Annotated in this window: 104 protein-coding genes (1 of these 104 cut by a window edge); 69 read left to right on the top strand and 35 right to left on the bottom strand. The window is 59.6% G+C overall.

The window, feature by feature from the left end; all coding sequences use genetic code 11:
• The 8 genes from VWY60_RS03915 to VWY60_RS03880 all read left to right on the top strand — a co-directional run.
• A protein-coding gene (locus VWY60_RS03915; RefSeq protein WP_416539876.1) for an Hsp33 family molecular chaperone HslO crosses the window boundary here: on the top strand, positions 1-852 show its 3' portion. 150 nt of this gene lie to the left of the window's left edge; only the last 852 of its 1002 coding nucleotides appear in the window; its start codon lies off the left edge, out of view; the stop codon is at positions 850-852.
• The gene (locus VWY60_RS03910) at positions 845-1441 is read left to right on the top strand and encodes a CoA pyrophosphatase (protein ID WP_340547141.1); all 597 of its coding nucleotides are present in this window, start codon (positions 845-847) and stop codon (positions 1439-1441) included. Before VWY60_RS03915 ends, VWY60_RS03910 begins: the two co-directional genes overlap by 8 nt.
• On the top strand, positions 1438-2589 hold the full coding sequence (locus tag VWY60_RS03905; protein ID WP_416539875.1) for a CCA tRNA nucleotidyltransferase: 1152 nt from the start codon (positions 1438-1440) through the stop codon (positions 2587-2589). The genes VWY60_RS03910 and VWY60_RS03905 overlap by 4 nt, the downstream gene beginning before the upstream one ends.
• Before the next feature lie 224 nt (positions 2590-2813).
• Positions 2814-4652, top strand: coding sequence for an ABC transporter ATP-binding protein (locus VWY60_RS03900; RefSeq protein WP_340547143.1), 1839 nt, complete (start codon positions 2814-2816; stop codon positions 4650-4652).
• The gene (locus VWY60_RS03895; RefSeq protein ID WP_416539874.1) at positions 4649-6526 is read left to right on the top strand and encodes an ABC transporter ATP-binding protein; all 1878 of its coding nucleotides are present in this window, start codon (positions 4649-4651) and stop codon (positions 6524-6526) included. The genes VWY60_RS03900 and VWY60_RS03895 overlap by 4 nt, the downstream gene beginning before the upstream one ends.
• A gap of 88 nt (positions 6527-6614) precedes the next feature.
• Positions 6615-7862, top strand: a complete 1248-nt coding sequence (locus VWY60_RS03890) for a class I SAM-dependent RNA methyltransferase (RefSeq protein WP_416539873.1) — start codon at positions 6615-6617, stop codon at positions 7860-7862.
• Positions 7863-7867: 5 nt separating this feature from the next.
• Positions 7868-8677, top strand: coding sequence for an ion transporter (locus tag VWY60_RS03885; RefSeq protein WP_340547146.1), 810 nt, complete (start codon positions 7868-7870; stop codon positions 8675-8677).
• Positions 8678-8741: 64 nt separating this feature from the next.
• The gene (locus tag VWY60_RS03880) at positions 8742-9260 is read left to right on the top strand and encodes a L,D-transpeptidase family protein (RefSeq protein ID WP_340547147.1); all 519 of its coding nucleotides are present in this window, start codon (positions 8742-8744) and stop codon (positions 9258-9260) included.
• A 109-nt stretch (positions 9261-9369) separates the two neighbouring features.
• Here the strand turns inward: VWY60_RS03880 and VWY60_RS03875 are convergent, their stop codons facing one another.
• Positions 9370-9861: a CAP domain-containing protein gene (locus VWY60_RS03875; protein ID WP_340547148.1), complete on the bottom strand. Its 492-nt coding sequence runs from the start codon at positions 9859-9861 to the stop codon at positions 9370-9372.
• Between the two features lie 166 nt (positions 9862-10027).
• Here VWY60_RS03875 and VWY60_RS03870 point away from each other — a divergent pair, with 166 nt between their 5' ends.
• Both VWY60_RS03870 and VWY60_RS03865 read left to right on the top strand, forming a co-directional pair.
• The gene (locus VWY60_RS03870; protein WP_340547149.1) at positions 10028-10669 is read left to right on the top strand and encodes a L,D-transpeptidase; all 642 of its coding nucleotides are present in this window, start codon (positions 10028-10030) and stop codon (positions 10667-10669) included.
• A gap of 141 nt (positions 10670-10810) precedes the next feature.
• Positions 10811-10993, top strand: coding sequence for a hypothetical protein (locus tag VWY60_RS03865; protein ID WP_340547150.1), 183 nt, complete (start codon positions 10811-10813; stop codon positions 10991-10993).
• Positions 10994-11098: 105 nt separating this feature from the next.
• Here VWY60_RS03865 and VWY60_RS03860 read toward each other — a convergent pair whose 3' ends face one another.
• The 3 genes from VWY60_RS03860 to VWY60_RS03850 form a co-directional block, all read right to left on the bottom strand.
• The gene (locus VWY60_RS03860) at positions 11099-14128 is read right to left on the bottom strand and encodes an aminotransferase class III-fold pyridoxal phosphate-dependent enzyme (RefSeq protein ID WP_416539872.1); all 3030 of its coding nucleotides are present in this window, start codon (positions 14126-14128) and stop codon (positions 11099-11101) included.
• Between the two features lie 73 nt (positions 14129-14201).
• The gene (gene hemH, locus VWY60_RS03855) at positions 14202-15263 is read right to left on the bottom strand and encodes a ferrochelatase (RefSeq protein ID WP_416534325.1); all 1062 of its coding nucleotides are present in this window, start codon (positions 15261-15263) and stop codon (positions 14202-14204) included.
• Positions 15264-15391: 128 nt separating this feature from the next.
• A complete protein-coding gene (locus VWY60_RS03850; protein ID WP_416539871.1) occupies positions 15392-16222 on the bottom strand; it encodes a methyltransferase domain-containing protein in 831 nt (276 codons plus the stop codon).
• Positions 16223-16236: 14 nt separating this feature from the next.
• Here VWY60_RS03850 and VWY60_RS03845 point away from each other — a divergent pair, with 14 nt between their 5' ends.
• The 4 genes from VWY60_RS03845 (at position 16237) to VWY60_RS03830 (ending at position 18621) form a co-directional block, all read left to right on the top strand.
• The gene (locus VWY60_RS03845; protein WP_416537734.1) at positions 16237-16965 is read left to right on the top strand and encodes a double zinc ribbon domain-containing protein; all 729 of its coding nucleotides are present in this window, start codon (positions 16237-16239) and stop codon (positions 16963-16965) included.
• Between the two features lie 85 nt (positions 16966-17050).
• A complete protein-coding gene (grxC, locus tag VWY60_RS03840) occupies positions 17051-17308 on the top strand; it encodes a glutaredoxin 3 (RefSeq protein WP_340547155.1) in 258 nt (85 codons plus the stop codon).
• Positions 17309-17350: 42 nt separating this feature from the next.
• Complete coding sequence (locus VWY60_RS03835; RefSeq protein ID WP_416539870.1) at positions 17351-18181, top strand: carbon-nitrogen hydrolase family protein; 831 nt, start codon at positions 17351-17353, stop codon at positions 18179-18181.
• Positions 18181-18621, top strand: coding sequence for a MarR family winged helix-turn-helix transcriptional regulator (locus VWY60_RS03830; protein WP_340547157.1), 441 nt, complete (start codon positions 18181-18183; stop codon positions 18619-18621). Before VWY60_RS03835 ends, VWY60_RS03830 begins: the two co-directional genes overlap by 1 nt.
• A 270-nt stretch (positions 18622-18891) precedes the next feature.
• On the opposite strand, the gene ubiG is transcribed toward VWY60_RS03830, so the two are convergent.
• Entirely contained in the window at positions 18892-19638 is a 747-nt protein-coding gene (gene ubiG / locus VWY60_RS03825; RefSeq protein ID WP_416537732.1) for a bifunctional 2-polyprenyl-6-hydroxyphenol methylase/3-demethylubiquinol 3-O-methyltransferase UbiG, read from the bottom strand.
• Positions 19639-19687: 49 nt separating this feature from the next.
• On the opposite strand from ubiG, the gene pip reads away from it, so the two are divergent.
• The 6 genes from pip to infB all read left to right on the top strand — a co-directional run bounded on the left by pip (position 19688) and on the right by infB (position 27049).
• Positions 19688-20668 carry a prolyl aminopeptidase gene (pip, locus tag VWY60_RS03820; protein ID WP_340547159.1) on the top strand — a complete coding sequence of 327 codons (981 nt, stop codon included), beginning with the start codon at positions 19688-19690 and terminating at the stop codon, positions 20666-20668.
• A complete protein-coding gene (locus VWY60_RS03815; protein WP_416539869.1) occupies positions 20665-21507 on the top strand; it encodes an ABC transporter substrate-binding protein in 843 nt (280 codons plus the stop codon). Before pip ends, VWY60_RS03815 begins: the two co-directional genes overlap by 4 nt.
• 190 nt (positions 21508-21697) lie before the next feature.
• Positions 21698-22288 carry a ribosome maturation factor RimP gene (gene rimP / locus VWY60_RS03810; RefSeq protein WP_340547161.1) on the top strand — a complete coding sequence of 197 codons (591 nt, stop codon included), beginning with the start codon at positions 21698-21700 and terminating at the stop codon, positions 22286-22288.
• Entirely contained in the window at positions 22288-23913 is a 1626-nt protein-coding gene (gene nusA, locus VWY60_RS03805; protein WP_416539868.1) for a transcription termination factor NusA, read from the top strand. The genes rimP and nusA overlap by 1 nt, the downstream gene beginning before the upstream one ends.
• Before the next feature lie 26 nt (positions 23914-23939).
• The gene (locus VWY60_RS03800) at positions 23940-24560 is read left to right on the top strand and encodes an RNA-binding protein (RefSeq protein WP_340547163.1); all 621 of its coding nucleotides are present in this window, start codon (positions 23940-23942) and stop codon (positions 24558-24560) included.
• Between the two features lie 8 nt (positions 24561-24568).
• The gene (gene infB / locus VWY60_RS03795) at positions 24569-27049 is read left to right on the top strand and encodes a translation initiation factor IF-2 (RefSeq protein ID WP_340547164.1); all 2481 of its coding nucleotides are present in this window, start codon (positions 24569-24571) and stop codon (positions 27047-27049) included.
• Positions 27050-27155: 106 nt separating this feature from the next.
• Here infB and VWY60_RS03790 read toward each other — a convergent pair whose 3' ends face one another.
• From VWY60_RS03790 to VWY60_RS03775, 4 genes are all read right to left on the bottom strand, one after another.
• Complete coding sequence (locus VWY60_RS03790) at positions 27156-27290, bottom strand: hypothetical protein (protein ID WP_340547165.1); 135 nt, start codon at positions 27288-27290, stop codon at positions 27156-27158.
• A gap of 163 nt (positions 27291-27453) precedes the next feature.
• Entirely contained in the window at positions 27454-27852 is a 399-nt protein-coding gene (gene mutT, locus VWY60_RS03785) for an 8-oxo-dGTP diphosphatase MutT (protein WP_340547166.1), read from the bottom strand.
• Positions 27849-29078, bottom strand: coding sequence for a bifunctional glutamate N-acetyltransferase/amino-acid acetyltransferase ArgJ (gene argJ / locus VWY60_RS03780; protein ID WP_416539867.1), 1230 nt, complete (start codon positions 29076-29078; stop codon positions 27849-27851). The genes mutT and argJ overlap by 4 nt, the downstream gene beginning before the upstream one ends.
• A gap of 2 nt (positions 29079-29080) precedes the next feature.
• Positions 29081-29932, bottom strand: a complete 852-nt coding sequence (locus VWY60_RS03775; protein WP_416534317.1) for a peptidylprolyl isomerase — start codon at positions 29930-29932, stop codon at positions 29081-29083.
• A gap of 177 nt (positions 29933-30109) precedes the next feature.
• On the opposite strand from VWY60_RS03775, the gene secA reads away from it, so the two are divergent.
• The 3 genes from secA to VWY60_RS03760 all read left to right on the top strand — a co-directional run bounded on the left by secA (position 30110) and on the right by VWY60_RS03760 (position 35448).
• Positions 30110-32797 carry a preprotein translocase subunit SecA gene (secA, locus tag VWY60_RS03770; RefSeq protein WP_416539866.1) on the top strand — a complete coding sequence of 896 codons (2688 nt, stop codon included), beginning with the start codon at positions 30110-30112 and terminating at the stop codon, positions 32795-32797.
• 137 nt (positions 32798-32934) lie between these two features.
• A complete protein-coding gene (locus VWY60_RS03765; RefSeq protein WP_416539865.1) occupies positions 32935-33867 on the top strand; it encodes a hypothetical protein in 933 nt (310 codons plus the stop codon).
• Between the two features lie 24 nt (positions 33868-33891).
• On the top strand, positions 33892-35448 hold the full coding sequence (locus VWY60_RS03760; RefSeq protein ID WP_416539864.1) for a substrate-binding domain-containing protein: 1557 nt from the start codon (positions 33892-33894) through the stop codon (positions 35446-35448).
• A 15-nt stretch (positions 35449-35463) separates the two neighbouring features.
• Here the strand turns inward: VWY60_RS03760 and radC are convergent, their stop codons facing one another.
• The 3 genes from radC to dnaK all read right to left on the bottom strand — a co-directional run bounded on the left by radC (position 35464) and on the right by dnaK (position 39528).
• A complete protein-coding gene (radC, locus tag VWY60_RS03755; RefSeq protein ID WP_416539863.1) occupies positions 35464-36228 on the bottom strand; it encodes a RadC family protein in 765 nt (254 codons plus the stop codon).
• Positions 36229-36356: 128 nt separating this feature from the next.
• On the bottom strand, positions 36357-37532 hold the full coding sequence (gene dnaJ / locus VWY60_RS03750) for a molecular chaperone DnaJ (protein WP_416539862.1): 1176 nt from the start codon (positions 37530-37532) through the stop codon (positions 36357-36359).
• A gap of 76 nt (positions 37533-37608) precedes the next feature.
• Positions 37609-39528 carry a molecular chaperone DnaK gene (gene dnaK / locus VWY60_RS03745; RefSeq protein WP_340547174.1) on the bottom strand — a complete coding sequence of 640 codons (1920 nt, stop codon included), beginning with the start codon at positions 39526-39528 and terminating at the stop codon, positions 37609-37611.
• Positions 39529-39740: 212 nt separating this feature from the next.
• Here dnaK and VWY60_RS03740 point away from each other — a divergent pair, with 212 nt between their 5' ends.
• Positions 39741-40343 (top strand): alpha-ketoglutarate-dependent dioxygenase AlkB family protein, encoded by a 603-nt coding sequence (locus tag VWY60_RS03740; RefSeq protein ID WP_416534313.1) that lies wholly within the window; start codon positions 39741-39743, stop codon positions 40341-40343.
• Between the two features lie 21 nt (positions 40344-40364).
• Here VWY60_RS03740 and VWY60_RS03735 read toward each other — a convergent pair whose 3' ends face one another.
• The gene (locus tag VWY60_RS03735) at positions 40365-41186 is read right to left on the bottom strand and encodes an ABC transporter permease (RefSeq protein ID WP_340547176.1); all 822 of its coding nucleotides are present in this window, start codon (positions 41184-41186) and stop codon (positions 40365-40367) included.
• A 134-nt stretch (positions 41187-41320) separates the two neighbouring features.
• On the opposite strand from VWY60_RS03735, the gene cysQ reads away from it, so the two are divergent.
• The 5 genes from cysQ to VWY60_RS03710 all read left to right on the top strand — a co-directional run bounded on the left by cysQ (position 41321) and on the right by VWY60_RS03710 (position 46139).
• Positions 41321-42118 (top strand): 3'(2'),5'-bisphosphate nucleotidase CysQ, encoded by a 798-nt coding sequence (cysQ, locus tag VWY60_RS03730; protein ID WP_416539861.1) that lies wholly within the window; start codon positions 41321-41323, stop codon positions 42116-42118.
• Positions 42118-42918 carry a 3-deoxy-manno-octulosonate cytidylyltransferase gene (locus VWY60_RS03725; protein ID WP_416539860.1) on the top strand — a complete coding sequence of 267 codons (801 nt, stop codon included), beginning with the start codon at positions 42118-42120 and terminating at the stop codon, positions 42916-42918. The genes cysQ and VWY60_RS03725 overlap by 1 nt, the downstream gene beginning before the upstream one ends.
• Before the next feature lie 184 nt (positions 42919-43102).
• The gene (gene galU / locus VWY60_RS03720) at positions 43103-43996 is read left to right on the top strand and encodes a UTP--glucose-1-phosphate uridylyltransferase GalU (protein ID WP_340547179.1); all 894 of its coding nucleotides are present in this window, start codon (positions 43103-43105) and stop codon (positions 43994-43996) included.
• Between the two features lie 96 nt (positions 43997-44092).
• A complete protein-coding gene (gene galE, locus VWY60_RS03715) occupies positions 44093-45076 on the top strand; it encodes a UDP-glucose 4-epimerase GalE (RefSeq protein ID WP_416539859.1) in 984 nt (327 codons plus the stop codon).
• A 1-nt stretch (position 45077) separates the two neighbouring features.
• Complete coding sequence (locus VWY60_RS03710) at positions 45078-46139, top strand: glycosyltransferase family 2 protein (RefSeq protein WP_416539858.1); 1062 nt, start codon at positions 45078-45080, stop codon at positions 46137-46139.
• Between the two features lie 8 nt (positions 46140-46147).
• On the opposite strand, the gene VWY60_RS03705 is transcribed toward VWY60_RS03710, so the two are convergent.
• The 4 genes from VWY60_RS03705 to VWY60_RS03690 all read right to left on the bottom strand — a co-directional run bounded on the left by VWY60_RS03705 (position 46148) and on the right by VWY60_RS03690 (position 50168).
• The gene (locus VWY60_RS03705; protein WP_340547182.1) at positions 46148-46963 is read right to left on the bottom strand and encodes an ABC transporter permease; all 816 of its coding nucleotides are present in this window, start codon (positions 46961-46963) and stop codon (positions 46148-46150) included.
• Positions 46960-47841: an ABC transporter permease subunit gene (locus VWY60_RS03700; RefSeq protein WP_416539857.1), complete on the bottom strand. Its 882-nt coding sequence runs from the start codon at positions 47839-47841 to the stop codon at positions 46960-46962. The genes VWY60_RS03705 and VWY60_RS03700 overlap by 4 nt, the downstream gene beginning before the upstream one ends.
• Complete coding sequence (locus tag VWY60_RS03695; RefSeq protein WP_416539856.1) at positions 47841-48968, bottom strand: ABC transporter ATP-binding protein; 1128 nt, start codon at positions 48966-48968, stop codon at positions 47841-47843. The genes VWY60_RS03700 and VWY60_RS03695 overlap by 1 nt, the downstream gene beginning before the upstream one ends.
• 114 nt (positions 48969-49082) lie before the next feature.
• A complete protein-coding gene (locus VWY60_RS03690; RefSeq protein WP_340547185.1) occupies positions 49083-50168 on the bottom strand; it encodes a polyamine ABC transporter substrate-binding protein in 1086 nt (361 codons plus the stop codon).
• 105 nt (positions 50169-50273) lie between these two features.
• Here VWY60_RS03690 and VWY60_RS03685 point away from each other — a divergent pair, with 105 nt between their 5' ends.
• The 6 genes from VWY60_RS03685 (at position 50274) to VWY60_RS03660 (ending at position 57668) form a co-directional block, all read left to right on the top strand.
• Entirely contained in the window at positions 50274-50996 is a 723-nt protein-coding gene (locus VWY60_RS03685) for a GntR family transcriptional regulator (protein ID WP_416539920.1), read from the top strand.
• Between the two features lie 65 nt (positions 50997-51061).
• Positions 51062-52456 (top strand): aspartate aminotransferase family protein, encoded by a 1395-nt coding sequence (locus VWY60_RS03680; protein WP_340547187.1) that lies wholly within the window; start codon positions 51062-51064, stop codon positions 52454-52456.
• A gap of 366 nt (positions 52457-52822) precedes the next feature.
• Positions 52823-53923, top strand: coding sequence for an ABC transporter ATP-binding protein (locus VWY60_RS03675; RefSeq protein ID WP_340547188.1), 1101 nt, complete (start codon positions 52823-52825; stop codon positions 53921-53923).
• A gap of 85 nt (positions 53924-54008) precedes the next feature.
• Positions 54009-55115 carry an extracellular solute-binding protein gene (locus VWY60_RS03670; protein WP_340547189.1) on the top strand — a complete coding sequence of 369 codons (1107 nt, stop codon included), beginning with the start codon at positions 54009-54011 and terminating at the stop codon, positions 55113-55115.
• A 100-nt stretch (positions 55116-55215) separates the two neighbouring features.
• On the top strand, positions 55216-56487 hold the full coding sequence (locus tag VWY60_RS03665; RefSeq protein WP_340547190.1) for an ABC transporter permease: 1272 nt from the start codon (positions 55216-55218) through the stop codon (positions 56485-56487).
• Between the two features lie 5 nt (positions 56488-56492).
• Positions 56493-57668 carry an ABC transporter permease gene (locus VWY60_RS03660; protein WP_340547191.1) on the top strand — a complete coding sequence of 392 codons (1176 nt, stop codon included), beginning with the start codon at positions 56493-56495 and terminating at the stop codon, positions 57666-57668.
• A gap of 70 nt (positions 57669-57738) precedes the next feature.
• On the opposite strand, the gene VWY60_RS03655 is transcribed toward VWY60_RS03660, so the two are convergent.
• Positions 57739-58914, bottom strand: coding sequence for an acetyl-CoA C-acyltransferase family protein (locus VWY60_RS03655; RefSeq protein WP_416539855.1), 1176 nt, complete (start codon positions 58912-58914; stop codon positions 57739-57741).
• Positions 58915-59051: 137 nt separating this feature from the next.
• On the opposite strand from VWY60_RS03655, the gene VWY60_RS03650 reads away from it, so the two are divergent.
• The 3 genes from VWY60_RS03650 to tdh all read left to right on the top strand — a co-directional run bounded on the left by VWY60_RS03650 (position 59052) and on the right by tdh (position 61969).
• Positions 59052-59618, top strand: a complete 567-nt coding sequence (locus tag VWY60_RS03650) for a helix-turn-helix domain-containing protein (RefSeq protein ID WP_416539854.1) — start codon at positions 59052-59054, stop codon at positions 59616-59618.
• A 120-nt stretch (positions 59619-59738) separates the two neighbouring features.
• Positions 59739-60926: a glycine C-acetyltransferase gene (locus VWY60_RS03645; RefSeq protein WP_416539853.1), complete on the top strand. Its 1188-nt coding sequence runs from the start codon at positions 59739-59741 to the stop codon at positions 60924-60926.
• Between the two features lie 14 nt (positions 60927-60940).
• A complete protein-coding gene (gene tdh, locus VWY60_RS03640; RefSeq protein WP_416539919.1) occupies positions 60941-61969 on the top strand; it encodes an L-threonine 3-dehydrogenase in 1029 nt (342 codons plus the stop codon).
• 75 nt (positions 61970-62044) lie between these two features.
• Here the strand turns inward: tdh and VWY60_RS03635 are convergent, their stop codons facing one another.
• The 3 genes from VWY60_RS03635 to VWY60_RS03625 all read right to left on the bottom strand — a co-directional run bounded on the left by VWY60_RS03635 (position 62045) and on the right by VWY60_RS03625 (position 65760).
• Positions 62045-62773, bottom strand: coding sequence for a metallophosphoesterase family protein (locus VWY60_RS03635; RefSeq protein ID WP_416534306.1), 729 nt, complete (start codon positions 62771-62773; stop codon positions 62045-62047).
• Between the two features lie 96 nt (positions 62774-62869).
• The gene (serA, locus tag VWY60_RS03630) at positions 62870-64465 is read right to left on the bottom strand and encodes a phosphoglycerate dehydrogenase (protein ID WP_416534305.1); all 1596 of its coding nucleotides are present in this window, start codon (positions 64463-64465) and stop codon (positions 62870-62872) included.
• A 113-nt stretch (positions 64466-64578) separates the two neighbouring features.
• Positions 64579-65760 (bottom strand): phosphoserine transaminase, encoded by a 1182-nt coding sequence (locus VWY60_RS03625; protein WP_416539852.1) that lies wholly within the window; start codon positions 65758-65760, stop codon positions 64579-64581.
• Positions 65761-66048: 288 nt separating this feature from the next.
• Between VWY60_RS03625 and serB the strand changes: the two genes are divergently transcribed.
• The 5 genes from serB to VWY60_RS03600 all read left to right on the top strand — a co-directional run bounded on the left by serB (position 66049) and on the right by VWY60_RS03600 (position 68908).
• The gene (gene serB, locus VWY60_RS03620) at positions 66049-66924 is read left to right on the top strand and encodes a phosphoserine phosphatase SerB (RefSeq protein ID WP_416539851.1); all 876 of its coding nucleotides are present in this window, start codon (positions 66049-66051) and stop codon (positions 66922-66924) included.
• 4 nt (positions 66925-66928) lie between these two features.
• On the top strand, positions 66929-67687 hold the full coding sequence (locus tag VWY60_RS03615) for a TSUP family transporter (RefSeq protein WP_416539850.1): 759 nt from the start codon (positions 66929-66931) through the stop codon (positions 67685-67687).
• Positions 67688-67785: 98 nt separating this feature from the next.
• Complete coding sequence (locus tag VWY60_RS03610; protein WP_340547200.1) at positions 67786-68106, top strand: ArsR/SmtB family transcription factor; 321 nt, start codon at positions 67786-67788, stop codon at positions 68104-68106.
• Positions 68103-68531 carry an SRPBCC family protein gene (locus VWY60_RS03605; protein WP_416539849.1) on the top strand — a complete coding sequence of 143 codons (429 nt, stop codon included), beginning with the start codon at positions 68103-68105 and terminating at the stop codon, positions 68529-68531. The genes VWY60_RS03610 and VWY60_RS03605 overlap by 4 nt, the downstream gene beginning before the upstream one ends.
• 62 nt (positions 68532-68593) lie before the next feature.
• On the top strand, positions 68594-68908 hold the full coding sequence (locus VWY60_RS03600) for a hypothetical protein (protein ID WP_340547202.1): 315 nt from the start codon (positions 68594-68596) through the stop codon (positions 68906-68908).
• Positions 68909-68980: 72 nt separating this feature from the next.
• Here VWY60_RS03600 and VWY60_RS03595 read toward each other — a convergent pair whose 3' ends face one another.
• Entirely contained in the window at positions 68981-69979 is a 999-nt protein-coding gene (locus tag VWY60_RS03595) for an asparaginase (protein ID WP_416539848.1), read from the bottom strand.
• A 174-nt stretch (positions 69980-70153) separates the two neighbouring features.
• On the opposite strand from VWY60_RS03595, the gene VWY60_RS03590 reads away from it, so the two are divergent.
• The 3 genes from VWY60_RS03590 (at position 70154) to rlmN (ending at position 72490) form a co-directional block, all read left to right on the top strand.
• Entirely contained in the window at positions 70154-70684 is a 531-nt protein-coding gene (locus tag VWY60_RS03590) for an invasion associated locus B family protein (RefSeq protein WP_340547204.1), read from the top strand.
• Positions 70685-70825: 141 nt separating this feature from the next.
• On the top strand, positions 70826-71209 hold the full coding sequence (locus VWY60_RS03585) for a lysozyme inhibitor LprI family protein (protein WP_416539847.1): 384 nt from the start codon (positions 70826-70828) through the stop codon (positions 71207-71209).
• 96 nt (positions 71210-71305) lie between these two features.
• Entirely contained in the window at positions 71306-72490 is a 1185-nt protein-coding gene (gene rlmN, locus VWY60_RS03580) for a 23S rRNA (adenine(2503)-C(2))-methyltransferase RlmN (RefSeq protein ID WP_416539846.1), read from the top strand.
• A 30-nt stretch (positions 72491-72520) separates the two neighbouring features.
• Here the strand turns inward: rlmN and VWY60_RS03575 are convergent, their stop codons facing one another.
• Positions 72521-73762 carry a metallopeptidase gene (locus tag VWY60_RS03575; protein WP_340547207.1) on the bottom strand — a complete coding sequence of 414 codons (1242 nt, stop codon included), beginning with the start codon at positions 73760-73762 and terminating at the stop codon, positions 72521-72523.
• 506 nt (positions 73763-74268) lie between these two features.
• On the opposite strand from VWY60_RS03575, the gene VWY60_RS03570 reads away from it, so the two are divergent.
• On the top strand, positions 74269-74478 hold the full coding sequence (locus VWY60_RS03570; protein WP_340547208.1) for a hypothetical protein: 210 nt from the start codon (positions 74269-74271) through the stop codon (positions 74476-74478).
• A 79-nt stretch (positions 74479-74557) separates the two neighbouring features.
• Here the strand turns inward: VWY60_RS03570 and VWY60_RS03565 are convergent, their stop codons facing one another.
• On the bottom strand, positions 74558-75406 hold the full coding sequence (locus VWY60_RS03565; RefSeq protein WP_340547209.1) for an LOG family protein: 849 nt from the start codon (positions 75404-75406) through the stop codon (positions 74558-74560).
• A gap of 193 nt (positions 75407-75599) precedes the next feature.
• Here VWY60_RS03565 and VWY60_RS03560 point away from each other — a divergent pair, with 193 nt between their 5' ends.
• From VWY60_RS03560 to dapD, 3 genes are all read left to right on the top strand, one after another.
• Positions 75600-76535 carry a threonine/serine dehydratase gene (locus tag VWY60_RS03560; RefSeq protein WP_416539845.1) on the top strand — a complete coding sequence of 312 codons (936 nt, stop codon included), beginning with the start codon at positions 75600-75602 and terminating at the stop codon, positions 76533-76535.
• Between the two features lie 58 nt (positions 76536-76593).
• Complete coding sequence (locus VWY60_RS03555) at positions 76594-77193, top strand: GntR family transcriptional regulator (protein ID WP_340547211.1); 600 nt, start codon at positions 76594-76596, stop codon at positions 77191-77193.
• Positions 77194-77317: 124 nt separating this feature from the next.
• Entirely contained in the window at positions 77318-78145 is an 828-nt protein-coding gene (gene dapD, locus VWY60_RS03550) for a 2,3,4,5-tetrahydropyridine-2,6-dicarboxylate N-succinyltransferase (RefSeq protein ID WP_340547212.1), read from the top strand.
• 187 nt (positions 78146-78332) lie between these two features.
• Here the strand turns inward: dapD and hutU are convergent, their stop codons facing one another.
• From hutU to hutI, 4 genes are read right to left on the bottom strand one after another with little or no spacing between them, the layout of a single operon-like run.
• Positions 78333-80012: a urocanate hydratase gene (gene hutU, locus VWY60_RS03545; protein ID WP_416539844.1), complete on the bottom strand. Its 1680-nt coding sequence runs from the start codon at positions 80010-80012 to the stop codon at positions 78333-78335.
• Positions 80009-80794 carry an N-formylglutamate deformylase gene (gene hutG / locus VWY60_RS03540; RefSeq protein WP_416539843.1) on the bottom strand — a complete coding sequence of 262 codons (786 nt, stop codon included), beginning with the start codon at positions 80792-80794 and terminating at the stop codon, positions 80009-80011. Before hutG ends, hutU begins: the two co-directional genes overlap by 4 nt.
• On the bottom strand, positions 80791-82314 hold the full coding sequence (gene hutH / locus VWY60_RS03535) for a histidine ammonia-lyase (RefSeq protein ID WP_416539842.1): 1524 nt from the start codon (positions 82312-82314) through the stop codon (positions 80791-80793). Before hutH ends, hutG begins: the two co-directional genes overlap by 4 nt.
• Positions 82311-83525 (bottom strand): imidazolonepropionase, encoded by a 1215-nt coding sequence (gene hutI / locus VWY60_RS03530; RefSeq protein WP_416539841.1) that lies wholly within the window; start codon positions 83523-83525, stop codon positions 82311-82313. The genes hutH and hutI overlap by 4 nt, the downstream gene beginning before the upstream one ends.
• A 74-nt stretch (positions 83526-83599) precedes the next feature.
• Between hutI and VWY60_RS03525 the strand changes: the two genes are divergently transcribed.
• The 3 genes from VWY60_RS03525 to VWY60_RS03515 all read left to right on the top strand — a co-directional run bounded on the left by VWY60_RS03525 (position 83600) and on the right by VWY60_RS03515 (position 86139).
• Complete coding sequence (locus tag VWY60_RS03525; RefSeq protein ID WP_416539840.1) at positions 83600-84967, top strand: formimidoylglutamate deiminase; 1368 nt, start codon at positions 83600-83602, stop codon at positions 84965-84967.
• Positions 84968-85027: 60 nt separating this feature from the next.
• Positions 85028-85729 carry a GntR family transcriptional regulator gene (locus VWY60_RS03520; RefSeq protein WP_340547218.1) on the top strand — a complete coding sequence of 234 codons (702 nt, stop codon included), beginning with the start codon at positions 85028-85030 and terminating at the stop codon, positions 85727-85729.
• A gap of 62 nt (positions 85730-85791) precedes the next feature.
• A complete protein-coding gene (locus VWY60_RS03515) occupies positions 85792-86139 on the top strand; it encodes a hypothetical protein (RefSeq protein WP_340547219.1) in 348 nt (115 codons plus the stop codon).
• A gap of 58 nt (positions 86140-86197) precedes the next feature.
• Here VWY60_RS03515 and VWY60_RS03510 read toward each other — a convergent pair whose 3' ends face one another.
• The 3 genes from VWY60_RS03510 to VWY60_RS03500 all read right to left on the bottom strand — a co-directional run bounded on the left by VWY60_RS03510 (position 86198) and on the right by VWY60_RS03500 (position 90035).
• Positions 86198-87253 carry a transporter substrate-binding domain-containing protein gene (locus VWY60_RS03510; RefSeq protein ID WP_416539839.1) on the bottom strand — a complete coding sequence of 352 codons (1056 nt, stop codon included), beginning with the start codon at positions 87251-87253 and terminating at the stop codon, positions 86198-86200.
• A 75-nt stretch (positions 87254-87328) separates the two neighbouring features.
• Positions 87329-88456, bottom strand: a complete 1128-nt coding sequence (locus VWY60_RS03505; RefSeq protein WP_416539838.1) for a Hint domain-containing protein — start codon at positions 88454-88456, stop codon at positions 87329-87331.
• 4 nt (positions 88457-88460) lie between these two features.
• Positions 88461-90035, bottom strand: a complete 1575-nt coding sequence (locus tag VWY60_RS03500) for a Hint domain-containing protein (RefSeq protein WP_416539837.1) — start codon at positions 90033-90035, stop codon at positions 88461-88463.
• A gap of 417 nt (positions 90036-90452) precedes the next feature.
• Between VWY60_RS03500 and dapE the strand changes: the two genes are divergently transcribed.
• Positions 90453-91622, top strand: a complete 1170-nt coding sequence (gene dapE / locus VWY60_RS03495) for a succinyl-diaminopimelate desuccinylase (protein WP_416539836.1) — start codon at positions 90453-90455, stop codon at positions 91620-91622.
• A gap of 103 nt (positions 91623-91725) precedes the next feature.
• Positions 91726-93996: a ribonuclease R gene (gene rnr, locus VWY60_RS03490; RefSeq protein ID WP_416539835.1), complete on the top strand. Its 2271-nt coding sequence runs from the start codon at positions 91726-91728 to the stop codon at positions 93994-93996.
• Positions 93997-94020: 24 nt separating this feature from the next.
• Here rnr and VWY60_RS03485 read toward each other — a convergent pair whose 3' ends face one another.
• On the bottom strand, positions 94021-94467 hold the full coding sequence (locus VWY60_RS03485; RefSeq protein WP_416534288.1) for a DUF1801 domain-containing protein: 447 nt from the start codon (positions 94465-94467) through the stop codon (positions 94021-94023).
• A gap of 86 nt (positions 94468-94553) precedes the next feature.
• Between VWY60_RS03485 and VWY60_RS03480 the strand changes: the two genes are divergently transcribed.
• Both VWY60_RS03480 and VWY60_RS03475 read left to right on the top strand, forming a co-directional pair.
• Positions 94554-95288, top strand: a complete 735-nt coding sequence (locus VWY60_RS03480; protein WP_416539834.1) for a helix-turn-helix transcriptional regulator — start codon at positions 94554-94556, stop codon at positions 95286-95288.
• Between the two features lie 102 nt (positions 95289-95390).
• Positions 95391-96785, top strand: coding sequence for a lytic murein transglycosylase (locus VWY60_RS03475; protein WP_416539833.1), 1395 nt, complete (start codon positions 95391-95393; stop codon positions 96783-96785).
• 5 nt (positions 96786-96790) lie between these two features.
• Here the strand turns inward: VWY60_RS03475 and ubiB are convergent, their stop codons facing one another.
• Both ubiB and ubiE read right to left on the bottom strand, forming a co-directional pair.
• Positions 96791-98329 (bottom strand): 2-polyprenylphenol 6-hydroxylase, encoded by a 1539-nt coding sequence (gene ubiB / locus VWY60_RS03470; RefSeq protein WP_416539832.1) that lies wholly within the window; start codon positions 98327-98329, stop codon positions 96791-96793.
• Positions 98330-98332: 3 nt separating this feature from the next.
• On the bottom strand, positions 98333-99085 hold the full coding sequence (gene ubiE, locus VWY60_RS03465; protein WP_340547229.1) for a bifunctional demethylmenaquinone methyltransferase/2-methoxy-6-polyprenyl-1,4-benzoquinol methylase UbiE: 753 nt from the start codon (positions 99083-99085) through the stop codon (positions 98333-98335).
• Between the two features lie 105 nt (positions 99086-99190).
• Between ubiE and mutM the strand changes: the two genes are divergently transcribed.
• The 7 genes from mutM (at position 99191) to VWY60_RS03430 (ending at position 106685) form a co-directional block, all read left to right on the top strand.
• Positions 99191-100042: a bifunctional DNA-formamidopyrimidine glycosylase/DNA-(apurinic or apyrimidinic site) lyase gene (gene mutM, locus VWY60_RS03460; protein WP_340547230.1), complete on the top strand. Its 852-nt coding sequence runs from the start codon at positions 99191-99193 to the stop codon at positions 100040-100042.
• A 64-nt stretch (positions 100043-100106) separates the two neighbouring features.
• Positions 100107-100883, top strand: coding sequence for an enoyl-CoA hydratase (locus VWY60_RS03455; RefSeq protein ID WP_340547231.1), 777 nt, complete (start codon positions 100107-100109; stop codon positions 100881-100883).
• A 281-nt stretch (positions 100884-101164) separates the two neighbouring features.
• Positions 101165-101428, top strand: a complete 264-nt coding sequence (gene rpsT, locus VWY60_RS03450; protein WP_340547232.1) for a 30S ribosomal protein S20 — start codon at positions 101165-101167, stop codon at positions 101426-101428.
• A gap of 592 nt (positions 101429-102020) precedes the next feature.
• Positions 102021-103442 carry a chromosomal replication initiator protein DnaA gene (gene dnaA, locus VWY60_RS03445; RefSeq protein WP_340547233.1) on the top strand — a complete coding sequence of 474 codons (1422 nt, stop codon included), beginning with the start codon at positions 102021-102023 and terminating at the stop codon, positions 103440-103442.
• Between the two features lie 309 nt (positions 103443-103751).
• Positions 103752-104873 (top strand): DNA polymerase III subunit beta, encoded by a 1122-nt coding sequence (gene dnaN, locus VWY60_RS03440; protein ID WP_340547234.1) that lies wholly within the window; start codon positions 103752-103754, stop codon positions 104871-104873.
• 97 nt (positions 104874-104970) lie between these two features.
• Complete coding sequence (gene recF / locus VWY60_RS03435; RefSeq protein WP_416539831.1) at positions 104971-106068, top strand: DNA replication/repair protein RecF; 1098 nt, start codon at positions 104971-104973, stop codon at positions 106066-106068.
• Positions 106065-106685, top strand: a complete 621-nt coding sequence (locus VWY60_RS03430; protein ID WP_340547236.1) for a LysE family translocator — start codon at positions 106065-106067, stop codon at positions 106683-106685. The genes recF and VWY60_RS03430 overlap by 4 nt, the downstream gene beginning before the upstream one ends.
• A 20-nt stretch (positions 106686-106705) precedes the next feature.
• Here VWY60_RS03430 and VWY60_RS03425 read toward each other — a convergent pair whose 3' ends face one another.
• Entirely contained in the window at positions 106706-107299 is a 594-nt protein-coding gene (locus VWY60_RS03425; protein WP_340547237.1) for a TetR/AcrR family transcriptional regulator, read from the bottom strand.
• A gap of 101 nt (positions 107300-107400) precedes the next feature.
• Between VWY60_RS03425 and VWY60_RS03420 the strand changes: the two genes are divergently transcribed.
• The 5 genes from VWY60_RS03420 to VWY60_RS03400 all read left to right on the top strand — a co-directional run bounded on the left by VWY60_RS03420 (position 107401) and on the right by VWY60_RS03400 (position 114114).
• Complete coding sequence (locus tag VWY60_RS03420) at positions 107401-107994, top strand: NAD(P)H-dependent oxidoreductase (RefSeq protein ID WP_416539830.1); 594 nt, start codon at positions 107401-107403, stop codon at positions 107992-107994.
• Positions 107995-108079: 85 nt separating this feature from the next.
• Positions 108080-110497, top strand: a complete 2418-nt coding sequence (gene gyrB / locus VWY60_RS03415) for a DNA topoisomerase (ATP-hydrolyzing) subunit B (RefSeq protein ID WP_340547239.1) — start codon at positions 108080-108082, stop codon at positions 110495-110497.
• Positions 110498-111120: 623 nt separating this feature from the next.
• Positions 111121-111849, top strand: coding sequence for a hypothetical protein (locus VWY60_RS03410; RefSeq protein ID WP_416592465.1), 729 nt, complete (start codon positions 111121-111123; stop codon positions 111847-111849).
• Between the two features lie 148 nt (positions 111850-111997).
• On the top strand, positions 111998-113077 hold the full coding sequence (locus VWY60_RS03405) for a transporter substrate-binding domain-containing protein (protein WP_340547241.1): 1080 nt from the start codon (positions 111998-112000) through the stop codon (positions 113075-113077).
• Positions 113078-113088: 11 nt separating this feature from the next.
• Positions 113089-114114 (top strand): transporter substrate-binding domain-containing protein, encoded by a 1026-nt coding sequence (locus VWY60_RS03400; protein ID WP_416534280.1) that lies wholly within the window; start codon positions 113089-113091, stop codon positions 114112-114114.
• The last annotated feature ends 643 nt before the right edge of the window (positions 114115-114757 follow it).

The following is a 114757-nucleotide window of genomic DNA, read 5'->3' as shown; positions in this document are numbered from 1 at the left end:
GTGGCCGAGATGGCATTGCTGACGGCTTTGATTGGTCAGACAGTCAAATTGCAATGGAAACTGTCCTTGCAGGTGCAGTCCAAAGGTGCGGTGAGGATGATCGCGACCGACTACTATGCCCCCCAGGCAGAAGGCGAGTCGGCCCGTATCCGCGCCTATGCCAGCTATGATGAAACACGGCTGACGGATGGCGCCCCCTTTGATCAGGTGGGTGAAGGGTATTTTGCGATTCTTGTCGATCAGGGTGAAGGGATGAAACCCTATCAGGGGATCACCCCTCTGGCGGGCGGGTCGCTGGCCGCCTGTGCCGAAGCCTATTTCGCCCAGTCCGAGCAGCTGCCAACACGGTTCTCGCTTAGCTTTGGCCGTTCCGCCGAACCGGGCGTACCCGAGCACTGGCGGGCCGGAGGGATTATGCTACAGCAGATGCCAAAGGCGTCTCCGTTTGTTGCTGACGGTGCCGGCTCTGGCGATACGCTGGTGGCTGAAGATCTGGTGAACGGCGAAGAGGGCGAGAACTGGAACCGTGTGATGCACCTGCTTGCGACCGTCGAAGACATGGAGCTGATCGGCCCATCGGTAACGCCGACAGATCTACTCTTGCGATTGTTTCACGAGGAACAACCGCGGGTTTTCGATGCCCAACAAGTCAAATTCGGATGTACCTGTTCCACCGAGCGGGTACGCGCAAGCCTGTCGATCTACTCCGCCAAGGACATCGCAACGATGACCACTGACGAAGGCCGCGTGACAGCCGATTGCCAGTTCTGTGGCGCCCATTATGATCTTGATCCGGCGACGTTGGGGTTTGAGGCCGATAAAACGGATGAGGCAGAGGGCGATAGTGCCTGATCTGCGAGAAAAGCTGACCGCTGCGCTGGGCGCTGAGGGGGGAGGGTCATCCGATTTTGATCTGAACCCCGACGTCGTTCTACCTGTTGATCGTAAATTGCGACCGGCAGGCGTTCTGGTGGCGATCAGCATCGCTGAGGGCGTGCCGCAGGTCATCCTGACAAAACGCTCATCGGCGTTGAAACATCATCCCGGCCAGATCGCTTTTGCCGGTGGGAAGCAGGACGCAGGTGATGCAAGCGTGACCGATGCCGCCCTGCGTGAAGCATGGGAAGAGATCGGGCTGCCGCGTGATCTTCCGCAAATTGTCGGTCAGCTACCTGCGCATGAAACTGTGACCGGGTTCATGGTGACGCCGGTGGTGGCCCTGATTGATCAGACCTTTGATATCAAGGCCGAAGCTGGCGAGGTTGCCGAGGTTTTCAGTGTCCCACTCTCACATCTCTGCGATCCGTCTCGCTATCAGATCCAGTCGCGTCGCTGGCGTGGGGTGCGGCGGAACTACTTCGCTGTTCCATACGGTCCCTATTACATCTGGGGCGCAACCGCGCGGATGTTGCGCGGCCTCGCCGACCGGATGCAGTCATGAGATATCTGACCGCGCCCTGGCTCGATGATCCGGCTGTCCAGCGCGTCTGCGAGGTGCTGACCGAGGGCGGTGCGGAGGTCTATTTCGTCGGCGGATGTGTGCGAAATGCGCTATTGGGCGCGCCGGTTTCAGATCTCGACCTGTCCACTAACGCGCTGCCGCAACAGGTTATCGAACTGGCCGACAAGGCCGGCATCAAAGCCATACCAACAGGTATCGATCACGGCACTGTAACACTGGTGCATCGCGGTACGCCCTATGAGATCACCACCTTTCGTCGTGACGTTGCTACCGACGGTCGTCGCGCTGTCGTCGCATTTGCGGATCGTATCGAGGAGGATGCGGCGCGACGCGACTTTACCATGAATGCGCTTTACGCTCGCCCGGATGGGGAACTGGTTGATCCCCTGAACGGTCTTCCGGATCTGCGCGCGGGGATTGTTCGGTTCATCGGCATTGCCGAACACCGCATCCGCGAGGACTATCTGCGCTCGCTTCGGTATTTCAGATTCCACGCCTGGTACGGAGATTTGGATGCTGGGTTTGATCCGGACGCCCTGTCGGCGATCGCGAGCAACCTGAATGGCATCGCAACCCTATCGCGTGAGCGTGTCGGGAGTGAGATCCTGAAGCTTCTTGCAGCCCCCGATCCGGCGCCGGCGATTGCGATTATGCGGCAAATCGGATTGCTCGCATTGATTCTGCCGGGCAGCGATGATCGCGCCCTGGCACCGTTGATCCATCTGGAAGAGGGGTCCGCCCCCGATCCCATTCGCCGTCTTGCAGCGCTCGGCGGTAGCGCTCCGGGCGAGGTTCTGAGGTTGAGCAAATCTCAGGCCGCCGAGATACGCTTGCTTCGCAAAGAAGTTGAAGGAACCCAAAGTCCGGCTGCCCTTGCCTATTATCATGGGGCGGCCATCGCCCGCAGCGTGATCCTGTTGCGATCTGCCCTGCTTGAGATGCCGATTTCGCCTGATTTAGAGACTGAAATCAATCTTGGCGCGTCCGCCGTATTCCCCGTGTCGGCGCAGGATCTGATGCCTGAACTCCAGGGGCCTGCTCTTGGCGCGGAGCTCAACTCCTTGCGTGATAAATGGATCAGATCCGGGTTTGCCCTGACGCGGAAAGAGCTGCTGGGACTGGCCTGAAGCGCACGTGCTGATTGTCGTGCGTCGCCCACCGCGTCAAAAGGGGTGACAGAGTGGAATTTTTTTCCTACCCATATGGGACCATCTTATGACGGGAGGAATACGCATGTATCACGGGATCTGGCGCAATTAACGCCTGACCTGTCCGACGTCTGTCGGAGGGGCCACGGCGATGGCCTTTGTTCGCATGACTATTCCATATGCTCAATTATTGGAGCACCCGCATGTTTCGTTTCTTCGAAAACCTTATCGACCCCTATTGTGATTACCCGGAAACCGACACTCCGCCACGGCGACTGTGGCCGTTCCTGAAAGATTATTCGCAGCCCTTCAAAAAGGTCTTTGCGGCCACCGCGTTTATGTCGGTCATCGTCGCAGCCGTTGAAATCGGTCTGATCCATTACATGGGACGGGTTGTGGACCTGTTGTCCGGTGAACCGGCCGATGTCTGGCAGGCTCACGGGACAGAGTTGATCCTGCTGGCTGTATTTATCCTGACCATTCGGCCGCTGCTGCAGCTACTGGATGTGCTGTTGCTAAATAACGCTATCCTTCCAAACTTCGGGACTTTGATCCGCTGGCGTTCACATAAGCATGTATTGCGGCAATCGGTTGGCTGGTTTGAGAATGATTTTGCCGGGCGGATCGCAAACCGGATAATGCAGACACCGCCTGCCGCTGGTGAGGTGGTGTTTCAGGTCTTTGATGCGATCACATTCGCATTGGCCTATCTGGCTGGCGCGGCTCTGTTGCTGTGGTTGGCGGACATGCGGCTGATGATGCCACTGTTGGTGTGGTTTGCGCTTTATGCGATGCTGATCCGCTGGACAGTGCGCCGGGTCGGGCCAGCCAGCCAAGCCGCCTCCGACGCCCGATCCACGGTGACCGGTCGGGTTGTTGACAGCTATTCCAACATTCATTCGGTCAAGATGTTCGCCCATCACGATACCGAACTGACCTATGCCAAAGAGGCGATTGAGCGTACGCGCAAGACGTTCCAGGCGGAGATGCGGCTCTATACAATCATGGATGCCGCATTGGTGACGCTGAATGGCCTGCTGATCGTTGGGGTGGTCGGTTGGGCGATCCTGCTGTGGATGCAGGGGCAGGCTTCGGTCGGGGTTGTCGCCTCTGCTACGGCGCTGACCCTGCGTCTCAATGCTATGACCGGGTGGATCATGTGGGCGCTGACCACGTTTTTCCGGCAGCTTGGTGTCGTGGCCGAGGGGATGGAAACCATTGCCCAGCCGATTGATCTGGTGGATGCAGCTGATGCCAAGCCGCTTGATTTACGCGATGGGGAGATGGAGCTCCGGCAGCTGTCCCATCATTACGGGCGCGGCTCTGGCGGTCTGGATCAGGTCAGTCTGACCATTCGTCCGGGAGAGAAAATCGGCCTGATCGGGCGGTCTGGTGCCGGGAAATCGACCTTGGTGAAACTGCTGTTGCGGTTCTACGATCCCGAGGGCGGGCAGATCCTGATCGACGGGCAAGATATCCGTACCGTCACACAGGACAGTCTGCGCGCCCAGATTGGGATGGTGCAGCAGGACAGTGCCCTATTGCACCGATCGGTGCGAGACAACCTGCTCTATGGTCGGCCTGACGCCAGCGAGGCCGAGATGATCGAGGCCGCAAAGCAAGCGCGGGCGCATGAGTTCATCCTTGACCTAGAGGATCCCGAAGGCCGCAGGGGCTACGACGCGCATGTCGGTGAACGGGGCGTGAAGCTCTCAGGCGGGCAACGTCAGCGAGTGACACTGGCTCGGGTAATCCTGAAGGATGCACCTATCTTGATCCTGGATGAGGCGACATCGGCGCTGGACTCAGAGGTTGAGGCCGAAATCCAGCAAACGCTATACGGGATGATGCAAGGCAAGACGGTGATAGCGATTGCCCACCGTCTGTCCACCATCGCCCAGATGGACCGTATTCTGGTTCTGGATGACGGTCGTATTGTCGAGGAGGGCACCCATGACGTGCTTTTGCGGTCAGAGGGCCTATATGCCCAGTTCTGGGCGCGGCAATCCGGCGGCTTCCTGAACATTGAGGCAGCAGAATGAAACTGGGCAATCTGATCGACGCATTTCAACCGGCCGACGGCGCCCCACCAGATCAGTTGGGGCGCTTTTTGCGATGGTGTCTGTCCGGCGCCTGGCCAATGCTCACGGTGGCTGCGGTCTTTTCGGCGCTCGCCGGGGGAATGGAGGCGGTCACGGCTTATATTCTGGGTCTGGTGATAGATACGGCGATAGCCAGCGGGCCGGACCGGTTCTTCTCGGCAGGTAATCTGGTGATACTTGCCGGTGCGTTGGGTTTCTTCCTGTTGTTGCGGCCGATCCTTTTTGGCCTCTCTGCGGCGTCCAACGCAATTATTGTGCAGCCGAACGTCAATCCGCTGGTGCTGTCCCGTCTCAATCGTTGGACAATGGGGCAATCGGTGCGTTTCTTCGATGATGATTTTGCAGGTCGCATCGCACAGAAGCAGATGCAGACTGCCAATGCGGTGACGTCGGTCGCGGTTGAGGTGATCAATGTCGTCGCCTTCGCGCTGGCATCACTGCTTGGCGCGCTGGCATTGCTAGGGGCGATTGACTGGCGGATCACTGGATTGTTCGTGGTTTGGCTGGTCGGGTATTTTGCCACAATCCGTTGGTTTCTGCCGCGCATCAGAAAGCGGTCTGCGGCCCGGGCTGGCGCGCGGGCTATGGTTACCGGGCAGGTGGTCGATACGATCACCAACATCAAAACGGTGAAGTTGTTCGCCCATGCCGATTTTGAAGAACGGACGGCACAGGATTCGATGGCCGATTTCCGTAACAAGGCGCTTCATTTCGGCTACCTGTCGGCGACCTTCCGGTTCTGTCTGATGACTCTGGCAGGAGTGCTGCCTGTCCTGCTGATTGGTGCTACGCTTGTGTTGTGGCGGGACGGGATGGCGACCGAAGGTGATATCGTTGCGGCGGGCGCGGTGTCGGTGAGGATCGCGCAGATGACGGGCTGGGTCAGCTTTACGCTGATGGCGATCTACTCCAACATTGGCGAAATCGAAAACGGCATGAAGACGCTAACGCGTCCTGACCGGGTTGAGGATCAAGACACCGCCAAGACGCTGCGGACCAAAGGTGGACGCATTGAATTCCGAAATGTCGGCTTTGCCTATGGGCGCGATGTCGGCGGTATTCAGGGTGTTTCCCTGACAATTGAACCGGGTGAAAAACTGGGGATTGTCGGGGCTTCCGGCGCGGGGAAATCCACGCTCGTGTCGCTTCTGTTGCGGCTCTACGACGGGGAAAGAGGCCAAATCCTGATCGATGGGACAGACGTTTCAGAGGTGACGCAGAACTCGCTGCGCAGCCAGATCGGCATGGTCACGCAGGAAACCGCAATGTTCAATCGCTCGGCGCGCGACAATATCCTTTACGGTCGGCCGGACGCCAGCGAACTGGAGCTTATTGCCGCCGCTAAAAAGGCGGAGGCTCATGAATTCATTCTTGACCTGGAGGATGCACAGGGCCGCAGCGGCTATGATGCCCATCTCGGCGAACGGGGTGTGAAACTGTCGGGCGGCCAACGTCAGCGGATCGCGCTGGCCCGAGCCATCCTGAAGGATGCACCCATTCTGGTACTGGATGAGGCGACCTCGGCGCTCGACTCCGAGGTGGAGGCGGCGATTCAGTCGGCGCTGGAGCGGGTCATGCAGGGCAAGACGGTTCTGGCCATCGCACACCGCCTGTCGACGCTGAGTGAAATGGATCGGATCATCGTCATGGATCAAGGTCGGATTGCGGAGGTGGGCACCAATGATGCACTGCTGAAGCAAGGCGGTCTTTACGCGAAGTTCTGGTCGCGGCAATCCGGCGGCTTCATTCGGACCGAAGGCGATGATGATGAGGTCGATCCGATCACTCGACGATCGTGGGATGCGGCGGAATAGGAAGTACTGAGCGCCCGCACAAAGGTCGTTCACACGCAGACTGCGCATTTTTCTTTTGCGCGGGCCAGTCGCAGGGTATGCAGCGGCCATGACACATGCAGCTAGAACCACAGCCACAATCATTCGTCTTGGCCATCAGGGGGACGGAGTCGCCGAGGGCCCGCTTTTTGCGCCGCGCACCCTGCAGGGAGAGACCGTCAGCGGTATTCGCGACGGGCACCAGCTCACGGATATCCGCATCGAGAACCCGTCAGAGGCACGCGTCCAGGCGCCTTGTCGGCATTATAAATCCTGTGGTGGCTGTCAGCTGCAACATGCGACAGATGATTTTGTCGCGGGCTGGAAGGTCGATATTGTGCGCAATGCGCTGGCTGCCCAGGGGATTGAGACGGCGTTTCGCCCGATCCACACCTCACCGCCACGATCGCGCCGTCGCGCCACGCTGTCAGTGCGCCGAACCAAGAAAGGGGCGATGGCTGGATTCCATGGCCGCGCGTCCGGGGTAATTACAGAGATACCCGATTGCCAGTTGCTGGCACCACAGCTTCTGGCTGCCGTGCCGATGGCAGAGGCACTGGCCATGGCTGGCGCCAGCCGCAAGGCACCGCTTGCGGTGACGGTGACCCTCTCGGAGGTTGGCGTTGATGTACTGGTGACCAACGGCAAGCCGCTGGATGGCGCGCTTCGGATCGCGTTGGCGCAGGTGGTCGACGCGCATCGTATTGCAAGGCTGACCTGGGAGGATGAGCTGATCGGTATGGAACAGCCGCCAACTCAACCCTTTGGTCCGGCACATGTCTGCCCGCCGCCAGGTGCCTTTCTACAGGCTACCCGTGATGGCGAGGCGGCCCTGCTTGCGGCGGTCGAGGAGGTTGTCGCGGGGGCAAAACGTCTCGTCGACCTATTTGCCGGCTGCGGGACTTTTTCGCTGCCACTGGCGAAAAACGCTGAGGTCCACGCTGTCGAGGGTGAAAGCGCCATGTTGCGCGCATTGGATGCCGGTTGGCGGCAGGCCAAAGGCTTGAAGAAAGTCACCACCGAGACCCGCGATCTGTTTCGCAACCCGTTGCTGCCGGAGGATCTGAATCCTTTTGGAACGGAGTTTGACGCTGCAGTGATTGACCCGCCGCGCGCTGGTGCTGAGGCCCAGGCCACTCAGCTGGTTGCAGCACGTACGAAACGGGTTGCCTATGTTTCCTGCAATCCTGTCACCTTTGCCCGTGATGCGAAGATTTTGACCGATGGCGGCTATCGGCTGGATTGGGTACAGGTGGTCGATCAATTCCGCTGGTCCTCGCATACGGAACTCGCGGCCAGCTTTTCCTACGTGGGGTAGAACCGGTGAGCATCAGTGCAAAACAAACCCTGAACCAGCGGCTTGGCGATCTTATCGCCAGTGATCGTTTTGGCAACTTCATCACTGTGGTGATTCTGATCAATGCCGTGACGCTGGGAATGGAGACATCTGATACGATCATGTCCCGGTTCGGGACGATCGTTCTGTTTGTCGATCAGCTGTGCCTGGGGATTTTTGTCGTTGAACTGCTGGCAAAACTCTGGGTACAGCGGCTGCGGTTTTTCCTGCGCGGCTGGAACATCTTTGACTTTGTGATCGTCAGCATCGCCTTTCTTCCTGGGGCGCAGGGGATGTCCGTCCTGCGGGCGCTGCGCATATTGCGGGTGTTGCGCGTCATCTCCGTTGCGCCGCGGCTGCGCCGGGTGGTTGAGGGTTTCATTACTGCGCTACCGGGCATGGGCTCAGTCTTCCTGCTGATGGCTATCATCTTCTACATCGGCTCCGTCATCGCGACGAAACTCTTCGCGGACAGTTTCCCGGAATGGTTCGGTAATCTCGCGCTGAGCGCATATTCCCTGTTCCAGATCATGACTTTGGAAAGCTGGTCCATGGGCATCGTACGCCCTGTCATGGAGATCTACCCCTATGCCTGGGCGTTCTTTGTGCCGTTTATCATGGTCACCACCTTTGCGGTTGTGAACCTATTGGTCGGCCTGATCGTGAATTCGATGCAGGATGCCCATCACGAGGAAGAGGGCGAACGCACGGACGCTTATCGGGATCTGGTTCTGGCTCGGCTGGAGGCAATCGAGCAGCAAATCGCGACGCTGCAACCGCCGCACGAGAAGAAGTGATTTTGAATTTTCCAGCGAAGATAGTAGTTGGAAAATGAGGCAAATCAGGCAGAGACCTAGAATAATGGATAGACGTACATTCGGATTGGGCGCCGCGGCGACCCTTGGGCTGGCGGGCTGCAGCTCCGGCCCCAGCAAATTCCGCAGTTATAATGGCCCCGAGGTAACCTCGGTTGTTGTCAATAAAGGCGCCCGCAAGGTCTATCTTCTGCACAATGAGGATATTCTGCGCGAATATGAAATGGAGCTGGGTTTCGCACCGCAGGGCCACAAGCAGATCGAGGGCGATGGCAAAACTCCCGAAGGCACCTATCTGATCGACCGGCGCAATCCCAACAGTCGTTATCACCTCTCCATCGGGATCTCTTACCCCAACGCACAGGACCGGGCAAAGGCAGCGGCGATGGGCAAGAAACCGGGTGGCGAGATTTTCATTCACGGTGAGCCAAACAACCCCAAGGAACGCAAACGCGCTGCGCGGGTGGATGACTGGACTGCGGGCTGCATTGCGGTCAGCAACGATGAGATCGAAGAGATCTATGCGATGGTGCGCGACGGTACGTTGATTACCCTGCGTCCCTGATCGTCTGCACTGTAACCGTGCCAGCGCTGATCGTCTCGTGATAGAAAAGGCCCGATTGCCATGCAGCGATCGGGCCTTCTTCGTTCAGGTAAAGATTGGATCGGCGCGCTTAGCTACCCATGACCAGGGTCCACCAGATCTTGCCATTGGATTCCTGGAACCAGGAGAAGCCCATGGTGCGCGCTTTGGCGTCCATGATGACCGAACGGGTGGCCGGTTGTTCCATCCAGGCTGTAAGCGTCTGCAACTCGGTCTCATATGTTTCCGAAATCGTCTCGCCGATCATTGTGCCGGTGAAACCAGTGCGGGCAACGCGGTCGAGCGGAGAAGAGCCGTCGGAGCCAAAATGCCACGGACGGTTCTGGACCGACATGTCGCGCGAATGGGTTGCGGCCGCAGCGGTCAGCTGGGGGTTCAGCTGGACAATCGGCTTGCCTGCCGCTTCGCGAAGGGCGTTGACCGAGTCGAGCATCCGCAGCTGAACTTTGTCGGCGTTACGGATCCGGTACACGCTGCCGCCTGTGCTGCCATCAGGTGCAGGGGCACAGGCTGCGACAAGGGTCATCAGCCCGGCGATAAGGATCAGAAATACACGTGTCATACTACACCTTGCTTCGTTGACTGGGGCTGCAATAGCCCGGCTGTGACATAGGCGCAAACATGTCAGCGGTGAATTGACCGTCGCGGGATTGTTTGATTTGCGACTGAGGCATTCGCGCCATAAGATACGGCATAACGAATGCATATCTCCGCAGTTTGGAAAAGTCATGACCCGCAGCCCCTTCGAATCCTTCTCTAGACGGCAATTTCTCGCCGGTTCCGTTTCTGTCGGCGCATCACTGGTTGGCGGCGGTCTTGCCAGCGACGTCTGGGCACAGGATGCCACGGACACGACCGCGGAGGGTTTTGACCCGCTGCGCCCGCCGCCGGAGCCGGAGGCGCCGGTTCAGCGTAACATCTCGGCGTTCCGGTCCAAGGACTGGCGGCCCTATTTCGACAATCTGCGCAACGGAGCCGTGCTGGTGGATATCGACAGCCGCGCCCTGCATTTCTGGTCGGAAGACCAGAGCACCTACAAGCTATATCCCTCGTCCGTGCCGCTCTCCGATGATCTGACGCGCCGCGGCCGGACCCAGATTATCCGCAAGGTCGATGGGCCTGGCTGGGCGCCGACTCCGAACATGCGCAAGCGCAACCCGGAGTGGCCTGCCTATATCCCGCCGGGGCCGGACAATCCGCTTGGAACCCATGCTTTGTATCTCAGCTGGAAGTATTACCGAATCCACGGCACGCATGACACGCGCAAGATCGGGCGCAGGTCTTCAAACGGCTGTATCGGCCTTTATAACGAGCATATTTCGCAGCTGTTTGCGCTCACGAAAGTGGGCACTCAAGTGTTGCTAATTTGACGACATCGGCCCATTCCAGAGGCCGAATCATGCAACAAGCAATTGCAATGTCGCGATTTTGCTGATTAGAAAAATATTACGAGGTAAGTCTTGGGCGCGTGGTTCGGGTGGACTGAACTGCGCATATTTTTGGAGGTTAACATGAAAAAACTCGTTATCGCTGCTGCTCTGACTGCTGCTGCTTCGACCGCTTCCGCGGGCAACCTGGCTGAGCCGATTGTTGAGGCGCCGGTTATTGTTGAGCAGACCGAAAGCTCCTCCAGCGGCATCCTTCTGCCGCTGCTGCTGCTGGTTCTGGTTGGCGCAGCTGTTGCAAGCAACTAATTGCTTGTCTCAGAACGGTAAGAAAGGCGGTGGATTTTCCACCGCCTTTTTTCATGTCTCCCGACCTGACATGGGCCGGGGAATGCAATTTTGGTTCAGGGTGGCTCAACCGTCGTGAACTTCGGACAGAATGCTGTTCATCGATGCGAGAATCATCTCGATTCCCTCTGCATCAATCGTCAGCGGGGGGCGAATTTTCAGAATGTTGTCCTTTGGCCCTTCGCTACCGATCAGGATGCGATGATCGCGCATGCGGTTCTTCACATAGGTGCAGATATCCGTGGCCTCTGATCCGTTGTTGCGGATCAGTTCGACACCGATAAATAATCCCATGCCGCGCACATCCCCGATCGACTGATAACGGGATTGCAGTTCGCGCAGGCCTTCGATCAGTTCGGCCCCGCGCACCCGCGCATTCTCCTGTAACCCTTCCTCATCGACGATATTCAGCACTTCGGTACCGATGCGGCACGACAGGGTAGAACCGCCAAAGGTCGAGAAGAACTCAGGCCCCTGTGCAAAGCTGTCCGCGATGGCGCGGGTTGTTACCAGCACTCCCAGGGGGTGGCCGTTGCCGATTGGTTTACCGAGTACCACGATATCGGGGCTGGCCCCTTGGTGTTCAAAGCCAAAGTAGTAGTCACCAAGGCGTCCTAGACCGGTTTGAACCTCATCGGCGATACAGATACCACCTGCGGCGCGGATCTTGTCATAGACGGCGGGCAGATAGCCCTTTGGCGGAATGATCTGACCGCCGACAGAAGGGAAGGTCTCGGCAATGAAGCCGGCCACCCCATGACCGCTTGCACGCAGTTTTTCGATGGCCGGATCCACTAGGTCCGCGTATTTCTGCGCGCGATCTGCATCATCGCGCCGGTAAGATCCGCGATAGTCATCGGCAACTTCGATCAACTGAACCCAGTCAGACGGGCCCACGCCACCCTTTGCATTGAACTTATAGGCGGAAACGTCAATCACGCCAGTGGTGTTGCCGTGATAGCCGTGATTGGGCGTTACCATCCCCTTGGCACCTGTGTGCGCCCGTGCGAGGCGCAGGGCCAGCTCATTCGCTTCGGTGCCGGAATTGACGAAGAAGCAGACCTCCAGATGGTCGGGCATCTTTGACAGCACCTTTTCCGCAAAGGCGGTTTGTGCCGGGTGCAGATACCGGGTGTTGGAGTTCATGCGTTTCAACTGATCGGCAGCAACCGCCTGAACGCGGGGATGCGCGTGGCCTACATGCGGCACATTGTTATAAGCATCGAGATAGGGGCGGCCCATTTCGTCAAACAGATGATGTTTCCACCCACGCAGCAGCATGACCGGATCGCTGTAGGTCAGGCTGAGATTGCTGCCGAAATGTGCCTTTCGATCCGCCAGAACCCGGCGCTTGTCAGTCGGTTCATATCCGGTTTTCTCCGCAGGCAGGTTCAGTAACGGTGCAGGGTTTGGGCAAAGTGCGTTCCACAGCAAGAGGTCGTCAGGATCCGCCACTCCGGGCCAGTCTGCCTCAATTCCCTTGGTCGATAGCGCCAGTTGGAAATGCACATGTGGAGCCCAGCCGCCGTTCTCAGTTGCATCGCCGAGCTGGCAGAACGGCGCGCCCTTGGCGACCCGGTCGCCAACCGAAAGCTGAGTACAGCAGTCAGGGTCAAGATGACCGTAGAGCGTATTAAATTCTTCTCCGGTGTCGGTATGGTGTTTCAGGATGACAACACCGCCGTAGTCCAGATGAGCATCGCGGTTCTCCACCGCCACGACCTCACCCTCCAGGGGGGCGTAGAGCGTCTGACCGGCGGGGGCAAAAACATCCACCGCGAGATGGACGGTACGCCGGTCGCTGGCTTTATACGCGCCTTTGCGGAAGGCTGGGGCAGTATAGATCAGCCGTGGTTCGTTGTAATATCCAAGCCACCAGTCGGCACCGTTTTCGCCGGAAAACTCTCGCCCGACTTCGGCAGCCTCGGCCAGCGGCATATCAAAAGGGTTCTGCGGCCAGGTCGATGTCTCGACCGAGAGAGACCCCATCGGCAGACCCGTCAAATCGCGTCCCATCAGCGGAGCGAACTCACCGGAATATTTCTCTAGATAGGCAATTACCCTGTCGGCACCATCGACCACCGAAAGGCCGCAGGTCGCTCTCAGCCGGGACGAAATCAGGGCAGGATGCTCACTTGGCTGCTCCAGAAAACGCCATGCAGGACCCTGCGATATGGTCACATAGGGGTCATCGGGATTGTCTTTGGCCACAAGTGTGGAATTGACGACGCTGACGGCCAGACGCATCCGCAGCAGAGGCCAGAGAAGATCTAGTTCGGTCTCGGTCAACGGATTGACGGCGTGGTAGCCTTCTATCAGCGCGGACAGGGCAGCCTGCGGTCGGGGATTATCCAGCACGATATACGCAGCTGCAATGGCCAGATCACAGATTCGCGGCGCAGCACACATGTCGCCAAGGTCGATCAAACCGCCGACATGGCGTGGTTGGCAGAGCGTGCCAGTAACGAGAATGTTGTAGTCATTGGCGTCATTATGAATCGCCTGTTTCGGCAGGGAGCCAAACACCGGCTTCAGCTCTATGAAATCGGCGCAGATCGCAGCAATCAGGCTCCGGCGTTTGCTGTCTGCGATGCAGTCGAGATCGCTTGCCACCCAGTCGGCAGACATCAGATCCCATTTGAAATCACGTAGCAGCGCGGGATGGTCAAAGGTTTTGAGCGCGCGGGTGATGCTTCCAAGCGCGGCACCGATTTCCCTGATGAGAACGGATGATTTCGGCGCGCTTTTGGCATAGCAGCGGCCCGGCAGCTGAGTTTGCAGCCAGACCAGGCGCTCAACCCCGGTTTCGTCTGCAAGATCGAGGCAGAGCGCACCATCGGCGGCCGCCACGGCGCGTGGGCATGGCAGATCCGGGTCAGTTTGATGGAGATGCGCCAGCGCAGCGATTTGCATCTCGACGAGATCAGGAGCGCAACCGGGGCGCATGACCTTTAAAATATAGCCCTGCCCATCCTCGGCGATTGCACGAAAGTTCAGGTCATATTCCCCGTCCAACCGTGACAGGTCAGCGGTGATGCCCCAGTGATTATTCAGGGCATCTGCCCAATGCAATTCGGCCAGGTTCAATGCGGTCATGAGAGGTCCCTGTTCAAATATCCTCAGCCCCGTTGGTCGGGGCGTTTTGGCTATTTGGACCGGGGAGTGGCGATTAGTCCAGCCACCCTTTCAGATTGCGTTGGATAACGCCGGACAGCGCGTCAATGTGCTCGGCGTCATCGTTCAGGCAAGGGATATAGAGAAAATCTTCTCCGCCCGCGTGCTCAAAGCTTTCGCGAATTTCCTCGTTGATTTCCTCAAGCGTCTCAATGCAGTCCGCCGAGAAGGCGGGGGCGATCACCGCGATGTTTTTCTTGCCTTCTTTGGCGAGGGTGGCGACGTGATCCACGGTATAGGGCTTCAGCCATTCTTCGGGGCCAAACACCGACTGAAACGTGGTGGTGATTTCGGTATCGGTCCACCCCAGACGTTCTTTCAGGAGGCGCGTCGTTTTCTGGCACTGACAATGGTAGGGATCGCCCTGCATCAGATAGCGCTTGGGCATCCCGTGATAGGATACAACCAGAATTTCGGGTTTTTTCTCGGCGGTGGCATAAGCTTTCTCCACCGAACGCGCGAGGGCGTCGATATATGCCGGATCGTCAAAATAGGGTGCGACGGTGCGTGCGGCGGGCTGCCAGGTTTCTTCCATCAGGGCGCGGAAAAACTGGTCGTTGGCGGTGGCCGAGGTGGCCCCGGCATATTGCGGATAAAGCGGGACGAAGAGGATTTTCTGACAGCCGGCCTCAACCATTGCCCGCACTTTGGATTTAGTTGAGGGATTGCCGTAGCGCATACAGAAATCCACCATGACCTCTTTGCCATACCGCTCCTGCAACGCTTCCGACATCGCGGCGGTCTGCTCCTTGGTGATGGTCATCAGGGGGCTTTCGCCCTTGTCATGGTTCCAGATGGACTTATACGCCGCTCCCGAGGAAAACGGCCGTTTGGCCAAAATGATCAGTTGCAACAGCGGCTGCCATTTCCAGGCAGGATAGTCGATCACACGCTTGTCCGAGAGAAACTCGCTCAGATACCGGCGCATCGGCCAGTAGCTATAGTCATCGGGGGTGCCCAGATTGGCCAACAGTACGCCGACCTTCGCCGGGGCGATCTTGGGGTGGTCTGCCGGCGCATGAGCGGGGCAGGTGGCGGGGGCAGTGGCGTCCAGCATCTATCAGGGTCCTGTGCGGTAAACGGTCAGCGGATCGTTGGTCCGCCCTAGCTATATGAAGATACGGCGGAAATGACCAATTGGATCATTCCACCAGAGCCATAGGATAGACCTATGGCTGGTTCTGTCTACTTTGGCAGCGGTGTTTCCGGCACCTTCAGCGCATCCGCCAGTCGCGCCTTTGCCGATCCGGGGCGCAGCGGTTTTTGCTGGGTGTCGGACGGGGACCAGCCGGTCAGGCAAATCAGTTCAAAGGTTGCAGGCAAAAGACCGTCCTCCGTTGCGTAGGTGGACCGGTAGATATCCGCAGTGTCAGCGAACAATTTGCGCGTGGTTGCGGTCTTTTGCCTCTGTGTCATGGCATTGGTTTCGCCCATGCCGCGCAGTTCGTGCATCAGGTGCCACAGGTCGCGGTACTTTGCGGTCAGCGGCACAACATCCGCCACCGGAAGCGCAAATCCGGCCCGTTGCAACAGCGCACCCAGATCGCGCACTTCGCCCATCGGGGCCACGCGGGGCGACAGCCCGCCGGAAAGGCGGGTTTCGGCGGTGGCCAGGGCGCTGCGCAATTCATGCAGGGTCTGGCCGCCCAGCATCACGACCAGCAGCAAGCCGTCTTCGGTCAGGGCCCGGTGACATTGGATCAATTGTCCGACCGGATCATTGGCCCAGTGCAGTGACATGGCGTGGACCACAAGATCATGGGCACCAACCGCCAGATCCAATGTTTCGTCATCCGCGACATGTTTGGCATCGGGCAGACAACTGTCCCAGCCTTGCGCAAAAGGCGCCACCAGCGCTGGGCGCGTAAAGCTCCTGTTAACCATGGAGAGCCGATCCTCAATCTCATCGCGTGCGATGTCGTGCAGGAACAGGGCTTCGGTGGTCAGGCGGCTGCGATGGGCGGCGAGTGCGCTGCGGTCAAAGAGCTGCGGGCGGGGCGTCGTGGCTTTGGTCATGAGGGCTATTTAGGATGTTGAAGGCGCGGATACAAACGGCTGTTTCGCTGATCTACCCGCCACGCTGTCTGGCCTGCGGTGAGTGGGTCGACAGCGATTTCGGACTTTGTGGCCCCTGCTGGCGCGAGACACCGTTCATACATGGAACCTGTTGCCATGGATGTGGAGTCCCTTTGATCGGGGAGGAGGACGGGTTTCGCCTCGAATGTGATGAGTGTATGGATCACCCACGGCCCTGGCAGGAAGGACGCGCCGCGCTGACCTATGAGGGCACGGCCCGGCGGCTGGTACTGGCCCTGAAACACGGGGATCGAACTGAAATCGCCCGGCCTGCAGGGCGCTGGTTGGGGCGGGCGGCTGCCAGTTTGCTTGTGGATGATCCCTTGGTGGCGCCGGTGCCGCTACACTGGTCGCGGTTTCTGCGCCGCCGCTATAATCAATCTGATCTGCTGGCCCGACAAATGTCCCGAGACGCTGGCTTGGACTACTGCCCGGACCTGTTGCGGCGCGTTCGCCGTACACCTTCGCTTGAAGGGCAGGGCCGCTGCGAGCGCTACGCAACGTTGGCGCGGTCGATTTCGGCGCATCCGAAACATGCCGCACAGATTGGCGGGCGTATCGTCTTGCTGGTCGATGATGTGATGACCAGTGGTGCCACGCTTGCGGCCTGTAGCGAGGCTTGCCTTGATGCCGGCGCAAGCGCGGTCCGTATCGCCGTGCTTGCAAGGGTCACGCAGTCGTGATCTGAACGCGCTGGGGCTGGCAATTCTATCATGGACTGCCCAAGTTCAGGGCCAAGCCACTGAATATTTTCAAACGGAGACCCGAATGAAACCGGTCGAAATCTACACTTCCCCGCTCTGCGGGTTTTGCCATGCCGCAAAACGCCTGCTGACCCAGAAAGGCGTAAGCTTCGACGAAATCGACGTCTTGGCTAATCCTGATCGCAAGGCTGAAATGATCGAGCGTGCCAATGGTGGGCGTACCGTTCCGCAGATTTTTGTCGGCGAGACCCATGTCGGTGGATGCGATGATCTTTATGCACTGGATCGGTCCGGCAAGCTGGATCCGCTGCTGGCAACCTGAGGCGCGGTGATTAAGATCGGTGACCATCGGAGGATATAACAGATGCGTGCGGCCTTGCTTCAACTGACATCAAGCGACCAGCCAGCTGAAAATCTGGTGATGGTGCAGGAGATGATTGCCGAGGCCGCTGCCGCTGGCGCCGGTTTTGTACTGACACCAGAAGTGACAAACTGCCTTTCTGGAAGTCGCAGCCACCAGACGTCGGTCCTCCATCATGAAGCGGATGATCCGACGTTGGCGGCCCTGCGCAGAACTGCCGAGGAGCGTGGTCTCTGGCTGTCTCTCGGATCCCTCGCGTTGAAGACGACGGATGCCGATGGACGGTTTGCCAATCGCCAGTTTCTGATCGATCCAGCCGGTGAGATTGTTGCGCGCTATGACAAGATCCACATGTTCGATGTGGATGTCACGCCTGAAGAAACTTACCGCGAGTCGGATGGATACCGCCCGGGCTGTCAGGCTGTGGTTGCACAGACTCCATTTGCAGCCCTGGGAATGACCATATGTTACGACGTACGCTTCCCCTATCTGCATCGGCGTCTGGCCAAAGCAGGGGCTCAGGTGCTGCTGGCGCCCGCAGCCTTTTCGCCTGTTACCGGTGCGGCCCATTGGCACGCATTGCTTCAGGCGCGTGCAATCGAGACGGGCTGCTATGTGCTGGCGGCTGCTCAGACGGGCACCCATCCGGCAACCAAGGGAAAGTCGCGACGCACCTATGGCCATTCTCTGGTGGTGTCACCCTGGGGGGAAATTCTGGCCGATGGCGGCGTTGAGCCAGGGGTCACCTACATTGATCTTGACCTTGAAAAAGTGGCACAAGCGCGTCGACAGGTTCCTTCCCTGTTTCATGACCGAGAATTCGACGGCCCCTGATGGACGATACCAATTCCCTTGCGGTTTCGCTGTTCAGCGAAATTCTGATGGCAGATCAGCTGGCGCGGACCCGGCTGGGACAAGTGCTGCCTAAGGGAATGGAACTGTCGCATTTCTCGGTATTGAACCATCTCGCACGTACCGGAGTTGAGCGGTCGCCCGCTCAGCTGGCCAAGGCGTTTCACGTGACCCGTGGGGCGATGACCAATACATTGAGCAAGCTGGAAGCGGCGGGCTACGTTCATATCCGCCCAGACTGGGATGATGCGCGACGCAAAATGGTCGCGATCAGCCCGGCGGGACGACAGGCGCGCGACGCCGCATTGGCCAGCATTGTTCCGATGATCCGCGAAGTGGTTGAGGAACTGGGGGGTGACCGGGTCAAATCCGCGCTGCCGATCCTGCGAGAGTTCCGCATTAAGCTGGGAAGTCGCGACTGATTGGCGACTACGGGCGCAGGGCCCCAATCCTGTAAAACGGAAAAGGACGTCTGCGAACAGACGTCCTTGGTGCCCCCCGTCAGGCTGGTCCGTGAGTGGTAGGCTTAACGACAGGGCGGCCCGGAACAAGGGCCTCTGTGCATTCACTCGGTGACAGGTCAGCAACATCTGACCCTATCTATGGTCTACCACGTAGAAGGTAGCGGCCCAACGACGCAGAAGGATGATTGCCTATCCTAAAGTATAGGGGCAGGGCTTTTGCCTCCGCGCTTAGCGAGGCTTTGTGCTGGCTGTCACGTAGTTTACGCTTAAATCACGGTCCGACAGCGACCAGCTCCAGAAGATCGGATTGAACACAAAACCCTTCCGATCGACAGGCGTCAGCCCCGCCTTTGAGAGCAGCTCGAACAGCTCGTCTGGTGTAATGAACTTCGACCATTCATGTGTCCCGCGCGGCAGCCATCGCATGACAACCTCGGCGCCTAAAATGGCCATCGCGTAGCTTTTGGGATTGCGGTTGATGGTTGAACAGATTTGCAGACCACCGGGCCTGAGCAGCTGCTGCGTGGCAGTTAGATAGCTGAGCGGATCGGCAACATGTTCGACCACCTCCATGTTGAGAACCACGTCGAACTGCTCGCCCGCCTCTGCCAGCGCCTCGGCTGTGGTGTGGCGATAGTCGATGTCCAGACCGGATTGCTGGGCGTGAACCTGAGCGACTGGAATGTTGCCCGCTGCGGCGTCGGCGCCGACGACATCGGCACCCAGACGGGCTATTGGTTCGCTGAGAAGCCCGCCACCGCAGCCGATGTCCAGAATGCGCAGTCCGGAAAAGGGCGCCTGATCGGATAGGTTGCGATCAAATTCACCAGCAATTTGCCTGGTGATGTAGTCCAGCCGACAGGGGTTCAGCATGTGCAATGGTTTGAATTTTCCAGTGGGATCCCACCATTCGGCGGCCATGGCCTCAAATTTTGCGATCTCGGACGGGTCTACCGTGGATTGAGGCGCTTGCATTCCTGTCTCCGTGTGTTCTTTTATCATTCAGGACTAAGTTAGGTCAGTAATGGACAAATACCCGTATCAAAAGCGCGCAGTGCAGTATTTGTACCCGCCCATTGAACCCTTTGATCAGCGGATGGTCGATGTGGGGCAGGGCCACCATATCTATATGGAGCAGAGCGGTAATCCGGACGGTATCCCTGTGGTGGTCTGTCACGGAGGCCCGGGTGGCGGGAGCAGCCCGGCCATGCGGCGGTATTTCGACCCTGACCACTACCGGATTGTGTTATTCGATCAGCGCGGTTGCGGACGGTCGCGGCCGCATGCCTCCTGCGCTGACAATACAACCTGGCATCTGGTCGCGGATATGGAAATCATCCGCCGACTTCTGGGGCTGTCGCGGTGGATGGTGTTCGGCGGGAGCTGGGGGGCAACTTTGTCGCTGATCTATGCCCAGACCCATCCCGAGCGGGTGCGCCATCTGATCCTGCGCGGCGTCTTCCTGATGACCAAGTCGGAGCTGGACTGGTTCTACGGTGGTGGTGCTGGCCGTTTCTGGCCGGAGACCTGGTCGCGTTTTGTCTCGATGATCCCCGATGGTGAGCGGGGCGATCTGATCGCCGCCTATAACAGACGGCTGTTTTCCGGCGATATGGCTGAGGAGATCCTGTTCGGCCGGGCTTGGTCGGCATGGGAGAACGCGTTGGCCTCGATCCATTCCAACGGCACATCGGGCGAAAGCCCGGGCGACTACGCGCGCGCCTTTGCACGACTGGAGAATCACTATTTCATCAATGGCGGGTTTCTCGACTACGATGGTCAGATCTTTGCCAATATGGGGCGCATATCGCATATTCCCGGCATCATCGTGCAGGGGCGGTATGATATGATTTGTCCGCCGACCTCCGCCTGGCGATTGAAAGAGCTGTGGCCAAATGCCGAGTTGAAGATGGTGCGCAATGCGGGCCATGCTCTGTCCGAACCGGGAATCAGCGCCGAGTTGGTGCGCGCAATGGACCAGATTGCAGAGGAGCAGGAGCCATGACACGGATCGACAGGCGTGCGCTGTTCACATCTGGCGCCGCGGCTGCCCTGCTGGCTGCAACCGGGGCCGCGCTGGCTGATACGCCGCGGCAGGGCGGGATCCTTCGTCTCGCGGTACCGCGCGACGGTGGGCTGATGGATCAGGTTGCTCGTGGGGCCGTGTTTGACACCTTGATGGAAATTGGCCCTGATGGCTCCTTGCGGCCTGAGCTGGCCAGTCGCTGGAGCAGCAGCCCCGATGCGCGGGTCTGGCAGTTCGATATTCGCGCAGATGTGACGTTTCACGATGGAACACCGGTGCGGGCGGCGGATGTGACGGCGAGCCTGCTGGGCAGCGATATCGGCGATGGCGCTGCTCAAATCGACATACTCTCGCCCGGTAGCATCCAGATTGTGCTGGGCGCGTCCAATCCGCATCTCCCTTATTTATTGGCCGATGGCCGGTTTGCGATTGCCGCCGGCGGGGAAACCTCAGGCGACCTCTCAGCGGCAAACGGGACCGGGTGCTACAGGGTGGAGCGCGCGCGCTCTGGGCGCGACTTCCGCGCGGCGAGGGTGCGGGGGCACTACAAATCCGGTCAGGCCGGTTGGGTCGATACGGTTGAGTTGATCGTGATTCCCGATGCCGCCGTGCGGGCTGAGGCGCTGCGGGATGGATATGTCGATGTCGCCGCCCTGCCAGCACCCGAAGGTCTCGTCTCGCGCGGCAGTTTTCACTACCATCCATCCGTTGATGACATGGCGCTGGCAGCCCGGCGGGATGTTGGTATGCCTCGGACGATAGGCACTCGGTCGGCTTTGGACGATGGTCGTATTGCGGAACGCTGGTGGCGCCTCTGATCTGTAAGATTTGCAAGCCTGGGTCCGCACAGAACATGGGTCAGGGGAACTGCCTCTTGCAGTTTGGCCTGATCCGGCGTATATGCCTTTCATAACAGCGGCGCGTCGGGTTTGACCCTCAGCTCCACCGGAAAGTTCAACGGGCCGCGCGCCCGTTTTTTTGTGCCCGAATCACAGATCTGGAATTCGTATGACCAATGACCTGATAGCCAAGGCAGCCATCGACCGTCGGCTTGCCGAGATCATCACCCCGGTGATTGAAGATCTCGGTTTTGAGCTGGTGCGTATTCGGCTGATGTCTGGCAAGACGACCACCCTGCAGATCATGGCCGACAAGCCTGAAGGCGGCATCGAGGTGGATGGCTGCGCTGAGATCTCCAACGCGGTCAGTGCGACGCTGGACGTGGAGGATCCGATCCTTGACAGCTACGCGCTTGAGGTCTCCAGCCCCGGTATCGACCGGCCGCTGACCCGTCTCAAAGACTTCGATATGTTCGAGGGCTATGAGGCCAAGATCGAGACCAGCGAGCTGATCGACGGCCGCCGCCGTTTCAAGGGCGAGCTGGCCGGTGTTGAGGATGACGAGGTTCTGATCAATATCGAAGAACATGGCGAGACTGTTACCATCGGCTTGAAATTCGACTGGTTGAGCGATGCCAAACTGGTTCTTACCGATGATCTGATCAAAGAAATGCTGCGTCAGCGCAAGGCTGCCGGCACCCTGAACGAAGACGCATTCGACGAAATCGAGGCCGATGGGTCCGAAGAGGAGAAAAAGTAATGGCTATCACATCAGCAAACCAGTTGGAGCTTCTGCAGACCGCAGAAGCCGTGGCGCGCGAAAAGATGATCGACCCCGGTTTGGTTGTCGATGCGATGGAAGAGAGCCTGGCGCGGGCTGCCAAGAGCCGCTACGGCAGCGAGATGGACATTCGTGTGTCCATTGACCGCAAGACTGGCCGTGCGACCTTTACCCGCGTGCGGACCGTGGTCGAAGATGACGCGCTGGAAAACTACCAGGCGGAAATGACTGTTGAGCAGGCCAAGCAGTATATGGCCGATCCTTCGGTTGGCGATATCTTCGTCGAGGAAGTGCCTCCTGTCGAGATGGGCCGGATCGCTGCCCAGTCCGCCAAGCAGGTGATCCTGCAGAAGGTGCGCGAAGCTGAGCGTGATCGTCAGTACGAAGAGTTCAAGGATCGTGCCGGCACCATCATCAACGGCCTGGTCAAACGTGAAGAATACGGCAACGTCATCGTTGACGTGGGTGCGGGTGAGGCGATCCTGCGCCGGAACGAGAAAATCGGCCGCGAGAGCTACCGCCCGAATGACCGGATTCGCTGCTATATCAAGGATGTGCGCCGCGAGCCGCGTGGCCCTCAAATCTTCCTGTCGCGGACCGCGCCGGAGTTCATGGCTGAGCTGTTCAAGATGGAAGTACCTGAAATCTATGATGGCGTCATTGAGATCAAGGCGGTTGCCCGTGATCCGGGTTCGCGCGCAAAGATTGCTGTGATCAGCTATGATGGCTCCATCGATCCGGTTGGCGCTTGTGTCGGTATGCGCGGTTCGCGCGTTCAGGCCGTGGTCAACGAACTGCAGGGTGAAAAGATCGACATCATCCCGTGGAACGAAGATCAGCCGACCTTCCTCGTGAACGCGCTGCAGCCTGCGGAAGTGTCCAAGGTTGTTCTGGACGAAGAAGCGGGCAAGATCGAGGTTGTGGTCCCCGAAGAGCAGCTGTCGCTGGCAATCGGCCGTCGTGGTCAGAACGTGCGTCTGGCATCGCAGCTGACCGCGCTTGATATCGACATCATGACCGAGGAAGAGGAATCGGCCCGCCGCCAGAAGGAATTCGAGGCGCGCACCAAGCTGTTCATGGAAACCCTGGATCTGGACGAATTCTTTGCCCAGCTGCTGGTCTCCGAAGGCTTTACCAACCTCGAAGAAGTTGCCTATGTCGAGCTGGATGAGCTGCTGGTTATTGACGGTGTCGACGAGGGCACCGCTCAGGAGCTTCAGGCGCGTGCGGCTGACTACCTGGAAGCGCAGGCGAAAGCGGCGATTGATGCAGCCCGCGCATTGGGTGCCGAGGACAGCCTGATTGACTTTGATGGTCTGACGCCCCAAATGATTGAGGCACTGGCCAAGGATGGCATCAAGACGCTTGAAGATTTTGCCACCTGCGCTGACTGGGAGCTGGCCGGCGGTTGGACCACCAACAAGGGTGAGCGCGTCAAGGATGACGGCATTCTGGAACCATATGATGTGTCGCTGGAAGATGCTCAGACTCTTGTCATGACCGCCCGCGTTCTGCTGGGTTGGGTGGATCCCACCGAACTGGAAGCGGATGCTGAAGACGATGCCGACATCGAAGACGGCGAAGCAGAAGAGGGCGAGGCCTGAACTCAGGCCTCGCAGCGAGGATAGCAATGACACGCGGTGGCAGTGACAAAGACCGGTCCGACGGACCGGAGCGAAAATGTCTGGCAACAGGCGAGATACAGCCCAAAGAAGGGCTGATCCGCTTTGTTGTTGGCCCCGAAGGTCAGGTTGTTCCTGATGTGATGGGAAAGCTGCCGGGGCGCGGGGTATATGTGACCTCGACCGAGGCAGCGCTCCAAACTGCGGTAAAGAAGAAACTCTTTGCCCGCGGTTTCAAGGCGCCGGTGACGGTGCCTGACGGGCTGGTGGATGAAATCAAAGGTCAGGTGCTGCGGCGCCTGATCGAGCTGATCAGCCTGGCGCGCAAGTCGGGTGATGCGGTCTCTGGCTATGAGAAGGTCAAAGACTGGCTGGCCAAGGAACACGCCCGCGTATTGATCCAGGCTTCGGATGGATCAGGGCGGGGCAAATCAAAATTGAGCACGCCGCACCGTGGGAAATTCATCGGATGCCTCACTGCGGATGAGCTGGGCATGGCCTTTGGGCGCCAAACTGTGATACATGCGGCGCTGGCCTCTGGTGGACTCGGCAAACGTGTTGTAGAGGAAGCGCAACGACTACAAGGTTTGCGCGAAACGGTGGGCGGCAAGGGCCGCACGGAAGGATAAAGAGCTTTATGAGCGATAGTGACGGCAAAAAGACGTTGGGTCTTCGTGGTGGGTCCCGGCCCGGGAATGTGAAACAGAGCTTCAGCCACGGTCGGACCAAGAATGTCGTGGTGGAAACCAAGCGCAAACGCGTTGTGGTCCCCAAGCCGACCGCGGCCAAGGGGGGCTCGGGTGCGACGCCGTCCGGTGACGCATCGCGGCGTCCGGCTGGCATCAGCGATGCAGAGATGGCGCGCCGCCTGAAGGCGTTGCAGGCCGCCAAGGCCCGCGAAGTAGAGGAAGCGCAGCAGCGCGAAGCCGAGGAAAAGGCCCGTGCCGAAGAGCGTGAGCGCCGCCGGGCTGAACAGGAAGCCAAGGAACGTGAACAGCGCGAAGCTGAAGAGCGTGCCCGCCAGAAGGCTGAAGAAGAAGAGCGCAAGCGTGTCGAAGCTGAGGCTGCTGCGCAGCGTGCGGCTACTGATGCCGAAAAGAAAAAGTCGGAACCGGCTGCGGCCCGTCCCGAGCCGGGCCCGTCTTCGCAGCCTCGTAAGGGGGATCGCGAACGTGATGACCGGCAGAACCGCAATGCCAAAGGCCGCAACGAAGGCGGTGGCCGTCGCTCCGGAAAGCTGACACTTGGTCAGGCGACCGGTGGTGAAGGTGGTCGTCAGCGCTCCATGGCGTCGATGAAGCGTAAGCAAGAGCGCGCACGCCAGAAGGCCATGGGCTCGGTCGAGCGTGAAAAGGTTATTCGTGACGTCCAGCTGCCCGAGGCGATTGTCGTCTCCGAGCTGGCAAACCGGATGGCCGAGCGCGTCGGCGAGGTTGTCAAATCGCTGATGAATATGGGCATGATGGTCACGCAGAACCAGACCATCGACGCGGATACCGCCGAGCTGATCATCGAAGAGTTCGGCCACAACGTGGTGCGTGTTTCTGATTCGGATGTTGAAGACGTCATCAAAGAGGTCGAGGACAAGGAAGATGACCTTCAGCCGCGTCCTCCTGTGATCACCATCATGGGTCACGTTGACCACGGTAAGACGTCTCTGCTGGATGCGATCCGCGACGCGCGGGTTGTTGCAGGCGAGGCGGGTGGCATTACCCAGCACATCGGTGCCTATCAGGTGAAAACCGAAGGCGGGGCTGTGTTGAGCTTCCTCGACACGCCGGGCCACGCGGCCTTTACCTCTATGCGTTCGCGCGGTGCGCAGGTCACGGATATCGTGGTCCTTGTTGTGGCTGCAGATGATGCTGTGATGCCGCAGACCGTCGAAGCGATCAACCACGCTAAGGCGGCGGGTGTTCCCATGATCGTGGCCATCAACAAGATCGACAAGCCGGCCGCAGACCCGATGAAGGTCCGCACCGATCTGCTGCAGCATGAAGTTGTCGTGGAAGCGATGTCTGGTGAAGTACAGGATGTGGAAGTCTCTGCCGTAACTGGTCAGGGTCTGGACGAGCTGCTGGAAGCCATTGCGCTGCAGGCGGAAATCCTCGAACTGAAGGCCAATCCGGATCGCGCGGCTCAAGGTGCCGTGATCGAGGCACAGCTGGACGTGGGTCGCGGACCTGTGGCCACGGTGCTGGTTCAGAATGGCACCCTGCGTCAGGGTGATATCTTTGTTGTCGGTGAGCAGTACGGTAAGGTCCGTGCGCTGATCAATGACAAGGGTGAGCGGGTTCAGGAAGCTGGCCCCTCGGTTCCGGTCGAAGTGCTGGGTCTCAATGGTACACCCGAAGCAGGCGACGTTCTGAACGTCACCGAAACCGAAGCGCAGGCCCGCGAGATCGCCGAGTACCGCGCCCAGGCCGCCAAGGACAAGCGCGCAGCGGCCGGTGCCGCGACCACGCTGGAACAGCTGATGCAGAAGGCCAAGGAGGACGAAAATGTCTCCGAGCTGCCGATCCTGGTTAAAGCTGACGTGCAAGGCTCTGCCGAAGCCATCGTTCAGGCGATGGAGAAGATCGGCAACGACGAAGTGCGTGTTCGCGTGCTGCACTCCGGCGTTGGCGCCATCACCGAGAGCGATATCGGTCTGGCAGAGGCCTCTGGTGCTCCTGTCATGGGCTTCAACGTGCGTGCCAACACATCGGCACGGAACTCGGCCAACCAGAAGGGCGTCGAGATCCGCTACTACTCGGTCATCTATGACCTCGTCGACGATGTGAAGGCGGCGGCGTCCGGCCTGCTGTCAGCTGAGATCCGCGAGAACTTCATCGGCTATGCAGAGATCAAGGATGTCTTCAAGGTATCCAACGTTGGCAAGGTTGCGGGCTGTCTCGTGACCGAAGGTGTGGCGCGCCGCTCCGCTGGCGTCCGCCTGCTGCGTGATAACGTTGTGATCCACGAAGGTACGCTGAAAACTCTCAAACGCTTCAAGGATGAAGTGGCAGAGGTTCAGTCCGGTCAGGAATGCGGCATGGCGTTTGAGAATTACGATGATGTCCGCAAGGGTGATGTGATCGAGATCTTCGAACGTGAAGAAGTGACCCGCACACTCGACTGATCCACGATCATAGCATGAATAAAAAAACCCCGGCCAAACCAGGTCGGGGTTTTTTCGTGGCTGGTTCAGGGAGGAGAAACCAGTCTGCTAAGGAGAGTGTGGGGGATCAGGCGGCGCGGCCGACCGGTTCACCTTCGTAGGTTTTGCTACCGACGCGCACCGAAATCTTGCCATCGGGCAAGCTGCGCACGAATGTGCCTTGGATGAAGATAAATGCACCCTGCTTAATCGTTCTGATCATAATCGCTACCGCCTCTTGCCGTCAGAAATACCGACATTACGCTGCCTGTTGGCTCTCAGGGTTAACGAAAAAAGTTAATGATTGATTGATGCGCGGTCAGGATGCCGCCGCAGGACGCGGCGGCGGCTAAGCCGTTCTGTGCGGGAAACCGGGCAGAACGGAACTAGAGCCAGTCCCGCAGGATTGGGATCAGCGGCACATCGGCCGCCGGCATGGGGTAATCACGCAGGTTCTGCGCGCGGACCCATTTCAGTGTCTGCCCTTCTTTCGCCTGCGGGATACCCTCCCATTTACGACAGGCAAATAGCGGCATCAGCAGGTGAAAATCTTCATAGCTGTGGCTTGCAAAGGTCAGAGGTGCCAGACAGGACGCCCAGGTGTTGATGCCGAGCTCCTCTTCCAGTTCGCGGATCAGCGCCGCCTCGGGCGTTTCACCGGGCTCGACCTTGCCGCCGGGAAATTCCCACAGACCCGCCATCGACTTTCCCTCGGGGCGCTGAGCAAGCAGCACGCGCCCCTCGATATCAATCAGTGCAACCGCAGATACCAGTACGGTCTTCATGACCGGTAGTCCGCGTTAATGGTGATATATTGGTGCGTAAGGTCACAGGTCCAAACAGTGCTCTGCCCCTTGGCCAATCCCAGATCAACCTTGATGACGATCTCCGACTTCTTCATTTCAGCGGCGCCGGCTGCTTCGCGATAGTTTGGCGACACCCAGCCTTTTTCGGCGACCAGTACATCGCCAAAGGAGATGGAAAGCTTGTCCCGATCGGCGGCTGCCCCGGATTTGCCGATTGCCATCACGACGCGGCCCCAGTTCGGATCCTCCCCGGCAATGGCCGTTTTGACCAGCGGCGAATTGGCAATCGACAGGCCATGAACCTTGGCGTCGTGGTCATTCATCGCGCCGGTCACCTGGATCTCGACGAATTTGGTCGCGCCCTCACCATCGCGCACCACTTGATGCGACAGGTCCAGCATGACTGATTCCAGCGCCTCGGCGAATTCAGCATGTCCGGTTACATCAACGCCAGAGGCGCCAGTGGCACAGAGCATCAGACTGTCCGAGGTCGATGTGTCGCTGTCCACCGTGATGCAGTTGAAGGTCCGGTCACAGGTTTGCGACAGAAGCTCCTGCAACGCCGACTGCGGCATCTTCGCATCTGTGAAGATATAGACAAGCATGGTCGCCATGTCGGGGGCGATCATACCTGACCCCTTGGCAATCCCCGCGATAGAGACGGTTTTTCCGTCGATCTCGATTTTCGCGCTGGCCCCTTTGGCAAAGGTGTCCGTTGTCATGATCGCGCCGGCAGCAGCTTCGATGGCGGTGGAGTCCAACCCATCGTTCAGCGCCGCGATCTGGGCGACGATGCGGTCGTGCGGTAGTGGTTCGCCGATGACTCCGGTTGATGCGGTGAACACCCGTGCGGCCGGAACACCCGTGCATTCTGCTACACTGCGGGTGATCTCGGCAACCGAGGTTTGACCATAGTGCCCGGTAAAGGCGTTAGAATTGCCGGAATTCACGAGGATCGCCGCGCCGTGCGCGGTGTCGTTTTCTGCCGAAGCGAGTTTTACCTGACAGTCCAGAACGGGGGCGGAGCGGGTCGCGGAGCGGGTAAAGACGCCGGCGACGGCCGTTCCGGGTGCCATCACCGCGAGCATAACGTCCGTACGATCCTTGTATCTCACGCCGGCGGCTGCCGATGCGAAGCTAACACCGGTGATTTCCGGCAGCTCGGGGAAATGGTCTGGTGCAAGCGGAGAGCGGGGCAGTGCCATTTTCAGTTCCTAACCAGGTCAAGGTTTTTCAGGATTGCGGGGTCTAGATCTTCGATCTCAGGGCGTTCAATCGTTGCCGAGGTGGTCAGGGAGAGTACGCGCTCTTCTACCGCGTCCTGGCGCATCTGCGCTGCAAGCTCTTCGCGGACCTCGTCAAAGGTAGGCGCAGCAGAGGTGCGCCGTTCGTTGAGCTTGATCACATGCCAGCCGAACTGGGTTTGAACCGGTTCGGAGACGTCACCGGTACGCATCGCGAGGACGGCTTCTTCAAATTCCGGGACCATGCGCCCCTTGCCAAACCAGCCGAGCTCCCCACCGTTCGGGCCGGAGGGACCGGTCGACCGTTCGCGCGCTAGAGTGGCAAAATCAGCACCCGCCTCCAGCTCGGCGCGAATTTCGGCTGCATCCTCCTTGCTCTCGACCAGAATATGCGAGGCGTTGAATTCATCACCGCCGGTTCCGTCGGTGTATTTCTCGTCGTAGGCGGCGCGAAGGTCCTGTTCGGAGGCGGCACCCTCCATCACCTTTTCGATGACATCAGCGGCCAGCAGCGAACGGGCTTCGTTCTCTAGGGAGAGTTCGACGTATTTCGGAACCTCGCCATTCAGTTCCTGTTTCAGGCTGGTTTGCTGAATCAGCTGGTCCAGAATTGCGTCATAGAGAACATCATCCGGCAGCTGCTGATACTGCTGCGGCAGCGTCGCGCGGGCGATGATCATGTGACCAATCGTGATCTCTTCGCCATTCACCTTTGCAACCACTGTATTGGCATGTGGTTCGGCCACAGCGGGTATGGGCAGTGTCAAGGCGGCCGTCAGGGCCAGCCCCGACAAATAAGTGAGACCTTTGCGCATTGAATTCTTCCTATTCTCTGGCCACGGCTGGGCGTAGCGTTGACACCGTATTTGCGGGACCTTACATCGCCATGAGGCCTTTGACAGGACCGCTGTTCCATCATTGTTTATGAGTTGCAAGCGGGGCGGGCAAGCCTGCCAACGCCAGGGGCCAATGACAGGACGGTTGGAGAACACATGCTGGGTATCGGAACACTCGCCAAAAAGGTTTTCGGCACGCCGAATGACCGCAAAATCAAGGCGACACGGCCGCTGATTGCCAAGATCAACGCGCTGGAGCCCGAGTTCGAGAAACTCAGCGATCAGGAGTTGCAGGACAAAACCGCCGAGCTGCGCAAGCGCGCCGGTGACGGAGAGAGCCTGGATGACCTTCTGCCCGAGGCTTTTGCCAACGTACGCGAGGCGGCGCGGCGTGCGCTGGGGCTGCGGGCCTTTGATACGCAGCTCATGGGTGGCATCTTTCTGCACCAGGGCAATATTTCCGAGATGAAGACCGGTGAGGGTAAAACCCTCGTTGCGACCTTCCCGGCCTATCTCAATGCGCTGACCGGCAAGGGCGTGCATGTGGTGACGGTGAACGAATACCTAGCCAAGCGCGACAGCGAGTGGATGGGCAAGGTCTTTGCGCAACTCGGCATGACCACCGGCGTGATCTGGTCCGGCCAGCCTGATGCAGAGAAGATGGCTGCCTATCAGAGCGATGTCACTTATGCGACCAACAACGAGCTGGGCTTTGACTACCTGCGCGACAACATGAAGCCGAGCCTCGATCAGGTTTTCCAGAAACACCATAATTTCGCGATTGTGGATGAGGTCGACTCGATCCTGATCGACGAGGCGCGTACGCCGCTGATCATCTCAGGTCCGGCGGAAGATCGCTCGGAACTCTACTCGACCATCGACAAGATGATCCCGCTCCTGAGTGATGATCACTATGAGCTGGACGAAAAAACCCGCGGCGTGACCTTCACCGAGGATGGCAACGAATACCTCGAGCAGCAGTTGATCGCCCATGGCCTGCTGGAAGAGGGAGCGTCACTGTATGATCCTGAGAGCACTACGGTAGTACATCACGTCAACCAGGCGCTGCGGGCGCATAAGTTGTTCCAGCGCGACAAGGACTACATCGTGCGGGATGGCGAGGTGGTGCTGATCGATGAATTCACCGGTCGGATGATGGCCGGTCGCCGCCTTTCCGAGGGTCTGCATCAGGCCATCGAAGCCAAGGAAGAGGTTAAGATCCAGCCCGAGAACACAACGCTGGCCTCCGTGACCTTTCAGAACTACTTCCGCCTCTACAGCAAGCTGTCCGGGATGACCGGCACAGCGATGACCGAGGCCGAGGAATTTGCCGAGATCTACGGTCTGGGTGTGGTCGAGGTTCCAACCAACCGACCAATCGCCCGTAAGGATGAGGACGATCAGGTCTACCGCACGGCTGTCGAGAAATACCGTGCGATGATTGAAGAGACCAAGAAGGCCCATGAAAAGGGCCAGCCTGTTCTTTTGGGCACGACCTCGATCGAAAAATCCGAGCTGCTCAGCCAGATGCTGGAGAAAGAGGGCATCAAGCACAACGTGCTGAACGCCCGTCACCACGAACAGGAAGCCAAGATTGTGGCGGAGGCCGGTCGTCTGGGCGCTGTGACCATCGCTACCAACATGGCCGGCCGCGGTACTGACATTCAGTTGGGCGGTAATGTGGAGCTGAAGGTGCTGGATGCGCTGGACGCCCAGCCCGATGCCGACCCGGTTGCCCTGCGCACCGAGGAAGAGGCCAAACATGCCGCGGAAAAGCAGAGTGTTCTGGACGCAGGTGGCCTGTTCGTGATGGCTTCCGAACGCCACGAGAGCCGCCGGATCGACAACCAGCTGCGCGGTCGCTCCGGTCGCCAGGGCGATCCGGGTCGCACCGTGTTCTACCTCAGCCTTGAAGATGATCTGATGCGCATCTTCGGGTCAGAGCGGCTGGACAAGCTGTTGTCGACCCTTGGCATGAAAGAGGGCGAGGCGATCATTCACCCTTGGGTGAACAAGTCGCTGGAACGCGCCCAGGCAAAGGTCGAAGGCCGCAACTTTGACATGCGTAAGAACGTTCTGAAATTCGACGACGTGATGAATGATCAGCGCAAGGTAATCTTTAACCAGCGCCGCGAAATCATGGCTGCTGAAGATCTGTCCGAAATTGTCGGTGATATGCGTCATGAGGTGATCGACGATCTTCTCGATGTGCATATGCCGGCCAAGACCTATGCCGACCAATGGGACAGCGAGGGCCTGCAGGCGCAGGTCCGCGAGAAACTCGGGCTTGATGTCCCCGTGGTCGACTGGGCTGCCGAAGAAGGCGTCGATGACGAGCAGATCCGCGAACGTCTGGTCGCCGCCAGCGATGCCAAGATGGCAGAAAAGACCGAAGCGTTTGGTGCTGAAACCATGCGCAATATCGAAAAGCAAGTTCTGCTTCAGACCATCGATGCAAAATGGCGCGAACATCTTCTGACGCTGGAACATCTGCGTTCTGTGGTGGGCTTCCGTGGCTATGCGCAGCGTGATCCGCTCAATGAATATAAGAATGAGAGTTTCCAGCTGTTTGAAAACATGCTCGATACGCTGCGTGAAACCGTCACTCAGCAGCTCGCACATGTGCGCCCCATCAGCGAAGAAGAGCAGCGCCAGATGATGATGCAGCTGGCCGCCCAGCAGGCGGAACTGCAAAGGGCCGCGGCTGGCGCTGCGTTGCCGGAGGCACCAGCCGATGGGTTTGTTGAAGACGATCCCTCGACATGGGGCAATCCATCTCGCAATGACAAATGCCCTTGTGGGTCTGGCAAGAAGTTCAAACACTGCCATGGCAGCCTCAGCTGAGGCGCCGGACAGGTGACATAGTCTGGCGAAAACAGTGAAAATTGCATGCTTTCGCCAGATTCTCAGCAAGGGGCGGCCATCAATTGGTCGCCTTTCTGCGTCACGGTTCCTTAACCTTTTTGGGTAAGGAGTCGGTAATGATCAGCAAACGTACAGCCTTGATGAGCGCGGCCACCCTCTGTAGCGCACTGGCGATCGGTCTTGTTATGCAACATGCCGATGGCGGTCCGCAGGCGACTGCAGAAGCCGCGGTTCCTGCGAAGGGGCTTGCGGTTGCGGCCGTAGACAACCTGCCAGACCTCTCGACCGATGGTGCACTTCAGATTGAGGCGATCAGCCTCACTGCGGCCACACCTGCTTCCGACGGCGAGGGCGAAGCCCGTCAGGCCGGGCGTCATGACCCAGAGACCACCTGCGATATGACAGCAGAAGCCGTCGCCAGCCCGATGGCAGAGGTGCGTTTGACGATCTTGTCCCTTTGCCGTCCCGGAGAGCGGTTGACCATTCATCACAATGGAATGATGTTCTCCAGCCGCCTGGACGATACCGGCGCGCTGACCGTTCAGGTGCCGGCACTTTCTTCTACCGCAGTTTTTATCGTCGAGCCGAAAACAGGCCGTGGTGCAGTGGCGACAACTTCGGTGCCTGATCTAAATCTGGTCAGCCGGGTGGTCCTGCAATGGGCTGGCAATAGCGGCTTTGAACTGCACGCGCGCGAGTTTGGCGCGGGGTACGGCAGCGCTGGTCATGTCTGGCGCGGTGCTGATCTTACAGCTGGCCGGGGGTCGGTCGTGCAGCTTGGCGATGCCTCGCAGCTGGCGCCGCGTTTGGCAGAGATCTACAGCGTTCCACGGCTTGGCGGCGACCGTAGTGGTGTGATCGACCTGACAGTCGAGGCCGAGGTAACCGCGATCAATTGCGGTCGCGACGTTTCGGCGCAGACGCTTGAACTGCGCGATGGAAAGCTGCGCACCCGTGATCTGACACTGGCGATGCCTGATTGTGCCGCTACGGGTGATTTTCTTGTGTTGAATAATTTGCTAGAAACACTGAAAATCGCCGCAAATTAACTAGCGGTTTATTCAGGATTTCTCATGGCTTTGCTTCGTGCGGCGGTAGGCGCCGCACTCTTTCTTGTCGCTGGAATCCTGCCGCTCAATGCGCAGGATGTGACCCTTTCCTCACCTGACGGCGCCGTTGAGATCACCGGGAATATTCTGGGTTTTGATGGTGAATTCTATCGCGTTGATACGAAGTTCGGTGAGCTGACGGTTGATGGGTCCGGCGTCAGCTGTGAGGGGCCCGGCTGCCCGAGCCTGTCTGATTATGTTGCGGAGATTACCCTGTCGGGTTCTTCCACCATGGCAGAGGTTCTGTTACCGGCGCTGATCGAAGGGTTCGCACTCAGAAACGGTTTCCAGACCCGGCGAGATCCGATGCCCGACAATAATTTTGACTATGTGTTACTGCGGGACACAGGTCGAGTCGCCGCCAGGTTCAGCTTTTTTGTCAGCAATACCGACGAAGGGTTTGCCGATCTTCTGGCCAATGAAGCCGATATCGTGATGGCCCTGCGCGAAATCCGCAGCGCGGAGCGTGAGCGCGCGCGTGAGGCCGGAATGGGGGATATGACAGGGTCACAACGCAGTCGCGTTCTGGCGCTGGACGCCATGGTTCCGGTGGTGGCACCGGGGAACCCTGTGCGCTCGATTTCGGTGTCGAATCTCGCGCGCGTTCTATCCGGGGATCTGAAAAACTGGTCTGAGCTGGGTGGGGCTGACGCGCCGATCTCTCTTCATTTGCCCGTCGCGGGCTCTGGCTTGGCTCAGGCGATTTCTGACCGGCTTGAGCCGCCAAATATTGCGGCGCTTGGCAGTCGTCTGCGGCGCCACGACCGTGGCAGCACCTTGGTGCGAGTCGTTGCGACTGATCCCTTTGCCCTTGGGCTGGCGAGCTTTGCCGAAACATCGACCGCACGCGTCCTGACCCTGCGCGGCGCGTGTGGCTTCTCGCTGCGGGCCAATCGCCGGTCAATCAAGACAGAAGACTATCCGCTGACCGCGCCGATGTTTCTATATCTCCCGTCACGACGGTTGCCCAAGCTTGCGCGGGATTTTCTGAGTTATGTTCGCGGCCCCGCGGCGCAGATTGTGATCCGCAGAGCCGGGTTCGTTGATCAGGCACCAGAGAGAATTTCGATGAATGTTCAGGGCGACCGTCTGGCCAATGCCATCAGCGCAGCCGGGCCGGAGGTCTCCCTTGCGGAGTTGCAGAGATTGGTCAGTCGCCTGGACGGTCTGCAGCGGTTGACCACGTCGTTTCGCTTTGAACCGGGATCGACCCGCCCCGATGCGCAATCGCGAAGCAATATCAATCAGCTCGCCCGGTCCCTGGAGGCTGGGGCCTACGATGCGCGGGAGCTGGTTTTTGTCGGCTTCTCAGATGGCGATGGCCCGGCGAGCGGTAATAAATCCATTGCGTTGAAACGAGCGGAGGCGGTGCGAGATGCGGTCATCGCGGCAGCTGAAACCGCGAATCTCGAGCGGACCGAAATAGCGGTGGAGGCCTTTGGTGAGGCGCTGCCGATGGCCTGTGAAGACCAGCGATGGGGCCGACAGGTCAATCGACGGGTCGAAGTCTGGGTTCGATAAAAGAGCTTTAGACCGCTAGAGATATCCTTCCGAGCGAAAGCTCAGTTCGCGAGATTTTCCGATGATCAGATGATCATGCAGAACGATATCCAGAGTGGCGAGTGCCCGCGCAACCCGGTCGGTCATCTCGATGTCGCTCTGCGATGGGGTCGGGTCGCCCGACGGGTGATTATGTACCAGGATCAGGGCGCTGGCGCTTATTTCAAGGGCCCGCTTGGCGATCTCTCGCGGGTAGACCGGCACATGATCGACGGTGCCCCTGGCCTGCTCTTCATCCGCGACCAGAGTGTTCTTGCGATCCAGGTAGAGGACACGGAACTGTTCGGTCTCACGATGGGCCATGACGGTATGGCAATAGTCCAGAAGCGCGTCCCAAGAGGACAAGACCGGTCGCTGCATGATTTTGGCGCGGGCCATTCGATGGGCGGCAGCCTCCAGGATCTTAAGATCCGCGACGACAGCCTCGCCGATGCCATTCACCTTCGAGAGACGTTCAGGGGGCGCGGTGATAACCCGGTTGAAATCTCCGAAGGTCTCAAGCAGGAGCCGGGCCAGCGGTTTGACATCACGGCGCGGAATGGATCGAAAGAGCAGAAGTTCCAGCAACTCATAGTCCGGCATCGCAGCCGCGCCCCCGTCCATAAAACGCTCGCGCAACCGCGCGCGGTGATCCCTGATATAGGAGGGCAGGCGCCGCTCTGGCGGGGAGGCAGGCCCCATCTCTGCGCTGTTGGAGAACAGCGGGAGAGAGACATCCTGAAACGCGGGATCCTTGGCCATAGGCTATGCTGTGGCCATCGTGGTTGAGGAAGGGTTAATGCAAATGGATCACCATGCGGCCAGCCGCAAAACCAACGAAAAAAGCGCCCCATTGGAGCGCTTAATATTGGTTTAGAATGGGGAGGGGATCAGCCCTTCATCCCGTCCCAGAAGCTTTTCACGGAGGAGAAGAAACTCCGGCTTTCCGGGTTGGTGTTGTCCTCGGAGAGATCCTCGAATTCACGCAGCAGTTCCTTCTGCCGGGCGGTGAGGTTCACCGGGGTTTCCACCGCCAGTTCTATGAACATGTCACCGGTTGCACCGCCGCGCAGGGCAGGCATGCCCTTGCCACGTAGGCGCATCTGGCGGCCGGACTGGCTGCCTTCCGGGATCTGCACACGGCCACGGCCACCATCAATGGTGGGGACTTCTATGGCGCCGCCCAATGCGGCCTTTGCCATGGATACCGGTACCCGGCAGTATAGGTTGTTTCCATCCCGCTCAAACAGGTCATGTGCGGAGACTTCAACAAAAATATAGAGATCACCGGGAGGACCACCGCGCATACCGGCCTCACCCTCGCCGGCAAGGCGAATGCGGGTGCCGGTTTCCACGCCTGCCGGGATGTTCACCGACAGGGAGCGATCTTTCTCTACACGACCATGGCCCTGGCAGGATTTGCAGGGGTTCTTGATGATCTGGCCAAGGCCGGAGCAGGTGGGGCAGGTGCGCTCCACCGTGAAGAAACCCTGCTGCGCGCGAACCTTGCCCATGCCGGAACAGGTCGGGCATGTCGTTGGTTCCACTCCGCCCTCAGCGCCAGTGCCTTCGCAGGATCCGCAGGCGACAGCGGTCGGTACGTTGATCGTTTTGTGCATCTCCGCAAAAGCATCCTCAAGCGAGATGCGCAGGTTGTAGCGCAGATCCGAGCCGCGCGCGGCTCGTTGCCGCCCGCCACCCTGGCCGCCGCGTCCACCCATGAAGTCGCCGAACAGATCGTCGAAGACATCTGAGAAGGCAGACGAAAAGTCGCCGCCGCCAAAGCCCTGGCCGCCTTGACCGCCGCGTTGGCCGCCGCGTTGGCCGCCGCCCATGCCGTTTTCAAAGGCGGCGTGACCGTAACGATCATAAGCGGCCTTCTTCTCAGGGTCCTTCAGGACATCGTAGGCCTCATTGGCCTCCTTGAACTTCCCCTCGGCTTCGGGATTGTCCTTGTTCCGGTCGGGGTGCAGCTCTTTGGCCTTCTTGCGAAAGCCTTTCTTGATTTCATCGGCGGTGGCCCCTTTGGACACCCCGAGAACGTCATAGTAATCTCGTTTGGACATCGGAATACCCTTCTTGCCGCAACGAAAGCGGGCCGGCCCGGGGTTCGGACCGGCCCGCTTTGGCCAAAATCAGACCTTAACGCTTGTTGTCGTCCAGATCTTCGAATTCGGCATCGACAATGTCATCATCACCGGGGCCTGAAGCCTCATCCGCGGCGGCGGGTTCATCCGCTGCCTCTTCCTGGCTCGACTTGTAGATCGCTTCGCCTAGCTTCATGGCGGCTTCGGTGACGTTCTGAACGCCAGACTTGATCTTGTCGGCGGTGGATTTCTCGTTTTCGAGGTCATCCTTCAGCGCGGCAATGGCCAGTTCGATCGCTTCGATGGTGGTCGGGTCCACCTTGTCCGCATGCTCTTCCATCGATTTCTCGGTGGAGTGAATCAGGCTTTCGGCCTGGTTCTTCGCTTCGATCAGCTCGCGACGTTCCTTGTCTGCCTCGGCATTGTCCTCGGCATCCTTGACCATTTTTTCGATATCCTCATCGGACAGACCACCGGAGGCCTGGATGGTGATATTCTGCTCTTTACCAGTCGCCTTATCCTTGGCGCCAACGGACACGATGCCGTTTGCGTCGATGTCGAAGGTCACTTCGATCTGCGGCATGCCGCGCGGTGCGGGCGGGATGTCCTCAAGGTTGAACTGGCCGAGCATCTTGTTGTCGGCCGCCATCTCGCGCTCACCCTGGAACACACGAATGGTCACGGCGTTCTGGTTGTCTTCGGCGGTAGAGAACACCTGGCTCTTCTTGGTCGGGATGGTGGTGTTGCGGTCGATCAGTCGGGTAAAGACGCCACCGAGGGTTTCGATACCCAGGGACAGCGGTGTCACGTCGAGCAGAACGACGTCTTTCACGTCGCCTTGCAGAACACCGGCCTGAATGGCGGCGCCCATCGCAACAACCTCATCCGGGTTCACACCCTTGTGGGGGTCTTTGCCGAAGAATTTGCTGACTTCCTCGATCACCTTGGGCATGCGGGTCATACCGCCGACCAGAACAACTTCGTCGACGTCAGATGCCGAGAGACCGGCATCTTTCAGCGCAGCGGCGCAGGGCTTCATCGACGCCTTGATCAGATCGCCAACCAGGCTCTCCAGCTTGGCACGGGTCAGTTTCATGACTAGGTGCAGCGGCTGGCCCGAGGACGGATCCATCGAGATGAACGGCTGGTTGATTTCGGTCTGGCTGGAGGAGGACAGCTCAATCTTGGCTTTTTCAGCGGCTTCTTTCAGACGCTGCAGAGCCATTTTGTCCTTGGTCAGGTCGACGCCGTGCTCTTTCTTGAATTGGTCTGCCAGGTAGTTGACGATGCGCATGTCAAAGTCTTCACCACCAAGGAACGTGTCGCCATTGGTGGATTTCACCTCAAACAGGCCGTCGTCGATTTCAAGAATGGTCACGTCGAAGGTACCGCCACCAAGGTCATAGACCGCGATGGTTTGGGTTTCTTCCTTGTCCAGACCATAGGCCAGGGCCGCTGCTGTTGGTTCGTTGATGATGCGCAGCACTTCGAGACCGGCAATCTTGCCGGCGTCTTTGGTGGCCTGACGCTGGGCGTCGTTGAAATACGCAGGCACGGTGATGACGGCCTGGGTCACTTCTTCACCGAGGTAGGACTCGGCGGTTTCTTTCATCTTGCCCAGGATGAAAGCAGAGATCTGCGACGGGGAGTATTTCTCACCCTTGGCTTCGACCCATGCGTCACCATTGCCGCCGTTGATTACGGCGAAAGGCAGGTTTTTCTTGTCTTTGGCCAGATCGCTGTCATCGAACCGGCGACCAATCAGGCGCTTTACGCCGAATACGGTGTTGTCCGGGTTGGTGACGGCCTGACGTTTGGCAGGCTGGCCCACCAGACGCTCATCGTCGGTGAAGGCTACGATCGACGGCGTGGTACGGGCGCCCTCAGCGTTTTCGATAACGCGAGGCTGCGATCCGTCCATGATGGCCACACAGGAGTTGGTGGTCCCGAGGTCGATTCCGATAACTTTGCTCATTTTCGATCCCTTTTCACTTTCTAAGGCGATTACCCGAGGTCTGAACCCATTTTGGCATTCCGGCCCCGATTCAGTTGCGGTTTGGTCTGCACCTCCCCGCTTCCCGGCGTATATAGGGAGCGCAAATGCCCCCTGCAACCGCCAGATCGTGTCCTGTTTCGCGAATTACTGCGGTTTTTGACAGGGGAGCGGTTAAGAACAGGCTAACGGTGATGATGAAGTTGCGGTTGCGGGGATTTGAGCTGACAAAACCCCTGTTGGATACGGAACGGCAGCGACAGCTGATTGACTGTCTGCGTCCCGTTCTGCGCGCCGCTCCTCTGTTCTCGCCTGAGGTGCCCGGTGGCGGCAAGATGTCGGTGCGAATGACCTCGGCCGGGGTATGCGGCTGGGTGAGTGACAGGGGCGGGTATCGTTATCAGGATCGGCATCCCTCCGGCCAGGGCTGGCCGAAAATCCCGGCAGAAATCCTGGATATCTGGCGGGCCAGCACAGGGCTGGAGCGACAACCGGACTGTTGTTTGATCAACTACTATGGCGAGGGCGCCCGCATGGGTCTGCATCAGGACAAGGATGAGGCGGATTTCTCTTACCCGGTGGTGTCCGTCTCTCTGGGCGATGACGGCCTTCTGCGGATCGGCAATCAATTCCGTGGCGGTAAGACGGAGACCGTCTGGCTGAACTCAGGCGATGTCGTCGTGATGGGGGGCGAGGCGCGGCTGACCTATCATGGGGTTGACCGCATCCGCTTCAAATCCTCGCGTTTGCTGCCAAAGGGTGGTCGCATAAACCTGACACTTCGCGTGGTGACCTGAGCCATTGCGTCAATCCGTCGATCAGCGTTTGGCACCCCAACTGATCGAGGCACGGCGACGGGTGTAAAACTCCCCCATCAGTCCGATCATGATCAGGACGAGCGCCACCCAACCTGCGTATTGCCAGTTGCTGAAATGGGGGTTGTAGTTGATGAACACAAACCCACGCGCCTGATCTATGCAATGAAACAGCGGGTTCCAGTCGAACATCGACAGCATGAAGCTGGGCAGAGTGTTCGCCAGGAACATCTTGCCCGAGGCGATCATATTGGCCCTTTGGTAGATCGTGGAGATGATGCCAACAGTCCCGGGCGACCAAGGTTTCATGACCAGCAGGATCAAACCTACCGCAGCACCGGTTATCCAGGAGAGCAGCACCATGCCAAAGGCCGCAATCGGTTCCTCTATTTCAATCGGGGTGAACGCCACGTGATAGACGAACAGGATGATCAGCATCGACAGCACCTGAATATACAGTGATCCCAGTGCCGCCGACAGAATGGCGACGATCGTGTTCATCGGGGCGTGCTGCATCATAGGGCTGCTTGGTCCCTCTGCTCCGGCGACAGCGGAAACGGCCTTGGTGTGGGTCAGGAACAAAAACACACCCGACATCACATAGAGCAGGAAATCGCCGCGAATGGCCGAACCGCGCAGGCCGAGCAGGGAAAACATCACGTAGAACACGATGACAAACATCACCGCCTGCGTGAGATTGGTCGCCAGAGCCATGAACGCATTATTATGTTTGGAGCGAACGCTGCGGGCCACGGAATGAAAGACAACCTCACCCATGGCGATGAGGCTGCTGAGACGTGACCGTTTGTGGCGTTGCTCGAACATGATGTCGCTTAGCCGGACCTGCTTTAGGTGAAACTCTGCTTATCGTTACCACGGAAATCTTGCTGTTCCGTTTCACCCCGACCATAAGGGGGACAACTGCTGTAATCAACCAAACCCGGTCAGGGAGAGTGTTTGTGACATATGATGAGCTTATTCCGGTAATCCGCCGATTGGCGATCGAAGCCGGAGAGAAGATCATGGAGATCTATAATTCGGATGAATTCGAGGTGAAGGTAAAATCGGATGAAAGCCCGGTAACCGCCGCTGACGAGGCCGCCGATGCGTTGATTTCTGCCGGGTTGCGCGCAGCCTTTCCCGACGTGATGCTGGTGACCGAGGAACAGGCGGAATCGCACAGCAAGAGCGGGCACACCTTTCTGATTGTGGATCCGCTGGACGGAACCAAGGAGTTCATCCACCGCCGCGGTGATTTTACCGTCAATATCGCATTGGTCGAAAACGGTGTGCCGACGCGCGGCGTTGTCTATGCGCCGGCGCGGTCTCGGATGTTCTTCACCTTGGCGGACGGATCAGCGGTTGAGGAAACCGGCGCTTTTGATCCGTCAGCCATGGGAGAGATCAAACCCATTCGTGTTGCAGACAGTGATAATGATGCGCTGATGGTGGTTGCGTCGAAATCGCACCGTGATCAGGCCACCGATGATTACATCAACAAATACGCCGTGAAGGACAGCAAGAGCGCGGGGTCTTCGCTGAAGTTCTGTCTGGTCGCAACAGGCGAAGCCGATCTATATCCGCGGGTGGGGCGGACCATGGAATGGGATACCGCCGCCGGTCATGCGGTCCTCTGCGGTGCCGGTGGTCAAGTGGTACGCTTTGATGATCATTCGCCACTGACCTACGGCAAGGAAGGCTATTCGAATCCTTTCTTTATAGCCTATGCGCCGGGTGTGGAGCTTAAGAAAGCCTGATGTCCGTCCTTATCGTCATTCCCGCCCGCTATGCTTCGACTCGCTATCCTGGTAAGCCGCTTGTTGCTTTGACCGGGTCCAGCGGCGAGAGCCAAACGCTGATCGAACGCTCCTGGCGTGCGGCCATGGCCGTCAATGGCGTAGATCGTGTGGTTGTCGCAACCGACGACGACCGAATTCGCGATGCTGCCACCGGGTTTGGTGCCGAGGTCGTTATGACCTCCGAAAGCTGCGCCAACGGGACGGAGCGTTGCGCCGAAGCGCTGGATAAACTTGGCGGCGGTTATGATATCGTGGTGAACCTGCAAGGGGACGCGCCGCTGACGCCGCATTGGTTTATCGAGGATCTGATTGTCGGCCTGCGCGGCGCGCCTGACAAAGGGTTGGCAACGCCGGTGCTGCGCTGCGACGGCGCGACGCTGAACAGTCTGCTGGCAGACCGTAAGGCCGGTCGTGTTGGCGGCACCACGGCAGTGTTCGGTAGCGACCATAATGCGCTCTACTTCTCCAAGGAGGTGGTGCCCTTTACGTCCGAAACCTATGGTTCAGATCAGGAGACGCCGGTGTTTCACCACGTCGGTGTCTATGCCTATCGCCCGGACGCGCTGAGCGCCTATCCTGGCTGGCCTGTCGGACCATTGGAAACCCTCGAAGGGCTGGAGCAGCTGCGCTTTCTTGAGAACGGGCGCAAGATTCTCTGCGTGGAGGTTGAAGCACGTGGACGCGAGTTCTGGGAGCTGAACAACCCCGAGGATGTTCCCCGGATTGAGGCGATGATGAAAAAAATGGGTCACAAATAGGCCTGAATTGTCGATAATATGAAACATGATACGGGATGCCGTGAGCGAAATGTGACTGGGGGTATATTTTCTGAATTGCCTACGGAATACTCTGACCGGCCTTTCGAGGTAGGTTTTGCCACCCAAACGGCCCCACTGACGAACCGCATCAGAACGGTTTGAGAAATAGAAACGAGAGTGCGAGATGCGTAGAAAAGTAACGAAGGCAATTTTTCCGGTGGCCGGGCTTGGAACCAGATTCCTGCCGGCAACCAAATCGGTTCCCAAAGAAATCATGACGCTGGTTGACCGCCCGCTGGTCCAATATGCCATTGATGAGGCCCGAGAGGCCGGCATCAAGGAGTTCATCTTTGTCACCTCGCGCGGCAAAGGAGCGCTGGAGGATTATTTCGACCATTCGCCCATGCTTGAGCAGGAGCTGCGCAAGAAGGGTAAGGATGATCTGCTGGAAATCCTGAAAGCGACCAATATGGAATCGGGCGCGATTGCCTATATTCGCCAGCATCAGGCGCTGGGCCTTGGTCACGCGGTCTGGTGCGCGCGTCGCCTGATCGCCAATGAACCCTTTGCGGTGATCCTGCCTGATGATGTCATCGCGGCGGAAACCCCCTGCCTGAAGCAGATGGTGGAAGCCTACGAGGAAACCGGCGGCAATATGGTCGCGGCCATGGAGGTTCCGCCAGAACAGACATCGTCCTACGGCGTGCTGGATGTGCGCGACGACATGGGCTCGGTGGTGTCGGTAAATGGCATGGTTGAAAAGCCCAAAGCCGAAGATGCGCCGTCTAATCTGGCGGTTATTGGTCGCTATATCCTGGCGCCATCGGTCTTGCGCAATCTCAATAAAAAGAAACAGGGCGCCGGTGGTGAGATCCAGCTGACCGATGCCATTGCCGAAGATATCGCCGACGATGTGCCGGTCTACGGCTATCGTTTCCGTGGTCAGCGCTTTGATTGCGGATCCAAGGCTGGTTTCCTGCAGGCAACCGTCGCCTTTGCGCTGGCACGTGAAGAGCTGCGCGATGATCTGATGTGCTACATCAATGAGATTGCGCAGGTCGACAAGGCGGCGCAGTAAGCCGATCACTTCGCCGAGAGTGGCGGAGATTGTGAACATCTGGAAATTGGGTGGCCGGACAGCACTGTCCGGCCTTTTGATCAGGAAGACGCTGCTTTGACATATATTCTGGTGACTGGTGGAGCGGGTTATATTGGCTCTCATGCCTGCAAGGCACTAAAGGCTGCCGGTTTTACCCCCGTAACCTACGATAATCTGGTGACTGGCTGGCAGGACGCCGTGAAGTTCGGACCCTTTGAAAAGGGGGATCTGGCTGATCGTCTGCGACTGGACGAGGTTTTTGCCAAATATCAACCGGCCGCCGTGATGCACTTCGCCGCGTTGAGCCAGGTTGGTGAAGCCATGAGCGAACCCGGGCGCTACTGGGCCAACAATGTCGGCGGGTCTCTCACGCTGATTGAAGCCGCGGTGGCAGCCGGCTGCCTTGATTTCGTTTTCTCATCAACCTGCGCCACCTATGGGGAGCATGACAATGTGGTGCTGGACGAAAGCACGCCGCAGCTTCCCCTTAATGCCTATGGCGCGTCCAAACGGGCGGTAGAAGACATCCTGCGCGATTTTGGCGCCTCGCATGGGCTGCGGTCGGTGATCTTCCGTTACTTCAACGTGGCGGGTGCCGACCCCGAGGCCGAAGTGGGCGAGTTCCACCGCCCCGAGACTCATCTGGTGCCGCTGGTGCTGGATGCGATTGAGGGCAAACGTGACGCGCTGACCATTTTTGGAACCGACTATGACACCCCGGATGGCACCTGCGTGCGTGACTATGTTCACGTCTGCGATCTGGTCGACGCCCATGTGCTGGGCCTGCAATGGCTGAAAGACGGCAAAGGGAGCCAGGTCTTCAACCTGGGGACCGGCACCGGTTTCTCCGTACGGGAAGTCATGGACAAGGCGGAGGCGACAACCGGTCAATCGGTGCCTCACTCAATTGGTCCTCGTCGTGCCGGCGATTGCACCAAGCTGGTGTCGGGTTCGGTGCGGGCGGCTACCCTGCTTGGGTGGGAGCCGAAGCGATCGGATCTTGAAACTATGATCGCGGATGCCTGGGGCTGGCACAAAGCCGGCGCTTACGAGCGCTAGGGTGACGGGGCCAGAGCGGGCTCCAGGTACTGTACCGCTGCCGGAAATCTCCCTGGCGGCGGCCTACCGGCTGAGGTGGCAGCGACGTCGGCTGCTTTGGCGCTCTTTCCGGTCCCGGCATCAGCTGACGACGCTGACGGACCGCACTCGCAGTTTGCAACGGGATGCAATTCTTGCCATCACAGTGCTGCGCAATGAAGCGACCCGGCTTCCGTTTTTCCTGGCCTTTTATCGCGATCTGGGTGTCGACCATTTTCTGATCGTCGACAATGGCAGCGATGATGGCAGCGCCGCGTATCTTGCCGGTCAGCCTGATGTCTCGCTCTGGCATACAGGCGCCAGCTATCGCGATGCTCGGTTTGGTCTCGACTGGGCGACATGGCTTCAGATCCGTTATGGTCACCGCCGCTGGTGTCTCAGTGTTGATGCAGATGAATTGCTGGTGTTTGGCGGTGATGCCCGGCACGGTCTGCGCGGATTGACAGATTGGCTGGACCGTCATGGAAGGGCTGGCTTCGGTGCCTTGATGCTGGATCTTTTTCCCAAGGGGTCAGTGGGAGAGGTGAGTTACGTCCCAGGTGATGATCCCCGCCGAGTATTGCCGTGGTTTGATACCGGGCCATATCGCCGGGTTCGGCAGGCGCCGCGCGGCAACCTGTGGGTACAGGGCGGCATCAGGGAGCGGATGTTTTTTCCTGATGAGCCGCAGCGGGGACCTACGCTGAACAAGGTGCCGCTGGTCAAATGGCACCGCAGCTTCGCCTATACGAATTCTACCCATGCAATGCTGCCCAGGCGGTTGAATGCACTATACGATGGGCCAGGTGGGGCAGGTCCGTCCGGGGTTCTGCTGCACAGCAAATTCTTGCCCGAAATCACCAAGAAGGCAGAGATAGAAAAGCGGCGTGGCCAGCATTTCAGCGCGCCGGAATTGTTCGACGGCTATTACAACCAATTGGCTGCGGCACCGGATCTCTGGCACAGCGATGCGATCCGATATCAGGGACCGGATCAGTTGGAGGCATTGGGGCTGGCCCGCGCCCCTGATTGGGACGCGGACTGAGCCGCTGCTTAGCTGCGTTCGGCGTTCTGCTCGTCACGACGCTGGCGGACCAACTGATGTTTGGTGACCAGCGAGGCTGTGACAACGCCGACGGTGACAATGCCGATCATGATCGTCGAGAGCGCGTTGATCTCCGGGCTGACACCGAGCCGCACCGCAGAGAAGATCTTGATGGGCAAGGTTGTCGCCGCAGGGCCTGCGGTGAAGGAGGCAATCACCAGGTCGTCCAGCGACAGGGTAAAGGCCAGAAGCCAGCCTGAAATCACTGCGGGCGCGATGATCGGTAGCGTCACGAGGCGGAACGCCTCTGCCTGCGAACAGCCCAGATCCAGCGCGGCTTCCTCCAGCGATCGATCAAAGGTTACCAACCGCGAAGAGACCACGACCGAGACATAGCACATGGCAAAGGTCGTATGCGCGAGCACGATGGTCATAATCCCGCGATCCAGCCCGATCCCGATGAACAGGAGCAGCAGCGAAAGGCCTGTGATTACCTCTGGCATCACCAATGGCGCGTAGATCATGCCGGAAAACAGCGTACGCCCCAGGAACCGCCCGCCGCGCACCAGCACGTAGGCGGCCATGGTGCCAAGGACCGTCGCGATGCTGGAGGAGATAACGGCTACCTTCAGCGTGACCAATGCCGCACTGAGGAATGCCTCGTTGTGCAGCAGTTCACCATACCATTTGACAGAGAACCCGGCCCAGACGGTAACCAGCTTGCTTTCGTTGAAGCTGTAGGCGATCAGGATGACCATCGGGATATACAGAAACGCAAATCCCAGCGTCAGCGAAACGGTGTTGAACCAGCTCATTCGGGTCATTGTTCCGCCTCCTGTTGTTTCTGCTGGTTACGCTGGAACAGCACGATCGGCACGATCAGGATCAATAGCAGCACAACTGCCACCGCAGAGGCCACTGGCCAGTCACGGTTGGAGAAGAACTCTTCCCACAGAACCTTGCCGATCATCAGCGTGTCCGACCCCCCCAGCAGTGACGGGATCACGAATTCGCCTAGCGTCGGAATAAAGACGAGGAAGCAGCCCGCAATGATGCCGGCGCGCGACAGCGGGATGGTGACCAACCAGAAGGCCTGCGTACGTGAGCAGCCCAGATCCTCGGCAGCCTCGATGAGCGATCCGTCCAGCCGCTCCAGTGCCGAGTATATCGGCAAAATCATGAACGGCAGGTAGGTGTAGACGATGCCGATATAGACCGCGGTATTGGTATTCAAAATGGTGAGCGGCGTGTCGATGATCCCAAGCCAGATCAGAAACTGGTTCAACAGCCCCTCATTCGACAGGATGCCCATCCAAGCATAAACGCGGATCAGGAAGCTGGTCCAGAAGGGCAGGATCACCAACATCATCAGCGTGGGACGCCATTCAGACGGGGCGCGGGCCATGCCATAGGCCATGGGGTAGCCGACCAGCAGGGTCAGCACAGTTGAGATTACAGCGATCCGAAGCGAGCTGAGATAGGCTTTCCAATAGAGGTCGTCTTCTGTCAGCCAGACGAAATTCTCAAAATCCAGATCCGCAATAAAGGCGCCGATACCAGTGACCCAGTCGAACTGCGGCATATAAGGCGGGCGCGCGACGGCGGCGTCCGACAGGGCGATCTTGAACACGATGGCAAAGGGCACAAGGAACAGCGCCAGAAGCCAGGCGTAAGGGATGGCAATCAGGATAAAGCGGCGCATCAGTTTGCCAGTAGGACACCGGCAGTGGCTGTCCAGGACAGCCAGACCGGGTCTTCCCAGGTAAAGGCGCGCCGGGCGATACGGCGGGTATTTGCGGTCTGAGCTTTGATCACCGCACCAGATGGCAGTTCGACATGGTAGGTCGAGATATTGCCGAGATATGCTATATCGAGAATACGGCCCTGCACGCTATTGTCGGCCTCGGCGGGACGATCCGCACTGATCGTGACCTTCTCCGGGCGGATCGCCAGATGGCAGGCTTGGCCATCAGAGAATGTCGCCTGGCTTTTCACCATCAGCGGGGCGGCGCCATCTTTCCAGCTGACCGCATATTCATCGGGGCCCGTGGGCGAAGCGGTGCCGTCGATGATGTTCACATCGCCAATGAAATCAGCCACGTAAAGCGAATTTGGCGTTTCGTAGATACGATCAGGAGTAGCAACTTGGACGATCTGGCCATTGTCCATCACCGCCACGCGGGAGGCGACCGTCATCGCCTCTTCCTGATCGTGGGTGACAATAACAAAGGTGGTGCCAGTCTTTTCCTGAATGTCCATCAGTTCGAACTGGGTGTCCTGGCGCAGCTTCTTGTCGAGCGCGCCGAGAGGTTCATCCAGCAAGAGAAGTTTGGGTGCTTTGGCCAGCGATCTTGCCAAGGCCACCCGCTGCCGTTGACCGCCGGAGATCTGGTGCGGCTTGCGCCGCGCGAATTTCTCCAGCCGGGTCAGGCGCAGCATTTCCTGTACCCGCTCGGCGATATCATGTTTGGGCTTGTTCTCGCGCTTCAGTCCAAAGGCGATATTGTCCCAGACGCTCAGATGCGGGAATAGCGCATAGGACTGGAACATCATGTTGACCAGACGCTTGTTCGGCGGGACCGGTGCAATATCCTGACCCGACAGGAAAATTTTGCCTTCGGTTGGCGTTTCAAACCCTGCCAGCATCCGCATCATCGTGGTCTTGCCGCAGCCCGAGGGGCCAAGCAAGGCAAAGAACTCTTTCTCGTAGATCCCAAGCGTCAGATCGTCGATCGCGGTGAACTCACCAAAGCGCTTGGTAACATTCTGGAATTGGATCAGGGGCTTAGCCTCTGGATCGTTCCAGGGTTCAAAAACAGGAATAGTCACGCTGGCCCCCAATGTATGACGCAAGTGGCGGAACGGGCATGGAACAGCTGCCGACGTTCCCGCAGGAAAAAGCGCGGGGCATATCCGATGCCCCGCGCGTCAATCAATCTCGGGTCAGGTCCCAGATTTGATCTTGGTCCACATACGCGTCGCCGTACGCTGCAATTTGGGCGGATAGGCTTCTTTGATGTAGAGGTTTTTCAGGGTGTCATCGTTCGGATAGATCGCGGGGTCGTTGATCACATCCTCTTCGAGGAACTCCTGGCTCGCCTTGTTGCCATTGGCATAATAGACGTAGTTGGATGCCGCAGCCATGTTCTCGGCTTCCATAATGAAGTTCAGGAACTTGTGAGCCCCGTCGGGGTTCGGGGCGTCCACCGGGATCGCCATCTGGTCGAACCACATCAGTGCGCCTTCCTTGGGCGCGTTGAAGACGATTTCGACACCGTTTTCGGCCTCGTCGGCACGATCGCGCGCCTGCAGGATATCGCCGGACCAGCCAAAGGCCACGCAGATGTCACCATTTGCCAGTGCGTTGATGTACTCTGAGCTGTGGAATTTCTTCACATAGGGGCGGATCGCCATCAGCACGGGTTCGGCCTTGGCAACCACATCGGGGTCCATGCTATTGGGATCTTCACCGATATATTGCAGGGCGGCCGGGATCATCTCGTCCGGGGCATCCAGAATGTAGACGCCACATTCGGCCAGTTTTTCCATGTTGGCTGGGTTGAACACCAGATCGAGCGAGTCGATCGGTGCATCCGCGCCCAGAGCCTCTTCGACCTTTGCGGTGTTTGCACCGATCCCAGTCGTGCCCCACATGTAGTTGATGGAATAGAGGTTGTCCGGATCATAGCGTGCCGTGCGCTCCTTGATCACGTCCCACATGTTGCCTGCGTTCGACAGCTTGTCGGTATCCAGTTTCTGGAACGCGCCAGCCTGAATCTGACGCGCCAGGAACGAGCCGGTCGGAACGACTACATCGTAACCGGAGCCGCCGGCCAGCATCTTGGTTTCCAGCAACTCGTTGCTGTCGAAGACGTCGTAGATCAGTTCGATGCCGGTCTCGGCTTCGAATTTCTCCAGCAAGGCTTCGTCAATATAGTCGGACCAGTTGTAAACGCGAACTTCTTCGGCGACGGCGGCCGCACTGCTCAGCGCCACGATGGCTGTCAATGTCATCGTCTTGAGTGTCATGAGTATCTCCCTGTGCGTGCCGGTTTCCGTGCCCGGCTGATAAGGATTTGATCAAGTTTTGCCTCATTCGGCAATACTGTTTATGTTTTCACTTGGGGAAACTTGGTGCAAGCTGCCCAAAATTTAGGAGGAATTCAGAAGGTGAACCTGAGCCAACCAGCCGCATCATCCGGCAGTCAGCCCACTGCCAAACTGCCCGCCCATGAAACCGTCTACCAGACCTTGCGCGGGCAAATTCTGTTTGGCGATCTGGCGCCGGGGCAGGCGGTCACCATCCAGGGTCTGGTCGAGTCGTTGGGGGCCGGGATGACCCCGGTACGCGAAGCAATCCGCCGACTGATCTCTGATGGCGCGCTCGTGTTTCAGGGAAATCGCCGTGTGTCTGTGCCGATGTTACGTGAAAGTGACCTGAACGAGCTGATTTATGCAAGAAAAACAATAGAGTGTCAACTTGCTCGGTTGGCAACCACGCGTGTATCGGCGGATGATATCACCGCGCTGGAGGCCATCGACACAGCTCTGGATCAGGCTATTTCGGCAGGAGACGTCACTGGCTATCTGGTGCAGAACTACCGGTTCCACACGCGGCTTTATGCGTATGCCGATGCGCCTATCCTGACAGATCTGGCGGATCGGCTTTGGCTGCGCTTCGGTCCATCGTTGCGCGTGGTCTGTGGAAGGCTCGGCACGCAGAGCTTTCCCGACCGGCACAAGGACATCCTCGAGGCCCTGCATCGCCAGGACGCAGATCTGGCGGCGCTGGCCATGGAGCGGGACGTCGCTCAGGGGATGGATCAGGTAAGTCAGGGGCTGAATCAGTCGAGCTGATTCGATTGACACGCTAGAATTTGATCATATTCTGGGCGCAATCTCTTCCTTCAGGAGTCTGCCCCATGACTGCGATTACAAATCACCTGCCCACGGCCGAGCTTCAGGCTCTGGATGCGGCCCATCACATGCACCCCTTCACCGCAAACGGTGAGCTGGCGGAAAAAGGCGCGCGGATTATCACGCGCGCCACTGGCGTCACGCTGACAGACAGCGAGGGCAACCAGATACTGGATGCCATGGCCGGCCTGTGGTGTGTCAATATTGGCTATGGGCGGGACGAGTTGGCAGATGTCGCCGCCCGCCAGATGCGCGAGCTGCCGTACTACAACACATTCTTTCAGACCACACACACGCCCGCGATCGCGCTGGCGGCGAAAATCGCCGAACTGGCGCCCGAGGGGCTGAACCATGTGTTCTTCGCCGGGTCTGGTTCAGAAGCCAATGACACCAATATTCGCATGGTCCGCCATTATTGGGCGATGAAGGGCAAGCCGACAAAATCGGTTATCATCAGCCGCAAGAACGGGTATCATGGCTCGTCCGTTGGCAGCGGCAGCCTGGGCGGTATGACTGCGATGCACGAACAGGGCGGCCTGCCGATCCCGGATATCCATCATATCAATCAGCCCAACTGGTGGGCCGAAGGCGGCGATATGGCGGTAGAGGAGTTTGGTCTCGCGCGCGCTCAGGAGCTGGAACAGGCGATTCTTGAGTTGGGCGAAGACCGGGTCGCGGCCTTTATCGCCGAACCGGTTCAGGGCGCCGGCGGTGTCATTGTTCCGCCTGCAACCTACTGGCCCGAGATCCAGCGGATCTGCGACAAATATGAAATCCTGCTGATCGCTGATGAGGTGATCTGCGGCTTCGGGCGTACTGGCAATTGGTTCGGAAGCCAGACCATGGGCATTCGCCCCGATATCATGACCATCGCCAAGGGGCTATCGTCCGGCTATGCGCCGATTGGCGGATCTATTGTCAGCGACGAGATTGCAGCGGTGATTGGATCCGGTGAATTCAATCACGGCTACACCTATTCGGGCCATCCGGTTGCCGCCGCGGTGGCGCTGGAGAACCTGCGCATTCTCGAGGAGGAGAACATCATCGACAATGTGCGTGATGTTGTGGCGCCTTATCTCAAGGAGCAATGGGAGGCGCTCGTCGATCATCCGCTGGTGGGCGAAGCCAAGATTGTCGGCATGATGGGATCGATTGCACTGACCCCGAACAAGGCGACGCGCGCGGCCTTTGCCGCTGAAACCGGAACTGTCGGCTACATCTGCCGGGAGCGGTGCTTTGCCAATAATCTGGTGATGCGCCACGTTGGTGATCGGATGATCATCTCGCCGCCGCTGATCATCACACCCGAAGAGATTGATACGCTCATCGCGCGGGCGCGCCAGTCGCTCGATGAATGTTATGCAGCGCTGAAAGAGCGAGACTTGCTGCACAGCGCGTGACGCGGGCTGAAGCTGTTTGACCAAGGCGTCGGTTCCTGTCGGGAGTCGGCGCCTTTGCTATTTCCGCGAATCTTTGTGGCTCGGTTAAAGCTGCTCGGTCAAATTCGGTTATTTGAGTGTTTCCGGTAACGGGCGTTTGCGATCAATCAAGGCGTGTACACATAGAGTTTTTATCTGATTGGCAATCGAAATCCTGTCGCTTTTCGAACCTTGTTCGTCGCAATACGTACCGTTGTCGGCGTTATCGGCCCTAAGGTAAACTACAGAGATGATCCGGACGATCCGGTTGCACACCAACACTCGTGTGTGCTTACATCACGACAGAAGTGCAGAGCTAATCTGCCGAACCAAACCAGGGAGCCTCACTTGGCTGATGCGTCAAACACGAGCGCGTTCGTTGAATTCGAACGCGTGCAGAAGAGTTATGACGGCGAGAACCTCGTTGTCAAAGATCTGAACCTCACCATGCCGAAAGGCGAATTTCTGACCATGTTGGGCCCGTCCGGTTCGGGCAAAACGACCTGCTTGATGATGTTGGCGGGTTTTGAGACAGCGACCCATGGTGATATTCGGCTTGGCGGCGTCTCGATCAACAATATTCCGCCTCATAAACGCGGCATCGGAATGGTATTCCAGAACTACGCGCTTTTCCCTCACATGACCATTGCCGAAAATCTGAGCTTCCCGCTGGAAGTCCGCAACATGGGCAAGTCCGAGCGTGAGCAGAAGGTGAAGCGCGCGCTTGACATGGTCGAGATGGGCGCCTTTGGCGGTCGCCGTCCGGCCCAATTGTCTGGTGGTCAGCAGCAGCGTGTTGCCTTGGCGCGTGCGCTGGTGTTTGAACCCGAACTGGTGCTGATGGACGAACCTCTGGGCGCGCTGGACAAGCAGCTGCGCGAGAAGATGCAGTTCGAGATCACCCATCTTGCACATCAGCTGGGCATCACCACTGTTTATGTGACCCACGACCAGACCGAAGCGCTGACCATGTCGGATCGCGTGGCAGTGTTCAACGATGGTCGTATTCAGCAGCTGGCGCCGCCGGATGAGCTGTACGAAGAGCCGTCCAACAGTTTCGTTGCCCAGTTCATTGGTGAGAACAACACGCTGGAAGGCACGGTCAAAGAGGTCAACAATGGCATCGCGTTGGTACAACTGGACGATGGCGAATTGATTGACTGCAAGCCGATCAACGTTTCCAAACCCGGTGAGCGGACCCGCGTGTCGATCCGGCCCGAACGTGTTGAATACAACAAGGACCGGATGCAGGAAGGCGCCCATACGCTCAAGGCTGAAGTGCTTGAGTTTATCTACATGGGCGACATCTTCCGCACCCGTCTGCGCGTCGCCGGAAATGATGAGTTCATCATCAAGACCCGCAACGCACCCGATCAGGTACGGTTGAAGCCCGGCCAGCAGATCGAAATCGGCTGGTTGCCTGAAGATTGCCGCGCGCTGGACGCCTGACGTCCGCGCGCGCCCGAACCTCCGGCAGCGAACGACCGGCGGACAATCCAGATAAATAACGATTTCAACAAGGAGTAGAGTGTCTATGAAACTCACCAAACTGACTGCCCTGGCAGCCACCACGGCACTGTGTGCGCCGATGGCGATGGCTGCTGATATGGCCAACGAGATGACCATCGTGTCCTGGGGCGGCGCCTATCAGGAAAGCCAGCTGAAGGCCTATGTGGTTCCTTATCAGGAAATGCACCCCGATCTGAAAGTGATCTGGGATGAAAGCTCGGCCGAGGCGACCGCAAAAATGCGCGCCATGACCGAAGCGGGCAATGTCACCTGGGATCTGGTCGACGTTGTTGCTTCTGATGCGATGCGTATGTGTGACGAAGGTCTCGCCGCCGAGCTGAACCACGACGAAGATTTGGCTGCGGCGCCCGATGGCACACCCGCAACCGAAGACTTCGGCGATCTGATCGTCAGCGACTGCTTCGTGCCGCAGATCGTGTATTCGACCACCTTCGGGTACCGCATGGACAAGGTTGGTGACACGCCGCCGAGCTCCATCTGCGATGTCTTCGACACTGCGAAATATCCGGGCAAGCGCGCCCTTCAGAAGCGTCCGATCGACAACGTCGAGTGGGCCCTCTACTGCGACGGCGTTGCCAAGGATGAGATCTACGACGTGCTGAGCACCGACGAAGGTGTGGAGCGTGCCCTGGCCAAGCTCGACACAATCAAGGATCAGGTCGTCTGGTGGACTGCTGGTGCGGAAACGCCGCAGCTGCTGGCAGATGGCGAAGTGGTGATGGGCTCGACCTTTAACGGTCGTCTGTTCTCGGCAATTGCTGAGCAGAACCAGCCGATCGAAATGCTCTGGGATATGCAGTCTTTCGACCTGGATGGCTGGATCGTTCCGGCTGACCTGCCCGAAGACCGCAAGGCTCGCGTGATGGACTTCCTGAAGTTCGCAACCGACACCCAGCGTCTGGCAGATCAGGCCAAGTTCATTTCCTACGGTCCGGCGCGCGCCTCCTCTGCGCCGCTGGTTGGCAAACACGCCATTCTGGGTATCGACATGGCACCGCATATGCCGACCGATCCGGCGAACTCCGGCAACGTTCATGTCTATGACTACGAATGGTGGGCAGACAACCGCGACGATCTGGACGCTAAATTCCAGGCGTGGCTCGCCAAGTAATCTGTCCGCGAACAGATACTGACATTATCGGGAAGGGGCTGTGTGCCTGGCGCGCAGCCCCTTCTCCACCAACAAAAAATTCCGACGGGGGCTCCTACCCATGAGCGATACCACCCACACCGGACCGGTCTTGGCCGCCGATGGCACGCCGCTGAAGCGTAGCCTGGCCCGAGCTCTCCGGATGCAGAAAATTCGCGCCCTGATGCTGATCGCGCCGCTTCTGCTGTTTGTTCTTCTGACCTTCATTCTCCCGATTGCCGACATGCTGTTCCGCTCGGTTGAGAATAGGATCGTCTCTGACACCCTGCCCAAGACCGTTGTCGCGCTTCAGGATTGGGATGCAAACTCCGGGCAAGCTCCGGATGAGGCTGTGTTTGCCGCATTGGCTGCCGACCTTCAGGTCGCCGCCGAGGAGAAAACCCATACGCGCGTCGGCTCGCGCCTGAACTACGAAAACCCCGGCATTTCCTCGCTGTTCCGCAAGGCCGGGCGCAAGGTCAAGCGTTGGGATCTGGCTCAGGATGGTCCGTTCAAGGAGCAGTTCTTCAAGATTGACAAGGACTGGACCGACCCGGAGGTCTGGCGCACTATCCAGACCTACTCTGGGGCCTATACCAACGGTTATTTTCTGAATGCGGCCGATTTCCAGAAAGGCGCAGAAGGCGCAGAGCTGCGACCCGAGAACGAGCGGATCTATGGAACATTGTTCCTGCGGACACTGATCATGTCGTTGGCGATTACGGTGAGCTGCATCATACTTGGATATCCGGTGGCCTGGATCCTGGCGAATTTGCCGTCCAGATCCGCAAACCTGCTGATGATCCTGGTGTTGCTGCCGTTCTGGACGTCGCTTCTGGTACGTACATCGGCCTGGAAGGTCATGCTGCAGCAGCAGGGCGTCATCAATGACACGCTGGTCTGGCTGGGACTGGTCGCAGATGATGCGCGCCTTGTGATGATCAACAACCAGTTCGGTACGATCGTGGCGATGACCCACATTCTGCTGCCGTTCATGATCCTGCCGATGTATTCGGTGATGCAGACGATCAATCCGTCCTATCTGCGCGCTGCCAAGTCTCTTGGCGCCACCAACTGGACGGCGTTCTGGCGGGTCTACTTCCCGCAGTCTGTGCCGGGTATCGGTGCGGGTTCGATCCTCGTCTTCATTCTGGCGATTGGCTACTACATCACGCCGGAGCTGGTCGGCGGCACCAAAGGTGTCTTCATCTCGAACCGGATCGCCTTCCACATCTCGCAGTCGCTCAACTGGGGCCTTGCGGCCGCGCTTGGCACTATTCTGCTGGTCGTCGTGCTCGCGCTCTACTGGGCCTATGACAAGATTGTCGGTATCGACAACGTGAAACTGGGATAAGACACATGGCTTTGACACCTGTTGAAAACCAAACTCCTGGTTTCGTGGCGATGGTCGCTGCGGCGGCCGGCGCCTTCTTCGGCCTGTTTGTCGGCACTGCGCAGGGCTCTGGCCTTCTCGGGGTACTGATCGGCGCTGCTCTTGTTGGCGGGCTGGGCTTTGTCTTGGCGGGGCTTCGCGATCAGGAGCGGCTGATCCGATGGATCCTGATCGCAGCCTTTGCCATCGCAGGCTTTGTGATGGGCGGGCTGCCCTCGGCCGTCATCGGTATACTGTTCGGTGCCTTTGTCGGCTGGTTCATCTTCTGGCTCTCGACGTCACGCTACCGTGTGCATCTGGCGCCATATCTCACACCTGGCCAGGTGCTTTGGCACTATACGTTTCGGGTGATCTGCGGGGCGGTCTTCGTTTTTCTGATCACGCCGATCCTTGTGGTGATGCCACTGTCGTTCAACGCTCAGGATTTCTTCACCTTCACGCCGGAGATGCTGCAATTCGATCCCGAAGGCTATTCGCTGAAGCACTATCGTGACTTCTTCACCAATGCCGACTGGCAGCAGGCGATGTGGAACTCCATCAAGATCGCGCCGATGGCGACAATTCTGTCGGTGGGTTTCGGTACGCTGGCCGCCATTGGCCTCAGCCAGCCGCATGTGCCCTTCCGTCGGGCAATTATGGCGATCCTGATTTCGCCGATGATCGTGCCGCTGATCATCTCGGCTGCCGGGATGTATTTTTTCTACAGCCGGATTGGTCTGCAGGGAACATACTTCGGTGTGGTCCTGGCGCATGCAGCCCTTGGTATTCCGTTTGTGATCATTACCGTGACCGCCACTCTGGTTGGTTTCGACCGGTCTCTGACGCGTGCGGCTGCAAATATGGGGGCCGGTCCGGTCACCACCTTCTTCCGCGTGCAGATGCCGCTGATCCTACCCGGCGTGATTTCTGGTGGTCTGTTTGCCTTCATCACCTCCTTTGATGAAGTTGTCGTTGTGCTCTTTGTCGGGTCTGCCGGGCAGAAAACCCTGCCCTGGCAGATGTTCACCGGCCTGCGCGAACAGATTTCGCCGACCATTCTGGCGGTTGCGACCATTCTGGTCGTGGTGTCGATCTGCCTGCTGACGGTGGTCGAGATGCTGCGTCGCCGGTCGGAGCGTCTGCGCGGTATGAGCCCGAGCTAATATCCGCGTCATCCAACAAAAAGGCCCCGGTGAGAACCGGGGCCTTTTTGCGTTTCAGCGGATGCGGGGATCAGAGGCGTTCGATTGCGAGGGCGATACCTTGGCCGCCACCAATGCACATGGTGATGAGCCCCTTGGAGCCGCCGATCCGCTCCAGCTCGTAAAGTGTCTTCAGCGTGATGATCGCGCCAGTTGCGCCCACCGGATGGCCAAGCGCAATCGCGCCGCCATTCGGGTTTACCTTGGCCGGATCCAGTCCCAATTCCTTGTTCACGGCCAGCGCCTGCGCGGCAAAGGCTTCGTTCGACTCGATCACGTCAAAGTCGCTGGCGGAGAGCCCGGTTTTCTTCAGCAGGTTCTGCACAGCAGGCACCGGACCGATTCCCATTACTTCAGGGCGGACACCCGCATGGGCGTAGCCCAGAATACGGGCCTTGGGCTTCAGGCCAGCTTTCTGGGCAGCCTCAGCTGTGGCCATGACGATTGCGGCGGCACCATCGTTGATGCCGCTTGCGTTGCCAGCAGTGACACGGCCGTCCTTCTTGAACACCGGTTTCAGGCCGCCAAGTGTTTCCATTGTGCTGGCCTTGGGGTGTTCATCCACCTCAAAGGCCACCATGTCACGCTTCACCTTGACCTCGACCGGCGTGATCTGGCTGGCAAAATGCCCGGCCTCGATTGCCGCAGCGGCGCGGGTCTGGCTGGTCAGCGCAAATTCATCCATCTGGGCGCGCGTGATGTCATGCTCATCCGCGACGTTTTCTGCGGTCACCCCCATGTGACCGGTCCCAAAGGGGCAGTTCAAGGCGCCCAGCATCATGTCGAGCGCGCGGGCATCGCCCATTTTCTGCCCCCAGCGGGCGCTAGGTACGATGAAGGGGCTGCGCGACATGTTTTCGGCGCCACCGGTGAGGGCAAATTCCGCGTCGCCCAGCATCAGCGACTGGATGCCGGAGACAATCGCCTGTGCACCTGAGCCGCAGAGGCGGTTCACGTTCATCGCAGGCGTACCGTTCGGAATGCCGGCCTGCATCGCAGCGACACGACTCAGGTACATGTCGCGCGGTTCGGTATTGATCACATGGCCAAAGACCACATTGCCGATCTGCCCCGGCTCAACGCCGGAACGTTCCATAGCGGCTTTGGATGCCACGGTTGCCAGATCAATTGGGGTGGTGCCCGCCAGCGATCCACCAAAGGTGCCGATGGCGGTACGGGCGCCATCCAGGATCACGATATCGGTCATGGTCTCTCTCCTCATGAGTTTCGCGCCGATTATGCAGATGCAGCATGGCCTGTCCTGCGAAACGTGCCGTCATAATAGTTTAGCCCTGATGCCGCTCCTGTTTGACAAATGGATTTCAAAGGCGCAGAGATTCCGCCATGACGGAAAATGTAGACGATATCCTGACGCTTCTGCCCGCCCGCCTGAAAGAGGCGCGTCGTGCCCAGGGCCTCAGCCTGGAGGCTGTGGCCAATCTCTCCGGTGTCAGCCGCTCCATGGTGAGCCAGATTGAACGCGGCGAGAGCTCACCAACGATTGCGACCCTGTGGAACCTGACGCGTGCGTTACAGGTGGATTTTGCGGGGCTGCTGGACAGTCAAGAGGCACAGGACCGGATCGAAGTCCTGCGCGATGGCGATGTCCCCTCCATTGAAAATATGGGGGAGGGCTGTCTGATCCGCATTCTTTCTCCACCTGAAGACGCCGGCGGCCACGAGGTCTACGATATCTGGCTCAAAGAAGGGGGCGCATTGAACAGCCAGCCTCATGGGCGCGGAACGGTCGAACACCTGACGGTTCTCGACGGGACTGTTGCGCTCTGTTCGGGCAGTGCGACCGAACGGCTGCACGCAGGGGATACCGCCCGCTATGCTGCAGATGTGACGCATTCCATCGCTGCACAGGACGGTCCGGCACGTCTGTTCCTGATCGTGAAGAATGCGTGATTGGCAAGAATAGGCGGGCCTTCCATTTTGACGGATTTTTGTCCACTATCTTGAAATCCCCTATTCCGGAAATTTTTCCGCTATGCTAGAACTCCGACTCGAACGAGAAGGAGTTTCCGCATGTCTACTGATTTTCTGACCGACATCTCCAAGACCCTGGAAGAGATCAAAGCTGATGGTCTTTACAAGCGGGAACGAATGATCACCTCCCCTCAGGGGGGTGAGATCAGGGTTGGGGATGCGGCGGTCATCAACCTGTGTGCCAACAATTACCTTGGCCTTGCAGATCACCCCGACCTCATCGCTGCTGCGCGCGGCGTAATGGATGACAAAGGGTTCGGCATGGCTTCTGTCCGCTTCATCTGCGGCACCCAGGACATTCACCGGGAGCTGGAGCAGCGGCTTGCGAAGTTCCTCGGGAAAGATGACGCAATCCTGTTTGCTGCCTGTTTCGACGCCAATGGCGGGCTGTTCGAGCCGCTCTTGGGGCCGGAGGATGCGATCATTTCCGACAGCCTGAACCATGCCTCGATCATCGACGGTATCCGGCTGTGCAAGGCGAAGCGCTACCGCTACTTGAACAGCGATATGAACGATCTGGAGGCCTGGCTGAAACAGGCTCGCGAGGACGGCGCGCGGCATATCATGATCGCCACCGACGGCGTGTTCTCAATGGACGGTTATCTGGCCAAGCTGCCAGAGATCCGGGCGCTGGCGGACAAATACGATGCCATCGTGATGGTCGATGACTGCCATGCCACCGGCTTTATGGGCGCAACAGGCGCCGGCACGCCGGAGCATTTCGGAGTGGACGTGGATATCGTCACCGGGACATTGGGCAAAGCACTTGGGGGGGCCATCGGCGGTTACATCGCTGGGCCGCAGCCAGTGATCGACCTGCTGCGGCAGCGGGCGCGGCCCTATCTGTTCTCCAATTCGCTGCCGCCATCGATTGTTGCTGCCGGGCTGGAGGCGATCCGGCTGGTGGAGGAAGGGGACGGGCTGCGGGCGCAGCTGTTCGAGAATGCGAAATACTGGCGCGCGGGGCTGGAGAAACTGGGCTTTGACCTGCTGCCGGGTGAGCATCCGATCATCCCGGTGATGCTGGGCGAAGCGCAGCTGGCGCAGGATATGGCGGCAAGGCTGTTTGACGAGGGCGTTTATGTCTCCGGCTTCTTCTTCCCCGTCGTGCCGCGCGGTCAGGCGCGGATCCGCACCCAGATGAATGCGGCGCTGACGCGGGAGGAGCTGGACCGGGCATTGGCCGCCTTTGGCAAGGTGGGCAAGGAATTGGGGATCCTGTCATGAGCCGTCCGAACACGATGAAGGCGCTGGAGAAGAGCCATCCGCAGGAGGGCCTGTGGATGGTGCAGGCGCCGGTGCCGGAGATCGGCCCCGACGAGGTGCTGATCAAGGTGAAGAAGACCGGCATCTGCGGCACCGATATACACATTTGGAACTGGGACGAATGGGCCGCGCACACCGTGCCGGTGCCAATGATCACCGGCCATGAGTTCGCGGGCGAGATTGTCGAGATCGGCCGCAATGTCACCGATCTGACGGTGGGGCAGCGCTGCTCCGGCGAGGGGCATCTGATCAAGACGGATTCGCGCCAGAGCCGGGCCGGCAAGTTCCACCTGGACCCGGGCACCCGCGGCATCGGGGTGAACGAGCAGGGGGCCTTTGCGCAGTACCTGAAACTGCCGGCATTCAACGTGGTGCCGCTGCCGGAGGACATCCCGGATGAGATCGGCGCCATTCTCGATCCGCTCGGGAATGCGGTGCATACCGCGCTGAGCTTTGACCTCTTGGGGGAGGATGTGCTGATCACCGGTGCGGGCCCCATCGGCATCATGGCGGCGGCGGTGGCGAAACATGCCGGCGCGCGGCATGTGGTGATCACCGATATCAACCCGGACCGGCTGGCGCTGGCAGAACATGTGGTGCCGACCGTGCGCGCGGTGAACGTGGCACAGGAAGACCTGCAGGACGTGGTGCGGGAGCTGGGGTTGAAACAGGGGTTCGACGTTGGGCTGGAGATGTCCGGCAGCCAGGCGGCACTCGACCAGATGGTGGAGGCGCTGGTAATGGGCGGCAAGATTGCACTCCTGGGCATTCCGCCGGGCAAATCGCCGGTCGACTGGTCACGGATCGTGTTCAAGGCGATCACCATCAAAGGCGTCTACGGGCGCGAGATGTTCGAGACCTGGTACAAGATGATCGCAATGCTACAGAACGGGCTGGATGTGAGCCGGGTCATCACCCACCGGTTCAGCGTCAATGATTTCGCCGACGGCTTTGCGGCAATGAAATCCGGCTCCAGCGGCAAGGTGGTGCTGGACTGGACGTGATGTCGGGAAGAGGGGGCTTTGCCCCCTCGCGCCCCTGGCGCTCACCCCCAGGATATTTGAAGCCAGAAGATGGGCTTATGGGGTGAGGGCCTGTCGGCCTTTGCTGGTGAGCAACCAGACCAGGCCGGATTCGAAAACGGCTGTGCTGAGCGGTTTGCCGAAACCGGCGCCGCTGTCGAGGTTCACGCGATTGCCATAATGTGTAGCGCGCTCCACCGGAGTGTGACCGTGAACGATAAGCTTGGGGTGGGGGGCGCGTTCCTGATGAAAGGACTGGCGTATCCAGACCAGATCATTTTCGATCTGGTTTTCCAGCGCAACGCCAGGCCGGATTCCTGCGTGGACGAAAGCGAGATCGCTGGTTTGATGCATGGTTGTCAAACGTTTCAGAAAGGCGACATGGCTGTCGGGGACCGCGGCTCTCGCCTCGGCATGGACGTCGGCAAGACGGGTTCGCTCTGGGAAGGTCACTCCGTAGCTTTCGAGCGTTTCGAGACCACCGATACGGTCGTGCAACCAGTGATAGCCCACCAGCATATGCGGGTCGTGGCGCGGCGTATCCTCCATGAACCAGGCGAACATGCGGTCGTGATTGCCCAATAGGGTTATCCAGTTGCGACCGTCCTTTTGCCCGGTGATCAGGTGATCGATCACCCCCCGGCTGTCGGGGCCGCGATCAATGAAGTCGCCCAGGAAGACCACCGACGCATCGCGCCCGCCATCTGCCTCGATCAGGTCCAGAGCCTCTTCCAGCATCCCAAGCTGGCCGTGGATATCGCCGATTGCATATATTGGGGCGGTCATGGGACTCTCCTGCGGGATATTCATGGTGCCAAACGAGAAATGCGCCGCCTTCATAGCTCGGCGGCGCATTCATTGAAATCTCTGATAGGCTAGGGATCAGCTGACATCAAACTGCAGCGGCTTGATCTGGTTGAAAAACTCGGTTTCCGCCAAGGCCGCGCGAGCCGCAGCCGGTACCGGTTCATCAACGTAGAGCAGTGCGATCGCCTCACCGCCGGCCTGCGAACGGCCAAGCGTGAAGTTGGCGATATTCACGCCCATATCGCCCAGAATGCGACCGAGGGTACCGATGATCCCGGGCACATCCTCGTTGGTGGTATAGAGCATATGCGCGCCCACCTCTGCGTCGATATTGATGCCCTTGATCTGGATGAAACGAGGTTTGCCATCCGAGAACACCGTCCCGGCCACTGAACGCTCACGCTTGCTGGTCACAACCGTGACCTTGATATAGCCGTCGAAGGCGCCGGATTTGTCCTGATTGGTGGTGGAAATCTGAATGCCACGTTCGCGGGCCACCACGGGCGCGGAGACCATGTTCACATCGGGATTGAGCTTCTTCATGATGCCCGCGACCACCGAGCAGTTCAGTGCCGCAAGGTTCATCTCGGCGGCCACGCCATCATAGAGGATGTTGATGGCCTGAATGGGTTCATCCGTCATCTGACCGATGAAGCCACCGAGATGCCCGGAAAGCGCCACCCATGGGCCCATCACGCGCGCCTCCTTGGCGGTCATCGAAGGCATGTTCAATGCGTTCTCAACCGCGCCGTCGAGCAGGTAATTCGACATCTGCTCGGCAACCTGAAGGGCAACGTTTTCCTGGGCTTCGCTGGTGGCTGCACCGAGATGGGGGGTGCAGACTACATTTGGAAGGCCAAACAACGGGTTGGTCATGGCCGGTTCTTCGGAGAAGACATCAAAAGCAGCACCGGCGACATGGCCTGAGGTCAGCAGCTCCGCCAGCGCCGCTTCATCCACCAGACCGCCACGGGCGCAGTTGATGATACGCACGCCTTTCTTGGTTTTGGCCAGGTTCTCCTTGGACAGGATATTCCGGGTCTGGTCGGTCAGCGGCACGTGCAGGGTGATGAAATCGGCGCGGGCGAGCAGCTCGTCCAGGTCAACCTTCTCAACACCCATCTTGTCAGCTTTCTCCTGGCTGAGAAACGGATCATAGGCGACCACTTTCATCTTCAGGCCGCGGGCGCGGTCGCAGACGATACCGCCAATGTTGCCGGCCCCGATCACGCCGAGCGTTTTGTTGGTCAGCTCAACGCCCATGAATTTGGATTTTTCCCATTTGCCGGCATGGGTGGACGCCGAGGCCTCGGGGATCTGCCGGGCGACGGCGAACATCATGGCGATGGCGTGCTCCGCGGTGGTGATCATGTTGCCAAAGGGCGTGTTCATCACGATCACGCCCTTCTGAGAGGCGGCATCCTTGTCAATATTGTCCGTCCCGATGCCAGCGCGTGCGATCACCTTTAGATTGGTGGCATTGTCGAGGATTTTCTGGGTAACTTTCGTCGCGGAGCGGATCGCGAGACCGTCGTAATCGCCGATGATCGCGGCCAGCTTGTCCTTGTCTTTGCCAAGGTCCGGCTGGAAATCAACATCGATGCCGCGATCACGAAAGATCTGAACAGCAGCTTCAGAGAGTTTGTCGGAGATGAGAACTTTGGGAGCCATGAGTGGGGTCCTTCATGCGGGGGCCGGTCGGGCCGAATGTCTGGGTGAAACGCCTGTGTCGGCGGCAAGTCGTCTGATGCCTGCCCAGTTGGTGCGGGGCAGGCGCTTGGGGGTCAGGCTGCGGCGGATTGAGCCGCGATTTCAGCCTCAAACGCCCATTCAAGCCAGGGCAGCATGGCCTCGATATCAGAGGTTTCGACGGTGCCGCCGCACCAGATGCGCAGACCGGCAGGGGCATCCCGATAGGCGCCTATGTCCAAGGCGACATCTTCGGCTTCGAGACGTTTGGCAACAGCCTTGGCGAAGGCAGCACCATCTGCAATGCGCGCATCGGTGAACTTCAGGCAAACCGATGTATTGGAGCGGGTGGCAGGGTCGGCTGCCAGATTCGCAAGCCATGGCTTGGCGGCGCAGAAATTGAAGATTGCCTGTGCATTGGCGTTGGCGCGGGCCTTTAGCCCGTCAAGGCCGCCGACGGACCGCGCCCAGTCCAGCGCGAGAAGATAATCCTCAACGGCGAGCATCGAGGGAGTGTTGATGGTCGCGCCTTTGAAAATACCGTCTATCAGCTTGCCGCCCTTGGTCAGGCGGAAAATCTTCGGCAGAGGCCAGGCGGGAGTGTAGCTTTCCAGTCGTTCAACCGCGCGGTGGCTGAGGATGATCATGCCGTGCGCCGCTTCGCCGCCCAGCACCTTCTGCCAGGAGAAGGTTGTCACATCCAGTTTGTCCCAAGGCAGATCCTGCGCGAAGGCGGCGGAGGTGGCGTCACAGATTGTGAGGCCCTCGCGATCAGCGGGGATCCAGTCGCCGTTTGGGACGCGCACACCGGAGGTGGTGCCATTCCAGGTGAAAACGACGTCCTTGGTGAAATCGACTGTGGCCAGGTCAACCAGCTCACCATAGTCAGCGGTCTTGACGGTGGCGTCGAGCTTCAGCTGTTTCACCACATCGGTCACCCATCCTGCGCCAAAGCTCTCCCAGGCCAGCATTTCGGTTCCGCGGGCACCCAGCAGGTTCCACATTGCCATCTCGACCGCACCGGTGTCGGAGGCAGGAACGATCCCGATCTGATAGTCCGCCGGTACGCCGAGAATTTCGCGCGTGCCTTCGATCGCGGCCAGCAGCTTGTCCTTGCCGACAGCGGCACGGTGGCTGCGTCCCAGAGGAGCGCCAGCAAGCTTGGTCAGATCAAATGCGGGGGGTTTGGCACAGGGGCCGGAGGAGAAACGCGGATTGGCAGGTCGCGCGGTAGGTTCGTGCACGGTTGCGTGCAACGCCGGTTCTTCAATAGCCATAATGCTATCCTTCCAGATAAGCGCCTCTCGTTGGGGAGAGGTGTCCCGCTGATAGGGCTACTGGCTGAAATCCGGCTGGGCAACAGGGAAAATGACAAATAGCGGCTATATCGGAATCAATAGCGACGCATTCTGACGCCTTTCGGAAACAGATGGCACGCTGGGCGGCGGGCGATGGCAATGTGAGACACCTGCGGCACAGTTGTGAGGGCAGGGTGGAATCGGGGGCTTGGCGATGGATGGCTTGCGGGCGTATGACGGGCGCATCCTTGCCCGATGGAGCTTGCCATGTTTGTCGCCACCCTGCTTTGCAATCCGCAAACCCCCTGCCTTGCACCCGCGCTAACCGAATCGCTGCGCAATGCCTGGGGGGGAGGTGATGTGCAGTGGCTGGCACCGGATATTGCGGCTGAATTCTCTCTGCAGGTGCGGCCGGATAATCACTGGGACGTTTGGGCGGATCTGCAGGATCTCGGCGTGGATCTGGTGATCCAGCCGACAGCGGGGCGCCGGAAGAAGATGCTGCTGGCGGATATGGACTCCACCATGATCCAGCAGGAGTGCATTGACGAACTGGCCGAAGAGGCCGGTGTGGGTGCGCAGGTGAAGGAGATCACGGCGCGGGCCATGAACGGTGAGCTGGATTTCGACGGTGCCCTGCGGGAGCGTGTCGCGCTGCTGAAAGGTTTGCCCGTCGCGGTGATTGATCAGGTTCTGGATCGCCGTATCACGCTGATGCCGGGCGGCCCCACGCTGCTGGCAACGATGAAGGCCGATGGAGCCTATGCCGCCCTGGTGTCTGGTGGTTTTACCGCCTTTACCGAATGCGTTTCGGATCGGTTGGGGTTTGATGAGAACCGGGCAAACACGCTGCTTGTGGCGGATGGCGTCCTCAGCGGTGAGGTCGGTCTGCCGATCCTGGGGCGGGCGGCCAAGGTCGACGCGCTAGAGCAGATCACTGCGCGTCTGGGATTGACCGAGGCGGATGTCATGGCGGTTGGCGATGGTGCGAATGATCTTGGCATGTTGGGGCGTGCCGGGGCGGGTGTAGCACTCCATGCCAAACCATCGGTTGCCGCAGAATGCGACATTCGTATCAACCACGGTGACCTGACGGCGCTTCTTTATATTCAGGGCTATGCCCTGAGCGATTTCAAAGGCTGATATTATGTTCGAGGTTGGGTTTGAAGTCCTGCTGCTGTTGCTGGCAGCAGGGTTTGCGGCTGGGTTCATTGATGCAATAGCCGGTGGCGGCGGGTTGATCACGTTGCCAGTTTTGCTCTTGGCTGGAGCCAACCCAATCACCGCCCTTGCCACCAACAAGATTCAGGGATTGTTCGGGGCGGCCACCGCTGCCCTCAGCTATGCGCGCGGCGGTCACGTCGATTTGCGCGGGCAGGCTGGATCTGCGCTGATTGCAGGTATTGCGTCAATCTGCGGCGCGCTGTTGATTTCGGTGCTGCCGACGACGTGGATCCGGTGGATCCTACCGCTGTTGCTGATCGGAATTGCCGTGTTCTTTGCCACCAAGAAGGGGCTTGATGACAGCGATCGGGCGCGGCGCCTGTCGCCAGCGATATTTGCTGCCACCATCGTGCCGCTCTGCGGTTTCTACGACGGATTGCTGGGGCCGGGTGCTGGCAGCTTCTACATGCTTGGTATTGTGTCTCTGGCCGGGCTTGGCATCCTGCGTGCGACGGCACATACGAAACTACTGAATTTCGCGTCCAATGCCGGAGCACTGCTGGCCTTTGCTTTTGTTGCGACGCCATGGTGGGGCGTTGGCTTGGCGATGGGTATCGCGCAGATCGCCGGTGCCCGGGTCGGTGCCGGGTTGGCGCAGAAGCAGGGCGCTCGCATGATCAAGCCATTGCTGGTTCTGACCTCAGTTGTTCTGGCGCTGCGGCTGCTGTGGGACATGCTGTGATCTTCTGGACGTCGGCGTCAACGGGGCAAGACGGATCACAACACTGCTGCGATAAAATTTAACCTATCCATTAATTAACCCATGTGTTAATATTGGGTATGACTCCATTACTCAAATCATTCTCCGCCCTCTCTGACGGCACGCGTATGGCCATCATCGAACAGCTGATGGAACACGGAGAACTGCCAGCCGGTGATCTGGTGCGGGGATCGGGCATCACTGCGCCGGCGATCTCGCGCCATCTCAAGGTATTGCGTGAGGCTGGATTGGTGGCGCAGCGCGCCGATGGGACACGCCGATTGTATTCAGCGCGGCCTGAGGGACTGAAGCTGATCGCAGACTGGACCCTGTCGCGGCAATCGTTCTGGCAAAGCAGCCTCGATCGGCTGGAAGCAGCACTAAGGGAGGAAATGGAATGACGGATTTGCGCTTGGAACGCGAATTCCAGGTGTCGCCGGACCGGCTGTTTGCCTGGATCAGCGATACCGAGAAGCTCCTGCAATGGTGGGGACCAGAGGGGCTGACCGTGCCTGAATATACGCTGAATTTCCATCAGGAGGGGCCGTGGTCCACGGTCATGATGAATGCCGATGGAGACCGTTATCATGTCTCAGGTGTGGTCACCCATGTGCGTCCGCCGCAGTCGATCGGATTTACCTGGGCGTGGCACGACGAAGCAGGCGCGCGCGGGCACGAAAGCCATGTCACCCTCACCGTTGAAGCTATTGAGACGGGTGCTCGGCTGATTGTTGATCATCGGGATCTGGACAACTCGGAGATGGCCGAAAACCACCGGGTCGGATGGGAATCGTCTCTGCGAAAACTGGTGTCCAAGCTCCCGTGATTGCGGGCTTGCGACAATGAGAAGCTGTTTTAACGAAGACCTAAACAGGGGAGGAGTACCCAATGCCACAGTTCATTTTTGCATATCACGGCGGCAAGACACCGGAGACACCGGAAGAGGGCGCCAAGGTCATGGATGCCTGGAAAACCTGGATGGGCGGGATGGGCGACGCGCTTGTCGTGCCGGGGAATCCTGTCGGCATGTCAAAGACGGTTCAGAAGTCGGGCGTCGCGGACAACGGTGGTGCCAATCCGCTCTCCGGCTATTCCGTGGTCGAAGCGGTCGACATAGATGCCGCCTGTAAAATGGCCAATGGCTGCCCGATGGTGACCAGCGGTGATGGTTCTGTTGAGGTCGCCGAAATCATTGAAATGTGACCACATATAGCTGTCTTGGAACACGCCTTTGATTGCCCCGGTCCGCGTTCTGCGTGCCGGGGCAATCTTTGGTCAGAACTGCATTTCAGCTGAGGGCCGGATCGAACCACAGTCGATGCCTCGGCGATTGATCAGGGGGGCGTTGCGATATTTCAGTGTTGCCGGATGGTCGGCATCCAGAACGCCCAGCCCCACCAGAATACTTGCAATTGCGCATTCGCTGGCGCGGGTGGCACCGTCGGTGATCTTCAGCGCCACACCCAGTTTCTGTTCGGGCAGGATGGCGATGAAGACGGCTTCAGCGCCGGTTTTGATCGCGACCTTGCCACCCATCGCACGCATAAGGTTGGTGCAGGCGCGGGTTTCGCCAGCGACCAGTTCGGGATGCGCTGTCATCGCGGCCACCAGCTGCTGCGCGGCATTGGCATCGCGGTCCGAACGGTCAGAGGCGGAGGCAAACCAGGCCATCGCCCGTGCCAGCCCCTTCACGGAGGTTGCGAAGTTCGGCGCTGAACACCCGTCAATGCCATAGCCAGGGCTGGATTCGTCGGTCACCTGCTCAAAGGCGCTGCGGCAGGCCTGCTGTACCGGATGGTCAATCTCTACATATTCGGGTCCGGCCCCCAGGTGCTGGGACAGCGTCAGAAAGCCTGCATGCTTGCCGGAGCAGTTATTGTGAACCTGACACGGGCTTGTATCGGTTTTGATCAGCGCGTTTCGCGCCGGAATATCGTCTGGCAGCTGCGGGCCGCAGCGGAAATCATGATCGGTCATGGACAGCTGATCCAGCCAGGCGTTGACGCGGCTGGTGTGGATCTCGGCACCATTGTGCGAAGCACAGGCGAGGGCGAGCTGCTCAGAGGTCAGCCCGTATTTTGCCGCTGCGCCCGATGTGATCAGAGGCAGCGCCTGGATCATCTTGGCGGAACTGCGCGGGTATATAATCGCGTCGGGATCGCCCCAGCTGCGCACGATCTCTCCCTTGGCGTTACAGACAACGGCATGGCCCAGATGCAGGCTTTCCAAGAGCGGACCGCGCCACACTTCAGTCATCGGTACGGGTTTGGTCATCACAAAACGCCTTTCCTGTTGGCAATTTCCCGCCAAAACGGGCTTTCACACGTGGCGATAGTTACGATAGTGTGTATGAGTACACAAGCGAGGGGATTGGGACCAGACGGCGAAGGTAACGCCGCATGTACCCTGGCTTATTTGAGGTAACGACAGTCTTTGGAGTTGGGACAAATGGCATCAAAACTCGTCCGCTGCGTCGCGGGCCTGTGTCTGGCCGCAATGGCCACCAGCGCATCCGCACAGCAGGCAGAATCTGACAATCGCGTCGCGAGCAATGTCGACTGGAGCGTGTTTCAAGGCGAAAGTCCCAAGGAATGCTGGGGTGTCTCCGCTCCGAAAGAGACCGTAAACACCCGTGACGGCCGCGTGAAAGCCGTGCGTCGTGGCAAGATCCAACTGTTCGTTTTCTATCGGCCAGAAACCGGCGACAAGGGGCAGGTGACTTTCACCGGCGGCTATCCCTTTGCGCCGGGCTCAACCGTGAATCTCGCAGTGGGCGATACCGAATTTGAGCTGTTCACAGAGGGTGAGTGGGCCTGGCCTGCAACGGCTGCGGATGACGCCAAGATCATCACCGCGATGAAACGTGGCGCGCAGGCTGTTCTGACAGCCCGGTCAGCACGTGGGACACAGACCAAGGACACGTTCTCGCTCCTGGGCTTTACCGCCGCGGTCGAGGACGCCGAAAAACGCTGTAACTGATTGCGCTCGGCGGTCGCTCCCAGAGCGTCGCGCACGTGCGAGGAGACCCGGCCTGCATCCGGGTTTTGAGCTGTCGAACGGGTCGGAGGTGTTTTGCCCGGCCCGATAACATCTGTCATGACACCCTAGGAGTTCCACATCATGCGGCGCCACATCGTCACACTCGCCCTGGCATTGCCGTTGCCGGTTCTGGCGGATCCTGCAATGGAATGCAGCGGTGCTGTTTCTCAGGTTGACCTGCGCAGCTGCCTTGAGGCGGATGAAACCCGCGCCAATATGGCTCTTTCACAGGCGTTTGATTATGCCCGCAATACGATGGCCGAACTTGATGATACCACCGGACGACCTGCCGCAATCCCTGCACTGGAGGCGGGGCAGGCATCCTGGGAGACGTTCCGTGACGATCATTGCGCGTTTGTCGGGGAGACCTATGCCGGCGGTTCGGGAACCGGTATCGCGGTTCTATCCTGTCGTATTGGCCTGACACGGGATCGGGTCGACGCGCTGATGGATTACGCCCGGTAAGAGAGTGCCGAAGCAAAATCGGGAGGATTCCTTTTGATCTTTGGCAAGAATCCTATATAGAGCCGCATCCACCCAAACAGACCGAGTCTTTTTGCCATGACCGCCAATGCGCCGATCACCCAGGACGTCCTGACCCTGCCTCGCAAGATGCCTGAGGGCGGCAAGATCAATCTAGTAGGTCTGACCCGCGACCAGTTGCGGGAAACACTGATCGCACATGGTACGCCGGAAAAGCAGGCCAAAATGCGGGTCGGGCAGATCTGGCAGTGGATCTATCAATGGGGCAAGCGCGACTTTGCGGAGATGACGAATCTCGCAAAGGCTTATCGCGCGCAGCTGGACGAGCATCTTGAAATCGCGATTCCTGAGGTGGTGAGCAAACAGGTCTCTACCGATGGCACGCGCAAGTATCTGGTGCGTATCGCTGGCGGCCATGAGGTCGAGGTGGTCTACATCCCTGAGGAAGGGCGCGGTACACTGTGTATTTCCTCGCAGGTGGGCTGCACCCTGACCTGTTCGTTTTGCCATACCGGCACGCAGAAACTGGTCCGTAACCTGACGGCGGCCGAGATCGTTGGCCAACTCATGATGGCGCGTGACGATCTGGACGAATGGCCAGTTCCCGGTGCGCCCAAGGATGAGACACGCTTGCTGTCGAATATCGTGCTGATGGGGATGGGAGAGCCGCTCTACAACTTTGACAACGTGCGCGACGCGATGAAGATCGCGATGGACCCCGAGGGGATCAGCCTGTCGCGGCGTCGCATTACCCTGTCAACTTCCGGTGTGGTGCCGGAAATCGCGCGCACGGCCGAGGAAATCGGCTGCCTGCTGGCTGTGTCCTTTCATGCGACCACCGATGAGGTGCGCGACAAACTGGTACCGATCAACAAACGCTGGAATATCGAAGCACTTCTGGACGCGCTCCGCGCCTATCCGCGCCTGACCAATTCGGAGCGGATCACTTTTGAATATGTGATGTTGAACGGCGTGAATGACAGCGACGAAGACGCCCATCGTCTGGTTGAGCTGATTGATGGGATCCCGGCGAAGGTCAATCTGATCCCATTCAATGAATGGCCAGGTTCGCCCTATACGCGTTCGTCAAACAACCGGATTCACGCCTTTGCCAACATTATTTATCAGGCCGGCTATGCCTCTCCGATCCGTACACCACGGGGCGAGGACATTCTGGCGGCCTGTGGTCAGTTGAAATCGGCTACCGAGCGTGCGCGCAAGAGCCGTAAACAGATTGAGGCCGAGGCGGGGCTAAACCCCTGACCTCGACCTCCAGGCAGGTCCCCGGCTGCCTCAACTGAATATGAAATCCGCTCCCGTGAGGGTGTCGGTGTAGTTGGTCAATTCCACTTCGAACCAATTGGAATAGGAGATGGTGGTGCTGCCGTTGTCTTCGACGATGTCGAGCTGGTCGAGACTGCCGATCCAGAGGCCAGACACGTCAATCACATCTGCGCCACGGCCAAAGTCGGTGATCCGGTTGACGTCATAGGCATCTGCCTGATCAAAGACAAAAGTATCCGCACCGGAGCCGCCGGTCAGCGTATCGCTGCCATCGCCGCCGACCAGCGTGTCACGGCCGACCCCGCCCAGCAGTTGATCGTCGCCGGATCCGCCATGGAGCAGGTCGTGCCCACGCTTGCCGTGGAGGATGTCGCTATCGCTACCGCCGGAATAGGCATCATCAGTGGTGCCGCCTATCAAGAGATCTGCACCACTGCCACCGAACAGCCGGTCTTCGCCCAAGCCCCCGATTATTGTATCGCTACCACCGGCACCGCGCAGGGTATCATCTGCCTCGCGCCCCTGAACATGGTCATTACCACCTCTGGCGTTGATCGTGGTGTTCTGGTCGGTGCCGATCACCGTTTCCGCCGCGTTTGTGCTTCGGATGATAATGGGATCACTGCCACCGCCGAGGATCTGCCAACCTGCGAAGCTGTCGCTGCTTCCATAAACGTGCTGCATCGCCTGAATGTCGAACGAACCCAGCTCCGTTACATATGTAGGGCTGTGATTGTATGTCATTACCGTGTTTTCAGGCGTGTCGGCGTGGTGGTCCAGCGTCAGCCCGCCATCATGCGAATGCTGCAGGCCAAGGGCATGGCCAACCTCATGCAAAAGCGTAACATAACCATAGGTACCCTTGGTCATGATGGCTGTGTCGATCGTCAGGTCACCGCGACCGGTGAAGCCATCCCCGGACATCGCAATATTGGCCCAGCCGCCCGCCGTGCTACCGGTCGAGCCAAAGGCATTGATCATGCCTCGGCCTTCGACTTCGATGAAACGCACCCCCGAAATATCTTCGTATTGAGACAGGCTTTCGCGAAACAGATCGCGTTGATCGTCATCAAAGGCCCAATATTCGGTCGCGCCATAGGGGTCGCTCTCAGCCGGATCCGCGAGGCTACCTGTTTCGGTAAAGCTGTAGGTGATGATGGCCTGCGTTCCCAGATCTGCCGGGGCATTCCAACGGAAGTGGTCGCCGTCGAGGTAGTATAGAAGGGCTGAATAATCCGAAACTCGGGGCATGCGACAACTCCACTTGGGTTGTCGTCAATCTGGTCAATGAATGTGGCGCTGATGGGCCGATTCTTGGGGAATTTTTGGGGCGCTCGACGCCGCTACAGATAGAAAGGGCACGAACTGGGCCGGTCGGTACCCCAAGTTTCAGTTCTGTGATGCGCTTGATATTTCTGTTTATTCAGAGGCTTAACCTGATCGCCCTGGCTCCCTCTCGGATGTCGCTCCTAGGGGCTGCGAAAAATGGCGTTTCGGCGCCAAAGCCTCACATTGTGAACAATAGCATTAAATTTGACCGATTCTGATGATTGAGAACTGTCGCGACCGGGGAACAGGAGCGGTCACCGATTGAATCGTCACCAGTTGGTCTGATCTTGCGTTGTCGGCGCGTATTTACTGCTGCGCATACCAAGAATCGGGGTGCTGCCCAGAAATTTCCACAATCCGGGTACATTTCCGCCATTCCGACGGAACAGTTTCCAAATTGTAGACAGTCGATGGAAGGGAAAGAGATCATGGCAAGTCATACAGCGGCCGCTGCGCCGATTGAGCCCACCGTATTGGATCTGGTTCGCGAGGAACGTGGCAAGGCGTTGAGTCCGCGTGAATGGAAGTTTCGCCTGCGTGGCTATGGTTATGCGATCAAGGATATCGAAGGCGCGCAAGTTTTGACACGTCTGCCCCACGGCAAGCCACTGGGTGTTCTGCCGCCTGAATTCGCCTGAGTCATCCCTTTCTAGGGTCGGTTCCCTTCGGCAGGCCCCGCCACGCGCGCTTGGCCGCGCGACGGGGATTCCTGGGTAATCAGCCGTTACGACCGGGCAAGCTGTCACGGGGCGGTGCCGGCTCCCAATTGTCGATGATGTGAATCGCCTCCTCGGCGGTTTCCACGAACCGGAACAGGTCAAGATCTTCCTCCGAGATGGTTCCGGCATCCGCCAGAGCGTCCCAGTTGATGATTTTTTCCCAGAACTCACGGCCAAACAGCAGGAAAGGTACGCGTTCCATGCGGCCGGTCTGGATCAGCGTCAGGCTTTCGAACATCTCGTCCAGCGTGCCAAAGCCGCCGGGAAACACGGTAATGGCCCGGGCGCGCATCAGGAAATGCATCTTCCGGATCGCAAAATAGTGGAAGTTAAAGCAGAGTTCCGGCGTGACAAATTCATTTGGTGCCTGCTCATGGGGCAGCACGATATTCAGCCCGACAGAGGCGCCGCCGGCGTCAACTGCGCCGCGATTGCCTGCTTCCATCACCCCAGGTCCGCCGCCGGTCACGATGACATCTTTCCTGCCACCTGTGGTCATTGATTTCTCGGTCATGAGCTTGGCGAACTTGCGAGCTTCATCGTAGAAATGGGACAGGTCCCGAAGCGTCTGCGTGCGCGCTTGCGCCTTGTCTTTTGGCGCCGGGATACGTGCACCACCGAACATGACGATGGTGCTTTCGATACCATGCTCATCCAGCATCAACTGCGGTTTCAGCAGCTCAAGCTGCAACCGAACCGGGCGCAGCTCCTCGCGACAGAGAAAATCTTCGTCTGCAAAGGCCAGCCGGTATGCCGGAGATTCGGTCTGCGGTGTCGATGGCATATGCTCGGCGCGATCCCTGTCAGAATGTGCATCCCGGAATCGGCTATGGCGATCGTCATTCATTGCAAACCTGCTATGTTATTTCAAAAAATACGGAGTTCTATTTCTACCGCTTTGGCGGGCGTGACGCTAGCCCGGATCCATCGCCTTGATATGAAGGTGATCCGGGGTGAAGCCCATCGAAGATGCAAGGAGGGCTTGCACAAGCTGGCACAGGGCTTACGGTCAGCGCGCCGACGGGAAAAGAGGACTGCTCATGCATTGGACACAAGATATTGGCGCCGCTGAAACGCGGATCCGCCCGTATATTCAGCGCACACCGATATTGGAAACCGTCGGCTTCGGCTTCGACCATCCGATCATGATGAAGCTGGAGCATATGCAGCACACCGGCAGCTTCAAGGCGCGTGGTGCCTTCAACACGCTTTTGGGCGGATCGGTGCCGGAGGTTGGGCTGGTGGCTGCATCCGGCGGCAATCATGGCGCGGCGGTCGCCTACGCTGCCAAGAGGCTCGGCTTTCGCGCGCGTGTATATGTTCCGGAAATGGCTGGCCCGGCAAAGATCGCATTGATCAGAGCCTGCGGCGCGGATCTCGAGGTTGTTCCGGGCGCCTATGCCAATGCCCTTGAGAAAGCGCAGGCCTACGAGCAGCGGACTGGTGCAATGCAGGTCCATGCCTATGACGCACCGGCAACGGTTATCGGGCAGGGCACCTGCTTTGCGGAATGGGACGCACAGGGGCTCGTGGCTGACACGCTATTGATTGCGGTGGGCGGAGGCGGGCTTATAGCGGGCGCCATGGCCTGGTACGGCGGATCGAAGAGGATCGTGGCGGTTGAGCCGGAAACCAGTTCGGCCTTAAATAGCGCGCTTGCCGCCGGCAAGCCCGTCGATGTTGAGGTTTCAGGCGTGGCTGCAAACGCTCTCGGCGCGCGGCGGATCGGCAATATCTGCTACGAGCTGGCTGAGGCTCAATCACATGCGGTGACCTCGGTGACGGTGCCCGACGATGCAATCACCGCGGCCCAGACGGCGCTGTGGCAGGAACGCCGCCTGCTGGTGGAGCCGGCAGGGGCAACCGCATTGGCTGCTCTGACCAGCGGCATCTACCAGCCGGCAGCAGGTGAGCGGGTTGCGGTGCTGCTCTGCGGTGGCAATATCGCCAATGATCCAGTTGGAGGCACCTCATGATCCTGCATAGCGCTGGGCCGGGATCTGTGATCGAGCCCCGACGTCGGAGCGACGCTGCATGAGCGCTACGATCTCCGACCGAATTTACCACGCGCTGAGCGAACGGATCGTGACCGGCGCTCTGCCTGCCGGCGAAAAGCTGCGTCAGGACCATATTGCACGCGAGTTCAACGCCAGCCACGTTCCGGTGCGCGAGGCCCTGTTGAGACTGGAGGCGCACGGACTTGCCCAGTCGATTCCACGGCGTGGCATGCGGGTGACAGCATTGGATCCTTCGGAAATACGCGAAGTCATCGAAATGCGCGTCTCGCTCGAGCTGCTGGCCTTGCAAAACGCCTTTGCCCATCTGGGACCCTCGGAGCTGGAAGCCGCAGACACCGCAAGACTCGCCTGCGATGCCGCAACAGACATGGCCGATTGGGAGCAAAAGAACCGCGCCTTTCACCGGGTCATCTTGTCGCCCTGTGCAATGCCGCGTTTGTTGGCGACAATTGACGACCTGCATATTGCCTCGGCTCGTCATCTTTTTGCCAATTGGAAACACCGCTGGAGCCAACGTGTCGACACCGATCATGCGCTGATCGTGCAGGCCATGCGACGTCGGGATGTAACCACCGCCTGCGATATTCTACGCCGCCATCTGCGGCGGGTCCGCTAGAACCACGCCGCTGCCGCCACGATTGGCCGCTGCGGGTGGGGATATTGACGCAATCCGCACATGACCCCGGAGTAAAATGAGGTTATGTAGCGGCGAAACCAACCACACGCCGGAGAAACCCCAGATGTCCAACGCCCAGCTGGAAACCGCAATCGAGGCCGCTTGGGAGGCCCGTGACACCATCACATCCGCCACCACAGGTGAGCAGCGCGAGGCTATCGAAGACACGTTGAACGCCCTGGATTCGGGTAAACTGCGCGTGGCCGAGCGCCAGGACAACGGGGATTGGCATGTCAATCAATGGGCCAAGAAAGCCGTTCTTCTGGGCTTCCGCATCAAGGATATGGAAGAGCAATCCGGCGGCCCCCAGGGTTCTGGGTGGTGGGACAAGGTCGATAGCAAGTTCAAAGGGTGGCGCGCATCCGAATGGAAAGAGGCGGGATTCCGGGCCGTTCCCAACTGCGTTGTTCGCAAATCGGCCTATATCGCCCCCGGCGTGGTCCTGATGCCATCCTTCGTGAACCTTGGTGCCTATGTCGACGAAGGCACGATGGTCGACACCTGGGCAACCGTTGGCTCCTGCGCTCAGATCGGCAAGAATGTGCATCTTTCCGGTGGTGTCGGTATTGGCGGTGTGTTGGAGCCGATGCAGGCAGGCCCGACCATCATTGAAGACAATTGCTTTATTGGCGCGCGCTCCGAAGTGGTTGAAGGCTGCATCGTGCGTGAAGGATCTGTCCTTGGAATGGGTGTGTTCATCGGCCAATCAACCAAGATCGTGGACCGCGAGACCGGTGAAGTCATGTATGGCGAAGTGCCGCCTTATTCGGTGGTGGTCGCCGGCTCCATGCCCTCAAAAAATGGCGTCAACCTCTACTGTGCGGTGATCGTGAAACGGGTAGACGAAAGAACCCGATCCAAGACCGGGATCAACGAGCTGCTGCGCGACTGATCCCATCCCTGCAGTTCGAGCGCATGGAACGCGCCCCACAGGGCGCGTTTTTATTTGTGCTAATTGCCGGGGCCTTGCCCCGGTCCCCAGAGTATTCTTGGAAAGATGACAGGTAGGCCGAGCTGTCACTTTTCTCCAAATACTCTGGGGTGAGGCCGTTAGGCCGAGGGGCAGAGCCCCATTGGCGTTAGAGGATACCGGGCAGGTTCAGCCCGTGTTCGCGCGCGCAGTCCTTGGCAATGTCATAGCCTGCATCCGCATGGCGCATGACGCCGGTGGCCGGGTCGTTCCACAGCACCCGTCCGATACGGCGGTCTGCGTCCTCGGTGCCGTCGCAGCAGATCACCACGCCGGAATGCTGCGAGAAGCCCATGCCAACGCCGCCGCCGTGGTGCAGCGACACCCAGGTCGCCCCGGAAGCGGTGTTCAGTAGAGCGTTCAAGAGCGGCCAGTCGGACACCGCGTCGGAGCCGTCCATCATCGCCTCGGTCTCGCGGTTCGGGGAGGCCACGGAACCCGAATCCAGATGGTCCCGGCCAATGACGACCGGCGCTGACAGCTCGCCATTGCGGACCATCTCGTTGAAGGCGAGGCCCGCCTTGTGGCGGTCGCCGAGGCCGATCCAGCAGATCCGCGCGGGCAGGCCCTGGAACGCGATGCGCTCCTGCGCCATATCCAGCCAGCGGTGCAGGCCCTCGTTCTCCGGGAACAGCTCCTTCATCTTGGCGTCTGTCTTGCGGATGTCCTCCGGATCGCCCGACAGCGCGCACCAGCGGAACGGGCCGATGCCCTTGCAGAACAGCGGGCGGATATAGGCGGGCACAAAGCCGGGGAAGTCAAAGGCGTTCTCCAGCCCCTCCTCCAGCGCCATCTGGCGGATGTTGTTGCCGTAGTCGACGGTGGGAACGCCCATCGCGTGGAAATCGCACATCGCCTTGACCTGCACGCGCATACTGGCACGGGCGGCCTTTTCAACCGCTTTCTTGTCCGTTTCGCGGCGCTCTTTCCACTCACCCATGGTCCAGCCCAGCGGCAGGTAGCCGTTGACCGGGTCGTGGGCAGAGGTCTGGTCGGTGACGATATCAGGACGGATGCCGCCTGCTTCGGCGCGCTTCACCAGCTCCGGGAAGATCTCAGCCGCGTTGCCCAGAAGGCCCACGGATTTCGCCTCGCCCGCCGCGGTCCAGCGCTCGATCATCTCCAGCGCTTCGTCCAGGGTTTCAGCCTTCTCGTCCAGGTATTTGGTGCGCAGGCGGAAGTCGATGCTGTCGGGGTTGCACTCCACCGCCAGGCAGCAGGCACCGGCAAACACGGCTGCCAGCGGCTGCGCGCCGCCCATGCCGCCCAGGCCGCCGGTCAGGATCCACTTGCCCTTGAGGTCGCCGCCGTAGTGCTGGCGGCCGGCCTCGGCAAAGGTTTCATAGGTGCCCTGCACGATCCCTTGCGTGCCGATATAGATCCACGAACCAGCGGTCATCTGGCCGTACATCATCAGGCCCTTCTTATCGAGCTCGTTGAAGTGGTCCCAGTTGGCCCAATGCGGCACCAGGTTGGAGTTGGCGATCAGCACCCGCGGCGCATCCTTGTGGGTCTGGAACACGCCCACCGGCTTGCCGGACTGCACCATCAGGGTCTGGTCTTCCTCCAGGTTCTTGAGGGTCTCGACGATCATGTCGAAATCCTTCCAGGTGCGCGCGGCGCGGCCGATGCCGCCGTAGACCACCAGCTCATGCGGGTTTTCCGCAACGTCTGGATGCAGGTTGTTCATCATCATCCGCATCGGCGCCTCAGTCATCCAGGACTTGGCGGTGATTTCCGGGCCGGTGGGCGGGAAGATGTCGCGGGTGTTCTTGCGGGGATCGCTCATGCCGAGGGCCTCCAGTTTTTGAGATCAGTCAGAATTCGGGTGAGATGGGCGCGCAGCTGTTCCGCGCGCTCCGGCAGATAGGTCCAGGGGGGGCTTTCCTGGCAGTATGTGGCCTGCGCCAGTTCCATCTGGATCGCGTGCAGCCCGTCGGCAGGCCGCCCGTAATGGCGGGTGGTCCAGCCGCCTTTGAAGCGCCCGTTGAGGGTGGAGGTATAACCCTCCGCCGCCTCGCAACGGGCCACGGTCAGCGCCTCGATTTCAGGCGCGCAGGTGGTGCCCATGTTGGTGCCCACGTTGAAATCCGGCAGGCGGCCCTCGAACAGGAACGGGATGTCGCCGCGGATCGAGTGGCAGTCATAGAGGATGGCAAAGCCGTGGAGGGCCTTCACCCGCTCCAGCTCTGCCGCCAGCGCGGCGTGGTAGGGCGCGTGATAGGCGTCGCGGCGTCGTGCGATTTCGATCTCGCCCGGCGCCTTGACGTCCTGCCAGATCGGCAGCCCGTCGAAATCGGTCAGCGGCACCAGGGTGGTGGTGTTTTGCCCCGGATAGAGACTGATACCGGCGGGATCGCGGTTCACGTCGATCACATAGCGGTGGACCGGCGTTCGGACGGTTGTGATGTCCTCCGCCAGCCCAGAATACAGGTCATGGATATGCCAGTCTGTGTCGGCCAGCGCCCTGCCGGTGTCGTTCAGACACTCCCAGATTTCCGCTGGCACATCGGTGCCGGTGTGGGGCAGGCCCAGCACCAGCGGCGACGACCCTTGGGTGACCTCGATCATGCCGCCACCTTGACGCCTGCGGCCTCAGCAACCCGGCCTGCGCGGACCATGGCGCTGGCAGCTTCGATATCCGGCGCCAGATAGCGGTCCTCTGCCAGTGCGGGGATTTCTGCCCGCAGCATGGCGAGCACGTCCTGCAGGCGGGCGGAGGTCTGCAGCGGCGCACGCGCCTCCACCCCCTGCGCGGCGCAGAGCATTTCGACGCCCAAGATCACCGACAGGTTGGCGGTCATCCGTCCCAGCCGCAGCGCGCCATGGGCCGCCATCGACACGTGGTCCTCCTGGTTGGCCGATGTGGGCGTCGAGTCGGTCACGCAGGGATTGGCCAGATGCTTGTTCTCGCTCATCAGCGCGGCGGTGGTCACCTCGGCGATCATGAAGCCGGAGTTCAGGCCCGGGTCAGGCGTCAGGAACGGCGGCAGATCGTGGCTCAGGGTCGGGTCCACCATCAGCGCCACCCGGCGCTGCGCAATGGCACCGATTTCGGCCACGGCAAGCGCGATATGGTCGGCGGCAAAGCCCACGTATTCGGCGTGGAAGTTGCCGCCGGAGACGATGCGCCCCTCGTTCACCAGCACTAGCGGATTATCCGTTACGGCGTTGGCCTCGATCTCCAACGTCCGGGCAGCCATCCGCAGCACGTCCAGCGCCGCGCCCACCACCTGCGGCTGGCAGCGGATGCAATAGGGATCCTGCACCCGGGTGTCGCCCTCGCGGTGGCTTTCGCGGATCTCGGACCCATCCATGATATCGCGCATTTCCCGCGCCACATCGATTTGCCCGGCATGGCCGCGCAAGGAGTGGATGTCCGCCACCAGCGGCGCGGTGGAGCCCATGATGGCGTCGGTGGTCAGCGAGGCAATCGCCATCGAGGCCTCCGCCATGCGCCAGGCGTCAAACAGACCGGCCAGCGCGCAGGCGGTGGAGAACTGGGTGCCGTTGATCAGCCCCAGGCCTTCCTTGGGGCCGAGCACAATAGGCTCTAACCCGGCCTTTTTCAGCGCATCCGCGCTGGACATGCGGGTGCCCTCATATGTCGCCTCCCCTGCCCCGATCATCGCCGCCGCCATATGCGCCAGCGGTGCCAGATCGCCGGAAGCGCCGACGGACCCCTGCGACGGGATCACCGGCACGACGCCGCGTTCCAGCATCTGCTCGATCTGTTCGATCACCAGCCAGCGCACGCCCGAGGCGCCGCGGCCCATCGACAGCAGTTTCAGCGTCATCATCAGCCGGGTTTTATCTTCCGGCAGCGCCTCCCCCACCCCGCAGCAGTGGCTGAGGATCAGGTTGCGCTGCAGGGTGGCGGTGTCAGCCGACGCGATCTTGGTCGAGGCCAGCTTGCCGAAGCCGGTGTTGATGCCATAGACCGCCTCTTCTCCGGCAGCGGCATCCGCCACCATCTGCGCTGCGGCCTCAACCGGCGCACGGGCCGAGGCATCCAGCCGGGCCGGGGTCAGGTTGCGGTAGATATCTTCCAGCGTGGACAGCGTCACCGTCCCGGGGATCATCTCGATCATTGTTTGCCCTCATAGATACGGGTGTAAAGCGGGTTGAAGCCGATGCGGTAGGCGAGCTCGCCGGGCGTTTCCACGTCCCAGACCGCCAGATCGGCGCGCGTACCGGCGGAAATCTCTCCGCGGTCCGTCAGCCCCAGCGCCCGGGCTGCGTTGCGTGTGACGCCTGCCAGCGCCTCCTCCGGGGTCATCCGGAACAGGGTGCAGCCCATGTTCATCGTCAGCAGAAGCGAGGTCAGCGGCGAGGAGCCGGGGTTGCAGTCGGTCGCCAGCGCCATCGGCACGCCGTGGGTCCGGAAGTGATCAACCGGCGGCATCTGGGTTTCGCGGATGGTATAGAACGCACCCGGCAGGATCACCGCGACGGAGCCGGAGGCGGCCATCGCCCGGGCGTCGTCTTCGGTGGCGTATTCCACGTGATCGACTGACAACGCACCGTACTTTGCCGCCAATGCGGTGCCGCCCTGGTGGCTCAGCTGCTCGGCATGCAGTTTCACCGGCAGGCCAAGTTCCTTGGCAACCTTGAACACCCGTCCGATCTGGGCAGGCGCAAAGGCGATGTTTTCGCAGAAGCCGTCGACCGCATCCACCAGCCCCTCCGCAAAAGCGGCGCGCAGGGCGGGGATGCAGACCTGATCGATGTAGTCGTCGTCCCGGCCCTTGTACTCGCCCGGCGTGGCATGGGCGCCAAGGAAGGTGGTCTTGACCGTCACCGGGCGCAGTTCGCCCAGACGGCGGGCGGCGCGCAGCATGTTCAGCTCCGTGGTCAGGTCCAGCCCGTAGCCGGATTTCACCTCCACCACCGTGGCACCTTCGGCGATCAGGGCATCCAGACGCGGCAGCGCACCCTGTACCAGCTGCTCCAGCGACGCCTCGCGGGTGGCTGAAACGGTCGAAACGATGCCACCCCCAGCGCGTGCGACCTCTTCATAAGAGGCCCCATTCAGGCGCATTTCGAACTCCAGCGCCCGGTTGCCGCCAAAGACGATATGGGTGTGACAGTCGACCAAACCCGGTGTGATCAGGCGCCCACCCATCGAGACACGACCCCAGTTTTCATAGTCTTCAGGCAGCTGATCCTCTGGGCCGACCCACTGGATGCTGCCGTCTTTCACTGCGACGATACCGTCTCTGATCAGACCGTAGGGGGCGTCCCTATCGGCCATCGTGGCTAGCGTAGCGTCGCAGATCAGATAGGAACGGGGGCTGTTCATGGCATCCTCGCAAAAAGCTTGATGATATGAATGTATGTATATAACATTATTATGTCTATACATAAGAGGGGCAAATGCAGTCAATATTTGCACACCACGCGCGCCTGCCTCAGGGGTGGGTCATTGATCTGCGATTGACGGTTGCGGATGGCCGGATCGTCACGCTTGAACCCGGCGCGTTTGCACAGCCTCAAGATCATTGTGTCATGGCGCTGGTCCCGGCCCTCGCCAATCTGCATTCTCACAGTTTCCAGCGGGCCATGGCGGGCATGACCGAAACGCGCGTCTCGGGGAAAGAGAGTTTCTGGTCATGGCGCAAGCTGATGTATCAATTTGTCGATCACCTGACACCCGAACACTATGAGGCGATTGCTGGACTGGTCTTCATGGAAATGCTGGAGGCGGGTTATGCCTCGGTTGGGGAGTTCCACTATGTGCACCACCAACCCGGGGGACGGCCCTATGCCGCGCTGGGCGAGTTGAGCAATCGGGTCTTTGCGGCGGCGGACCTGACCGGGATCGGACTGACCCATCTGCCGGTTTTATACAGCTATGGCGGGGCAGGGCAGGTGCCTCTTTCCGGGGGTCAGCAGCGGTTTGGCAATGATGTGGCGCGCTATGCGGACCTTCTGTCCGATTGTCGTTCGATGCTGACGAAGAGCCTGCCGTCAGATGCGCGTGTCGGCATTGCGCCGCATTCGCTGCGGGCAACCGCACCACAGGATCTGCAAGAGATCCTGTCGCTGCGGTCGGGCACGCCGGTGCATATGCATATTGCAGAGCAACCGCAGGAAGTGACCGATATCAGCACTTGGCTGGGAGCGAGACCGGTAGAGTGGTTGCTGGAGAATTGCGGTGTCGGCGCAGATTGGTGCCTTATCCATGCGACCCATATGACAGCGCAGGAAACCCGCGATCTGGCGCAGAGCGGTGCCGTGGCCGGCCTCTGCCCGATTACCGAAGCCAACCTGGGCGACGGTCCCTTCAACGGTGCGGCGTTTCTGAGCCACGGAGGGCATTTCGGTGTCGGATCAGATTCCAACGTGCGGATTTCCCTGTCGGAAGAGCTGCGCATGCTTGAATATTCGCAGCGGCTGCGGGATCTGGCGCGTAATGTGATGGTACCGCAAGAGGGGTCCGTCGGAACGACCCTATATCTGGGTGCGGCCGAGGGTGGTGCGCAGGCGCTTGGCCGCGAGGCCGGTCGTCTGGAAGTCGGTGCTCTGGCGGATCTGATGGCTTTTGATACGACGCATGTCTCACTATGTGCGCTGCGCCCGGACCAGTTCCTTGATGGTCTTTGCTTTGCTTCCGATGATTCCGTGGTCAGCGATGTCTGGTCTGCAGGGCGTCATGTCGTCAGCGGCGGGCGCCATGCAAAGCGGGATCAGATCATCGCGGCTTATGCCTCAGCGGTTGCTGCGCTCCTTGACGCGCTTTAACAGAAGACACTGCTGCGCGCTGGCTGCTGGAGTAATGGTCGAGCAGACTGGGGGACAGGTATGGTAGAACGGACAAAAATGGGTTTTCAGGATGTCCGTGACAACGTGCTAAAACGCATTCAGGACCGGGTCTGGGCGCAGGGCGACCTGTTGCCGACAGAGCAGGAACTGGCTGAGGAGTTCGGATGTGCCCGCGCCACTGTGAACCGTGCGCTGCGTGAGCTGGCGGAGCGAGGTATCATCGACCGCAAGCGTAAAAGCGGAACGCGGGTGGCAATGTTACCCGTGAAACAAGCCAAGCTGGAGATCACGCTGACGCGGCAGCTGGTCGAGGACCGAAATGCCACCTACCGTTACGCATTGGTCCACCGGAGAGAGGGTCCGGCGCCGGGCTGGCTGGCGTCGCAATTGCAACTGGCACCAGCGTCGCCCGTTTTGCACGTGCGCGCCATGCACTATGGCGACAACCAGCCGTTCCAATATGAAGATCGCTGGATCAATATCGCCGCGGTGCCAAAGGTGACAGAGGCCGATTTTAGTGCGGTCGGACCAAATGAATGGCTGCTCGCCGAGGTGCCGTTTTCCACCGCCGAGCTGAGCTTTGGTGCCATTGCTGCGGATGCTGAATTGGCCGAGTATCTTGCCTGTCCGGTTGGCGCGCCACTGTTCCAGATGGAGCGGTCGACCTGGTTTCAGGCCCAGCCGGTCACCTTTGTTCGGATGAGTTTCCATCCCGGCTACCAGATGCGCAGCCGCTATTAGATCGGCCGACCAAGCGGCGATCCGTATTGACCAAACCCATGCCGCAGGGATATGGCGAGCGCATGGAAAAAAAGAAAATCTCTCGTCAGCAGGTCTACACGCTTGTGGTTCAGATCGGTCGCAAGGAAGGTGATGGTCTGCCCGAAGGGGCCACTGGTGCCGCCCTGATGATCTATGCCTCTGGCGTGGATGAGGCTGAAGCCGTGCGTGAAACCGTTGCAATTCTGAAGCAGGCCGATACCGCGCCGCTGGATGTCACCGGCTATGGCACATTGGCCGATCGCGAGGCCGAGGATCACGACATCTCGGATGAGGAACGTGAGCTGATGCAACGTGCACTGGATGAGAATTCGGTGATCGTTGCGCAGATGACGCCCTTTTTTGACGACGGGCCTGCAACCCTGCACTAGCACGCAGGCCTCGCGTCTGCCGACCAGACTGCCGCCTAAACGGCGACGGGGTGTCAGGTCAGGGCGCCTTGCCGAACCACTTTCGATAGATATCGTCGTATTCGCCGTTTTCGCGTAGGGCCAGCAGCGCGCGGTTGATATCTTCCAGATGCTCGGAGCTATCGGGGAGCAGCAAGCCGTAGTCCTCGCGCAGGAATACCTGTCCGACGGCGCGGCCATGCAGACGACCTTCGCCTTCCATGTAGTGGTCCAGAACCGGGGCGTCGAAGACGACAACCCTGGTCTCACCGCTTTCGAAATCCTTCAGCAAGGACGCCAGATCCGAATATCCGCGATAGCTGATGTCACGGCGTTCGAGAAACCGCGCCGCCGTAGAGCCGTCGAGTGTGCCGACGTCCTTGTCATAGAGGTCATTCACCGAATTGATCGACCCGCTGATCGCCTCGACCGTCATGACAGCTGTGATCTTGGCCACGAAAAGCGACACTACGAACAGGGATGAGACGACGAGGATAACGCCAAATATGCGCCCAATCGGGGTGCGTGGGACGCGTTCCTCAAAGCCGCCGTTGACCACGAGGTTCAGCGCCCACCAGAAGGAGGGGAACCAGGCCTCTTTCAGTGGGCGGTCGAAATAGGGCTGGGCACGTCGCTCCAGGCCCCACATCAGCATCCCGCCCCCCATCAGCAGGACCACAGCGACTGCAATTGCAATCATCAGGTCGGCGGAAAACAGCACGCGGATCAATGAGGGCGCACGGACATCGGCGGCCGCTACCATGATCCGCAGACCGCTTTCGAAGATCGGGTGGCTGAAGTCCATTTCGGTTTCGCGTGCCGAGGTGATCGAAATATTGGCCGCTGCCATATCCACCTGGCCGCTGCGCACCAGATCCAGCATTTCGCCGAATGTATCTGTCCGCACCAGCTGATAATCCCAGCCCAGCCGGTCGCTCAGGCTGCGCACCAGATCAATGGAAAACCCGGTGTCGCGATCACCCTCTGTCATCGAAAACGGCGGGCGCGTGACCGTGCTGACAGTCAGAGTCTCGGCGGCCGCTGCCAGCCCCCACAGCAGATAGATCAGGACAAATGGAGCAAGAAAACGGCGCAACGGAACGATAGAACCCCATGAGACATCATTCGTTTTGTCCTTAGAATGTCCCACAGGCTCAGGCAAGCGTCGTGGTCAGGCGATGCGTCGTTCTGCCAGAACTGCGGCATCAAAGCTGCGCAGCAACGGGGCCGGGTCCACTGCATGTTCGGGAATCGTATTGCGGTCCAGATGCGCCAGTGCGCTGGCGTCATAGGCGGCGCGGTTGCGGCGCAAACGCCCCAGATAAAGGCTCTCGACCGCGGTGCCTGCCGCTATGAAACGCTCATGGCGTGGCAGGATGAGCTGCGCCAGATCGACCAGCGGGCAGGGAGCCTGAGGGTCATCGGTAGGATCGGTATCAGCTTGCGTTACCAGCGCAGTCCCCAGCATCATCGCCGCAGTCAGACGGACGTCTGGACGACCAAAAAGGTAGTCGACATCGGTTCCCGAGACCACCAGTGGCTGCTGCGGCGCCAGCAGCAGATCATCTGTCAGCCCGAAGAACGGTGCGCGCAGTCGCAGGGGCGTATCATGGCCAATCGCGGGGACGCGGCGATCTAGCCGATGCAGGACCGGAACAGCTTCTCCTTCGGGTGTCAGGACCAGATCTCCGCGTTGCAGCTGCCCCAAGGGTATATTGCCGTCCGGCGTGGCAACCTTGGTGTGTGGCTCCAGCCCGCCCAGTGGTGCCATCTGTACGATTTCGCTGCTGAGAGAGGCGGAAAGCAGGCCGCAGGCCTCGGCTGAGGCGGGCAGCGCTGCGAGAAGCGTTCTTGCATCGCCGATGCGCAGCGGTGGCGGCGCCTGCAGGTCGGCCGTTGCGATAGTGCTCCCCGAGGCGGTCATCAGCGCAAGTCGCCCCCAGCGTGCCAGACTATCCCAGGAATAGATCAGACGTGCCGCGTTGCTTTCGCTGCCAGAAGGGTTCGGGGCGAGGATGCGTTGGTCCAGATGGCAGCCGGGCTGGCTGAGCGTCAGGGTGACGCCGCAGCCCAGGTTGCGTCTGAGCCGCAACAGCAGCGGCCAACCTTGGCAATCATCCACCGAACGGTCCAGCAGCAGCAGGTCGCCGCTCGGCCTGGCCTCGTCCAGCGACAGATCCAGACACAGGCTGCCCCGTGTCATCAAAATGTCGTCGGGAGCGTTGAGGCAGGTCTCGCGTTCAGTCACCGCAACCGCGATGGACGCCCGTTCGATGCTGCGTGTTGCCAGCCAGCTCATCCGATCAGCGCGCTGCAAGCGTGGCACGCAGAAGCCGCGCTTCATAGCTGCGCAGGCTGGGGCGCGCCGCGGGGCCGTACCCTTTTCCGGTGAGCGGATCCAGCTCCGGGAACAGCGCTTGCAACTCGGCCAGAACGTCAGCGTCGAAATGTCGGCTGGTCTGTGGTCCCGGCAGGAAACTCTCGGTCAACAGGCCTTCACTGATGACCAGCTGATGCTCATCGAACATCACATGCACATAGGTCACCCGACCTCCCGGGCGGCGGGTAATCGACTGATCGTTGATAAGATCTTTTGCTGCGATCAGTACCTCATGGGCGCCAAAGAGCATCTCTGCCATCCCGTCGCTGAGAAAGATGCGGTGCTGTGGCGATACCCAGAGTTCTTCATGATCTCCAAGCGCACCCGCCTTGATACAGATCGGAGCAAACCGCCCCTCGGCCTGAACCTGCCTTGAGCCGATCCAACGTAGCGGCTGCAAGCCGTTGTCGCGCGTCATGACCAGATCGCCGGGCCGCAGGGTCTCGACAGGTTGCAGCCCCTTGTCGGTCAGCAGGCGACTGCCGGTCACAAAGCAGGGGATGCTGGTGGCCTCGACATAGCCAACGTCACTATTGGTGCCGTTGCTGGCTGTATAGGTAAAGGCGAAGTCCTCGACGTCGCCATCGCCGATCAGGGTCAGCGTGCCGTTTGCATTCAGCTGAACCTGCTGGCCGGTGCCAAGGGTAACAACGTCCCCGGCGACAACCGCGACCCCATTGATATGGGTGATCGTCAGCGTGCTTGTGGAGGTGTTGGTGTCATTGGCCAGCACATTGACCACCCGGGATCCATTGGCATCAACACGGGCGAAATCGGTCTGCGCGATCACATCGGTTTGTGCCGAATCGGCAGCGATCAGAAGATTGCTGTCGTAGCTGCCATCCGACACATCGGCGATGCCGATCCGGATGGTGTTTTCCACGCCCGGATCAACCTGCATGGTCAGCGTCATCGTGACGGTCAGACCATCCATTTCGGTGTTGTAGTCGTCGTTGGCGTTGTCGAGATAGATATTGGAGTTCGTATTGGAGTTCACGTTGCCGGGATCGGTATCGCCGTTGCCGAACTCCAGATTGACCATCTCGCCGTTGACCCAGACGCCTACAAAATCCTGAAAGACAGAATCCTGGTATTCCGGGTATTCCTCTGAGGCGAAGACAAATTGAATCGTCATCACCGAGCCATCGGGCACAAACGTGACATCCAGATAGGAGGCGTCGAAGGTCTGCGTGCCAGCGGCGGCATTGAACGTGGGATCTCCGTTGGGGCCGTCGCTTGCGGTGGTCTGATTGGTGGATTGGTTGGCCTCTCCGGTTGAGTTGGTATAGGCGCTGGCCTGCCCGGTGGAGAGGATGATTCCGGTGTCCGACGGCGTCGCACCGGGCGCAATAGAGTCACCGTTGGAATAAATAGCCGACGCGCGGGTGTCACCGGTGTAGCTTGCGCTGATCACCTGCACGCCATCGCCAAAGATGGTCTCGGCCATCTGCACCGCAGTGGCGTTTATGTCATATGTCAGCTCGGATGCTGCAACCATTGTCTTGTCTCACCTCCTTACGATGAGGCAGCGCATGGTCTGGAACATGACACCTCCGCAAGGGGTGCCCCTGCGCCGCCTTAGGGCGACGCGATGTCCGATCTGCTCTGTGGCCCCGCTGTTACGGTGGATCCACGGCGATTGATGCTCTGCCTCGAGTCGTATTTTAAGGATTTATTAACACTCTCACCTCCCGCTTGTCCGGTTGGCGCAGACGGGCGTTGGAAATAATGCTGATCTGCGCGGCATTTGCGCCACAAACCGGCGTTTGGATTTAGCCGCTGTGTGGCAGGGGACGTGGATCCGCAGTCTTCTCCCTCTCCGGCAGCAGGAGATTTGCACCGCCGACAGAACCGAGGTAGCCAGAGGTCATGGAAGGGGGCCAGCCATGTCCGGCCCGAGAACCGGAGGACCCAAATGACGCAGCCGCCCGCGCATTCGCCGCTTGACCCGCAACAGCTCACCGCTGACCTGATCCGCTGTGCCTCGGTGACACCGGAGGAGGGCGGCGCGCTTGTCCTTCTCGAGAAAATCCTGACTGCAGCGGGGTTTTCCTGCAGCCGGGTTGATCGCGGCGAGGTCAGCAATCTGTTTGCCCGCTGGGGGCAAAAGGGGCACCCGCGCACCATTGGCTTCAACGGCCATACCGATGTGGTGCCGGTTGGCGATACCGCCGCCTGGACCGTCGATCCCTTTGGCGCAGAGGAGAAAGATGGTTTCATGTACGGGCGGGGGGCGACCGACATGAAGTCTGGTGTGGCGGCATTTGTAGCGGCTGCCGTCGATCTGGTTCAGACCGCGCCACCCGAGGGAGCCATTGTCCTGACCATCACCGGCGATGAAGAGGGTGACGCAGTCGATGGCACCACCGCGTTGCTGGATTACATGGACCGGGCGGGTGAGCAGATGTCGGTTTGCCTCGTCGGGGAGCCGACCTGCCCAAATGAAATGGGCGAAATGATCAAGATCGGTCGTCGCGGCTCGCTGTCAGCGTGGTTCACGGTGACCGGTGTGCAGGGGCATTCGGCCTATCCGCATCGTGCCAAAAACCCGTTGAGTGCAATGGCGCGCCTTATGGATCGTCTCGCCAGTCATGAGCTGGATCAGGGAACCGAACATTTCGACGCCTCCACCCTCGCCGTGGTCACGATCGATACCGGTAATCCTGCGACCAATGTGATTCCGGCAACGGCCCGTTCGACGGTGAACATCCGGTTCAACGACGCCCATTCCGGTGCCGGTCTCAGCGACTGGCTGCGGGCAGAAGCGGATCGCATCGCGGAGGAGTTCGGTGTTGAGATCGGTCTGGAGATCAAGATTTCGGGCGAGAGCTTCATCACTCCGCCCGGCCCGCTGTCGGATCTGGTGAGCACAGCTGTTGAGGCCGAGACCGGGCGCAGACCAGAGCTGTCCACGACGGGCGGCACCTCTGATGCACGTTTTGTGAAACACCATTGCCCGGTTGTCGAGATCGGGCTGGTTGGCAAGACGATGCACCAGGTTGATGAACGTGTGGAGATCGCCCAGATCCATCAGTTGAAATCGATTTATGGCCGTATCCTGCGGGATTACTTCGCCGGGAAGTGACCGGCAGGTGATCTGGCACATGAAGAGCGCGCGCGTCGGACAATGACATCCGGCGCGCGCTTTTCACGATGACCTTGGAGAGCGGGCGTGGTAGCTCAGACCTATGACCCGTATTCCTTCCAAGGCAGAAATCCTCGAGTGGATCTCAGCCCATCCGACCCATAACTCCAAACGCGACATCGCCAAGGCTTTCGGCATCAAAGGCTCCGACAGGATCGACCTGAAAAGGATCCTCAAGGAGCTCGAGGCAGAAGGCCATCTGGAGAAGCGCAAGAAAACCTACCGCGACCCGGAGCGCCTGCCGCCGGTCAGTGTCCTTCAGGTTAAGGCACCGGACAGCGATGGCGATCTTTTTGCGCGTCCGCTGGAATGGCACGGCGAAGGCGTAGAACCCATCGTGCTGGTGATGCCGCGCGCGTCCGACCCTGCGCTGGGCGAGGGGGATCGGATCCTGGCACGGCTAACCCTGGTTCAGGACGCCGAATATCACTATGAGGCACGGCTGATCCGCCGTATTGGCACGAACCCGCGCCGGGTCATCGGGATCTTCCGCAAGGGTGATGAAGGCGGTCGTATCGTGCCTATCGACAAATCGGCATCGACGGAATGGGCGGTCGCGGAAAACGCCACCCATGGTGCGCGCGACGGCGAACTGGTTGAAGCTGAGCAGGCCGGACCGAAATCGCGTCTTGGCCTGCCACGGGCCCGCGTTGTCGACCGTCTTGGTGATCCGTCAGCGCCCAAGGCGGTCTCGTTGATCGCCATCCATCAGCACGGCATCTCCGACCATTTCCCCGATGAGGTAATTGCGGAGGCCGATGCGGCCAAACCCATGGGGCTGAAGGGGCGCGAGGATCTGCGCGATCTGCCGTTGATCACCATCGACCCGGCGGATGCACGGGACCATGACGACGCCTGCTATGCCCATGCGGATGACGACCCGAAGAATCACGGTGGCCATGTCATCTGGGTCGCGATTGCCGATGTCGCGGCCTATGTGCGCCCCGATTCGATGCTGGATCGCGAGGCCCGGAAACGCGGCAATTCCAGCTATTTCCCGGATCGTGTCGTGCCGATGTTGCCTGACCGTCTGTCCGGCGATCTCTGCAGCCTCCACGAAGGGGTGCCGCGCGCCTGTATCGCCGTTCGGATGCAGATTGATGCGCATGGAAACAAGATCGGCCATCGCTTTGTGCGCGGGTTGATGCGGTCTGCGGCATCGCTGCACTACGGGGAAGTGCAGGAGGCCATGGATGGGACGCCGAATGATCGCACGGGCCCCTTCTTAGAGCCTGTTATCAAGCCGCTTTATGCTGCCTACGCAGCCTTGGTCAAAGCGCGCGCAGACCGTCAGCCGCTTGATCTCGACCTACCCGAACGCAAGATTGTTCTGGACGAGAAGGGCACGGTCGTCTCGGTTAATTTCCGCGACCGGCTGGATGCGCACAAGCTGATTGAGGAGTTCATGGTGCTTGCCAATGTGGCGGCCGCCGAGACCCTGATCAAGAAGCGCACCCCGCTGTTGTTCCGCGTGCATGAGGAGCCGGCACCAGAGAAGCTGGAAGCGCTCCGCGAAACCGCCCGCGCGGCCGGGCTTTCGCTGGCCAAAGGGCAGGTGTTGCAGACCCGTCATCTGAATGCACTGCTGCATGGGGCTGCGGGCACCGATGACGCTGAGTTGATCAACATCTCGACTCTGCGCTCCATGCAGCAGGCCTATTATGCGCCTGAGAACTTTGGGCATTTCGGTCTCGCCCTGCGCAACTATGCGCATTTTACCTCACCGATCCGCCGCTATGCCGACCTTATCGTGCACCGGGCGCTGATTTCAGCCCATGGCTGGGGCGACGACGGTTTGGCGACCTCCGAAATTGAGCGGCTGGAGCAGATCGCCACCCATATCTCCGAGACTGAGCGGCGGTCGATGATGGCGGAACGGGATACCACCGATCGTTATCTGGCGGCCTATCTGGCCGAACGGGTCGGCAATGAATTCGAAGGCCGGATCAGTGGCATCGCGCGCTTTGGCGCTTTTGTGAAACTGGACGAAACCGGGGCTGATGGCCTGGTGCCCGTCCGGTCTATCGGCCGGGAGTTCTTTCACTTTGATGCCGAGGCGGGAACCTTGATGGGCTCCGATACCGGGTTGATCATCGCCATCGGCCAGCGGGTGAAGGTGCGATTGGCACAGGCGACCCCGGTGACCGGTGGGTTGGAGCTTGAACTTCTGTCTATCGACGACAAGCCGATGCCCGCGGGGGGCGGCAGCGGACGCCGCAGCCCGGCCGGGCGCTCGGTGAAACGCAAATCCGCCAAAGCAAAGGCCAAGCGCAGCAAGATCAAGCGCAAGGTGGAGAGAAAGCGCCGCAGCTAACAGCGGCGCGCCCCTTGTTAGGCTCTAGTTGAAACGGTCCGGGTCCACACGGGTCTCACCGGCTGCGGTCGTGGAGGCATGATAGGTCAGGGCGTGACGGATCAACCAGCCGTGGCGCAATGGCTCCACATCTTCGACCCGGTCGAACAATACGCCGCGGGTCCCGTCGAATTTGTCCCAGGCTGGATAGCGACTGGCAAAATTGTCGATCACTCTGCTCTGGCAGTGAACGAGCAGGGCGAATCGCGCGTGCTTCGATGGACCCAGCCGCAGCGGTGTTCCAAGCCCGGAGCGCGCCGCCGCATATGACGGCTGACCCCATTTCAATGTCTCGGCCACCGCCCCGACCTCAGGGGCATTCTCTGCAACCTCAAAGATCAGCTCCCGCAGACGCAACAGGCCTTCGCGCGCGTCCGGGGGGGCTTGATCAAAGACGGCAGCGACTTCGGCGCTGGCAAAGGGGCGTATCATATCCGTTTGGCTCCTTGATGAATGGTCTCTCGGTTTTAGCGGCGCGTGATGACAGAAACTGTCATTAGAGTTAGAGAGTATGAGACATGTCTCGATCTCATCGTCTATTTCAGCTTATGCAGTTGCTGCGCCAGGGTGCCGGTCCTCATACCGCCGCCGGACTGGCGCAGGATCTGGGAATTTCGGCCCGCAGCGTGCACCGGGACATCGCAACCCTGCGCGAGATGGGGGCGATTATCGACGGAGAGGCAGGCTATGGCTTCACCCTGATCGAAGACAACGCATTGCCGCCCATGGGGTTTCGCGACACTGAATTGGAAGCGCTGGTTCTGGGACTGCGCGAAGTTCAGCAGATCGGCGATCCGGAACTGGCGGATGCCGCCGCCGAGGCCTTGCGAAAGTTGCAGGCCAGATTGCCGGACCGGCAGGCCCACAGGCTGCGCCATGCTGTCCTGTCAGCCTATCGCTTTCAGAGGCCGGAGCCGCCGGGTATTGCGCTGGCGGATCTGCGCCGTGCCACATGGGACGAGGTCGAGGTCCTGCTGGACTACTGCGATGCCAAAGGCGCCGTCACCAAGCGGCAGGTGAAACCGCTCGGTCTGGTCTATTTCGATCGCTCCACGGTGCTGATCGCCTGGTGCGGGCTGCGCGATGATGTGCGGGTGTTTCGGGTGGATCGGATTGCCGGGTTCGAGGCGACAAACATCAGCTTTCGCCCGCAACGCGTCCCGATGCTGCGGGATGCGCTGGCCCAGATGCGGGCCGATCGTGTCGCCTGCGGGCCAGTCCAAACCGCAGCCCCGGATCCGTCCGAGGCTTGATCCCGGCAGATCGGCAAACCTCCGCACATCCCTTCAGCGGCGCTTTGTGGGAACCTGCGATGCGGGTAGACTGGCAGCGAGCAGAAAAAAATGAGGTGTAAGATGCGATACGATCTTGGCGCCCGAAGGCAGATACTCCTGAAAACGGCGATGGTTGCGGCATTGATGATGACTGCTGTTGGCGCCCAATCCAGCCCGCCGGCTGCAACCGGCCGACAGGTGGTGGAGGGGGCGACGTCGCAGCCGCCGCAGGTTTCCCTACGACCGATTGCCCGCCCGGTGGCTGTTTCGGCTGTGACGGAGCCGCGATTGCGGCCTCGAACGCGCCCGCTACAGCAGACAACGGCAGCGGAACAGCCCAGCGTTTCGGCCGCCAAGCAGCGCGCCTTTCAGGCCTGGATAACGGCCTTTCATCCCCGGGCAAGGGCCGAGGGGCTGTCGCAGGCCACTTTGGACCGTGCGTTTGCCGATGTGAGTTTTGACCCGGATATTGTGCAGCGGGATGGCAATCAGTCAGAGTTTGTCACTCCTATCTGGACCTACCTTGAGCGCGCGGTTTCCGAGGCGCGGATCGACAACGGCAAGGCGGCGCTGCGCGACCATGCGCAGACGCTGGCACGAATCGAGGCCCGCTATGGCGTCGACAAGGAAGTCGTTGCGGCTGTTTGGGGCATGGAAAGCAACTATGGCCGGTTTCGTGGGGAGCGTGAAATCATCCGTTCGCTCGCCACATTGGCTTTTGACGGGCGGCGCGGGGCCTTCTTTGAGAGCCAGCTGATCGCCGCCTTGAAGATTCTTCAGGCTGGCGATGTCTCCCCGCGTGCCATGACGGGCAGCTGGGCAGGGGCCATGGGGCATACGCAGTTCATGCCGACATCTTATCTGGCCTATGCGGTGGATTTCACCGGGGATGGCAAACGCGATATCTGGTCGGATGATCCCACAGACGCGCTGGCCTCAACCGCAGCCTATCTCAAGCGGTTTGGCTGGGTAAAAGGTCAGCCATGGGGGCTGGAGGTCCGACTGCCAGTCGGTTTCGACTATGCGCAGGCGGATCGCAAGATCACCAAATCCGCAGAGAGCTGGCGCAGGCTGGGCGTTACCCGTGCAGATGGCAGCCTCTTGCCCGACCATGGCGAGGGAGCGCTGCTGCTGCCCGCAGGCGCGCAGGGCGCAGCCTTCATGGTCTATCGAAATTTCGCGGCCATCGAACGTTACAATGCAGCCGATGCCTATGTTATCGGCGTGGGTCATCTGAGCGACCGGCTGCGGGGCGGTGGTCCGATTCTGGCCAGCTGGCCGCAGGACAGCCGCCCCCTGACCTACAAGGAGCGGCGCGAACTCCAGCAGCGGCTGACAGGGGCGGGATATGGCACCGGCGGCGCGGACGGGCGGATCGGGCCAAAAACCCGCGCCGCCCTGCGCGCCTATCAACTGGCGATGGGTCTGACACCCGATGGTCACCCCTCGCTCACGGTATTGAATCGGCTGCGCTGACGGCCCTAGCCGAGCGCAGCCGTTGCAAAGGCAATGGCCAGTCCCAGCCCCAATCCGCAAAGACCGGGCACAACCCAGCCGGACGCCCCTTGGCGGCGTCGGCTTCGGTCGTCGTTTTCATGGGTCTGCGCGATCAGCGCCTGTTCGACCAGCGCGGGCAGGCGGGGGCCGAAGCGCGCCATCACCTTGGCGGTGCTCATCAGATCGCCGACCACCGCGCGGGGGCCGATGGATTTTTTGATGTAATCCTCAACCACGGGGCGCGCTGAATTCCAGATATTGATATGCGGATCCAGCGACCGCGCCACGCCTTCCACCACCACCATGGTGCGTTGCAGCAGAATCAGCTCGGTGCGGGTCTCCATGCCAAAACGTTCGGTCACCTCAAACAGGTAGTTGAGCAAGCGACCCATTGAGATATGGGTGGCATCCATGCCAAAAATCGGCTCGCCCACGGCGCGCAACGCACGGGCAAATTCATCGACATCGCGGTCGGCCGGTACGTAACCGGCCTCGAAATGCACCTCGGCCACCCGCTTGTAATCACGCTTGATGAAGCCAAAGAGGATCTCGGCGTAGACGCGGCGGGTGTATTCGTCGATGTGCCCCATGATGCCAAAATCATAGGCGATGATATCGCCATTGGCGGCGACCTTCAGGTTGCCCTGGTGCATGTCGGCATGGAAATAGCCGTCGCGCAACGCATGGCGCAGAAACAGCGATAGCACGCGCTCCGCCAACACCCGGCGATCGTGGCCAGCGGCATCCAGCGCGGCATTGTCGCCAAGTGGGAGCCCATCGGCCCAGCCCAGTGTCATGACCCGGCGGGCCGAGTGATTCCACAGGATTTCCGGCAGCTGAAATCCGTCGTCACCCTTGGTATTGGCGGCAAATTCCGAGGCTGCCGCGCTTTCCAGTCGCAGGTCCAGCTCACCCTGCACCACGCCGTCGAAATGCTTGATCACATCCATCGGCTTGAGCCGCCGCGCGCCGGGCGCAAACAAATCGGCGATCCGTGCGGCAAAATAGAATGCGTCCACATCCTTGCGGAAGGCGCGTTCGATGCCGGGGCGCAGAACCTTCACCGCCACTTCGCGACCGCTCTCGACGAGCCTTGCGCGATGGACCTGCGCGATGGAGGCCGCCGCAATCGGTTCGCTGAATTCGGAATAGATATGCTCGACCGGCTGGCCCAACTCGTGTTCGACCTGTGCCATGGCTTCGGCGCGGGAAAACGGCGGCAGCTTGTCCTGTAGAACGCGCAGCTGTAGCGCCAGATCGTCACCGACCACATCGGGTCGGGTCGATAGCACCTGACCGAACTTAATGTAGGCAGGCCCCAGCGCGGTCAGCGCTCGGGTGGCGGGCGGCATCGAGGGATCGCCCTTGTAGCCGAGCCATTTGAACGGCCAGCCAAGGGTGCGGGCCAGAATACGCAGCGGTTTCGGCGCCTCGAAAGCATCAAGCACCACGTTCATGGCGCCAGTGCGCTCAAAAGTGGCGCCTGTGCGGATCAGGCGGATAATATTGTGGGGTCCACGCATGGATCAGATCTTCCAGCCGGAGTGCAGCGCAGCGATTCCCAACGACAGGTTGCGGTATTTGGCATTGGCAAAACCAGCCGCGCGCACCATCGACAGAAAGGTCTCCTGATCGGGGAAGTTGCGGATCGATTCGACCAGATACTGGTAGCTGTCATAATCGTTCGCGATCATCTGCCCCATGCGGGGAATCACGTTGAAGGAATACAGGTCATAGGCCTTTTGCATGGCCGGGTTCGGCAGCTGGCTGAACTCCAGCACCATCAGGCGCCCTCCCGGCTTCAAGACACGGTAGGCTTCATTCAGGGCTTCCTGAGGGCGGGTGACGTTCCGAATGCCAAAGGAGATGGTGTAGACATCAAAGCTATTGTCCTTGAACGGCAGCGCCATGGCATCGCCGGTGACCCAATCCAGGCTATCGGCCATCTGCGCGGCTTCAGCGCGTTTGCGTCCCTCTTCCAGCATCGGGGCTGTCAGATCGAGCACCGTAGAGTGGCCATAGCCTGCGCGCTTCAGAAACCGGAAGGAAATGTCACCGGTCCCGCCGGCAACATCCAGCAGTCGCTGGCCAGGGCGCGGCGACAGCCAGTCCATCATCGCATCTTTCCAGATACGATGAATTCCCATGCTCATGACATCGTTCATAACGTCATATTTTGAGGCGACCGAGTTGAACACGCCCTGCACGCGCCCTGCCTTCTCCGACTCGGGCACGGTTTCGAACCCGAAATGGGTGGTATCTTCAGATCTCTGAGTCATGCGGCTTGCCGTTTGTTGTGTGTCGCCCCAGTTATAGGGCGCTGGAAGGGCGGTACAATGCGGCCCTTCGGCCCCATGTTGGTGCAATGTGTCAGGAGGGATGTAATGCCAGAATTGCCCGAGGTCGAGACGGTGCGCCGCGGATTGTCCCCCGCGATGGAGGGCGCGGTGATCGAAAAGGCCACTGTAAATCGCCCGGATCTGCGCTGGCCCTTCCCGGAGCGTATGGCGGAACGGCTGACAGGCCGCCGCGTCAATGCGCTTCGGCGGCGATCAAAATACATCCTGGCCGACCTCGACAGTGGCGAGACATTGCTGGTGCATCTGGGCATGTCGGGCCGCATGACGGTATCTGGGGATCCCCTGGGACAGTTTGTTCATGATCATCCGCAGGCGCAGAAACATGATCATGTGGTCTTCGATATGGATAATGGGGCGCGCATCACCTTCAACGATCCGCGCCGGTTTGGCGCCATGGACCTGCTGGATACGGCCACGGCGGATGAGCACAAGCTGCTGGCAGTTCTGGGACCGGAACCGCTGGGCAATGCCTTTCACGAGGATCATCTGATTTCTGCCTTCAGGGGGCGCAATACGCCGGTGAAATCGGCGCTGCTGGATCAGGGAATCATCGCGGGTCTCGGCAATATCTATGTCTGCGAGGCGCTTTTCCGCGCGGGAATATCGCCGCGGCGCAAGGCCGGGCAGATCGCCGCGCAGCGGGTTGCCACCCTGGTCCCGATCATCAAGGAGGTCCTGGCAGACGCCATCAAAGCGGGCGGATCATCGCTCAAGGATTTCCGACAAGCTGATGGAGAACTTGGATATTTTCAGCACAGCTTTGATGTATACGGCCGCGAGGGAGAGCCCTGTCGACGCGCCGGATGTGACGGGAGCATTGCGCGGCTCGTCCAGTCCGGGCGATCATCCTTCTACTGCGGCAAATGCCAAAGATAGCTTGATCGCGAGGTGTCGCGTGATAATGACTCTTCCCTGAACGGAACAATCGAAAGCGAATACCATGGCCTATGAGACGATCAACGTCGAAGTGCAGGACCACGTTTGCCAAATTAAACTGAACCGGCCCGAAGCGTTGAACGCGCTCAACTCCGAGCTTTTGAGTGAACTTTGCACCGCCCTGGAAGAGGCCGATGCCAGCGACAAGGTGCGCTGCATTATCCTGACCGGGTCGGAAAAGGCCTTTGCCGCCGGCGCCGATATCAAGGAGATGTCGGAACAGAGCTTTACCGAGGTTTTCTCGAACAATCTGTTTGCCGATGTGAACGACCGTATCAGCGCGATCCGCAAGCCGATCATCGCAGCTGTGGCCGGCTACGCACTGGGCGGCGGCTGTGAGCTGGCCATGCTCTGCGATTTCATCATTGCGGCAGATACTGCCAAATTCGGTCAGCCCGAGATCAATCTGGGCGTGATCGCCGGCATTGGTGGCACCCAGCGCCTGACTCGTTTTGTGGGCAAATCCAAATCCATGGATATGAACCTGACCGGTCGTTTCATGACCGCCGAGGAGGCAGAGCGCGCCGGGCTTGTCTCTCGCGTGGTGCCCGCCAAGAAACTGCTGGATGAGGCGACGGCCGCTGCCCACAAGATTGCGGAGAAATCCCTGCTGACGGCGATGGCCGTGAAAGAAGCGGTGAACCGCAGCTACGAGCTGCCGCTGAACGAAGGCCTGCTGTTCGAACGTCGTGTGTTCCACTCGATGTTTGCCACCGAAGATCAGAAAGAGGGCATGGCTGCCTTTCTTGAAAAACGCGAAGCCCAGTTCCGCGACAAGTGACCGACAGCATCGAATGAATGAAAACGGCAGGCCCTGGGCCTGCCTTTTTCTTGCTTAACCTTATGCAGAATGACTGCGCGTGTCCGTGCAGATGCGGATATTCCGACGGCCACTCACCAGCGCGGACGAGGTGGCTTGCATTCCGTCGGTTTTGACGCTACTACCCGCCGCCATACATGCGCGTGCAGCCCGCTTGGCTAGAATCACACCGGTGGATCGGATCCGGGTTCGGCTGGCATTGCGCCTATTGAAAACACGAAACCAAAGTTAGGTCCTACACCATGGCAAATTCGCCTCAGGCAAAAAAGCGCGCCCGTCAGAACGAGAAACGCTTTGCTGTCAACAAAGCCCGTCGTTCGCGCATCCGTACCTTCCTTCGCAAAGCTGAAGAAGCTATCGCATCCGGCGACAAAGAGGCAGCCGCCGCAGCCGTGCGCGCAGCTCAGCCCGAGCTGATGCGTGGCGTGACCAAAGGCGTCTACCACAAGAACACAGCAGCGCGGAAAATCTCCCGCCTGACAGCGCGCGTCAAAGCGCTGGGCTAATCGGGTCTTTCGTAGGCGCCTGCTGATTCCATCGCACCCGCGTTCAGCGGCCCCTCGACAAGCCGGAAAAAACACAAAGGCGTCGCGTTCAGCGGCGCCTTTTGCATTTTGGTCACAGCTGGTGCGGTGGTTGCGGGCGCAGGGGATTCTTTGTCCCTAATCCCTGAGTCAACATCATAGTTTCGTTGCTGCCACCCCTCCCGAATTGCTACCACTGTTACAGCGATTCACTCGCTGGGGGGACAGGCTGCTCGCGGTATCCTTGATGGGACTCAAGGAGGCTGATTGTGCTGGTACACAGGTATTTCGATACACCGTGCACCGCGCTCCTGCTGTGTTTCTGGATCTATCCAGACGGCGGGCCTGTTCCAATTGTGTATGTATTTGGTTCGACCATTCGACCGCTGCAAAGCGACTTGCCGGTTGATTTAGAAGCGATCCTGAACTTTGCCTTCTGCAAGGCAGTGCTGCCCAAACTATGGGTCAGTACACACATCCGTTGTGCGTGAACGTCGTCTGGGATTGGGCCAGACTGGGGATGAAACAAGAGGCCAAATAAGGGCCGATGCTATTGGGACGCGTGAGGCGCAGAATGACGGAAGATAACTGGGGACGGTTGAGACAGCGTTTGTTGAAAACCGTGGGGCAAAACAACTTTACAACTTGGATCGAACCTCTGGAGTTTACCCGTGTTGATAATGGCGTTGCCATCTTCAACGTGCCGACGAACTTCATGGGCAACTACGTCAGCCAGAACTTTGCTGACCTGATTCTGCATGAGCTGAATATGTCGGGTGAACCGGTCCAGCGCCTGGCTTTCAAGGTTGCGGCCAATACGACGGCGCGACCGGCTGCCACTGCGACCAAGGGCGCTGCCGACGATCTGCCGCTGGACCTGGATGACGAGGCGCTGACCGAACTGCCGCGCGCCCGTGCTGCCACAGGTTACGCTGCCAAGGATCAGGGCGACACGCTGCAGGCTGCGCCTTTGGATCCGCGCTTTACCTTCGACAGCTTTGTCGTCGGCAAGCCGAACGAGCTGGCCCATGCCGCCGCTCGCCGCGTCGCCGATGGCGGTCCTGTTACGTTCAACCCGCTGGTGCTTTATGGTGGTGTTGGTCTGGGTAAAACGCACCTGATGCACGCGATTGCATGGGAGCTGACAGCGCGAAATCCAGAGTTGAATGTGCTCTATCTGTCGGCAGAACAGTTCATGTATCGTTTCGTGCAGGCCCTGCGCGAACGCAAGATGATGGACTTTAAACATCTGTTCCGCTCGGTGGACGTGCTGATGGTCGATGACGTCCAGTTCATCGCCGGCAAGGACAGCACGCAGGAAGAATTCTTCCACACGTTCAACGCGCTGGTTGACCAGAACAAGCAAATCATCATTTCCGCCGACCGCGCCCCGGGTGAGATCAAGGATCTTGAGGATCGTGTCCGGTCGCGTCTGCAATGTGGTCTGGTCGTTGACCTGCATCCGACCGACTACGAGCTGCGTCTGGGCATTCTGCAGTCCAAAGTGGCGCAGCAGATGCAGACCTATCCGGATCTGCGCATCGCCGACGGCGTGCTGGAGTTCCTGGCGCATCGTATCTCGACCAACGTGCGTGTTCTCGAAGGTGCGCTGACACGTCTCTTCGCCTTTGCCTCCCTCGTCGGCCGCGAGATCGACATGGAGCTCACCCAGGATTGTCTGGCCGATGTTCTGCGCGCCTCCGAGCGCAAAATCACGGTCGAAGAGATTCAGCGCAAGGTCTCGGAGTATTACAACATCCGCATGTCCGATATCATCGGCCCCAAGCGTCTGCGTTCCTATGCACGCCCGCGTCAGGTGGCGATGTATCTGTGCAAGCAGCTGACCAGTCGCAGCCTGCCGGAAATCGGTCGGCGCTTTGGTGGTCGCGATCACACCACGGTCATGCACGGTGTGCGCCGCATCGAAGAGCTGAAGACAATCGACGGCCAGATCGCCGAAGATGTCGAAATGCTGCGCCGCTCTCTGGAGGCGTAAGACACTCCTGTTGTTCTGGCAGATCGCGCGTTGATCATCGCCCCAGGCGGTAAACCCAATAGTCCCGCAATGACCCCGGCCCGTCCGGGGTCTTTTGCCCTCCGGGTCAGGACAGCTGGGCGCGCGCGGCGGCGGGTGAAGCCGGCAAACCATGCCAGAGCGCCACGTTTATTGGGGATAAATCGAGCCCGGGGTCATCCGCCCTTGACGCTGCGGGCAATCCCTTGGACAAATCCATAAAAAGCCTTGTGCCGAAGGGGTAAAGCGTTACGTTGCTTCTCCCGGCCAGACGTTAGAGGACTTAGGGACATGAAGATCAGCATCGAACGCGGCACCCTGTTGAAAGCTGTGGCTCAGGCCCAGTCTGTGGTTGAGCGTCGCAATACCATTCCGATCCTGGCAAATGTGCTGATTGAAGCGGAAGGGGACATCGTTCAGTTCCGTGCGACCGATCTGGATATCGAGGTGGTCGACAAGGCCCCGGCCCAGGTCGAGCGGGCAGGCGCCACCACCGTGGCCGCCACCACGCTGCATGAAATCGTGCGCAAACTGCCGGATGGCGCTCTGGTCACACTCACAGCCGATGCCGCAAGCGGCCGTCTCACGGTTGAGGCAGGCCGATCAAATTTCTCGCTGGCGACGCTGCCGCGTGAAGATTTCCCGGTCATGGCTTCTTCGGAGTATCATTCCAATTTCACGGCCAACGCCGCAGTGTTGCGTCGGCTGTTCGACAAGTCGAAATTCGCCATCTCCACCGAAGAAACCCGCTATTATCTGAACGGCGTCTATATGCATGTGGCGGATGGGGTTGAAGGCGGCAAGGCGCTGCGCTGTGTGGCTACCGATGGCCACCGCCTGGCGCGTATCGACGCCAATCTGCCGATGGGGGCAGAGGATATGCCCGGCGTGATCGTACCGCGCAAGACGGTGGGCGAGCTGCGCAAGCTGCTGGATGACGACGAAATGGATATCGCGGTTTCGGTGTCCGAGACCAAGGTCCGGTTTGCCACGCCCAGCATTACCCTGACATCAAAGGTGATCGACGGAACCTTCCCCGATTACACACGCGTCATTCCGGCAGGCAATACGCGCCGTCTGGAAGTGGACGCGGCGGAATTTGCCCGCGCTGTTGACCGGGTTGCTACGGTTTCCTCCGAGCGGTCGCGTGCGGTGAAGCTGCAACTGGATGAGGATCGGCTGATCCTGTCCGTCAATGCACCGGACAGCGGCGCTGCCGAGGAAGAACTGGCCGTGGCCTATCGCGATGAACGGCTGGAAATCGGGTTCAACGCCAAATACCTGCTGGAGATCGCCAATCAGGTTGATCGTGAAAATGCAGTGTTCATGTTCAACTCCTCCGGCGATCCGACCCTGATGCGCGAGGGCAGCGACGAAAGCGCCGTTTATGTCGTGATGCCGATGCGTGTTTGACGTGGCCGATGGCACGGCCTGCTCTCCTGGCGGCTGAGCCGCCCGCCGCAACGGGCGATTTGAGTATTTTTGGAAAGATGACATCGGATCCCGCTCCATGCTGGCGCTGACTGAGCTGACACTGTCGCACTTCCGCTCGCATCTGCGGGCGGATTTGCATTTGGACGGGCGCCCGGTTGCCATCCATGGTGCCAATGGTGCCGGTAAGACCAATATTCTTGAGGCTGTCTCGCTGTTTTCGCCGGGACGGGGCCTGCGGCGGGCCAGTGCCGCCGATATGGCGCGGCGGCCGGAGGAGCTGGGATGGAAGCTGAATGGGCAGCTGACCGTTGCGCGCCGGAGCTATGAGGTCGAGACCTGGTCCGAGGGCGGGAAGGCGCGACAGGTCAAGATCGACAACAAATCTGCCAGCCAGATTGACCTCGGCCAGATCTGCCGGGTGGTCTGGCTGATTCCTGCGATGGACCGGTTGTGGATCGAGGCCGCCGAAGGGCGCCGCCGGTTTCTGGACCGGATCGTGCTCAGCTTTGATCCCGGCCACGCCGAGGCGACGCTGCTCTATGAAAAGGCGATGCGTGAACGCAACCGCCTGCTGAAGGAACAGATCCGCGACCCCGCCTGGTACCGGGTTCTGGAAACACAGATGGCTGAGAGCGGGCATCGCATACATGCAGCGCGCACCGCGGCGGTCGATCGGCTACGTATGGCGCAACAGGCTGCAGAGACGGCTTTTCCTGCGGCGGAACTGGAGTTGATACAGTCCGACGGCGGTTTGCCGGACAATGCGTCGGATCTGCGCGAGGCGCTTGAGGAAGGGCGGTTCCGTGATCTGGCAGCGGGGCGGACCTTGCTCGGACCTCATCGCACCGATCTGCTGGGCACCTATGAGGCGAAGGCGCTGCCCGCGCGCGAATGTTCGACGGGCGAGCAGAAGGCGTTGCTGGTATCGCTGATCCTCGCCAACGCACGCGCGCTCATTGCGGAAGGCGGCGCGCCTCCTATTCTGCTGCTGGATGAGGTTTCGGCGCATCTGGATGTGGGGCGCCGCGCGGCGCTCTATCAGGAAATTGTCCTGCTCGGGGCGCAGGCCTGGATGACTGGCACCGGCCCTGAATTGTTTGAAGAATTTGAGGGGAAGGCGCAGATGCTTGCCGTAGAGGAAGGCGCCATGGGCTCCGAGGTGGTGGCGGGATGAGCATCTCTGTCTGGGATTTGATGCTTTATGCGGGTGGGCTATTCGTTCTGTTCCTGACGCCGGGTCCGGTTTGGCTGGCAGTGATTGCACGGGCCATGTCGGGCGGGTTCCAGGCGGTCTGGCCGCTGGCCTTGGGCGTGGCCTGCGGCGATATTCTGTGGCCGCTGGTTGCAGTGGCGGGCGTGTCGTGGATTGTGTCTGAGATTGCCGGGCTGATGGAGCTGCTGCGCTGGGTCGCAAGCGCGATGTTTCTGGTTATGGGGGGTATGTTGTTGCGACATGCAGATGCCCGGATAGAAAGCGACAGCGCCCTGACCCGTCCGGGGCTCTGGGCCGGATTTATCGCCGGCATCGCCGTCATTCTGGGCAACCCAAAGGCGATCCTGTTCTACATGGGTGTCCTGCCGGGGTTCTTTGACCTGCGCGCTGTGACGTGGCTCGATATCCTTGCCATTGTGGTGCTGTCGTTCCTGGTGCCATTGGTGGGGAATCTATGTGTGGCCGCTCTGGTGCACCGGGTGCGCTGGCACATCACATCCCCGCCGACGTTGCGCCGGATCAATATCGTGTCGGGCTGCCTGCTGATCGGTGTCGGCTGTCTTATTCCCTTTGTCTGATCAGTTCCGCCCTGCGTTGCTCACTGCTGTGGGGCCAGCCAGGGTGTGAGATACAGCAGCAGATCCTCGCGGAAGCTGCTGGGCGTATCATGCGCTGCACAGAATGACAGGGCGAGCACATGGTTGAGGAACGCCTGCATCCCCTCGGCCAGGACATTTGCGGGCTGATCCTGGCGCAGGGCGCCGCTGGCTTGCAGCTCTGCCACCCATCCCGACCACAAAGAGATCTGGCGGAAGAAACTCTGGGTGATCACCGCATCGGTTTCGGTGCCGGTGGTGCCTGAGTAGCGCAGCAGCAGATCGAAAATCACCCGATCCTGCGCCACGAACTGAACCACCGGCAACAGACGATCAATCAGCGCGTCCAGAGTGTCGGGGGTAGGGAGGGCTTCGGTTTCGTCGAGCACGGCCATTATGCGCGGGCCGATCAATGCGGCGAGCAGACCGTTCTTGTCGCCGAAATGCGAAAACAGCGTGCCCTTTGCAACGCCGGCCTCAGCCACGACATCCTCGACCCTCAGCCCGCTGTAGCCAGCGGTGAGGATCTGCGCGTCGGCGACCTCCAACAGGCGGGCGCGGGTTTCCAATCGGCGTTGCTGCGGAGGGCGAGACATGGCGACCTTTCATAGAATTTGACCGCGGTCATTTTATATATTGACCACGGTCAGTTTTTGAATAAATTGACCTTAGTCAGTTTTAGGATTCAGAGGTTCTCATGTCCACGCGAAAAATCATCATCCTCAATGGCCACCCGGCGCCCAGCTCACTGTCGCAATCGCTCTGCCAGGCCTATCAGGCCGCAGCTGAGGGAGAGGGCCACGTGGTCCGGTATCACGATCTGTCCGCGATGCGCTTCGACATGGACTATGGCCAGGCGGGGTATCAGAATGTGAAACCTCTGGAGCCGGATCTGGCAGCATTTCTGACCGATCTCGAATGGGCCGATCACGTTGTGATGGCGACCCCGATGTGGTGGGGGGCCGTTCCGGCAAAGCTGAAGGGCGTTTTTGACCGGGCGCTATTGCCGGGGCGGGCCTTTGACACGCGAAACGTCAACTTCATGGGCGTACCTGCACCGATGTTGACCGGCAAAACCGCGCGGGTGCTGCTCACTTCGGATACGCCCGCTCTATGGCTGAGGCTGATCTACGGCAATGCCATCAAGCGGATTATCAGCAGTCAGATCCTGGGGTTTGTGGGCATCAAGCCGACCCGGTTCTCTTCATTTGCCCCGGCCACGGACGCCTCTGAGGGGACCGTAAATTCCTGGCTGCGCAAGGTTGCGTCCCTGGGCGCCAGAGCGGCTTGATTCAACCAAGAAAAAAAGGGGCTTGCGCGTGACATTCCCGGCCAGACTTCGTATAAAATCCTGAAGCAAAGACAGGAAGATGTGAATGTCCGGAAACGAGCAGGCCCCCGCAGAATATGGCGCGGATTCCATCAAGGTTCTCAAAGGGTTGGAGGCGGTTCGCAAACGTCCCGGCATGTATATCGGGGACACCGATGATGGCTCCGGGTTGCACCATATGGTGTATGAGGTCGTCGACAACGGCATCGATGAAGCCCTGGCCGGTCACGCGGACCGGGTGGTTGTGAAAATTCACGCCGATTCCAGTGTTTCGGTGCACGACAACGGGCGCGGTATCCCGGTCGATATTCATGCTGAGGAAGGCGTCTCAGCCGCTGAAGTCATCATGACGCAGCTACATGCCGGTGGTAAGTTTGACAGCAACTCCTACAAGGTGTCTGGCGGCTTGCACGGTGTGGGCGTGTCTGTGGTGAATGCGCTCTCCGATTGGCTGGAGCTGCGTATCTGGCGAAACGGCAAGGAGCATGTCGCCCGGTTTGAGCGGGGCGATACCGCGGAACATCTTAAGGTGGTCGGCGACTGCGGGGATCAGACCGGGACCGAGGTCCGTTTTCTGGCCTCGACAGATACCTTCTCCAACCTGGAATACTCCTTTGAAACGCTGGAAAAGCGCCTGCGCGAACTGGCCTTCCTGAACTCTGGCGTGCGGATTGTCCTGATTGACGAGCGTCCGGCCGAACGGCTGGAAGTGGAGCTGTTCTATGAGGGGGGCGTCAAGGAATTCGTCAAATATCTCGATCGGTCAAAATCCCCTGTTATGGAGGCGCCGATCTATATCACCGGTGACCGGGATGATATCGGGGTCGAGGTCGCCATGTGGTGGAACGACAGCTACCACGAAACCGTGCTGCCGTTTACCAACAACATTCCACAGCGCGATGGTGGGACCCATGTTGCGGGTTTCCGTGGCGCCTTGACCCGGACCATCAACAACTATGCGCAGTCGTCCGGCATCGCCAAGAAGGAAAAGGTCTCCTTTACCGGCGATGATGCCCGCGAAGGGCTGACCTGCGTCTTGTCGGTCAAGGTGCCGGATCCGAAATTCTCCAGCCAGACCAAGGACAAGCTGGTCTCCTCAGAAGTGCGGCCCGTCGTTGAAAGCCTCGTCAATGAGAAGCTTGCCGAATGGTTCGAAGAAAACCCAAATCAGGCCAAGCAGATCGTCGGCAAGATCATCGAAGCCGCCCTCGCGCGGGAGGCTGCCCGAAAGGCCCGTGAACTGACTCGCCGCAAGACTGCGATGGATGTCAATTATCTGGCAGGCAAGCTCAAGGACTGCTCAGAGAAAGATCCCGCCAAAAGCGAAGTCTTCCTGGTCGAGGGTGACTCGGCCGGCGGTTCCGCGCAGACCGGCCGGGACCGGATGACACAGGCAATTCTGCCCCTCCGCGGCAAGATTCTGAACGTCGAACGCGCACGGTTTGACCGGATGCTGGGCAGTCAGGAAATCGGCAACCTCGTTATGGCGCTTGGTACCGGCATCGGGCGCGATGAATTCAACATCGAGAAACTGCGTTACCATAAGATCGTCATCATGACGGATGCTGACGTTGACGGCGCCCACATCCGCACGCTGCTGCTCACCTTCTTCTATCGTCAGATGCCCGAGCTGATCGAGGGCGGGTATCTCTATATCGCCCAACCGCCGCTCTATAAGGTGTCGCGCGGCAAATCCGAGGTCTATCTCAAGGATCAGGCTGCGCTGGATGAATATCTGATCAATCAGGGTGTCGACGGCGCGGTTCTGAAACTGGGCAGCGGCGAGGAGCTGGTGGGTCAGGATCTGGCCCGTGTGGTTGATGAGGCGCGCCAGCTGAAGCGCGTTCTGGATGCTTTCCCGACGCATTATCCGCGCCATATCCTTGAGCAGGCGGCAGTCGCCGGTGCCTTTGTACCCGGCGCCGTTGATGCTGATCTTCAGGGAGTCGCCGACAAGGTTGCGCAGCGTCTTGACCTGATTGCGCTGGAATATGAACGCGGCTGGCGTGGTCGTATCACTCAGGATAACGGTATTCGCTTGTCGCGTATCCTGCGCGGCGTCGAAGAGCTCAGGACACTGGACGGTCCGATGCTGCGCTCTGGTGAGGCACGGAAAACAGGGAGCTTTACCAACAGCCTGCAAGAGATCTACGGCTCAACTGCCACGCTTGTGCGGCGTGACCGCAGCCAGGCCATCCACGGCCCGCTCGGTCTGCTGAAGGCGATCCTCGATGAGGGTGAAAAAGGTCTGGCGCTACAGCGTTACAAAGGCCTGGGAGAAATGAACCCGGATCAGCTGTGGGAAACCACGCTGGACCCCGACGCGCGCACCCTGTTGCAGGTGCGGGTTGAGGATATGGTCGAAGCGGATGATCTCTTTACCAAGCTGATGGGCGACGTCGTGGAACCTCGCCGCGAATTTATCCAGAAAAACGCGCTCAGCGTGGAAAACCTGGATTTCTGATCGCATGTAGAGATCCGATAGCGCGGCGGGTTTACCCTCGACGCGCGATCCATTCTTCGGACTTTGATGCCCCGCAGGTCACTGCGGGGCATCTTCCAGTTGACAGGCTGGATGCTCGGGCCGCGCGGTTCACGCTGACAGGAGTGCCCTTTGCGCCCTCAGGTCCACCCTGACCGAGGAGTCATTGTTGCAGATATTGAGTGCAGGCAGTTCGCACCTAGCCATTCAGGTTTGCTTTCGACAGGCGCAAGCCGCAGGGGCGTTCATCTTATGATTGCATATCTGAGAGGCTGCGATCATCGCAACACCTCCGCGCCGACGCCTTTCTTGCGGTCAGAGGTCTGCCTATCGCTCGGGGCAGCATGTAGCGGAAGCGATGTGCTTTACTCTCTATATGGGCGGGTTCATCGCAAGTTCTGTGGAAGTTTACCATTCTACCGCAGAATGTTGACGCAGAATCGCTCGAAGGTTAAGAATCGGTTAACAAAACGCGGCTGGACCGCGATTTTCGGAGCAGCCGGGGGTAGTTTGAGCCGATGTTGAGCTTAAAGAAAGACAGTGTAACAAGTTCCGAGGCCGCAGAGGCCGGTGATCGGTCTGCCCGCACGGTCAGGATTGATGGTGTGATTACCTCTAGCAACAGTGCGCTTCGCTCGCCCCAGACGGGAAAAACCCGCAACACGGCAAATATTGCCGCAGTGTCCTCGGTCGCCACGGGTCAGGCCCCATCAGGCGGTGCTGCCAGCTCGACCGCCAAACCGGGCACGCACGGAAACCATGCGGCAAAGCCAAAGGTAAGAGGGCTTGGCGCCGGGATGTCCCCGATTGCGAAACTTGGCGCCGCTGCGGCTGTTTTAGCGCTTTTTGCCGTTGGCCTGGCCGTGTTGCAGTTCGGATCTGATGAGGTGACAGAGCCTGCGGCTGCCAAGCCGCGTGTCGCCCAGCTGCTGACTCCGCAGGCATTGGCCGGGCTTGATCCCACTGCGACATCTGCCGAACGTGCCGCCGCCGAAGAGCTGCTGACAGCAGCTGTTGAAACGGCTGCCCCCCTCAGCGCCGAGGATGCGTTGGTTGCGCAGATGACTGCCGGGACACTGGCGGCGCTGCGCCGTGGCAGCCAGACCGCCGCTGCCGCACAGCCGGCGGCCCCGGCTCCCGCCGCATCACAGGCGCACACGGCCCTTTATAGTATGGTACTGCGTGCCGTTGGGCAGGGCCAATCGCCCGCCTATGTCGACCAGATGGTGAATGATGCCTATCGCAGCCAGTCGATCACGGTCCCCGCAGCTTTGATAGGGGCCGATGGGCGCGTTGACACGGCAACCATCCTGGCGCTGTTCGTCGGCCAGTAATACCGGCGCAAGGCGCCCGCGATTCCCGGTTTTCTGCATTGGCCGCAACGGATGCTTTGCAGAGATGCCTGCTTTCCACAAATCACGAGACAAAGAGGCGGCGCCCATCAGTGGCGCGGGACGCCCAGTTAAACCCAAGAGGGACAAGATGAGAAAACACCTGATCGCGGCGCTGTGTTGCGTCGCAGGCCTGCTGGCCAAACCCGTGGCGGCGGAAACCTGCGGCGGCACATATAAGGTGCGCCCCGGCGATAGCCTGTCGCTGATTGCCGACCGGCTTTACAAGGATGTGGGCATGTGGAGCGCAATCCATAGCCGCAATATCGACGCCATCGGCCCGCGCCCAGACGCGATCCGCGTCGGGATGGAATTGACCATGGCCTGCCTGAACGGGCTGCCCACCGGATTGCCCGGCGGCAAAGCGGTGGCGGATGCACAGCCCGTCGTCGCGGCGCCGGTCAGGGTGAAGCCCGGTACCGCCGCCGTGCGCAGCAAGATCAACCTGCTGACCGGCGACGACTATGCGCCTTTTACCTCCAAGACGGCACATAACGGCGGGTTGATCACCGAGGTGGTGAATGCAGCGATGACCGATGCGGCACCTGCGCAGGGGTTTGCGATCCACTGGGTGGATGACTGGGCGTCCCATTTCGACCCACTGCTGTCGAACGCGCTGCTGGACCTCGGCTTTCCCTGGTACCGCCCGGATTGCGATACCATGCCGGAGAGCTATCGCTGCGTGAACTTCCTGTTCTCGGACCCGATGTTCGAAACACTGATGCTGCTGTTCGTGGATAAGTCACGCCCCTTCACCTTTGAGAGTGACGCCGATATCGAGGGCAAGACCCTGTGCCGCCCGGCTGGTTATCTGACCTTCGATCTGGATGGCTATGGTCGCCGCTGGATGGAAGACAAGAAAATCACTCTGAAGCAGCCGCATAAGGTGGCCGACTGCTTCGAGATGGTGGCCCGAGGAGAGGCCGACGCCGTCGCGATCAACGAATTCACCGGGCGCAGCGTGATGAAGGAAAATGACCTGCTGGACCAGTTCGATGTGCTGCCGCTGCCCCTGTCCGTGCTGGGGATCCATGTGGTGGTTCACAAAACCCACCCGCAAGCTGACGATATGCTGTCGATGATCAACACAGGCCTGCGCAATATTCGCGGCAATGGTCAGTATCAGGCCATCATCGAAGACCACATGGCCAGGATCTGGGCCGGCTTCTGAGGGAGGGCGCCATGCTGAGACATCTTTCAACACTGGCGGTCGCATTGGTGATGGCCACAGGGCTTGCGCCCGGCGCGGCCCATGCCATCTGCAACGTCGATTACCGGGTTCAGCCCGGCGATACGCTCTTCTCGATTGCCGAAACCCACTATAATGACCGCAGCCGCTGGACGCTGATTTATTACAGCAACCAGCATGTGCTCGCAGGACCCAGCGTCATCCCGGGCAAGACCCTGCATATCCCTTGCGCGCAGCAGGCCTCAGAACCCGATGCCACACCTCTGCGTAAGGATGATGCCGAAATGAAGCTTCTGACCGGTGGCGGTTTTGCGCCTTTCACCGATCAGGCGCTGCCCGGACAGGGCATGGTCACCGAACTGGTGAACGCGGCGCTGGAGCTGACCCCGGCACCGGTCTCCTATTCCATCACCTGGGAGCAGGACTGGTCAAAGCATCTGTTCCCGATGCTGGATGAAAAGCAGTTCGACATGGGTTTTCCCTGGCTGAAACCGGATTGTTCGGCGACGCCTGACGACAAGCGGTGTGTGAACTTTCATTTTTCGGAACCGCTGATGACCATTCCGATCATGGTCTTTGTGCGGGCGGATGCACCCTTTGCCTTCGACAGCGACGCCGACATGCTTGGCAAGAGGCTCTGCCGCCCCGAAGGCTACTACACTCATGATCTGGAACGCAGCGACCGCAAGTGGTTGAGCAGCGGTCAGGTCACTCTTGTGCAGGCGGCTGATCCTGGTGCCTGTTTCCGCAAACTGATGGCGCGCGAGGTGGATGCCGTCTCGCTGAACCTGTTCCTCGGGGCTAATACGCTGATTGCCGAAGGGCTGCGCGATCAGGTGATCCCGCTGGAGCGTCCACTGTCAGAAGAAGGGCTGCATGTGGTGATCTCGAAACGCCATTGGCGTGGCACCTCCCATCTGTACCGCATCAATGCGGGGCTGAAAGCGCTCAAGGCGGATGGCCGCTTCCAGGAAATCGTTTCACGTCATCTCGAGCTGTTCTGGGCTCAACTGCAATAATCGGCGGATGCTGTCGGCGGGTTATGCCTGCCGCCTCGCAGAGGCCTCCCGCCCGAATTGGAAAGAGCTCCCAATTCCGTTGGGCCAAGCGCCGCGTCCCCTGCCGGGGGCGCGGCGTGCGCATATTGAGGGGACAGCATATTGCGCTGTCCGTGTTCCGCTCGACTGCAAGGATTGTGCCTTTCGACCCGGCTGCGTGGCTCACACATCTGACACATATAGTAGACACATATGACGAACGGGCTGCGGCAGGCACCGATAGGCAGGGGGATGTCTATCCAGGTGGCTCGATATGTCCGACCCTCATCTGCGCGGCGGACTTACCCCGCGCGGCCATGTACCCTCATCGAGCGGCGCATCACCCCTTACTTCTGGATTTTGCCTCGGGTCCTCCTGAAACCGTCTGAGGTTGACGGTGTTAGGTGTGATTCACGGGTTTTGGGTGTTTTGGGGTGTGGATATGTTTGGTGAGTCTGTGGGTAAGTGGCTTATGGGGGTTTCTGTGGATGTGGTCTGGCGGTTTTCTGCGGGATTTCAGGTCAGGTCTGCTGACTTTGTTTCCATGTAAACCGTTGTAAATATTGAGTTTCGTGTTTTTCTTGGCGGAAACTCTCATTTTCCTGAATTTTGGTGTTGCGGCCAT

Origin of the sequence: Phaeobacter sp. JH20_26 (genome assembly GCF_048056275.1) — a bacterium.
Classification (GTDB): Bacteria; Pseudomonadota; Alphaproteobacteria; order Rhodobacterales; family Rhodobacteraceae; genus Phaeobacter; species Phaeobacter bryozoorum.
This window is presented reverse-complemented; position numbering and strand designations above follow the sequence as displayed.

Bases quoted from the DNA above. Each gene is read 5' to 3' on its own strand.
- VWY60_RS03905 (WP_416539875.1), top strand. From the start codon at position 1,438: ATGAGATATCTGACCGCGCCCTGGCTCGATGATCCGGCTGTCCAGCGC.
- VWY60_RS03900 (WP_340547143.1), top strand. From the start codon at position 2,814: ATGTTTCGTTTCTTCGAAAACCTTATCGACCCCTATTGTGATTACCCG.
- VWY60_RS03895 (WP_416539874.1), top strand. From the start codon at position 4,649: ATGAAACTGGGCAATCTGATCGACGCATTTCAACCGGCCGACGGCGCC.
- VWY60_RS03890 (WP_416539873.1), top strand. From the start codon at position 6,615: ATGACACATGCAGCTAGAACCACAGCCACAATCATTCGTCTTGGCCAT.
- VWY60_RS03880 (WP_340547147.1), top strand. From the start codon at position 8,742: ATGGATAGACGTACATTCGGATTGGGCGCCGCGGCGACCCTTGGGCTG.
- VWY60_RS03875 (WP_340547148.1), bottom strand. From the start codon at position 9,861: ATGACACGTGTATTTCTGATCCTTATCGCCGGGCTGATGACCCTTGTC.
- VWY60_RS03870 (WP_340547149.1), top strand. From the start codon at position 10,028: ATGACCCGCAGCCCCTTCGAATCCTTCTCTAGACGGCAATTTCTCGCC.
- VWY60_RS03865 (WP_340547150.1), top strand. From the start codon at position 10,811: ATGAAAAAACTCGTTATCGCTGCTGCTCTGACTGCTGCTGCTTCGACC.
- VWY60_RS03860 (WP_416539872.1), bottom strand. From the start codon at position 14,128: ATGACCGCATTGAACCTGGCCGAATTGCATTGGGCAGATGCCCTGAAT.
- hemH (WP_416534325.1), bottom strand. From the start codon at position 15,263: ATGCTGGACGCCACTGCCCCCGCCACCTGCCCCGCTCATGCGCCGGCA.
- VWY60_RS03850 (WP_416539871.1), bottom strand. From the start codon at position 16,222: ATGACCAAAGCCACGACGCCCCGCCCGCAGCTCTTTGACCGCAGCGCA.
- VWY60_RS03845 (WP_416537734.1), top strand. From the start codon at position 16,237: ATGTTGAAGGCGCGGATACAAACGGCTGTTTCGCTGATCTACCCGCCA.
- grxC (WP_340547155.1), top strand. From the start codon at position 17,051: ATGAAACCGGTCGAAATCTACACTTCCCCGCTCTGCGGGTTTTGCCAT.
- VWY60_RS03835 (WP_416539870.1), top strand. From the start codon at position 17,351: ATGCGTGCGGCCTTGCTTCAACTGACATCAAGCGACCAGCCAGCTGAA.
- VWY60_RS03830 (WP_340547157.1), top strand. From the start codon at position 18,181: ATGGACGATACCAATTCCCTTGCGGTTTCGCTGTTCAGCGAAATTCTG.
- ubiG (WP_416537732.1), bottom strand. From the start codon at position 19,638: ATGCAAGCGCCTCAATCCACGGTAGACCCGTCCGAGATCGCAAAATTT.
- pip (WP_340547159.1), top strand. From the start codon at position 19,688: ATGGACAAATACCCGTATCAAAAGCGCGCAGTGCAGTATTTGTACCCG.
- VWY60_RS03815 (WP_416539869.1), top strand. From the start codon at position 20,665: ATGACACGGATCGACAGGCGTGCGCTGTTCACATCTGGCGCCGCGGCT.
- rimP (WP_340547161.1), top strand. From the start codon at position 21,698: ATGACCAATGACCTGATAGCCAAGGCAGCCATCGACCGTCGGCTTGCC.
- nusA (WP_416539868.1), top strand. From the start codon at position 22,288: ATGGCTATCACATCAGCAAACCAGTTGGAGCTTCTGCAGACCGCAGAA.
- VWY60_RS03800 (WP_340547163.1), top strand. From the start codon at position 23,940: ATGACACGCGGTGGCAGTGACAAAGACCGGTCCGACGGACCGGAGCGA.
- infB (WP_340547164.1), top strand. From the start codon at position 24,569: ATGAGCGATAGTGACGGCAAAAAGACGTTGGGTCTTCGTGGTGGGTCC.
- VWY60_RS03790 (WP_340547165.1), bottom strand. From the start codon at position 27,290: ATGATCAGAACGATTAAGCAGGGTGCATTTATCTTCATCCAAGGCACA.
- mutT (WP_340547166.1), bottom strand. From the start codon at position 27,852: ATGAAGACCGTACTGGTATCTGCGGTTGCACTGATTGATATCGAGGGG.
- argJ (WP_416539867.1), bottom strand. From the start codon at position 29,078: ATGGCACTGCCCCGCTCTCCGCTTGCACCAGACCATTTCCCCGAGCTG.
- VWY60_RS03775 (WP_416534317.1), bottom strand. From the start codon at position 29,932: ATGCGCAAAGGTCTCACTTATTTGTCGGGGCTGGCCCTGACGGCCGCC.
- secA (WP_416539866.1), top strand. From the start codon at position 30,110: ATGCTGGGTATCGGAACACTCGCCAAAAAGGTTTTCGGCACGCCGAAT.
- VWY60_RS03765 (WP_416539865.1), top strand. From the start codon at position 32,935: ATGATCAGCAAACGTACAGCCTTGATGAGCGCGGCCACCCTCTGTAGC.
- VWY60_RS03760 (WP_416539864.1), top strand. From the start codon at position 33,892: ATGGCTTTGCTTCGTGCGGCGGTAGGCGCCGCACTCTTTCTTGTCGCT.
- radC (WP_416539863.1), bottom strand. From the start codon at position 36,228: ATGGCCAAGGATCCCGCGTTTCAGGATGTCTCTCTCCCGCTGTTCTCC.
- dnaJ (WP_416539862.1), bottom strand. From the start codon at position 37,532: ATGTCCAAACGAGATTACTATGACGTTCTCGGGGTGTCCAAAGGGGCC.
- dnaK (WP_340547174.1), bottom strand. From the start codon at position 39,528: ATGAGCAAAGTTATCGGAATCGACCTCGGGACCACCAACTCCTGTGTG.
- VWY60_RS03740 (WP_416534313.1), top strand. From the start codon at position 39,741: ATGATGAAGTTGCGGTTGCGGGGATTTGAGCTGACAAAACCCCTGTTG.
- VWY60_RS03735 (WP_340547176.1), bottom strand. From the start codon at position 41,186: ATGTTCGAGCAACGCCACAAACGGTCACGTCTCAGCAGCCTCATCGCC.
- VWY60_RS03725 (WP_416539860.1), top strand. From the start codon at position 42,118: ATGTCCGTCCTTATCGTCATTCCCGCCCGCTATGCTTCGACTCGCTAT.
- galU (WP_340547179.1), top strand. From the start codon at position 43,103: ATGCGTAGAAAAGTAACGAAGGCAATTTTTCCGGTGGCCGGGCTTGGA.
- VWY60_RS03705 (WP_340547182.1), bottom strand. From the start codon at position 46,963: ATGACCCGAATGAGCTGGTTCAACACCGTTTCGCTGACGCTGGGATTT.
- VWY60_RS03700 (WP_416539857.1), bottom strand. From the start codon at position 47,841: ATGCGCCGCTTTATCCTGATTGCCATCCCTTACGCCTGGCTTCTGGCG.
- VWY60_RS03690 (WP_340547185.1), bottom strand. From the start codon at position 50,168: ATGACACTCAAGACGATGACATTGACAGCCATCGTGGCGCTGAGCAGT.
- VWY60_RS03680 (WP_340547187.1), top strand. From the start codon at position 51,062: ATGACTGCGATTACAAATCACCTGCCCACGGCCGAGCTTCAGGCTCTG.
- VWY60_RS03670 (WP_340547189.1), top strand. From the start codon at position 54,009: ATGAAACTCACCAAACTGACTGCCCTGGCAGCCACCACGGCACTGTGT.
- VWY60_RS03665 (WP_340547190.1), top strand. From the start codon at position 55,216: ATGAGCGATACCACCCACACCGGACCGGTCTTGGCCGCCGATGGCACG.
- VWY60_RS03660 (WP_340547191.1), top strand. From the start codon at position 56,493: ATGGCTTTGACACCTGTTGAAAACCAAACTCCTGGTTTCGTGGCGATG.
- VWY60_RS03655 (WP_416539855.1), bottom strand. From the start codon at position 58,914: ATGACCGATATCGTGATCCTGGATGGCGCCCGTACCGCCATCGGCACC.
- VWY60_RS03650 (WP_416539854.1), top strand. From the start codon at position 59,052: ATGACGGAAAATGTAGACGATATCCTGACGCTTCTGCCCGCCCGCCTG.
- VWY60_RS03645 (WP_416539853.1), top strand. From the start codon at position 59,739: ATGTCTACTGATTTTCTGACCGACATCTCCAAGACCCTGGAAGAGATC.
- tdh (WP_416539919.1), top strand. From the start codon at position 60,941: ATGAAGGCGCTGGAGAAGAGCCATCCGCAGGAGGGCCTGTGGATGGTG.
- VWY60_RS03635 (WP_416534306.1), bottom strand. From the start codon at position 62,773: ATGACCGCCCCAATATATGCAATCGGCGATATCCACGGCCAGCTTGGG.
- serA (WP_416534305.1), bottom strand. From the start codon at position 64,465: ATGGCTCCCAAAGTTCTCATCTCCGACAAACTCTCTGAAGCTGCTGTT.
- VWY60_RS03625 (WP_416539852.1), bottom strand. From the start codon at position 65,760: ATGGCTATTGAAGAACCGGCGTTGCACGCAACCGTGCACGAACCTACC.
- serB (WP_416539851.1), top strand. From the start codon at position 66,049: ATGTTTGTCGCCACCCTGCTTTGCAATCCGCAAACCCCCTGCCTTGCA.
- VWY60_RS03615 (WP_416539850.1), top strand. From the start codon at position 66,929: ATGTTCGAGGTTGGGTTTGAAGTCCTGCTGCTGTTGCTGGCAGCAGGG.
- VWY60_RS03610 (WP_340547200.1), top strand. From the start codon at position 67,786: ATGACTCCATTACTCAAATCATTCTCCGCCCTCTCTGACGGCACGCGT.
- VWY60_RS03605 (WP_416539849.1), top strand. From the start codon at position 68,103: ATGACGGATTTGCGCTTGGAACGCGAATTCCAGGTGTCGCCGGACCGG.
- VWY60_RS03600 (WP_340547202.1), top strand. From the start codon at position 68,594: ATGCCACAGTTCATTTTTGCATATCACGGCGGCAAGACACCGGAGACA.
- VWY60_RS03595 (WP_416539848.1), bottom strand. From the start codon at position 69,979: ATGACCAAACCCGTACCGATGACTGAAGTGTGGCGCGGTCCGCTCTTG.
- VWY60_RS03590 (WP_340547204.1), top strand. From the start codon at position 70,154: ATGGCATCAAAACTCGTCCGCTGCGTCGCGGGCCTGTGTCTGGCCGCA.
- VWY60_RS03585 (WP_416539847.1), top strand. From the start codon at position 70,826: ATGCGGCGCCACATCGTCACACTCGCCCTGGCATTGCCGTTGCCGGTT.
- rlmN (WP_416539846.1), top strand. From the start codon at position 71,306: ATGACCGCCAATGCGCCGATCACCCAGGACGTCCTGACCCTGCCTCGC.
- VWY60_RS03575 (WP_340547207.1), bottom strand. From the start codon at position 73,762: ATGCCCCGAGTTTCGGATTATTCAGCCCTTCTATACTACCTCGACGGC.
- VWY60_RS03570 (WP_340547208.1), top strand. From the start codon at position 74,269: ATGGCAAGTCATACAGCGGCCGCTGCGCCGATTGAGCCCACCGTATTG.
- VWY60_RS03565 (WP_340547209.1), bottom strand. From the start codon at position 75,406: ATGAATGACGATCGCCATAGCCGATTCCGGGATGCACATTCTGACAGG.
- VWY60_RS03560 (WP_416539845.1), top strand. From the start codon at position 75,600: ATGCATTGGACACAAGATATTGGCGCCGCTGAAACGCGGATCCGCCCG.
- VWY60_RS03555 (WP_340547211.1), top strand. From the start codon at position 76,594: ATGAGCGCTACGATCTCCGACCGAATTTACCACGCGCTGAGCGAACGG.
- dapD (WP_340547212.1), top strand. From the start codon at position 77,318: ATGTCCAACGCCCAGCTGGAAACCGCAATCGAGGCCGCTTGGGAGGCC.
- hutU (WP_416539844.1), bottom strand. From the start codon at position 80,012: ATGAGCGATCCCCGCAAGAACACCCGCGACATCTTCCCGCCCACCGGC.
- hutG (WP_416539843.1), bottom strand. From the start codon at position 80,794: ATGATCGAGGTCACCCAAGGGTCGTCGCCGCTGGTGCTGGGCCTGCCC.
- hutH (WP_416539842.1), bottom strand. From the start codon at position 82,314: ATGATCGAGATGATCCCCGGGACGGTGACGCTGTCCACGCTGGAAGAT.
- hutI (WP_416539841.1), bottom strand. From the start codon at position 83,525: ATGAACAGCCCCCGTTCCTATCTGATCTGCGACGCTACGCTAGCCACG.
- VWY60_RS03525 (WP_416539840.1), top strand. From the start codon at position 83,600: ATGCAGTCAATATTTGCACACCACGCGCGCCTGCCTCAGGGGTGGGTC.
- VWY60_RS03520 (WP_340547218.1), top strand. From the start codon at position 85,028: ATGGTAGAACGGACAAAAATGGGTTTTCAGGATGTCCGTGACAACGTG.
- VWY60_RS03515 (WP_340547219.1), top strand. From the start codon at position 85,792: ATGGAAAAAAAGAAAATCTCTCGTCAGCAGGTCTACACGCTTGTGGTT.
- VWY60_RS03505 (WP_416539838.1), bottom strand. From the start codon at position 88,456: ATGAGCTGGCTGGCAACACGCAGCATCGAACGGGCGTCCATCGCGGTT.
- VWY60_RS03500 (WP_416539837.1), bottom strand. From the start codon at position 90,035: ATGGTTGCAGCATCCGAGCTGACATATGACATAAACGCCACTGCGGTG.
- dapE (WP_416539836.1), top strand. From the start codon at position 90,453: ATGACGCAGCCGCCCGCGCATTCGCCGCTTGACCCGCAACAGCTCACC.
- rnr (WP_416539835.1), top strand. From the start codon at position 91,726: ATGACCCGTATTCCTTCCAAGGCAGAAATCCTCGAGTGGATCTCAGCC.
- VWY60_RS03485 (WP_416534288.1), bottom strand. From the start codon at position 94,467: ATGATACGCCCCTTTGCCAGCGCCGAAGTCGCTGCCGTCTTTGATCAA.
- VWY60_RS03480 (WP_416539834.1), top strand. From the start codon at position 94,554: ATGTCTCGATCTCATCGTCTATTTCAGCTTATGCAGTTGCTGCGCCAG.
- VWY60_RS03475 (WP_416539833.1), top strand. From the start codon at position 95,391: ATGCGATACGATCTTGGCGCCCGAAGGCAGATACTCCTGAAAACGGCG.
- ubiB (WP_416539832.1), bottom strand. From the start codon at position 98,329: ATGCGTGGACCCCACAATATTATCCGCCTGATCCGCACAGGCGCCACT.
- ubiE (WP_340547229.1), bottom strand. From the start codon at position 99,085: ATGACTCAGAGATCTGAAGATACCACCCATTTCGGGTTCGAAACCGTG.
- mutM (WP_340547230.1), top strand. From the start codon at position 99,191: ATGCCAGAATTGCCCGAGGTCGAGACGGTGCGCCGCGGATTGTCCCCC.
- VWY60_RS03455 (WP_340547231.1), top strand. From the start codon at position 100,107: ATGGCCTATGAGACGATCAACGTCGAAGTGCAGGACCACGTTTGCCAA.
- rpsT (WP_340547232.1), top strand. From the start codon at position 101,165: ATGGCAAATTCGCCTCAGGCAAAAAAGCGCGCCCGTCAGAACGAGAAA.
- dnaA (WP_340547233.1), top strand. From the start codon at position 102,021: ATGACGGAAGATAACTGGGGACGGTTGAGACAGCGTTTGTTGAAAACC.
- dnaN (WP_340547234.1), top strand. From the start codon at position 103,752: ATGAAGATCAGCATCGAACGCGGCACCCTGTTGAAAGCTGTGGCTCAG.
- recF (WP_416539831.1), top strand. From the start codon at position 104,971: ATGCTGGCGCTGACTGAGCTGACACTGTCGCACTTCCGCTCGCATCTG.
- VWY60_RS03430 (WP_340547236.1), top strand. From the start codon at position 106,065: ATGAGCATCTCTGTCTGGGATTTGATGCTTTATGCGGGTGGGCTATTC.
- VWY60_RS03425 (WP_340547237.1), bottom strand. From the start codon at position 107,299: ATGTCTCGCCCTCCGCAGCAACGCCGATTGGAAACCCGCGCCCGCCTG.
- VWY60_RS03420 (WP_416539830.1), top strand. From the start codon at position 107,401: ATGTCCACGCGAAAAATCATCATCCTCAATGGCCACCCGGCGCCCAGC.
- gyrB (WP_340547239.1), top strand. From the start codon at position 108,080: ATGTCCGGAAACGAGCAGGCCCCCGCAGAATATGGCGCGGATTCCATC.
- VWY60_RS03405 (WP_340547241.1), top strand. From the start codon at position 111,998: ATGAGAAAACACCTGATCGCGGCGCTGTGTTGCGTCGCAGGCCTGCTG.
- VWY60_RS03400 (WP_416534280.1), top strand. From the start codon at position 113,089: ATGCTGAGACATCTTTCAACACTGGCGGTCGCATTGGTGATGGCCACA.